The following is a 115,343-nucleotide window of genomic DNA, read 5'->3' on the forward strand; positions in this document are numbered from 1 at the left end:
CCACTATCTTAGAACCGAAGTAATAAAACACAGCCAGCCAAATAAGGCCTTTAATTAAAAAGAATAAAAAGCCCGCTATTCCCAGGCGTTTAAGCCATGTTTTGAATTTGGAATCCATGGGTTTAAAGATACTATTATAAAATAGCTTTTTGTACCTCTCCGTTCTTTGTTGCCAGTTTTTCCAAACTACCTAATTCGGTCAGCTCGTTTAGCAATTGTTCGCTTTGTTTTTCTGATGGACAGGTAAGTTCGGCAATTCTCTGAAGGAAGCGAATAAAAGAACCCTAAGATAAGCGATTGTTTCCTAAGTGTTACTTGTTTGAATTTTTGTAACAGTTATAATTCTTATCCAAACCTTACCGATGTCATGGTAAGTGAACCACCAACGGCTTTATCGTTAAAGAACGAAACCTCGTCTTTATTGGTCTGTAAACCTATGTTGTACATTAAAGGTAGGTAATGCTCGGGCGTTGGGATAGCCAACATAGCTTCTTTTCCTAAGCCGGGATAATTAATTAACGCTTTATGGTTGCCCTCTGCAATTAGCTCTTTAAATTTGCTATTCATTTGCATAGCCCAATCATAGGCATAATCCGTATCATTTAATTTGTCCCAAGCAACCATCCTTAAATTATGGACCATATTTCCGCTTCCGATAATTAGTACGCCTTTTTTTCTTAAAGCAAGTAATTCTTTAGCAAGGTCGTAGTGAAATTGCGGGCCTTTGGTATAATCAATGCTCAGCTGTAAAACCGGGATGTTTGCTTCGGGGTACATATGCCTTACAACTGTCCAAGTGCCGTGGTCCAAACCCCAATCATGGTCAAGCTCCACATGTGCCGAATGCAGTAAATCTGCTGTTTCTTTTGCAAGAACAGGATTGCCCGGTGCGTTGTACTGCACATCAAAAAGCGCTTGTGGAAAGCCACCAAAGTCATGGATGGTTTTTGGGAAATCCATAGCGGTAATGTGGGTGCCTTTTGTAAACCAGTGTGCCGATACTACCAATACTGCTTTAGGTGTTGGAATCTCTTTGGCCATTTGGGTCCATCTGCGGCTAAATTCCGTATCCTCAATTCCGTTCATGGGCGAACCATGGCCGATAAACAGTACAGGCATAATTGTTTCCTGTTCACTTAATCCGCTGGTGAAATTTTTGAATGCTGCTAACGTTGTCATACTTATTGCTCCTATTCCAATTGTTTTTATGAAATGTGATCTTTTCATCTAAAACCTTGTTATTTCATAAGCTACCATCTCCGCAATCAGTAAGTTACGAAGATGGTATGCTATGTTTTGTAAAGAGGTATTGCTTGCTAGCTTTTTCGGTTGAGAAAATAATCAACTGAATATTTGCCGCTCCCTGCAACTAACAATACCACATATACCAGCAGATAATGTAAGCCGGCTTCCATTTTAGTAAATGGATCAGCCGCATGGACAAAAAATACGGCTACCAACATCGTAATTATCAGTGGGATAGTTGCTAATCTGCTGGCAAAACCAACCAAAATTAATATCGAACATATCACTTCGGCAAAAATGGCAAGCACTAATGAAAATTCGGCGCTCATGCCCATTATCGGTATAAACTGTACCGGTGCATCTGCAAGCAACATATTTAATTTGGGGATGCCGTGCGTAAGCATTAATGTTGCTATCCCAACCCTTGCTATCAATAGCGCTACTCCAATGGTATTGGATGTGTTGTCCACACTAAATAACTTCTTCATTTATCGTTGGTGTATTTCTAAATTATTTTTGGATAAATTCCCCGTCTGCTTTTATCTGCACTTCATCGCTAATCATTGGAGCCGGGAATCCTGCACCTAAATTAAAGTCGGAACGTTTAATTACGCCTTCAAGCTGAAAGCCCGCAGTGCTAGCTTTTGTCATCTGGTTTACCACGGTTCCTCTGTATTTTAAATCCATAGTAACAGATTTGGTGATGCCATGCAGGGTAAGGTCTCCTGTAAGTTTGTATTTGTTTGTGCCGTCTTTTTTTAACGATGTGCTTTTGAACGTTAACTCGGGATATTTCTCTACATCAAAAAAGTCTGCGCTTTTAAGGTGGTTGTTTCTTGCTTCAACACGGGTGTCAATGGAAGCTGCTTTAGCGGTTAGTTCGAACTTGGCATCACTAAAATCGGGTTTCGATGATGTTATTTTCACATCAAAATCATTGAAAGTTCCAGAAACATCAGAAATACCTAAATGTGTAACCGTAAACCCAAGTTGAGAGTGTGGATCGTCGTTTTCCCAAGTTGAAACAAATTTTGTAAAACCGGTTAATGCAATAAATGCGATGATAATTAAAGCTGTCTTTTTCATTTTGTTGTTATTTATATAGTTAAAAATTAGTGGTGTAATATTTTCCAGCCGGCCAACCAATTGTAGTTGTATTTTATGCCGAGTTGGATAAGTAAAAGTTGCATGTTTTCCAGTGTTCTGCTAACAGATAAATCGCCCGCTACAATCGGGTTGAAACCTGCTGTGCTTACAATCTCCGAAACAGTTTCCAAGGCTTCCTCATCATTACCGGCAATAAAAGCATCCGCTTGTTTACCGTCAATAACTGGTGTTGAAAAATCTGCCGCAAAAGTGGTGTTAAATGCTTTTATCACTTTTGAATTTGGCAACAGTTTTTGCAGCTCTTCGGCCGCGCTTGTGTTTGCTGCGGTTACTAACCCATCGTAAGTTTTGTTTAGCGGATTGGCGATGCTAATTACAATTTTTTGATTCGCAACTTCTTTGATTTTGGATGCTATTTCTTTTTCTGCTTCAAACGGAACAGCTAAAATAATAATATCAGCTTCCCAACATGCTTCTGTAGAACAAGCCATTGCCTCCGCATCAGCAGTATTATCGTTGGCTTTTATTTCATCAATCAATGCATCAAGCGAAGCTTGGTTGTTCCCTTTTAAAAGCAATCGATAATTTCCTTTTGAAATTGATTTTGCTATAGCGGATCCCATGTTGCCAGAAGCCCCTATAATTGCTATGGTTTGTTTCATTTTATATCGCTTATGAATTAATAAAACAAAGGTACGGCGAGTGTACACACTGTTCCATTGCTTTTAGACAAGAAATAACGTTGATTAAAATCAATAGAAAACCTTAGCGGACCTATTTTTGTGCGATTTTTTGACGCACCCGGCTCAGCGTTTCGGGTTTAAGCCCCAGATAGGATGCAATCATGTGTTGGGGCACTCTCTGTACAATATCCGGATAAAGGGCGATAAAGTCGGTATATTGTTCTTTTAGCGGAGTGCTAATTATAGATGTGAGTCTTTTTTGCATGGCCAGATAAGCGCCGGTAATATTTAGTCGGGTAAAAGTTTGGTAAGCGGGCATCTCTAGCAATAATTCTTCGTGCGCCGATTTGCTGATTAAAAGTACCTCCGAATCTTCAATAGCGTCGATATTGTAAGTGGCCGATTCGCCCGTAAGAAAACTATATAAATCGGAGATTATCCAACCCTCCAAACCAAACTGGATGATGTGTTCGTTTCCTTTCTCATCAACAGAATATGCTTTTAATGCCCCTTTTTCGATAAACGCGATAGCTTTGCAAACGTCGCCCTCTTGCAACAGATATTGTTTTTTACGCAATTTCTTTGGCGTTAAGTAGCGTTTTAATTGCGTTTCTTCCTCTGCACTAAGCGGAACTTTTTGGCGGAAACTTTTGAAAAATAGTTCGTACATCAATCAGTGTTATTAGTAAATATGCGAAACAATTTCGTAAAGTTATGTTTAAACATCTAATTAAGTTGTTTATTTACGAAGGTTGAGCAAGGAACAAGGAGTAAAAGTAAAGATGTGAGACGTGAGACAGAAGGGCAAGGAGTAAAGAATAAGGAGTAAGGAAGAAAGATATGAGATGTGAGACAGAAGAATAAAGAGCAAAGAGTAGGAGGAAAGACAGTTTCATCAGTAATGAACTCCCATTACTAATGAACTAAATGAACTCCTAATCTACCAATGAACTCTTTTAGTTGGAAAAAAATTAAAAAGCATTTGCAAAACAAAAGTGAAAGTCTATCTTTGCAGTCCAAAATAATCACAGATGGTTTTGGGAACATAAATTCCTAATGCGGAAGTGGCGTAATTGGTAGCCGCACCAGACTTAGGATCTGGCGCTTCACGGCGTGGGGGTTCGAGTCCCTTCTTCCGCACAAAAATTCTCCCTCCCACAAAATGGGAGGGATTTTTGTATAAAGACATAGCTATTAAAAAAATAAATTCAGCATGAATATCACACAGGAAAAGATCAATGATCTTAATGCAAGTTTAACCGTGAAAATTTCTCCTGATGACTACCGCGAAAAAGTGGAAAAGGCCATCAAAGAGCAAGCTAAAAAAATGAAACTTCCTGGATTCCGTCCGGGAATGGTGCCTCCGGCGCACGTGAAAAAGATGTACGGCAAAAGCATTTTGGTAGATGAGATCAACAACCTGTTGTCAGAATCTGTAAACAACTACATCCAGCAAAACGAAATCGAAATTTTAGGTCAGCCTTTACCAAAAGAGTCCGACGATCAGTTTAACTGGGATTTTAACGATGAGTTTGTTTTCAATTACGAGTTGGGCTTGGCGCCAGAAGTAAACGTTACTTTTTCTGATAAAGACAAGCTTACGCAATATGTAATTAAGGTTGATCCAGAAACTTTAGCGGCACGTACCAAAAACATTAGAAGAAGCTACGGCAAAATGACCAACCCAGAAGTTGTTGCAGATGGCGATGTGATTTTTGGCCGCTTTGAGCAATTAAACGCAGACGGTTCTATTTTTGAAGGTGGCATAGACGTTACTACTTCTTTAAGAACAGATGCAGTTAAAGATGCTTCTGCCTTGAAAGCTTTAATAGGTTTGAAAAAAGATGACGTGGTTGAAAACTTTGACTTGGTTAAAGCCGTTGACGATGATAAACAAATTGTACGCATTTTAAAGTTGGATGAAGAAAATCCGATCATCCCAGAATCTAAATTTAAATTAACGGTAAAAAACATCAACCGTTTAGAGGAGGCAGATTTAAACCAAGAGTTTTTTGACAAAGTATTTGGCGAAGGCGTTGTAAAAACCGAAGAAGAATTTACAGCAAAAATTACCGAAGAGCTGGAAGCTATGATGGTACAGGATGCGGAGAAAAAACTAGCCTCTGATTTGTACAAACATGGTTCTGAGAAAGCAACTATGGACTTGCCAGATGAGTTTTTGAAACGCTGGTTGAAGGTTGCGAACAAAGATTTAAGCGACGAAGAACTAGACAAAGGCTATGAAGATTTTGCTAAAAACTTAAGATGGACTTTGGTTGAAAACAAAATTGTGAAGGACCAAAAGCTAGAAATTAAATACGAAGACGTATTTGAAGCTGCAAAAGCAAGGTTAGATGCACAGTTTAGAATGTACAGTCCGCAAGCTTTGTCTGAAGAGCAATTGGGTCAGTACACCGCCCAGTTCTTAAAAGAACAAGAAAATGCAAACCGTATTTTTGATGAAGTAAAATCGCAAAAAGTATTTGAATACTTAAAATCTGTGGTGACTTTAGATAAAAAAGAAATTCCTTTTAACGAGTTTGAGAAACTGGATAAATAAGTAAAGCTTATATTACCGTTATAAAAAAAGCAACTGTTTTGGCAGTTGCTTTTTTGTTTGTTAAGCAGTCCATATTTGGCGGTTGAACATAGAAGATTTTCCCTATAGATTTTCCCTATCGTCATGCCGTTCGCACGGCTTCGGTTTGCGCTCAAAGATTTCCCGCAGGCGCAACAAAAAAATGAGGACAGCCTTAAATTATTCAAAGTTTTATGTGCTTTTTAAAGGCTTTCATGGCTCGTTTCACTCGGTTTGGTCCTTTGGGCTAAGCCAAAGGATTAGCCCTAGTGGCGATGAACGAAAATTCTTTAAATGACTTGAAAGATCGCTCTAGCAAAAAGGAAAACAAAGAAATTTCGAGATTGCTTCAACCCCATTACGATCTTAACCCTCCCGCTTCGCAAAGACTGCAAAAAAGGAGGTTGCGCTATAAAACCGATACCCTAACAACCAAATCATTACCTAAAAAAAACATTCCCCTAACAATTCCGTTAAATAAGAACGTTAAAATTTTAATACATTAGCGACTAAATTTGCAAACAACGCTGAATATGAATATCGACAAAAACGAGTTTAGAAAGTATGCCGTAAAGCACCACAGAATAGGTGGTTTACATGTAGATAAATATATCAACCAAACCGAAGGCATTTTGAAGCCTACCGGGATGACGCCTTACATCATCGAAGAACGCCAGCTAAACGTGGCGCAAATGGATGTTTTCTCGCGCCTGATGATGGACCGTATCATCTTCTTAGGCGATGCCATTTATGATCAAAACGCAAATATCATCCAAGCGCAGCTATTGTTTTTACAGTCTGCCGATGCGCACCGTGATATCCAAATTTATATCAACTCGCCGGGTGGCTCGGTATATGCCGGTTTGGGTATTTACGATACCATGCAGTACATTTCGCCAGATGTGGCTACCATTTGCACAGGCATGGCGGCGTCTATGGGCGCGGTAATTATGTGCGCCGGCACCAAAGGCAAAAGAGCGGCCTTGCCACACGCACGTATCATGATTCACCAGCCTTCCGGCGGTGCGCAAGGGGTAGCTTCTGATATGGAAATTAACCTCCGCGAGATGTTGAAACTTAAAAAAGAGTTGTACGATATCATCTCCAAACACTCGGGACAAAGCTACGAGTGGGTAGAAAAAGCATCAGACCGCGATTACTGGATGCGTGCAGAAGAAGCCAAAGAATATGGCATGGTTGATGAGATTTTGGAACCGAACAAAGACAAAAAGTAAAAATGAGCAAAAGTCAGAAAGATATTAGATGTTCTTTTTGCGGGGCAGGGAAGCAGGATAGCTTGATGCTGATAGCAGGTTTGGATGCGCATATTTGCGATAAATGCGTGCAACAAGCCAATGAGATTTTAGGGGAGGAGTTAAACCTGAAAAAAGGGAAGAACGTAAATTCTGTTTTGACCCTCTTGAAGCCTCTGGAAATTAAAAACCACCTCGATCAATATGTTATCGGGCAGGATGAGGCCAAGAAAGTGCTAGCGGTTGCGGTTTACAACCATTACAAGCGCTTAAACCAAAAAATCGCGAAAGACGAGATCGAGATTGAAAAATCAAACATCATGATGGTGGGCGAAACAGGTACGGGAAAAACATTGTTGGCCAAAACAATCGCCAAAATTTTAAATGTCCCTTTCTGTATTTGTGATGCCACGGTTTTAACCGAGGCAGGATACGTTGGCGAGGACGTAGAAAGTATTTTAACACGCTTATTACAGGCTGCGGATTATGATGTAAATGCTGCCGAGCGTGGCATTGTGTATATTGATGAGGTGGATAAAGTGGCACGCAAAAGTGATAACCCGTCTATTACACGTGATGTTTCGGGCGAAGGTGTGCAACAGGCCTTATTGAAAATTTTGGAAGGTACTATTGTAAACGTACCACCACAGGGCGGCCGCAAACATCCCGATCAGAAAATGATTCCTGTAAATACCAATAACATTCTATTTATTTGCGGAGGTGCGTTTGACGGTATCGAGAAGAAAATCGCTAACCGCCTACGGACACAAACGGTGGGTTATAAGGTAAAAACAGATGAGGTAGAGGTAGATTTAAAAAACCTGTACAAATATATTACGCCTCTGGACCTGAAGTCTTTTGGGATGATCCCCGAGCTGATTGGCCGCGTGCCGGTAATTACGCATTTGAACCCGCTTGATCGCGATACATTATTAAACATTTTGACCGAGCCTAAGAATTCGTTGATCAAACAGTACCAGAAATTGTTCGAGTACGAAGAAATCAACTTAGAATTTAGTAAAGAAGTGCTTGAATTTATTGTGGATAAGGCCATGGAATTCAAATTGGGCGCCCGTGGTTTACGTTCTATTTGCGAAGCAATTATGATTGATGCGATGTTCGAAATCCCATCGCAGAAGCAAAAGAGTAAAAAGATGGTCATTGACCTTGAATATGCCCGGGAGCAATTTGAGAAATCGGATCTTAAAAAACTAAAAGTAGCTTAAAAAAAGCCTCCCGATAAAATGGGGGGCTTTTTTGTTTTATACGATAATTATGAACGAAGAAAAAGACATTAAAAAAAATCCGGTGGCTACACCGGCAAAAGAAGTAGATAAGCCCATAAAAAAAGGCTTAAAATCTAAAGCAGACATTGTTGAAAACTGGTTGCCACGATACACTGGCAGAAAGCTGGAAGAATTTGGCGAATATATTTTGCTCACTAATTTCTCTCGCTACGTACAGCTTTTTTCTGAATGGAATGATAATGCACCGATTTATGGCATTGATAAGCCTATGCAAAGCGTTACGGCTAAAGGCATTACCATCATCAATTTTGGGATGGGCAGTCCGCTAGCGGCAACTGTGATGGATTTGTTAACGGCCATTGAAACAAAAGCAGTACTGTTTTTGGGGAAATGTGGCGGACTAAAAAAGAAAAACGGCATCGGCGATTTTATTCTGCCAATTGCGGCCATTAGGGGAGAAGGTACTTCTAACGATTATTTACATCCTGAGGTCCCTGCCTTACCGGCCTTTGCGCTGCAAAAGGCAATTTCTACCACCATCCGCGAGCATTCTCGCGATTATTGGACAGGCACCGTGTACACTACTAACCGCAGGGTATGGGAACACGACAAGAGTTTTAAGAAATACCTGAAAGAATTGCGCGCTATGGCTATTGATATGGAAACCGCAACTATTTTTACCACCGGCTTTGCCAATAAAATTCCGACCGGTGCTTTGTTACTAGTGTCCGATCAGCCTATGATCCCCGAGGGCGTAAAAACAGCAGAAGGTGACGCTTCCAAATCATCTGCTGACTTTGTAGAAAGCCACCTGCGTATAGGTATCGATTCTTTGATGCAGTTGATCAACAATGGCCAAACGGTAAAGCACCTTAAATTTTAGCTAAGGTGCTGTAAATCAAAACTCAACCTGCTTATTTAAAAGCAAACGCATTTTGTTTACGCTGGGTGAGGTGTTCGCGTAAGTACTCTTTAATTTGCCAGCGTTTTTTTTCGTTGCTGATGTAGTTGAGTGGCAACACAAACTTTTCTGCCTCTTTGGTGCTGAAAACTATTTCCGAAAAACGTGTTTCAAAGTAGGCTAAGCCGTCAAACTTTAGGCACACTTCTTCGCTGTCTTTGTCTCTTTTAAACAATATTTCTTCATGGTTGAGGTAAATATAGTGCTTTGGAGACGCTATAGAAATCAAATAAATAGCTACCAAGGTCATTAACAATGCGGCACCAGCTGTGATTAGGGTAGCGTTTGCATTTAGCCAATTAAACATGCTTAACACTAAAGAAAGCATCAGTGTTGCTAAGCTTAAAATTAAAATAAGCATGGAAGTTTCGCGCGATGGTGGCCAGCTTTCGTGCTTTAAGTCAATAGTTTGTGGTGTTTTCATTACAGTAAAATTATTAGGTTCCTTGCTTTTTACGAAAACATTTCGTTAAAGTTTCATTAAAATAACTTCACTATTTTTTGTTAAGGTTGAGCGCCGGCCAACGCTTCAGTTTATGATGGAAAGTTCGGGGTTAAACGAGTGCTTAAACTACAGCCTATTTACAAATAAAAGCCCCTGCGCTTTCGATAGCACAGGAGCTTATTATAAATTATTTTTACTAACGCTAAAACCTAACACCAAAAGTTAGCATTAGCCGGTTTATACGTTTGTCAACACTTGCTTGGGGTTCTGGATTGCCCGAAACCAATAAATAATTTGAATAATTAAAATAGCCGTTGCTGTTAATCAGTGCCGCATCCAAATGGTAATCGCCAAAGCGGTAACCTATACCGCCCGAGATAGAGTTTACGGTATAATCTTTATCACGCAAGTTTTTGTATGGATTACCATCAGAGCGGAATCCGGCTCTTACCAACCAGCTTTTGTCAATCTTATACTCGCCACCTACACTATAATTTACCGCATTAGCGTACATGTTTTTGATGCGCATATTTGTTGTCTGGTCTATTGATGCATTATTGGAAGTAATCTTGTTTTTAGAATAATCTGTAAAACCTACATCAGCAGAAATAAAACCTTTAGAGCCAATAAAATAAGCTATACCGCCGTTGATTTTTAAAGGCGTACGTAATTCGTATTCGTAGGGGTATTGCATGTTTGCAGTACCTCCTATAATATTGTCTGCTAAACTTTCGGAATAATTGTCCGTAATGCTATACCAAGTTGGGGTTTGCAAAGCCAAGCCGATTTGTAGCTCCGGCGTGGGTTTTAGTATTGCTCCAAGTTTTAAGTTTACCCCGGAACCTTCTGTGTCAAAGTTTCGGTTATAAGTGACGTTGTAGTTTGTGGTTTGGGTATTGCCGGGCTCTTGTGATAAGCCAGTTTCGTTTACGCGCTCGGTAGAGGCGTAATTTAAATTAGCTAGCCCTAATCCTACACCGAAAAATAATTTATTGCTAAAATTCATTCCTAGCGAGAAATCTACTTCAGAGCTTCCTCCCGTACGGTTTATATTATATTTTTGTTCAGAATCATTTGACGTAATAGGGAAATAGTCCGTCCCGTCCCAATCAGTAAGATAAGCTTGATATGCTTGGTAATGTACATCGGACAACAGCTTACTTGGATCAACGGTTGCACCACCTTCTAAATCAAAGTTAGATTCTTGCGCAAAATAATCGCCTAAGCCGTTAAAATCAGTTTCTCCACTAAAGCCAAATTTATCCCGGTAAGCTCCTGTTCTTTGGTAGCCGATACCGAAGTTTAAGCTAATTAAGCCTTTTTTTGTGTCTCCAGCGGTATAGGTTCTGGTATGAAACACCACGCCAACATTTCCTAAATCTAAGTTGTTGTTGCTTTGTTTTTCTGATGTTCCAAAAGCGCCAATTTTATTGCTGCCGAAATTCAGACGTGGCGAAATGCTAAATTCCGATTTAGAGAACATCCCTAGACCAGCAGGATTTCCATATATAGTGCTAATGTTCCCGCCAATTGCGGCTTTTTGGCCACCAATTGCATCTATACGCGCATCACCAGCGTTGTTTCCGATAGAAAACCGGCCTGCATCACCCTCGTATTGGGCGTAAGAGGTAGAAGTGGCTCCAATTAATAGAGCCATAATTATATTGTTTTTCAGTTTCATGTTTAATCAAATTAACGTGATGGCCTGCCCGATGAACCGCGTCCGCTGCTACCAGATGAAGAACCAGATGAAGATGAACCGCTGCTGCTATTGGTTGACCGTGACGGTGGCGAATAGCTTGGCGAACTATCTCTAGTTGGTCTGCTAGGTGCTGGCCTACTGGTAGGTTCAGAGCTTCTGCCGGTTTCGGTACGGGTAGGACGAGAAGAAGGTCTTTCAGATTGTCCTTGTGTCCTCCTGTCCATGGTAGAACCATTGTTTCCCGGCGATGTGCGGGTTGGCCTAGTGTATGGCCTATCCGCATTTCTATCGCTTTGCGTGCGCACATTTCCGCTACGGTCCGCAGAAGTTGGGCGTGTAGCGCGCGAATCAGGAATCGGCATTCTTGCAGTTCCGTCAGAACCGCGCCTATTATCATAAGCACCGTCTGGCCTTGGTGTTAAGTTTCGTCTTGTGCCAACATAACCGCTTCCATAATAAGGGTAGCCATAGTAAGGATAACCGTAGTAGCCACCATAGTAATTGCCGTAAAAGCCTGGGCGGTAGTACGAGTAGATGCCCCAATACGGCGAGTTACCGTAAAAAGAACCGTAGTAATTCCAGTAAGAGGTGCTATACCATGGAACGCCATAACCATAATAAGGCGTGTTGAATCCTAAAGAAAAGCCCCATCCCGGGCCATAAAAATCATTAAAGCCTAAATAAGCAGAAGGACCAAAATAAAACGGATCGTAACCAAAACGGTCCATATAGTAGTAATCTCTCCAAGTATAGTTGTTCCGCCAGTTCCAGTCGTCAAAGCGCGAACGGTCACTGTACTCGTCATAATAGTAATCATCATTACGGTCGTAGCCGTTGCGGTCGTAATAATTTCCGCTTCTGTAATCTTGCTCGCTGGTGCTGGCATAGGTTACCGGCAAAGCTTCTACATTGCCGAAATAAACATCGTCGGCGTTTTGTGTGGCCAGTTTCTCTGTAGTGCAAGAGCCTAAGGCCAAAGCACCTAAGGCCACTAAAAAAAATCTGAATTTATGTTGAATTGTCATGGCGAATGCGTTTGTGGGTGCGTTTTAATTTATAACTTTGAGCGCGTTAAAAGCATTTATAAAAATACAAAATTTATTCCAATTTACATATGAGCAAGGGCTTAACCAGCAGATCCGAAGACTATTCACAGTGGTATAACGAATTAGTTACAAAAGCAGACTTAGCCGAGCATTCATCGGTACGTGGATGCATGGTAATTAAACCTTACGGCTATTCCATTTGGGAGAAGATGCAGGCCGTATTAGACCAGAAATTTAAGGATACCGGCCATAGCAATGCTTACTTCCCGCTGTTTATCCCCAAATCCTTCTTCTCTAAAGAAGCATCGCATGTTGATGGTTTTGCTACAGAGTGTGCTGTGGTTACCCATTACAGACTTAAAAACGACGGAACAGGGAATATTATTGTGGATGAGGAGGCTAAATTAGAAGAAGAACTAATTGTGCGCCCTACTTCCGAAACCATCATCTGGAATACGTATAAAGGCTGGATACAATCTTACCGCGATTTGCCGATTTTAGTAAATCAGTGGGCCAATGTGGTGCGTTGGGAGATGCGTACAAGGTTGTTTTTGCGCACTACAGAATTTCTTTGGCAGGAGGGGCACACCGCCCACGCTACCGCTGAAGAAGCGATTGCAGAAACAGAACAGATGTTGCATGTATATGCCGATTTTGCCGAGAACTGGATGGCTATGCCTGTAGTTAGAGGTAAAAAAACTGCCAATGAGCGTTTTGCAGGTGCCTTAGATACGCTTTGTATAGAGGCTTTGATGCAAGATGGCAAAGCCTTACAAGCGGGTACTTCACATTTTTTAGGGCAAAATTTTGCCAAAGCTTTTGACGTTAAATTTGCCAGCAAAGAAGGCAAGCTAGAGCATGTTTGGGCAACCTCATGGGGTGTATCAACCCGCTTAATGGGTGCCTTAATTATGGCCCATTCAGATGATCAGGGTTTGGTGCTGCCACCAAAGTTGGCGCCTATACAGGTGGTGATTGTACCCATTTATAAAGGTGAAGAGGAACTGCAGCAAATATCTGCCGAGGTAGAGAAAATTACCACTGCATTAAAATTAAGAGGTATTTCTTTTAAATATGACGATCGGGATACGCAACGCCCGGGTTTTAAATTTGCCGAGTACGAGCTGAAAGGCGTGCCGGTGCGTTTGGCTTTTGGCGGCCGCGACCTAGAAAACAACACCATTGAAATTGCCCGTCGCGATACACGCACTAAAGAAACCATTTCACGTGATGATATTGCCGAAAAAATTGCAGCCTTACTTGACGAAATCCAAGCAAATATCTATCAAAAAGCATTGGATTTTAGAGAAGAGATGACCACCGAGGTTAACTCTTATGATGAGTTTAAGCAGGTACTGGCAGAAAAAGGCGGTTTTATCTCGGCACATTGGGATGGCACCTCAGAAACAGAAAGCAAAATCAAAGAAGAAACAAAAGCCACCATCCGCTGTATTCCTTTAAACAACAAACAGGAAGAAGGCCTATGTATGGTTACCGGAAAGCCTTCATCACAAAGGGTGCTGTTTGCCATGGCTTATTAGTATTGAGTACTAAGTATCAAGTAGCGCGCTTGGCCTCTTTTAGTCTTTGCTCCTTACTCTTTAATCCTCATTCTTTACCAGTATTGAGTAGTGAGTATTGAGTAGCAAGCAGCGCGCTTGGCCTTTTTAGTCTTTGCTCCTTACTCTTTAATCCTCATTCTTTACCAGTATTGAGTATTGAGTATTGAGTATCAAGCAGCGCGCTTGGCCTTTTTAGTCTTTGCTCCTTACTCTTTAATCCTTATTCTCTACCAGTATTGAGTATTAAGTATCGCGCTTGGCCTCTTTAGTCTTTGTTCTTTAATCTTTAGTCTTTGCTCCTTACTCTTTAATCCTTGCCCCACTGCTCAATTGTCCCGGTAAAACTAATTGGGTCACGGTGGTTGCTGCTCACGTTTAGCGTTGCCGAACCGCTAGGCGAAATACTGAAGAATAAGCTATTGGCACGGTCGTAGTTTTTGGGCTTAATGCTGATCTCGTATCCGTTTTTAGTTTGGTTCTTTACGTAACTAAAATCGGTACTGGTAAACTGGATGCCGTTTTCGCTGCTGCTGTAAGGGGCTTGCTGCGCAACTCCAAAATAAGGGAGATAAGCCTTTACCGTATCTTTACTTACCAACATATAATACGATCCGTTTAGCTGTTGTAAGCGTGGCGAAACAATGTTGGCGCGTAAAGGGTTAGCCTGCTGGGCAACAAACTTAAAATGGTCCGCCTTAAGCAAGCTATCCACTAAAACTAAATGTTGCTGTTTTTCTTTTTGCGTAAGGCACGAACTTAAAAAGCTTAGCGTTAGTCCTAACAAGAAAGTTAATCGGAATAAGTTATTTGTTCTCATCTTTGTGTTTTTTAAGAGATTTAACCCAACAAGTTGTTTACTTCTTTGAAATCGTTAATATAAAAAACGTTGATACCTATATTTAAATTTTCGGAACTTAAACAGTTTTTAGATTCGAAGGTAGATTGTTACAATAATCCCAACTTCATTGAAAACGACCCAATTTCTATACCACACTTGTTTAATAAACAGCAAGATATAGAAATTATGGGCTTTTGGAGCGCGATGTTGGCCTGGGGGCAACGGAAAACCATCATAAATAAATGTAGAGAGCTTATTAGCTTAATGGACGGTGCACCTTATGATTTTATTATGAATCACCGCGACGAAGACTTAAAGCGGATGCTCAATTTCAAACATCGCACCTTTAACGCCACAGATACGCTTTATTTCATCGCTTTTTTTCGGCATCATTACCAAAATTATAGCTCTTTAGAAGATGCTTTTTTGCCTTTCGGCGATAAGGAAGCGGAGTTTAGAGAGGATTTTGCTGTAAACGATTTTACCGAAAGTGGGCAAAAACAAAGCTCGCCGTCATGCTTATTATCACAGATGGCTAAGCACACCGTTGAAGGAAATCTCAACTATTTCCGCTCCTACTTTTTTTCTTTGGAAGATTTCCCCCGGCGCACCATGAAGCATATTTCATCGCCCTCGCAAAAATCAACCTGCAAAAGACTAAATATGTTTTTGCGCTGGATGGTGCGTGATGATAACCGTGGGGTTGATTTTGGACTGTGGAAACGAATAAAGCCCGCACAGCTGGTGTGCCCTTGCGATGTGCATGTGGATAGGGTAGCACGGCACTTAGGTTTAATAGACCGTAAGCAAACCGACTGGCAAACCGCTTTGGAGCTTACAGCTAAACTCCGCCAGTTTGACGCACAAGACCCGGCCAAATATGATTTTGCCTTATTTGGCTTAGGCGTAGAAGGGGAAATTTAGGTGTCTGGTATTGAGTAATGAGTAGTGAGTATTGGGTAGTGAGTATTGAGTATCAAGACCGTGCTTGTCGTTGTCCTTATTCCTTGCTCTTTAATCTTTGCTCCTCCCAAAATTTCCCGTTTTCCGGAAGAAGTCTGGGAGCAATGCCGGAGAAGCCTCATACAAAAATTGTTTAGACAATCTAAAATTGTAGCCGGAGCATAAAATCAAGCTTATTGTTAACTTTGGGCGTGCAACAACACGAGATATTTATGCAACGTGCGCTAGATTTAGCGCAGCTTGGTGCAGGTACTGTAAGCCCCAACCCTATGGTGGGCGCAGTGGTGGTACATCAAAACCAAATTATTGGCGAGGGCTACCATCAGAAATATGGCGACGCACATGCCGAGGTAAATGCGATCAACCAAGTGATCGAGCGTTTTAATGGTGCCCACGAACTTTTGGCCAATTCTAGCATCTACGTTACCTTAGAGCCTTGTGCCCATTTCGGTAAAACGCCGCCATGCGCCGATTTAATCATCAAACATAAAATTCCGAATGTAATTATTGGCTGTGTAGATCCTTTTGGAAGCGTTAACGGCAAGGGTGTTTCACGCTTGCGCGATGCCGGCATTCGGGTGGACGTGGGCGTCCTGCAGCAACAATGTATTGCCATAAATCGACGTTTTTTTACCAAAGTACAACAACAAAGGCCTTATGTTATTTTAAAGTGGGCACAAACGGCCGACGCTTACTTTTCGCCGGAAGACGGCACACAGCGCTGGATTAGTAATGCCCCCGTCAAACAGCTGGTGCACCAATGGCGTACGCAAGAAGACTGTATTTTGGTAGGCAAACGCACCGCTCGGGCAGATAATCCGCAGTTAAACGCCCGCCTGAGTAATGGGCGCAACCCTTTACGTGCCGTTATCGATAAAAACCTCGACTTGCCAGCCCAACTACATCTGTTTGATAACAGCATAAAAACCTTTGTATTTAACCGGCACAAAACAGACGTGGTAGGCAACACCTATTATGTGCAAATTGAAGAATTTGAGACGCTTTTGCCACAATATATCCTCTACCAGCTGTTTCTGCAAGATGTTCAATCGTTAATTATCGAAGGCGGCGCACGTACTTTGCAATCTTTTATCGATGCCAAACTGTGGGACGAAGCACGGATTTTTACCTCAAATGATTTCTGGGGAAACGGCATCAGGGCGCCACGTATAGAGGGGCAAATGCAAGAACAACATCAAATTGGCGATAACCACTTACATATTCTAACCCCTTTCCAATGATTTATATCTGCATTGCGATAATCTGCAGCGTAATCGTCAGCATCAACCTAAAGTTATTTAAGCGCTACCATACCAATGCCTACCAAGCCATTGTTTTTAATTATCCAACTGCGGCCTTATTGTGTTTAATTGGCTTTAAGCCCGATTTTGACGTTCTGCCCAGCACCAACGAATGGGCTTTATTTGCGCTAATTGCAGCACTATTGCTCTCTATATTTTATTTTATCGGGCAAAGCGTGGCGCATAGTGGCATCATTTTAACGGCGATAGCACAACGCTTATCCTTAATTATACCGGTTTTGGCTGCATTTTTTTTGTTTAACGAGCATGGCACTACGCTTAAATTAGCCGGATTGGCTTTGGGATTTGCAGCGCTTTATGCCTCTAAGCCATCCGGAAAAACGGGTTTAAAACGGAGCGATAATTGGTATCCCTTCATCGTATTTTTAGGTACAGGCCTAATAGATATTCTTTTTAACCTTTTAACTAAGTTACCTGTGCTAAGCTTCACAACTTCATTATTTTATATTTTTATAATAGCTGCCCTTTTCGGCTTTGCTTCGCTTTATGTACAGTACCAAAAAGGCGTTTTAAAGTTCGAGGTTAAAGCTGCTTTTGCTGGGGTAGTTTTAGGCCTATTCAATTTCGGTTCTATCTATTTTTATATTAAAGCGCTCCATTTAGAAAGCCATAGGCCTTCGGTGGTATTTTCGTCGTTAGATATCGGGGTCATATTTTTAGGCTCTTTGGTAGGAATAGCCCTTTTTAAAGAAAAACTGAATACGCTAAATAGGGCAGGCTTGCTTTTAGCACTAATAGCCATTGTCATTTTAAATTTACCGGATGCTGTTTAACGATGTTTACGAAACGATAGAAGCTCCTGTAGAAGGTGTTTTTAAAGATAAGGGCAGTAAGTTTATAGCTTGTGCATTTCCTTTTAAGCAAGAACAGCAGTTAAAAGAGCTATTGGAGCAGGTAAAGATAAAGTACCCTAAAGCCCGCCACTACTGTTTTGCTTATCGGCTAACGCCGGATAGGCGCGTTTTCCGTGTAAACGACGACGGTGAACCTTCCGGAACCGCCGGCCGGCCTATTTTAAATGTGCTGTTATCTAAAAACCTAAGCGATGTACTGGTGGTGGTTGTCCGATATTTTGGAGGCACGCTCTTAGGCGTGCCCGGCTTAATTAATGCCTACAAATCGGCTACGGAACTGGCTTTAGCCGATGCAAAAATTATCACCGCCCGCGTGCAGGACGTTTACCAAGTCGGTTATGCTTATGCGCAGATGAACGAGGTGATGAAGATTGTAAAAGACGCAGATGTTGATATTTTAACGCAAGATTTTGATCTGGACTGCAAACTGAAAATCGCTATTAACCAAGCAGAAGTGAACCAAGTAATTGCCCGATTGGAAGCTATTGAAAACCTGGAGTACAACTATCTTTTTACCCGATAAATTTTGTAAAAGAGCAAGGATTAAGGAGCAAGGAACAAGGATTAAAGAGCAAGGATGGATGCCGCCTGCCCACCAACTGTCTAACAAGTTAATTCCTAGCCAACTAACCACTGACAAACTAACCACCTAAAAGAGAACGAAGAACAAGGATTAAAGAATAAGGACGAGTATCGCCTGTCCAACACTGCCTAACCAACCAACCAGCCACCTGAATCGGAAATTTTGTCGTTAATAATCTTGGATAAATGCCATATAGTCAGTAAAAGCTAACAAAAATGGTATTGGTATCTCAATTGATTAGTGGAAAGTATCAAAGTAAAATTAACAATTAGGAGGACATAAAAATGGCACTAGTAAAATTCAACGACCCAAAAAAGACAAACGGTTATGCAACTTTTAACGAGCTGTTCGATTCGTTTTTTAATGATGGCTATTTAGCTCACAAGCCAGTACATCAGGTTCCGGCGGTAAACGTTTCCGAAACAGAGCATGCCTACCATTTAGATTTGGCAGCGCCAGGCTTAAAGAAAGAAGATTTTAAAATCTCTTTAGAAAAAGACTTGCTGACCATCTCTGCAGATGTAAAACAAGAAAGCACTGAGGAAACTGCTAAATACAACAAAAGAGAGTTTAGCTACCATGCATTTTCAAGATCGTTTAACTTGCCAGATTTGGTGGACCATGCAAAAATTGAGGCCAGCTACCAAGATGGCGTTCTAAAAGTAAGCATCCCTAAAAAGGAAGAAGCTAAGATTTTAACCAGAGAGATTGAGATAAAGTAAGTTTAGGATTGATGGTTAATTGAAAAGCCCGGCGAAAATCGCCGGGCTTTGTTTTTACTTCTTGTTTTTTTGTTGTTGTTGCAACTGCTGTTGCCTCATCATTTCTTCCATTTTACGCTGAAAGCTGTTCTTCTTTTTAGACTCTGGCTTCTTTTTGTTCTCCTGAATTTGCGCATGGATTTTATCATCATCAACAAACTTTCTGATAAAGTACTGTTGCGAGAAGGTAAGGATGTTAGCGCAGAAGTAGTAATAATTTAAGCCTGCCGGGTAACTGTTTAACACACCAAAGAAAATAATAGGGGTAATGTATCCGATGTATTTCATTTGACCCTGCACGCCGGACACTTGGTTATTAAAATAAGTGTAAATCAGCGTAGAGAGTGTCATCAGTAAACACATTAAGCTGATATGGCTCCAGCCTAAAATCGGGATTCTAGAGAAAGTGATCAGCTCATCATAGGTGGATAAATCGTGCATCCACAAAAAGCTTTCGTGCCTTAGCTCAAATAAATTTGGGAAAAAGTAGAAGAAAGCTAAAATAAACGGCATCTGGAAAACCATTGGCAAACAGCCGCCAAGTGGGTTAACACCGGCCTGTTTGTACAGCTTTAAATATTCTTGTTGTACCAAAGCTTGGTTGCCTTCGCCTACGCGTGCTTTAATTTCGTCCATTTCTGGCTTTAAAACCCGCATCTTAGCCATTGATAGGTAAGATTTGTAGGTGAACGGGAAAAGCACCGTTTTAAGGATAATAGTTAATAAAAGGATGATTAAGCCATATCCTAAATTCATGCTTTCAAAAAAGTTGAAAATCGGCAAAACCAAAAAGCGGTTAATCCATTTAAGCGGGCCCCAGCCCATTTTTACTTGTTTTTCTAAATCGTAACCCTGAGCCTTTAGCTGGCTAAATTTGTTAGAACCGAAGTAAAATTCTAAATCGTAATTATTGGCGACACTTTGCTTATAAGGCAGGTAAAGTTGCGCGCCGTAAGCTTTCACGGCCGAGCTATCTGCCAAGGTATTTATTTTCACATGGGCTTTATCAAAACCTTGCTTTGCGATTAAAGCAGCGGAGAAAAAATGCTCTTTAAAGGAAACCCACTGCGTTTTGCCTTCTTCCAGCACTTTATCATCATCCTTGCTTTCGCTTAGGTAATCCACTTCATTGTCAGCATGTTTAAAATAAGTGGTAGAGCCCATGCGCTCGTTCTGCAAATCTTTCTCTTGTTGCAGCAAGTGCGTACTCCAATCTAATTGAAGCTTGCCGTTGCTTAGCTTGTCTTCAAAACCTTTTGCATCAATATTAAATTCCACTTTACTAGCATCCGGAGCCAAAGCATAGCTATAAGTTAAAGCGCCTCCGTTTGCGTTTGCCAATTGCATCACTACATTTGATGGCGACTGGCTTACGATTTTAAACGCTTGCTCTGAAGTGTTTTGCAGTTGGTTATTGCTTTTGTAAACCAAGCCAAAATGAGTGTCTTCTGGCTTAAAAAGCACTACCGGTTTTCCGGCATAAGTAGTTTCGTTTTTTACTTGTACGCTAACAATTTTACCGCCCAAGGTAGATAGGCTTACCTTTAAGTTTTTGTTCTCTAAATAAACTGTTTCTTCTTGGAAACTAGGCGCCGCTTGTGCGGTGTCAACGCCTTCTTTGGCAACGCTATCCGTAATTACCGCTGCTTTCTTTGTTGCTGTTTGCGGATGGTTTTTCGCTGCGGCGATAGAGTCCTGTACAAACTTCTCTCGTTTTATTTCTTCCTCAGAAGGTTTTAGTAAAAAGGTGGAACCAACTAAGATTACTAAAATCAGGAATAAGCCTGTAAATGTATTTCTGTCCATTCTATAATGTTATGCTCTTGTTATATTTTTTTCTTAGAGTGCTCTATGGAAGCGGCGACAAATTTAACAAAAAGCGGATGCGGATTTGCAACAGTTGATTTTAGTTCGGGGTGGAACTGTGCTGCCACAAAATAAGGATGATTTTTAAGTTCTATAATTTCTACCAGATTATTATCGGGGTTTACGCCAGAAGCAATCATGCCTGCCTTTTCATAGGCAGCTAAATACTCGTTATTAAACTCGTAGCGATGCCTGTGGCGTTCGCTAATTTTGGTTTTTCCGTAAATATGATGTGCTTTGGTGCCTTTCTTTAACTCGCAAGTGTAAGCGCCCAAACGCATGGTGCCGCCTTTCGAGGTTATTTTTTTCTGCTCTTCCATCATAGAAATTACGGCATCGGCTGTATTCTCATCCATCTCGGTGCTGTGCGCATTTTTTAAGCCCAGCACGTTACGGCCAAACTCAATTACGGCACATTGCATCCCTAAACAGATTCCAAAAAACGGAATGTTATTTTCGCGGATAAATTTAATGGCTGCAATTTTACCTTCAATGCCACGTGCGCCAAAACCCGGGGCAACCAAAACGCCGTCTAAGTTTCCAAGTTTAGCTTTCACATTGTCTTCCGTAAGCCCTTCAGAGTGGATGCATTCTACGCGCACTTTGCACTCGTTATAAGCGCCTGCATGTATAAAAGCTTCGGTAATAGATTTATAAGCATCTGGCAGTTCAACATATTTGCCTACCAAACCAATTTTTATTTCTGATGTGGGGTTTTTCAGATGGCCTAAAAACTCTTTCCAGCTTTCTAAATCAGGCTCGTTCTTTAATGGGAGCTTCAGTTTTGATAAAACGGTGCGGTCCAGCTGTTCTTTCAACATCAGTAAAGGAACATCGTAAATGGTTTTTGCATCCGCAGATTCGATAACCGCGTTGATGTTTACGTTGCAAAAAAGCGCAATTTTTTTACGTAAATCTTGAGATAGGTGATGCTCTGTACGGCAAACCAAAATATCTGGCTGTATACCATATTCCAAAAGCATTTTTACCGAGTGTTGTGTCGGTTTTGTTTTCAACTCTCCTGCAGCTGCTAAAAACGGAACTAGGGTTAAGTGGATAACAATGGCATTGTTAGAGCCTGCTTCCCATTTAAATTGGCGAACTGCCTCTATATATGGTAAAGATTCTATATCGCCCACAGTACCGCCTAACTCGGTAATCACAATGTCGTATTCGCCGCTTTCGCCAAGCAAACGCATATTGCGTTTAATTTCATCGGTAATATGTGGCACCACTTGCACGGTTTTGCCTAAATATGCGCCCTCGCGCTCGCGGTTAATTACATTTTGGTAAATGCGGCCGGTAGTAATGTTATTGGCCTGCGTAGTGGGTACGTTTAAAAAACGCTCGTAATGCCCTAAGTCTAAATCTGTTTCGGCACCATCTTCTGTAACATAGCATTCGCCGTGCTCATAAGGGTTTAGCGTTCCGGGATCGATATTGATATACGGATCAAATTTTTGGATGGTAACGCGGTAACCTCGTGCTTGCAAAAGTTTGGCTAATGATGCGGAAATGATACCTTTTCCTAAAGACGATGTAACGCCTCCCGTAACAAAAATGTACTTAGTCATGTTGGATTTGTCGTTTTTTTTAATCTAAAAAGACGGTGAAGGTGGCTTTTTAAATCTGTTTGTACGGGATGCAAAATTAGATTTTTTTTTCGATTTACTGCCATCCATCAAAAATGAAATTTTAAATACTTAAGCTCTTGATTAGTTGCGATTAACGCCACCGGCGACGTTTTTTTGCGGTAATTTTAAAGATACAGAAGGGCAAAAAGCTGTTAAAACGCGCAATTATCTTAGATTTGTTGCTATGGATTCAGTTTACAAAAGTTTGTTGCTTCGCTATCAAAATTACTTTATAGAGTTTTATCAGCTTTTGGAAGATAAAGCGATAATCAAGCAAGAAGATACCGCGTTGGCCGAAAAAGTAAAGCACTTTTTAACGTACTTGCCCGATTTAGCCGGTGAATTTGAGCTGGAATTAGATTTTAAATCGCAAACCGGTGAGCTGGAAAATCATTGGCAATTGCAATTGTCTCACGATGGTTTGTCTGTACGGTCTTTTACGGTCGACGGTTTAGACGAAACCGACGAATGGTATTTCCATTACCGCGATGATACCAAAGAATATGAAGGTAATTTATTTACAGACGGTGATTGGGATTTGTTTTTAGAAGAGGTAGCCGAAGTTGACGACTTTGACGGGCAAGTTTTAAGCGTGTTTGTAAAGTATGAAGTAGCCGGCTAAATAGCCGACGCACGTGCGCTATCTCCCCATCAGCCGGGCCACATATTTCCCGATAATATCAAACTCTACATTTACCGTGTCGCGGGGTTTTACGTTTTGAAGGTTGGTATGCTCAAAAGTGTAAGGGATGATAGCCACCGAAAAACGGTTATTTTCCGAGTTTACCACGGTTAAACTAATTCCGTTTACACATACCGAGCCTTTCTCTACTGTAACATTCCCTTTGGTTTGGTCATATTCAAACGTGAACAGCCAACTGCCGTTCATATCTTGCAAATCAATACAACGCGCGGTTTGGTCCACATGCCCTTGCACAATATGCCCGTCTAACCGGGCATTCATTTGCATACAACGCTCTAAATTCACCAAATCGCCAATCCTCAGGGTACCTAAATTTGTCTTTTGCAAAGTTTCATCAATAGCGGTAACAGTGTGTACGTTAGCATTTACAGCTACCACCGTTAAGCAAACGCCATTATGTGCCACAGACTGATCTATTTTTAAACCGTCAGAAATAGTTGAGGCAATACTAATATGTAAATTTCCTTTCTCGCTTTCTAAAGCGCTCACTGTGCCCAGCGTTTCTATAATCCCTGTAAACAAAACCGATATGTTCTATTGAAAAACGGTGTAAATGTAACAGGTAAAGCGCTAAAAAGCAATTGAAGAGCTTTGCTTTTTTTAACCCTAAATAAATAGTTGAAACGGTCAACTATAAATAATTATTGATATATTGCATTACATAACATCACACACCTAATTTGATGAATCTGAATATCACAGGCGAAGTTCCAAACATTGATGATGTTTATCAATTAACTTCCGTTCTTTTACAGGATAACGAAAACAGTTTAGATAATTTATTAAAAGCCAGTTGCAAGCTTTTTAACGCAGAGCTAGGCGTTATTTGTTTGCTTAAAGATAATAAGTACTTGGTACAGGGCGTGCATTCTAGCTTGCCGTACGAGGTTGATTTTGGACAGGTTGCCAATTTGGCCGACACATTTTGCTACCATGCAACACAACGTGGCGAAGTTTTGGCCTTGCCAGATGTTGCCAATTCAGAATATAGCCACTTACCGTGTTGCCAGGTGTTAAAAGCAAAAAGTTACATTGGCATCCCGCTGGTTTTAGATAATAAAGAAGTAGGAACCATCAATTTTTCGTCGCGCGAAGTGCGGCCAGATGGGTATAGCCAAGCCGAACTGAATTTATTGGCTTACTTAAACCAGTGGGTTAGCCAGCATTTAAACCGTGCTTATTACAAAGAAACCCTGCATAAAAACAACCTCGAGCTTAACGCTAAAAATAAAGCACTGCAGACGCTAATTGAAGAAAACAACCAATTGATGCAAATTTTGGTGCACGACTTAAAATCGCCTTTAAGCAACATTAAAATGCTCTCTTATCTTTTTCAGGATTTTGCGAGGGATAAGGATAGCGAGGAGCTCATCAGCATTTTTAATAAAAGCCTAGACTACGTTTTTCACCTGATAGAGCAGATGGAAACGCTAAATAATATGGAAACTTTTTCTACAAATAACTATGTAGAAGAGTTTAATATAGTTGATTTTATAAGGGCAAATCTAAAAGACTTTACCAATGCGGCCGAGTCTAAAGCCATTAAATTAAATTTTGAGGCCGATGTTCAGAAACCGGTGATAAACACGGATATGAACTTTTTGAAACGCATTATGTACAACTTGATTTCTAACGCCATCAAATTTTCGCCTTTTGAGAAGCAAATAGCTGTTAAAGTACACCAAACAATTGATGGCTTTGATATTTCTATCGCCGATGAAGGTCCTGGTATTAGCGATGGCGAGTTTTCAAAGCTTTTCCAAAAATTTGCTAAGCTAAACAACCGTCCCACCAATTCCGAAAGTTCATCTGGCCTAGGTTTATTTATTGTTAAAGAGTTGTTAAAGAAAATAAACGGTGATATTAAGGTGGAAAGTCAAGTGAATAACGGCAGTACATTTACCATCAGTCTGCCCTTTTCTGTAGAAGCTTAGGGGCTTTCCACAATTATCCTAATTATCCACAATTAAGGTGGGGCAACATTAATTTATAACTTTGCGTTTTAAAACTTAAAACCTTGGCAAAAAGCAAAGAAACCCCATTAATGACGCAGTATAACCAGATAAAAGGAAAATATCCTGGTGCGCTGCTTTTGTTTAGGGTGGGCGATTTTTACGAGACTTTTGGCGAGGACGCGGTGAAGGCATCCCAAATTTTGGGCATTGTGCTTACTAAACGCGCAAACGGTTCGGCATCTCATATAGAGCTGGCCGGTTTTCCGCATCATTCTATAGAAACCTACTTACCAAAACTCGTTAGGGCAGGGCAAAGGGTGGCAATTTGCGATCAGTTGGAAGATCCTAAAGCGGTAAAAGGGATAGTTAAGCGCGGTGTAACAGAATTGGTTACCCCGGGTGTGGCCTATAGCGAAAATATTGTTCAACAAAAATCTAATAATTACTTAGCCTGTTTGCATTTCGAGAAACAATCTGTGGGCATTGCTTTCTTAGATATTTCTACCGGAGAGTTTTTAGTGGCCCAAGGCAGTAGTAATTATATAGATAAGTTACTCCAAAGCTTTAAACCAAGTGAGCTAATATTTTCAAAATCAAAGCTTAAAGAATTTAATGAGCTTTTCGGGAACGGATTTTACACTTATACGCTTGACGACTGGGCATTTACCAGTGATTACGCCCAAGAAACTTTACTCAAACATTTTGAAGTAAAATCATTAAAAGGTTTTGGGATAGAGCGCTTGCCTTTGGGGATTGTTGCGGCCGGCGTGGCCTTGCATTATTTAGGAGAGACAGAGCATCGGCAATTGCAGCACATCAGCAATATTTCGCGCATTGAGGAAGACCGTTACATGTGGCTGGATAAGTTTACCATCCGCAATTTAGAGCTTATCGGATCAAGCAACGAGAACGCAAAAACGCTGATAGATGTGCTGGATAAAACATCGTGCGCTATGGGCGCGCGCATGTTACGCAAATGGATGGTGATGCCTTTAAAAGAGGAAAGACCCATTCAGGAGCGCTTAGCGGTGGTTGACTTTTTTTATGCTCAGGCAGATATCAGACACCAGTTACAGCACTGCGTAAGGCAGGTTGGCGATTTGGAACGTTTGGTCTCTAAAATCGGTTTACAGAAAACCAATCCGCGCGAGTTAATTCAACTTAAAAAGGCGTTGAGCGCCATTGCAGAGATTAAGGAAATTGCCGAACAAAGCGGGCAGGACTCTTTAAAGCGCATTGCCGAACAAATTAACCTCTGCGTTTCTATCCGCGAAAAGATAGAGAAAGAATTACAAGCCGATCCGCCGGTGGCTATCAACAAGGGCAATGTATTGGCCAGCGGTATTGACCCTGAACTAGATCGCTTGCGTAAAATCGCCTTCGGCGGAAAAGATTATTTGTTGGAACTGCAAAAGCGCGAAGCAGAAATTACCGGCATTAGCTCGCTTAAAATAGCTTTTAACAACGTTTTCGGCTATTATTTAGAGGTTTCAAATACACATAAAGATAAAGTTCCGGCAGACTGGATTAGGAAACAAACGTTAGTAAATGCCGAACGCTACATTACTCCCGAACTTAAAGAATACGAGGACCAGATTTTAGGTGCCGAAGAAAAAATTTTAGCGATAGAAACCCGCTTGTTCGCCGATTTGGTGGCGAGTATCTCGGATTTTATTAAACCCATCCAACTAAACGCTTTTTTAATTGCACAGTTGGATGTTTTATTGTGCTTTGCCGAGGTCGCGGTAAAAAATCACTATGTAAAGCCCAAAATCAGCAATGATAAAGCGCTGGACATTAAAGGAGGAAGACATCCGGTAATTGAACAAAATTTGCCTTTGGGCGAGGAATATATCACTAACAGCGTTTATCTGGATAACGAGTCGCAGCAGATCATCATCATCACGGGGCCCAACATGGCCGGTAAATCCGCGCTGTTGCGGCAAACGGGTTTAATTGTTTTGATGGCGCAAATGGGCTGTTTTGTGCCGGCAAAAGAGGCCAGTGTGGGTATTGTCGACAAAATTTTCACTAGGGTAGGCGCATCGGATAATTTATCATCGGGCGAGTCGACGTTTATGGTGGAGATGAATGAGACGGCCAGTATTTTAAATAACTTATCGGACCGGAGTTTGATTTTGCTTGATGAAATAGGGCGTGGAACCTCAACCTATGATGGAATTTCCATTGCTTGGTCTATTGCCGAATATTTGCATAATCATCCATCGGCGAAAGCCAAAACCCTTTTTGCAACGCATTACCACGAGCTTAACGAGCTAAGCAATTCCTTTAACCGGATTAAAAATTACAACGTATCCGTAAAAGAGGTAAGCAATAAAGTGATTTTTCTTAGAAAACTGGTGCCCGGCGGTAGCGAGCACAGTTTCGGGATTCACGTGGCCAAAATGGCCGGTATGCCATCACCGGTGCTTAAAAGGGCCAACGAAATTTTGTTGCGCTTAGAAAATGAGCGTACCGGAGGCGAGCATGTGAAGGCCAGTTTAATGAAAATGCAAAAGCAGCCTGTGCAGTTGCAGATGTTTTCTTTGGAAGACCCTGTTTTAATAAAAATACGAGATGTGCTCAATAATTTAGATGTAAACACGTTAACCCCTGTAGAGGCTTTAATGAAACTTGATGAAATTCAGAAAGTTTTAAAAAAATCTTAATCAATGGTGCTTTTATGGTTTAAACCATCATTTCTCACAAATTTACGGCCATTGCTATTCATTTTGGCAATTGCTTCTTGCACGCTTTTCTCTTGCAAGTCAAAGAAAAATTTAAGTCCAAAAACCCGCTTTGAAAAACCAAGTAACCGCATTGCCAATAAATATGCAGAGGTGATGGAGGTTTCAAAGCGAAAGATAGAAAACGGCAATCTTTACAGTTTTATCAACGATTGGGAAGGCACACGCTATCAATTTGGAGGTTTAAGCAAGAAAGGCGTGGATTGTTCGGGTCTTGTTTATCTGATATACCGGGATGTTTACGGCCGCGAAATTCCACGGATGACCAGCCAGCAAGTGCAGGTAATTAAACGGAAATATGAAAGTCAGTTGCGCGAAGGCGATTTGGTGTTTTTTGATTACGACGGTAAAAAGTTTAGCCATGTGGGCCTATATCTGCAAAACGGCTATTACGTACATGCCAGCACACGGAAAGGCGTGATAATAGAAAAACTTAGAAATCCTTATACCTATAAATATTTTTATCGAGGAGGAACGGTTAAGTAGGGGGGCAGGTGCCAGTTTGTTAGTTTTCAGGTGGGTAGGTGTGGCTAAGAGCTAGCTTTTAGTTACTTGGTATTTGGTGTGTTGGCCGTAGCAGTTTTTTTGATGCTAATAAAAAAAACGGGCTAATGCCCGCTCTCTTATTTTCTTAGAAACGTGGTTTATGTTAGAAAATGGCCCCGATCAACGAACGCCTAGCCGACAAAGTCCTAATAAACTAACCACCTAACAAACTAATCAACCACCCTCGTTCCGTCTTCAATTTGGGTGATGTACACGTTCATCCCGATGTTCATTTTGTTGAAGTAAGCCTCTTTAATTCGCTGAACGATACCTTCTAGCTCATCTTCTTTAACTAAAGAAATCACACAGCCGCCAAAACCGCCGCCCATCATCCGCGCACCCAATATGCCGCTTTCTTTTTTGGTACATTCCACAATAAAATCAAGTTCTGGGCAACTTACTTCGTACAGTTCACTTAAACCGGCATGGGTTTCGTACATCTTCTGACCAAAATCGACAATTTTGTTTTCCTGTAAATCTTCGCAAGCAGCCAGTAAACGGTTGTTCTCTTCCACAACATATTTGCAGCGGTGATAAATGTCCGTGCTTTCGTTGCTTAAGCACTCTTCCACCATTTCAATGGTGGCATCGCGCAAAGTTTTTACTTGCGGATACTTCTTTTGTATAATGGAGACGCCTTCGCTGCATTGACTGGTGCGCACATTATATTCTGAAGAAGCTAAAGAATGTTTTACCATTGAATCAAATAAAACAATTTTAATTCCCTCTAGCTCAAAAGGCACATATTCGTATTCTAAAGAACGGCAATCCAGCTTCACCACATGGCCTTTTTTACCAAATACGCTGGCAAATTGATCCATAATGCCGCATTTCACGCCTACAAATTCGTTCTCTGCTTTTTGCGCCAGTTTCGCAATTTGCATGCGCTCTAATCCTAGCGCAAAAACTTGGTCCAAACCATATAAAGTGGCACATTCTAAAGCGGCAGAAGATGACATTCCGGCACCCAAAGGCACATCTCCTGATATTACCGCGTTAAAGCCGCCCACGTTTTTGCCTATTTTTTGTAACTGTTCTACCACGCAAAGAACGTAGTTTGGCCAGCCCTTGTCAGAGTAGCTTAATTTAGAAACTTCTGTGGTGTAAGATTCATCTAAATCACCAGCCACAATAAAAATGGTATTGTCCTCGCGTTTGGAGATGGCGATGTAAGCCGCTTTATTGATTGCCGCGGGCAATACAAAACCCATATTATAATCGGTATGCTCGCCAATTAAATTTACACGGCCGGGCGAACACACCACTAAAGGCTGCTCATTAAATGTCTGTTGAAATAACTCCTTCACTAAACCCTTTGGATCTCTCATGCTTTTTATTTGAATTATAGGTTTTTTGTTGATTTTTCTGCTGACCAAGGTAGAACCGCAAATTTTATTTAAGTTGGATTTTGATATGATATTGTTGGATTATTTTATTGTAATTTAGTGTTTGTTGTAATAAATAAAACGATGAAAAAGAAGCAAGGTTTTGCTGGGCAAAGAATAATCGAAATTAATGATGAGGCTGCAAAAATGCATCAGCGCAAGCACAGTACGGGCAAGCTAGGTTTTTTTAGCAAAGTTGGTTTTTTTCCCGAGGCAAAATACCAGTTTTTAGAAGACCGCGCGGGTAGCGCAGATTATGCCTTGGTTTATTGTGTAAAAGGCTATGGAACTGCAATTATAAATCATAAAATTTTGCATGTTTCGCCGGGTGATTTTTTTGTGATACCTGCAAATACGCCCTTTTCTTATGCGGCAGATCAAATAAAACCTTGGACTATATTTTGGTTTTTTTTTGACGGAGAGGCTATCCGGGAAATGGCAGATTTATTTATTCATAATGCTGGTTCGTACAAGGGCTATCTGCCTTATACAGACGAACGGATTAAGCTGTTTAACCGCATTTACAAATGTTTGGAACAAGGGCATGGCGAACAAAACTTGTTAATGCTGAATATGTGCTTGCTCAACTTAATTTCGTCCTTGGTGCTTTTGGGCGGAGACCGGGTTAAAATAAGTGATAAACAGCAACTTTTGGTTAACAGCAGTATACAATTTATGAAAGACAGTGTGCATAAAAGCATTAGTTTGCCACAAATTGCAGCTTACGTCAATCTTTCTGTACCGCATTATACCGCATTGTTTAAAAAAACAAGCGGAATGTCGCCAATCAGTTATTTTATCAGCTTAAAAATCCAAAAAGCATCAGAATATTTAAAATATAGTGATTTTTTGGTGAAAGAAATCTCATTTAAAGTCGGAATTTTTGATGTTCAGTATTTTTCTAGGTTATTTACTAAAACAACCGGGCTTTCTCCGCTAAAATTTCGGGCGCAATTTAAAACATTGCAAAGTAATTGATTTACACTAAGCCAAATTTTAAGTGTGGCTTCATTTTTTGTTGGATGATTGCCCACGGATTGTTTAAATTTTGTTAAAAAAGTAGTGTGAGAGCAAAATAAGGCTGATTTATTTAGGCTCGGATGATTGGTTATTCATATAAATATTTAAATTTGTCGCAAAGCGAAAAAACCATTTTATGTCAGAAATTGCAGAACTTAAATTAGACGGAAAAACCTACGATTTACCCATAGTAGAGGGCACAGAAAACGAAAAAGCCATTGATATAGCAAAACTTAGAGATCAATCAGGTTATGTAACTTTAGACTCGGGCTTCAAAAACACCGGAGCTACTAAAAGTGCAATTACTTTTTTAGATGGCGAGAAAGGGATATTAAAATACAGAGGTTACTCGATTGAAGAATTAGCCGAAAAATCAACTTTTTTAGAGGTTGCCTACCTTTTAATTTACGGTTCTTTGCCTAACCAGGCACAGATAGACAATTTTCAGCATCAAATTAGCAGACATACCCTTGTACACGAGGATATGAAGAAGTTTTTTGATGGTTTTCCTTCAAAATCTCACCCAATGGGTCAGTTGGCTTCATTGGTTTGTTCGCTTTCCGCTTTTTACCCCGAGTCTTTAGATCCGCACGCAACGGCAGAAGAAATGGACTTAACCATGATTAAGTTATTAGGTAAAATGACCACCATCGTATCATGGATTTACAAAAAATCATTAGGTCATCCGGTTATTTATCCGCAAAACAAATTGGATTATGTGACCAATTTCTTGCATATGACGTTTGGCCAACGCACAGAGGATGTGGAGATTGATGACGTTGTGGTAAACGCCATGAATAAGCTATTAATCTTACACGCGGACCACGAGCAGAACTGCTCTACGTCAACAGTTAGAATTGTAGGTTCATCAGATTGTAACTTGTATGCGTCAATTTCTGCCGGTATCTCTGCGCTTTGGGGACCATTGCATGGTGGCGCAAACCAAGCCGTTATTGAGATGTTGGAGAAAATTAAAAACGATGGCGGCGACGTTGACAAATGGGTAAATAAGGCGAAAGACAAAAACGATCCGTTCCGTTTAATGGGATTTGGTCACCGCGTTTATAAAAACTTCGATCCTCGCGCAAAGATCATCAAGAAAGCTTGCGACGAGATTTTAGCAAAGTTGGGTATTAGTGATCCGGTTTTGGATATTGCCAAGAAGTTAGAGGAAGTAGCTTTAAATGATCCTTACTTTGTGGACCGCAAGCTTTACCCTAATGTCGATTTCTACTCTGGAATTATTTACCGTGCTTTAGGTTTCCCAACAGAAATGTTTACCGTGTTATTTGCTTTGGGCCGTTTACCGGGATGGATAGCACAATGGAAAGAAATGCGCGAAAACAACGACCCAATCGGTCGCCCACGTCAGATCTACATCGGAGAAAACGATAGGTCTTACGTTGAAATGAGCAAAAGATAAAAAACAATAATTGTATAAAAGAGAAATCCCCTAGCGGCCATCATCGCTAGGGGATTTTTTTTACTATTCATCGTCATTAACTATTCACCACTCACCATTTACTACTCACTATTTAACCCACTCCCTATTCACCGCTCACCATCCCATCACACCACACTAAAAATAGCTAAGCCATAAATGTAAAAGCGTAAAAAGCGGAACAGCGCCCAAAGTAAGTAATGGTTAAAATTGTATTTAATTAAGCCACAGGCAAAGCTAACGATAGAATGGGGCAGGGGCAACAAAGCACCCACAACAACAAATACACTTCCCCATTTTCTTAGGTTTTTAATATGTACGGCTATTTTGTTTTCTAAATAAGCCTTTACCGATTTTATTTTAAAAGTTAAGGTGCCAAGGTAATAAGCGGTGATGCCACCTAAATAAGATAAAGTAGCTAAAACACTCAAATAAATCCAGGGGTGGCTCATTTTTGCACTCCAGGCAATAAATATTTCTGGCGGAAGCAAACCCAGAATGGTTTCGGAAATATAAAATACTACTAAAATGCTCTCGCGCGAGTAGTTGTTTACCAAGGCATCAAGCATGGCTCGCGTATCTAAAAAATAGTACTCTAAAAATACAAACAGCGCCAAAACCACCGCTATGGTAATTCCTCCTTTAATGGCGGTACTTTTTAAAAAATCGTAAAATTTGGTGATTTTGTAGTAGCGGTTGAGCGCTACCATTCTATTTCTTTTGTTCACGGGTTTCAGATGATGTTTTTAGTCTACCTAAACTTAAAATATCTTTAAATATTGTGCACGAAGATAAAGGCAAAAATTAAATTTAGCGTATTTGCTATGTCTTTATTTTGTTGCAGAGTTTAACCTAAACTGGGTCTTCGGTTTTAGTATGAGCAGAGAAAATAATCCCGAGCAAAAAATTAGGTTGCCGGCGCTTCGCGCCGGCAACAACTGCCTTTGGTTTTAGAGAAATTAATCGTTTTCTAAAACCATAATTTCCTCGGCAAGTTCTTCCCAGTGCAGTTGTGCGGCGCCTAAGCTTTCTTTGGCTTTTGCGTAGCGTTCGTTTGCGTCTTTAAGTTTGGTGGCGTCGCTAAATACGGCTTCTTGCGCAATTTCACCTTCAATATCTTTAAGGTTTTGCTCTTTTTGGCTAATTTCTTCCTCTAAAGTTTGCAATTGCTGGTTCAGTTTTTTCAACTGCTTTTTGCGTTCCTCTAATTCTGAAGGTTTTGGAGCTTCTTTTTTTGGTTTTTGAGCTTTAGCCGGTTTTATGCCACCTTGGTCGCCGGTTTTTGCACGGCGCGCCTGCCATTCTTCATATTCTTGATAAGTGCCCGGATATTCTTGAATATTTTGGCCTTCAATAAACCAGATTTTATTGGCTACGTTATCCAAGAAATACCTATCGTGAGATACCGCAATGAAAGTACCTTCGTACTGTTGCAAAGCTTGGATCAAAATATTTACCGATTGGATGTCCAAGTGGTTGGTGGGCTCATCCAAAATCAAAAAGTTAGAGTCGGTAGTTAAGGACTTAGCTAAGGCAACCCTTGATTTTTCACCTCCGGATAGCACCCTTATTTTTTTGAAAACATCGTCACCGGAAAACAGGAAACATCCTAAGATAGACCTTAGCTCGGTATCCGTATGTTTGGGAGCGAAAGCCTGTAGTTCTTCTAAAATAGAGTTTTCCAGATGAAGACTCTCTAGCTGGTGTTGCGCAAAAAAAGTGGTGCTTACGTTGTGTCCGGTTTCGCACATGCCTTCAAAACTTTCGGTACCCGCGATAATGCGCAGCAAAGTGGATTTTCCTTTTCCGTTAGCGCCAATTAAAGCTATTTTATCACCTTTTTCTATCACGCCGTCCGCATCCGCTAAAATATCTATGGCCGGATAGCTTTTATAAACATGTTCTAAACGCACCACATGCCTGCCAGAAGGTTTAGAAAACTTAAAGCGGAAGTTTACCGTAGGGTTGTCATTGTCTACATCTTCAACGCGTTCCAGCTTGTCTAAAGCTTTCATCCGCGATTGTGCCATTTTAGCCTTAGAGGCTTTGGCCTTGAAACGCTCAATTAAGCGTTCTTCTTGTTTAATTTTGGCTTGCTGGTTTTTAAATTCACCTTTCTGGATTTCCTCGCGCAAAGCTTTTTCTTCTAAATAAAAGCTGTAATTACCGGCGTAGGTGGTTAATTTGCCTTTGCGCGACTCCACAATGCGGTTGACAATACGGTCTAAGAAATACCTATCGTGCGATACGATTACAATTGCGCCTTCAAAGCTGTTCAAATACGTTTCTAACCATTTGATAGATGGTAAGTCCATGTGGTTGGTGGGCTCATCCAACAACAAAATATCTGGCGACTGTAAAAGGATTTTCGCCAGCATTACGCGCATACGCCAACCTCCCGAAAAGGTGTTCAAAGGCCTGTGCTGGTCTTCGGCGCTAAAACCTAAACCGGCCAAAATCTCGTTTGCACGGTATTCGATATTGTAACCGTCTAAAGCCTCAAACTCCATTTGCTTATCGCTAAGCTTGTTTAAGGTTTCTTCAGAATAATCGGTTTCGATTTTTTTTAAGAGAATCTCTATTTCATCATGTAATTGATTTTGGCGCTCAAAGGCTTCCATAGCCACATGTAAAATAGAATGATGCGAATCGTACGACAGCAAATCTTGGTTAAGGTAACCGATTTTAATGTCTTTAGACATGGATACCGTGCCGGATGAAGGCTGGTACTCGCCAACAATAATTTTTAAGAGGGTTGATTTTCCGGTACCGTTGGCGCCAATTAAGCCGATGCGTTCGCCGGGTTTAATGTGCCAGTTGGCTTCGTCATATAAGGCTCTGGAGCCAATTAAAAAGGTTAAATCGTTTATCGCAATCATTTGCGCGCAAAGGTAATAATTTTAGCAAGCAATGCTTTTGCACAACAAATTTAATTAAGTAGCTTTTCTGTTTTTGTGGGCAACCAATGTGTCCGTTAGCGCTTAAATGTTTAACAGATGGACGGCCCAACCTATTTTTTAAGCTCTTTACTATCGGTTACGCGAAAAATTCCCTTAGGGTTGTTGGCTTGTACGGCATTGGTAATGTGCATCATTTTTCTTTTGTTTTTTACCTTTTCCCAATCCATTCCCATAGTTTTTCTGTCTTGAAATGTCATAGCTTTTTTTGTTTATTCAATCGTCCATAAATTCTTTAATCTGTTCGCTAATATCGCGCAAAGTATTACTATCTAAGGGCGTTCCGGCAGTTTGGTAAATGTCGCCCTTGTTGTTAAATTTTACTCTAGGGTTTTCTTTCTGAAGGTTTAAACCTGGTTCGTAATTTAGCCCCAACTCGTATTCTTGATCTTTTTTAGAAAAGAATACTTGGACTACCTTCGGGCTAACGTCGCCCATCACATGGACGGTAATTTCAAATATCTTATTCATAATGTGTGCTTTCCTGAACGCTGCAAATATGATACCTAAATGGATTAGCTCAAACTGGTATTCCCAATATTTTGAAATATCGGATAAAAAGCCGATAAATAGAATTATCGGCAAAAAAGCCGATTTATTGTTATGTGATAGTTTTGCTTTCGGGATTGGCAGCGCACAGCTTTACAAACTACTGATTCACGTTTAACCCGCCGAAACGTATTTTAAACCTACTATAGAACTTACCAGCGTGAACAGGAAAAACATGCGCCAAAAAGTGGCTGGCTCATTAAAAAAAAAAATGCCCATAATTACCGAACCTACAGCGCCAATGCCCGTCCAAACGGCATAAGCAGTGCCTATGGGCAAGCTTTGCGTGGCTTTTATCAACAACAACATACTTGCAACCAAGCAAATTAAAAAACCGCCGTACCATAATACGGTTTCGTTGCCATTGCTTTCTTTCGCTTTACCTAAGCAAAAAGCGAAAGCGGTTTCAAACAAACCGCCTACAATTAAAAAAATCCAAGCCATCAATCTAAAAATAAAGTATCATCTTCTTCATTGCCAAGGTTCAGTTTTACTACATCTTTACCTGCAATACCTTCTACCGATCCGCTAATATGTACGGCGTTTAAAAGCACTTTTTCCAACTGCTTTTCGCGTGTTTTCCAAAGTTTTTCCATGGCATTCCGCTCCGTTTGTATGCTGGCTTTCATGCTCATAAAACCTTCGCTAATGGCGTTCCATTGCGCCGAAAATTCTGCCGAAGTAAGATAATCGTACAGCATGTGCATTTTATCGCCCCGGTTTTCTTGTGATTTGTTGGCCGCGTAAAGCTTCACAATACCATCCCGCAGTACATAAGTTACGGCTTTAAGCTCTTCAAAAGAACAAATCCACACGCCGTCTTTTTCGCCGAAGCAATCCATGCCTTTTGGGTAGCATTGCGTTACAATTACCGCCACATCTGCACCTACGGCTATTTTATCTTTTTTTAGTTTCTCTATCCAATCGCCGCCAAAATCTTTGGTGCGTTTACTTTCATAAATAATGCGTCCACAGGTCTGGCCGCTGGCATTTCTAACCGTTTGAATGCAATCTGCCCCGCGGATGCCTTTACCTACTTCCTCTACCACATCAAAAGGGAAATTGCTTTGCAACAGCTCTTCCACAATCAGCTCTTGCGATTCACCCTGCAATTGCATCGAGCCCTGCTCGGCCTTGCGCTTCATCTCATCCACCAGCTTGTTCTGCGCCTCCAGTTTTTGCTCGTATTCTTTCAACTTCAGCTGGAACTCTGTTTCTTTCAACTGACTTTTCTCCAGTTCTTGCTTACGGATTTGCTCGGCAAGGTTTACGCGCTCTTCTTGCAGTTTGCGCTGTACAGAAAGTTCCATTTCGGCCTCTTTCGTCTTTAAATCGGCCTCTTTGCGCAAAAATTCCAACTCTTTTAAGCGTGCTGTTTTTAGTTTTTCTTCACTTTCTTTATTGGCATTTTGTAAAAGTTGCAGCTGATTCTCGTAATCTGTGGCAATCGTTTTCCGCAGAGATTCTTCCAGTTGTTTCTGCAATTTTGCCTTTTCGGCATCCAGCTGTTGCTGGTATAGCTGGTTTTGTTGTTGCTCGCGCTTTAAAAATTCCTGTTCTCTTTTTTGGTATTCCTCTTCTTTTTTGCGCGCTTCTTCCTCTTTTTTCTTTTGGAAATCCAGCATTTGCTTGCGCAGGTTGTTTTTATATTCTTCTGCCATTACCTCTTCAATAGGAAAAGAATGGCTGCAGTTTGGGCATTTTACTTCTGGCATATCCGTGTTAAAATCGCTGTTTTTATGAGGTTCCACAAAAATAAGATTTTAAGCCGAAGCATAGCCAAATAGCTGCGCTTTTGATTTGGTTTATAGATTTAGGCTAGGGCGTGCCCCCGCTTAAATGCGGGGTCGGGCTATTCACTGCAAGTCCTCGCTCGTTCCTCGCTGAGGGCTTTCCGTTGCTATCCCTCACGCAAAATTCGCGATGCTTTTATACCCCTTTATGTCTTTAGCCCCTATGGCTGCAAACATTAGGTTTAAAATATCGAAGCATATATTTGTTTTTTTTGCCTTAGTATTAAATTGTATGCTTTTGTTTACGAACGAGTTAGGCGTTTAAAAAACCGCCTTGAGCCCAGTTGTGCTACTAAATGACATTTGGATGGCATATCAACTCCATTTCTTGAATATGTTTGCCGAAAATTAACAATTTAATATTAACTAAAATGAAAAAAGTATTTGCATTATTAGCAGTTGGTTTAGGTTTAGCAGTATCTGCTAGCGCTCAGGATTTTGGCTTTAAAAAAGGCGATGTTTTATTGGAAGGAAGCGTTGGCTTTAGCGTAGAGGACAATAAAAATACCGAAGAAAAAGTGACTTCTTTTAATTTTGTACCTAAAGCTGGATATTTCATCTCGGATAAAGTTGCTATCGGTTTAGGTTTAGGCTTTGTTTCTACAAAAGATGAAGATTACAGCACAGGCGGTTCAACAGACAAAACTAATTCTTTTGGAATTGGTGTATTTGGACGCTATTACTTCTTAGAAATTGGCAAACGTTTTAAAACCTACGGTGAAGCTGGCTTGGGTTATTCTTACATTAAATCAGAAACTGAAGTTGCTGGAAATACTGTAGAAGGTCCTAAAACTAACACTATTGATTTCAACGTTGGTGTAGGTGCAAACTACTTTATTACAGAAAGACTTGCTTTGAACGTTGGTTTAACCAACTTAATTAACATCGGAAGCTCAAAAGTTGACGCTAGCGGTGCAAAAGCTACTACCAATTACGGTGTACAATTGGGTTCTATCAACAATATTTTTGATATGGCTACTTTTGGTTTAGCTTACAAATTCTAAATAAAACATTCTTGTTTTTGAAAAGCGCCATCTGAGAAACCGGATGGCGTTTTTTTTGTTTAAGAGTTTGTGCTTTTTCATAGGCAGGGAGCAGGGCCTTCTGCGAAAAACCTGCGCTCAACGCAACAAACAAAGTAACTCTACGGACTGAGAAGGCATTTTGTAGATCATAATTTCTCTGCTTTCTGCTCCTCCTTTTTCGTTCCCTCCGGCTTTTCTTCAGCTTCGTTCTCAAACAAAATACGTACAGAAGGGGTGTACAAATCTTTATTTTGGCCACTGTGGTGCGACCAAAAAAAGGCGGCTAAAAAACATAGCGCCAATACCACGCTGCAGGCTATTAAAAAGAAGATAATGGTCATGATTTTAATCCGTATTTTTTAGCTTGTAAATGGGTGCTGATGCTCGTGAATGAGATAATGGTAACGGTGCTTAAAGGCATTAGAATGGCCGCAATAAGCGGAGACAACTTTCCTTGTATAGCAAAGCTGATGCCTACCACGTTGTAGCAAATGGCAATACAAAAAGACAAATGGATTACGTTTACCGCTGCTTTAGAAAATTTTAAAAATTTAGGCAGCATCGCAAAAGATTGGCCGTCTAAAATGGCATCGCTACCTGGCGTAAAGTTGTTGATATTATCTGTAACAGCTATGCCTACATTGGCTTGTTGTAAAGCTCCGGCATCATTTAAACCATCCCCAATCATTAACAGGGTAGCGCCACTGCGTTGTTTTTGCGCAATAAAATCCAGTTTGTTCTGCGGTGATTGCTGAAACAACAAATCGCTTTGCTTTTTAAAGTAAGGGCTCAGCAGGTTGTTGTCTTGAGGGGTATCGCCAGATATAAGAAAGGTTTGATAGTTGTTGTTTAAATTTTGCAATAGCGGCGCTAGGCTGGGGCGTAGGTTTTGGTTTATTTTAAAATAACCTAAGTACTTTCCTGATATGCTCACATGCACCTGTGGAAATTCCAGCAGTTGTGTTTTAGCGCCTTGCACAAAGTCGGCTTTGCCAATTAATACTTCTTCATTTTTATAAACGGCACGCATACCGGCGCCTACCACTTCTTCAAAATCGGTAATTTGAACTTGTGCAGAGCTGTTCACAAAAGCACAAATTTTACGGCTAAGCGGGTGCGATGAATTTTTGCAAACCCCATAAACTACGGCTTCCCACTCCGGCTCCAGCTCCCCAATAAACTCTACCGAGTTATGATCAGCAATAGTGACGGTTCCGGTTTTGTCAAAAACCACCGTGTCTATGGCGGCCAGTTGCTCCACCACGTCGGTGTTTTTTAGGTAAAACTTATTTTTGTCGAATATGCTGAGCGCCGCGCCCATGGTAAAAGGTGTGCTTAAAGCCAAGGCGCAGGGACAGGCTATAATAAGGATTGCCGTAAAAGCGTTTAAGCCGGTTTGCCAGCTGGTAGGTAGCCAAAAAAGTAAAGCCAAAGTAGCTAAGCTAACCAATATGATGCTGAAATAATGACTTACGCGCGTTACAAAAGTTTTGGTTTTAGTGCTGTTCGCTTTTTGGAAACTTTCGTTGTTCCACAAGCCGGTAAGGTAGCTTTGTGATACGGGCTTAATTACTTCTAGCTCTAAAGAACCCGCTGTTTGCCTCCCGCCCGCGTAAACTATTTCGCCAAGTACTTTTTGCACCGGTTTTGATTCGCCCGTTACAAAACTAAAATCTATAAGCGCGTCGCCTTTCAGCAATATTGCATCGGCCGGAATAATTTCTTGGCTTTTAACCGCTATGCGATCACCTTCTTTTATTTTTTCTAGCGGAACGGGTGCAGTTTTGCCGTCCTCGCCAATGACATCCACTGCTACCGGAAAAAAGGAACGGTAATCCCGCTCGAATGAAAGGTGGTGATAGGTTTTTTGCTGTACAAATTTGCCAATCAGTAAAAAGAATACTAAGCCGGTTAGGGTGTCGGCAAAGCCTTCGCCGGCTTGGAAAATATAATCGCTAAGCGTGCGCAGCAATAATACCGCAATACCTAAAGCCAAGGGGAAATCGATATTTAAAATGCCTTGTTTTAAGGAAACATAGGCGCGCTTAAAATAATCGATACCCGAATAAAACACGGCCGGGAAGCAAAAAGCCAGGCTAATTAAACTGAAATACTGGCCAAAATGTTTTTCGGACTCGGCAATACCAAAATATGCCGGAAAGGCCAATAACATCACATTGCCAAAGCAAAATCCGGCAACGGCAATTTTGGGCACTAAAGCATCTTTTTTGGCTACGCCACTGTTTATAACGTCTTGCAAGCTAATTAAAGGCTCGTAACCGATAGTTGTTAACAGCTGCGCAATTTCTTGCAATGAGCTGTGTTGGTGATTAAACTGCAGGTGGACTTGTTTTTTCAAGAAATCAACCCGACTTTCTAAAATTGCCGGATTTAACGTGTTTAAATGCTCTAACAGCCAAATGCAAGAGCTACAATGGATAGCGGGCAGGTAAAAAGTAACCAAAGTTTTTTCGGCATCTTGGTAGTTTACCAGTTTGGCGGCAATCTCGGCCACGTTTAAATAATCAAATTGTTGTTGTTCTTTTTTCTGCGAAGCGCCCGGGTGTTGGTTTAACTTATAATAATTATGGAGATTTCCGGCAGATAAAATACTGTAAACATTTAAACATCCGCTACAGCAAAAGCTTTTTTCGTCTTTGAGCAAAACTTTTGAGGTGCATGTATCACCGCAGTGGTAGCACACTTCTTTAGTAACAACAGCCATATTACAAAGGTGGGCAAAATATCCATGATAACTATGACGCGTTGTGGACGCCAGAATGATTAAAATCACTTTTACATAAAAAAGTATGGCTACCGTTAATATGTAGTGGTTTGGAAGGTCGGAAATATGCAAGCAATTTCACATGAAATTTGGAAGGGATAAAAAAAGCGCTATCTTAGTCCAAAATGCAACCCAAACAGTCAACATATCGCACCATAGCATTGGCTATCCCTCAACAGCGGGGCATGGCAAGGTTATATACGTCGGTATTGCTGGGTGTTAGGCGTATTGCCGCTTTCATACTTTTCCGAAGCAATAAGGATTTTATTTCTTAAGCCCCAATTTCCACAATTTACTGGGGGCTACCTTACCTCTAAAATTCTTTTATTATGAAAACAGCGCGCAACATTCTACATTTCTTATTTTCTTTTTCTGCAAAGGCTAAAGGCTTAAAAGCCAATAGAGCGTGTTTTTTGTTCACCGCTAATAACAGGGCCTTTATCAGCTATGCCCCATATTGTTGTTATGGGGCGGTATTTATTGTAGCAATCCATTAGCGGAAGCTTTCAGTTTTTTCCGCCCTGCCTTGATTGCTTAATCGTGCGTATCAAATTTTTAAAATAATTAAAACCAAAAGTTATGGTTAAAGATCAAATTGTAATTGGTTCAAAAGAGTACCAATTGTTAGAGAAACACTTAAAGGCCTCTAACATGTCGAAGTTTAATAATGAAAAGTTGGAAAAAGAGCTTAAAAACGCCAAAGTGGTAGAGGCTAGCGAACTGCCTGCCAAAGCGATTGTTTTAAACTCTAAAGTAGAAATTGAGGAAACCGTGAGTGGCAGAAAGTTCAATTTTCAGGTGGTATTGCCTAATGAAGCAAATATCAAAGAAAGCAAGATTTCTTTATACACCCCAATGGGTGCTGCGGTTTTGGGTTATATGGAAGGTTCATTTGTTGAGTGGGAAATGCCTAACGGGGTACAAAAGTTTAAGATTAACAAGGTAGAGCAGCCAGAGGCCTAGGCCGGTTGAACATCTTCATAAAAGCTGTTTTGCTTGCAAAACAGCTTTTTTTATGTCCTTAGTTTTTCGCGTTCGCTTTTGGCGGGGTGCAGTGTGCTGTCGCCATATCTTTTGCTAGGTAGGCTAAAAGCTATTCATAAACTTCATCCTAATGCCGTCTTGGAAGTTTTCGATAGTTTTAAAAATCTCGCGTAAAGTGGCCTGCTCAATTTTTGTTAAAGAGCTTAGCTCTATATAATTGCTGGGTTCGCTGCGGTCGTCGGTAATTTGCTGCGCCTGCCTGCGTAAGCGTAAGCTCATTAAATAGTAATAAGATTGCATCAGCTCGTCAAATTGCGACTCGGTGAAAACTCCTTTTTCTTTTAAGGCTTTTAAACGTTCGCCGGTGTTTTCTTTCTGAAAAATTTTGTTCTGCAGGGCGTATACGCGTGCCAAATCCACAATGGGCGTCATGGCGCGTTTAATATCAAAAACTTCGCGCTCTTGAACTTTTAGGGTTCTGATGTTTTTAAAAAAGGTAAGGGGTGGTTCGTATTGTAAGGCATTTTTTGCCATGTACACAAAAAACTTTTCCATGGGCTTGTTCAGTTCTTCATCCACAAAATCGCGTAGTTCGTCCATAATAGAACGTTCGCCATAGATGGCCCGGCAATCAAAAAAAGTGGCGAATTTACTTGCTGTTTCTGGCAAGGCTTCTTCTATCCATTCTTTGTAATTACGTTTCCAGTGCGATAAAGAATGCGTCCATTTAGGGTTTTTAGCCATAAAATCGCCACTGCAATATTCAAAACCAATTTCATTTAACTTGTCCGACACGCGCGTAGCAAATTCCAAAAAATAGGCGCGCACCAATTCGCGCTGTTCATTGGCTTTGTCTTCATAAATAATGGCATTGTCTTGGTCGGTTTTAAGCGTTTGCTCTTTGCGCCCTTCACTGCCTAAAACAATAAATACAAACTTCGCCGGGGCTGGACCAATCTCGCCAATCACCTCCTCAATCACTTTGTTAGATATAGTATCGGCAATGGTGGTAATTACTTGGTTCACAATTTCTGCATGAACGCCTCTGCTTAAAAGCTGCGATACAATGTTGGGCACCCGGTTCCATTTAGCCCGCAGTTCTTTAATGCTAAGTGCAGATTTTACCGACTGGATAAATACCAATGGCGATTGTGCCTGTTCGCTTAGCAAGCGGTTCCTGCTTAAAAATCCCTCATATCTGCCGTCGTTCTCAATTAACACATAGCGACTCTTGGTTTGGAACATCAATAAAATAGCCTCGTACATATAAGAACTGCCCGAGATAGAAATCGTATGCGTATCCATTACGCTTGATACGGGGCCGTTGGCATCAATCCTTTGCGCAATTACCCGGTCGCGCAGGGTTAAATCGGTTACGTAACCAATAATGTCATTGGCTGCATTAGTAATAAATAAACAGCTCACTTTATTTTGGGCCATTTTTGTCGCACATTCATATATGGGGGTGTTTTGCGGACAACTTACCAATTTTTGGTAGCCCATTTCTTCAATTTTACGCGAGTAGAGTTGCTCAGACGCGATGTAGCTTTCCTCAAATAAAGTAGGCTTCTTAAAAAAATGTGCAAAGTCTTCATTAGACATCCGTTTACCAAAATCGTCCGTAAAATATTGGAAAAAAGCCTCGTAAGCATTGCACAGCGCCCTAAAGTGCTTGCGGGGGAGAATATAAACCACGGTCCCTTTTTTTGCGACCACAGTTTTTAAGGCTTTTTTACGGTTTAGTAGCACCGAAATTCCTCCGAAGACCGAGCCGGGAAGCAATTCTTCTACATCGCGTTTATGGTTGTTGCTGTCGTAAAAAAAAGATTCGTAACTGCCTTCCACTATAATATCTACGCCTTTCATTTTGGTGGCGCCCTGATGGTAAATCTCTTTTTCTTTGCTGTAACGTTGTTCTTCTAACAAATCGGCAACATTTGCCAAAACATCTTCTGGCAAATAGCTAAAAGGAACAGTGGTTTTTAAAAGCGCTAGTTTATTTTCCATAAGATAAAGATAATGAGCAATGTAATAAGGATAAACGAAAGCAAGTAAGCGCGCCAAACAGGTTTTTTGCTAAACTCTTTATTCGGGTCTTTTATTTCGAGCGTATGGCGCTTAACGATAGCTTCTGTTACTTCGTTTTTATGCAGCAGGTGGAAGAAAATTTCTGCTGTAAGTTCTGAGTCTTTCAAAGCGTTGTGCAACTGCTCGGGTCGTTTTTTAAATAAGGTTTTGTAAAAAACGCCCAGCCGCAGATGGCTAAACGACGGGTTTTTAACATATTTAGCACTGGCCTTCATGGTGCAAAAGAAATCGCTTTGCTGCAAGGGGTTTTCTTCGTTTAAACGGTAAGCCTCGGCGCCTACCATGCAAAAATCCAACTCGGCAAAGTGTGCTACCACCAAGGGATGATATTTTATAATGTCGTTTTCAAACTTCTCAAATACGCGTCTGCGGTCTTTGCCGTGCTTCAATAAGAAATCGCGATCCAGCTTATGGATGCGCGTAGACGCTTTACTGATGTTGATTTTACCCGGTTTTAGATAATAATTTTCGCGTTTTACCTCATTGCCATCGCTGTCGAAAATTAGCCAAGCTATCTGCAAAACGTGCGGCCAGTTGTTTTTTGCGCCGTAAGAAACATCCCATTTTTTGGGTAAACCCGATGTTTCGGTATCTAATATTAAGTAGTAATTATGCAAAGCTTATGGTTAAACGTGTGTTCAAAATAAGCATTTTTTTGAGTTATGCTTGCGCTGATGCTTTGTTGCTTTTTGTTTTTTGAAAAGAGAAGTTTCTTTGTGAGAAATAGCTGAACAGCGTTACCAGCACAAATGTGAGCATGTACGATGGGGTAGGATACCAGTGCCATAAATCTACAAACAGCTTCATAAAAACGTAGTTTAATAAGATGCAAACCAATACCACCATTAAATATCTGACTAGCTGCACACGTTTTAAAAGGTATGAGCCTCCGAAAACCACATAGGTATTTAAGTAAAAACCGATAGGGAAAGTAATACCGAAAGCAACCAGGAAAGCGAAAATGTGCGAGCTGATGGCCAGCCAAGAACCCACGTGCACCACCTGCTTTTTAACGATGAAGTTTTCTGTAACGGCAAAAATCAAAAAGTTTAAGCAGGCATTGCCGCCGCCGCACACTGCGTACCTGTATGTTTGTAAAGGCAAAAAGCGCTTAAACAGCGGATAAAAGCTGTCAATAAGCGATAATAGTAGGTGTTGAATTTGGACGTTAAGTCTGCGGATCATTAAACCAAAGATAGGATGCTTTATTGGCGCATAAAATTTTACTTTTTAACATGGTGTAAGGTTAAGCTTCGGTTAGCCAACAGCACACTCACTAAAACAAGTACCGAACATAGCAGAAAAGGTGCCCCCGGGAAAATCAGTGGTGCATTTTTATCAGTAAAATAAGAGAAAATGCTGGTCATTAAAGGCGGTGCAAAAATGGTTGTGGCACTCATTAAACTGGTTAAAGCGCCTTGTAGTTCGCCCTGCTCGCTACTGGTTGCATAACTGCTGATGATGCTTTGCAAGGCAGGGTTGGCGATACCTCCTAAAGAATAAGGCACAATAAAAATGAACATAAATATGCCGTTTGGCGCGAAAGCAAATAGCAATAAGCCTAAGCTGTACAAGCATAGGCCAATGTACAGGCTTTTCTCTTGCCCAAATTTAGGAATTGCCCAACGCGTAATACCAGCTTGCACAATACCTACCATTAAACCAATAAAGCCTAAAGAATAACCTACCCAAGCCTCGTTCCAGCTAAATTTTTCCATGCCGTAGTAGGACCAAATACTCTGTAAGCCGTTGTTAGCTGTATAAATAAGAATAAGCGTAACAATTAAACCGCTTACAGCGGGGTATTTTTTTAGCGCAAATAAAGATCCTAGCGGATTGGCGCGTTTAATATCAAACTCGCGCCGAGCATTTATCGGAAGTGACTCTGGCAGCACAAAATATCCGTAAAGGGTATTGAGCAAGCTGATGCCGGCCGCTGCAAAAAACGGAATGCGCGAGCCAAATTGCCCCAGCAAGCCACCAATTACCGGTCCCAAAATAAAGCCCAATCCAAAAGCGGCGCCTATTAAACCGAAGTTTTGTGCGCGGTTTTCGGCCGTACTTACATCTGCAATATAAGCAGAAGCGGTAGTGAAGCTGGCACCCGTAATGCCCGCTATGATGCGCCCAACAAACAGCCACCCAATGCTGGGGGCAAAAGCAAGAAAAAGATAATCGATACCGAAACCCAATAAAGAAAGTAACAGCACCGGCCGGCGGCCGTATTTGTCGCTCAAATTTCCAATTAGTGGCGCGCAAATAAACTGCATAAAAGCATAAGAGAAGGTAAGCCAACCGCCGTAGCTGGCCGCTTGGCTAAGGTTGCCCTGTATAAGCTCGCTTATCAATGTTGGCAAAACCGGGATGATGATGCCCAGGCCGGTAACATCAAGCAATAGCGTAATAAAAATAAAACCCAGTGCAGCTTTTTTGTTCTTATGCATAAAATTGTGGATCGCAAAAAAAAATGCCCTATCGCTAGGGCATCAAAATTAAATGTATTTATTGCCGAATTTTTGCTTTACATCGGCAACCACCTGCTTCACGTGCTGCTCTTTATCGCGCGGGCAAATCATTAGGGTATTGTTTGATTCTACTACAATATAGTCGTGCAAATCTTGCAGAATCACCAGTTTGTCTTTAGGCACATTAACCATGCAGTTTGATGAGTTGTACATCATTACGCCCTCTTGGTTAATTACGGCGTTGCCTACATAGTCTTTTTCGGCAAGCTCATAAACAGATGCCCAAGTACCCAAATCGGACCAGCCAAATTCTGATGGCATCACAAAAACGTTATCTGCTTTTTCCATAATGCCGTAATCAATGGAAATATTGGTGCATCGCTGAAAAGCCGATTGTATAAATTCACGTTCGCTAGGGGCGTTATAATGGTTTTTCCCGCCTCTAAAAATATCACTAATATCCGCCAAATGTTTATCAAAAGCTTCAATAATGGCGTTTACGCTCCACACAAAAATCCCCGAGTTCCATAAAAAATCGCCACTGGCTAAAAAAGTCTGCGCAATTTCTAAAGAGGGCTTTTCGGTAAAGGTTTTCACCTTGTGCAAATTGTCTTCAATGGTGTTCTCTGCATATTGGATGTATCCATAGCCTGTATCCGGCCTAGACGGTTTAATACCTAAGGTGATTAAGCAATGGTGCTTTGCACTTGCTTCCAAGGCTTTATTAATGGTGTTTACAAAGTTTTCGGTTTCTAAAATCAGGTGGTCCGATGGTGCCACCACAATTTGCGCATTTGGGTCCAGCTGTTTGATCTTATAGCAACCATAAGCAATGCAAGGCGCGGTATTGCGCATAATAGGTTCGCCAATAATTTGGTTGTCGCCAAGTTCTGGCAGCTGGCTTTTTACTAAATCAAAATAATTTTCGTTGGTTAAAATATAAATGTTCTCAACCGGTAAAATTTTTTTAAACCTTTCAAAGGTGTTCTGGATTAAGCTTTTTCCGGTGCCTAAAACGTCTAAAAACTGTTTAGGAAAGGTAGTTCTGCTCACTGGCCAAAATCTGCTGCCAATACCTCCCGCCATAATAAGCGCGTAACTGTTGTTGTTCATATCTGTAAATGTTATAGTATCCCCTCTCTAAGTAAGTCGTGCAAATGCACCACCCCTTTATACTCGTTGTTTTTGGTAACGATGAGCTGTGTAATGTTATGCTGTTTCATTTTTTGAAGTGCGGCCACGGCCATCTCGTCTTCTTCTATGGTTTTTGGCCGGGTATTCATAATGTCCACAGCTTTTAGGTTTTCAAAAGATTCGTGTTTCTCCATCATCCTCCGTAAATCGCCGTCGGTAATTACGCCCCTAATCTCCAACTTTTCTACAATAGCAACAACCCCCAATCGTTTTTTAGTAATTTCTAAGATAGCCTCTTTTATGCTTGCGCCGATGCCAATCTGTGGCTTTTCATTAAATTGACTTAAATCTGAAACTTTTAGATATAGTTTTTTACCTAAAGAACCGCCCGGGTGGTATTTAGCAAAGTCTTCTTTAGAAAAATGGCGGCATTCTAATAAACAAACCGCAAGTGCATCGCCTAGCACAAGCTGTGCAGTGGTGCTGGTGGTAGGCGCTAAATTATTTGGGCAGGCTTCTTTACTGATACTGGCGTCTAAAACAAAGTCGGACTGTTGTGCCAGGTACGATTCCTTTTCGCCCACGATACACGCCAAGGGGTTATGGCCTTGCTTTAATAAAGGTATCAGCCCCTTAATTTCGGCAGTATTGCCGCTTTTTGAAAGGCAAAGTACCAAATCGTCTTTTTGGATAATGCCTAAATCGCCGTGCACCGCATCTGCCGCGTGCATAAAAATAGACGGCGTGCCGGTAGAGTTGAAGGTGGCCACCAGCTTTTGCGCAATGATGGCGCTTTTGCCTACGCCCGTAACAATTACCCGGCCCTTTAAATTCAAAATCGTTTGTACCAACTTTTCAAAATCGGCGCTAAGTTGCGTACTGAGTTGATTTAAAGCTTCTCTTTCGAGCGAAATGGTGCGGCGGGCGATATCTAAAATTTCTTGAGACGATTTCAAGATTGTAAATTTTATAATTAAATGTATTTATTTCCCAAAAATATGTTATTTTGATGTTTAAAATCAGCAAGGGCTGTTTTTTTTGACTACAAAAATGCAGATTAAAAAATCTTTAATAGACAATTTACAGACGTTTTTTGGTTTTGATAATTTTAAAGGCGACCAAGAAGCTATCATTGACAGTATTTTAGAAAAGAACGATACGTTCGTTATTATGCCCACCGGTGGCGGTAAGTCTATCTGTTACCAACTTCCGGCATTAATGAGCGAAGGCACTGCCTTGGTTATTTCTCCTCTTATTGCGCTGATGAAAAACCAGGTGGACCAGTTGCGCGCTTTTGGCGGGCGCGATAGTATTGCTCATTTTCTTAATTCATCATTAAACAAAAGCGAGATAGCCAAGGTAAAACAAGATGTACTTGCCGGCGAAACCAAACTTTTATATGTAGCGCCAGAATCGCTCACCAAGCAAGAAAACATCGACTTTTTGCGTTTGCTCAAAATTTCTTTTGTGGCTATTGATGAAGCACACTGTATCTCTGAGTGGGGGCATGATTTTAGACCAGAGTATCGCAAAATTCGTCAGGTTATCAATAACATAGGCGATAATATCTCATTAATTGCTTTAACTGCTACCGCAACTCCAAAGGTGCAGTACGATATCCAGAAAAACTTGCAGATGACGAATGCGAACCTATTTAAATCGTCATTTAACCGTGCTAACCTTTATTATGAAGTAAGGCCGAAGCAAAACGTAATTAAGGAAATTGTAAAATACATTAAAAACAATCCGGGCAAGTCGGGTATCGTGTACTGCTTAAGCCGTAAAAAGGTAGAGGAGGTGAGTAATGCCTTGGAAATTAATGGTATAAAGTCATTGCCGTACCATGCGGGTTTAGATGCCAAAGTGCGCGCAGAAACGCAGGATAAGTTTTTGATGGAAGATGTGGATGTAATTGTGGCAACCATTGCTTTTGGCATGGGTATCGATAAGCCCGACGTGCGTTACGTGATCCACCACGATATTCCGAAGAGCATGGAAGGTTACTATCAAGAAACCGGACGTGCGGGGCGCGATGGTGGCGAAGGGGTTTGTGTAGCCTTTTACTCGGAAAAAGACATTGATAAACTGGCTAAGTTTATGAAAGACAAACCGGTTTCTGAACGTGAAATTGGCACCCAAATATTAAAAGAAGTTATAGATTATTCGGAATCTGCTGTTTGCCGCAGAAAGCAGATTTTACACTACTTTGGCGAGAATTTTAATGAAGTAGGTTGCAATAATATGTGCGACAATTGCCGTGCAGAGAAGCAATATTTTGCTGCGCAAGAACCGTTAAGTACAGTACTCCAGCTGATAAAAGATTTCGGAGAAAAATTTGACGACCACCATATTATTAACGTACTGATGGGGGTAGAAACTGCACAAATACAGGCTTACAAACACCACCAAAGTAAATATTTTGGGAAAGGTAAAGAGCAGGGCATTTTGCTTTGGAAATCTGTGTTGCGCCAAGCTCTGTTAGATAATTATGTTTTAAAAGAGGTGGATAACTTTGGCTTGTTGAAGTTGAACAAAGCCGGCGAAAACTTCTTAGAAAATCCGCATAACCTACGCTTTATCTTAAACCGCGAGATGGAAGCGGCGAAAGATGATGACGATGACCAAGCGCACGGTGGTACAGCAACGGTTGATGCGCAGCTGTTGCAGATGTTGAAAGACCTGCGCAAAAAAATAGCGAAACAAAAAAACTTGCCGCCGTTTGTGGTTTTCCAGGACCCGTCTTTAGAAGAGATGTGTACCCATTATCCCGTTACAATGGATGAACTGAAGCATATTTCTGGTGTGGGTAACGGCAAAGCGATGAAATTTGGCTCCGCTTTTATTGAGCTGATAAAGAAATATGTTGAAGAAAACGATATCGACCGGCCAATTGATTTTGTGGTAAAAACGGCCGCAAATAAATCTGCGCTTAAAGTTTCCATTATCCAAAACATTGATAGGCAAATATCTTTAGAAGATATTGCTGCTTCAAAAGGCATTTCTTACGAGGATGTATTGAAAGAAGTAGAGTCTATTGTAAGTTCTGGCACTAAACTTAATTTGAATTACTTTATTGATGAAGTAATTGACGATGACCGCCAAGATGAAGTTTTCGATTACTTTAGAAGTGCCGATGTAGATTCTATTGATAAAGCGTTGGAAGAATTAGGCACCGACGATTACAATTGGGAAGAAATTCAGCTCATGCGGATTAAGTTTATGTCGGAACTGGGAAATTAGGTCTGGAACAAGAAGTAAAGAACAAAGATTAAGGAGCAAGGAGTAAAGGCAAAGGATCGGAAAATCAACGTTACTATTTCAGTTATTCAATCATTCAGTCATCCATTCATTCATTCATTCAAAATTCAATCATTCACTCATTCAATATATAAATGCAGATACCAAAACTTAAACCTAATACCGATAACAATTTTTTCTTAATGGCTGGGCCTTGCGCTATTGAAGGCGAAGAAATTGTGTTGAGAATAGCGGAGCGGATTGTTAAGATTACGGATCAGTTAAATATCCCATATATTTTTAAGGGCTCGTACCGTAAAGCTAACCGTTCCCGTTTAGATTCTTTTACCGGAATTGGCGATGAGAAAGCATTAAAAATTTTAGAAAAGGTAGGTAAAGAATTTGGCGTGCCAACGGTTACAGATATTCACGAGAGCGGGGAAGCAGCTATGGCGGCCAGCTATGTTGACGTTTTGCAAATCCCCGCTTTTTTATGTCGCCAAACAGATTTGCTAATTGCGGCAGCTAAAACGGGTAAAACGGTTAACGTGAAGAAAGGGCAGTTTTTGTCGGCCGGTTCTATGAAGTACGCCGTGGATAAAATTGTAGAAAACGGCAATACAAATGTGATTTTAACAGACAGAGGCAATAGTTTTGGGTATCAGGATCTGATTGTTGATTTTAGAGGTATCCCAGAAATGCGGGCTTTTAACGTGCCCGTGGTCATGGATTGTACCCATTCTTTACAACAGCCTAACCAAGCTTCGGGCGTAACAGGGGGCAAACCGGCGCTAATAGAAACCATCGCTAAAGCAGCAATTGCGGTGGGTGCCGATGGACTTTTTATAGAAACACACCCCGATTTGGCCAATGCAAAATCGGACGCGGCAAATATGTTACAGTTAGATTTGTTGGAGGGTTTGTTGCAAAAGCTAGTGCGCGTAAGGCAAGCAGTTATTTAACCATTTCTTAAACTATAAAGCACATCCTAAACTTTTTCTTTAAATGGAATCAAGTTTAAGTAGAGAAAAGCCCGTTGTTAGATTAAGAGCTTTTAGGGCAATTGATGACCCCAAAACCTGCGAACTTTTTATAGAAGGTCACACGCAGGTGTTAACCAACATTGGCGTAACCAAAGTAACCTCCTCTAAAAACGATTGGATGTACAACCCCGCAGCTTTTGTTTTGGTGGTAGAGTCTATTGAAGGCGATAGGGTATACGGCGGGGCCAGGGTGCATGTAGCCGGAGGCAACCAGCCTTTACCTCTTGAACAAGCTACAGCTGCAATGGACAGTTCTGTTTTCTCTTTGGTGTGGAATTATGCGCAATATGGCACTGGTGAGCTTTGTGGCCTGTGGAATTCGCGCGAGATTGCGGGTTACGGTGTGGGAAGCATTTTTTTAATCCGTGCAGCGGTGGCTATTTCACAACAGCTAGGCATCACGTCGTTATTTGCGTTTTGCGCACCTTATACCATTAAGCCCGTGGCTTGTTGCGGTATGGAGTTAGAAACGGGCATTGGTAATGAAGGCACTTTTTTTTATCCGAAGCTGGATTTAATTGCCACCACCATGATTTTAAAAGATGTGGATACCTTAAGCAAAGCCGAAGAAGAAGATAAAAAGGCTATTTTTAAACTACGCGAAAACTTAAATGTGGTGCGTACCGAGGAGTTGCGTAAGAAAGAAATCACCATTCATTATCAAACATTGATTCCGCTACTGGATAAATGGGATTTAAAACAGGCCATCGCAGAAGCTTATGATAGCTTTCAAAAAGCTACTGTAAGCATAGAAGGCGCTAAAAAACCGAATCTACTTTAATCTCCATGATAAATTTTTTAAACATATTGGCAGCTGCTTCAGAGGACGAAGGTCAGCTGTACAAACCTCTATTCTTCAATTTAAAAAACGCCGAAGAGAAACAAGCGCTTCAACAATTGATAGAAAAGGAGCGGCGCCTTTTTGTGCGAGATGGGATTTACAGCCAGTTAGAAGAGTGGGTGAAATGCCAGCATCCCTCAAAAAAACTAACCAAAGATGAGCTGGCTAGTTTAATTGAAAATCACCTAAAGGGTACAGCATTACAAGATTATGGAGTTTGGGTTTACTATCCTTGGAACAAAAACTTGGTTCATTTGCTGGGCGAAGACGAGTTTGTTGAGGTGCGTACCAACCGTAACCGCAACAAAATAACTAAGGAAGAACAAGCCACTTTGCAATCCAAAATTATTGGTGTTGCGGGCTTGTCTGTGGGGCAGTCTATCGCTTTAACTTTGGCCATGGAACGCGTTTGTGGCGAAATAAGAATAGCAGATTTTGACACCGCAGAACTGAGTAACCTTAACCGCATCAGAACAGGAGTGCATAACCTGGGTTTAAGAAAAACCATTATAGCAGCGCGTGAAATTGCAGAGATTGACCCATTTATAAACGTGAAAATCTATTCTGATGGCTTAACCCAACAAAATATGGACAGCTTTTTTACCGACGGTGGCAAGCTTGATTTATTTGTAGAAGTGTGCGATTCTATCGACGTAAAAATTGATGCCCGTTTTAAAGCCCGAGATTTGCATATACCCGTAGTGATGGATACCAACGATAGGGGAATGTTGGATGTGGAGCGATTTGATTTGGATCCGCAAAGAAGTGTTTTCCACGGGTATTTAGATGGTTTTTTAGTGGACGGAAAAATTACCGTAAATGCCGACAACAGAAGCGGAATATTGATGTCTATTCTCTCTTTCGAGAGTTTGTCTAAAAGAATGCAACTTTCCATGGCGCAAATCGGTAAAAGCATCAATACTTGGCCGCAATTGGCTTCGTCTGTAGTATTGGGCGGGGCTATTACCACGGATATATGTAGGCGAATCCTGCTTGGCGAACACAGTACTTCTGGCAGGTATTATGTAGATTTAGATGAAATTTTCAATGTCGAATGAAATCCTAAACTTAATTTTTGATAAACCGGGTTGTAAACAGATAAACATAAATAAGGTTTTAAAAAATGTTTGCATTCTGTTTTTCTTAGGATTTGCATGTTTAAAAGTTTCTGCACAAGCTCCTCTCGAAATAAAACGGGCTTTAGCAGAAAAATACATCGGCGGATCCGCCCTGATTTTCCAAGATTCAACCGCGAAACTCGGCTTTGAAGAAATACGCCAGCTTGATGCACAGTTTAAACCAAGCCAATTTGCCGTGCCCAACCTGGGCATCAGTGCTAATAATAACTGGCTTAAGTTAAAGCTACAAAACAATACCAATCAAGAAGATTTTATTCTGAACATCTCTAATCCCATTATTAATGAGGTAGAGATTTTTATTTTAAAAGACGGTAAAGTTAAAAGCCACAGAAGCACCAATTACCTGCCTATACGGGACCGTAAATACAAACACCAGTTTTATTTGTTTGATTTAAACGTAAAGCCTCAAGATAGCCTTACCGTTTATCTAAAACTGAACGCTAACGAACAAATACTAGCGCCAATCAGTATCCACACCACAGAACAAACGTTGCCTGTATTAAGCAGCGCCGATGCCAAAACCGGCATATACCTGGGTATTATGGCGGTGATGTTATTGTATAACCTTTTTATTTATTTTACCGTTCGTGATAAAGATTATCTGGTGTATTGCCATTACATATTTTGGGTTGCCTTAACACAAGCTACCTTGTTGGGATTTGCCCACCGCTTTATCTGGACAGATAATTTTTGGCTTTCCACCAACATGGTAATTATTTGCGGGGTAATGTCGGGCATTGCAACTATTCTGTTCGCAAAATCTTTCCTCCGGATACAAGAGTATTCTAAAAGGTTAAACAGGCTGCTAAGCTTCACTGTTTTAATGTATGTAACTGCCTTGGTTTTATTGCTTGCAAACTATAAGCAACACGCATTTCAACTGGTTAATCTAACTGCGGCCACGGTTTCGTTACTTATCATGTTTATAGCATGGTATATCTACCGTAAAAAATATGCGCCTGCCAAATTCTTTTTAATCAGCTGGTCCGTGTTTTTTGCCAGCATTTTGGTATTTGTAGCTAAAGATTACGGTTTGGTGCCTTATAATGATTTTACCGTACATGCCGTAGAAATAGGCTCTGCTTTAGAAGCGGTGCTGCTTTCATTTGCTTTGGCCAATAAAATCAACATCTTTAAAAAGGAAAAAGAGCTTTCGCAAGCCCAAGCCTTAGCCGTGGCACATGAAAACGAGCGCATTATCAGAGAGCAAAATGTTATTCTGGAACAAAAAGTACAGGAGCGCACGCATGAATTAAGCGAAACCAACCAAGAGTTGAGCAATACCTTAGATCATCTGAAAGAAACGCAATCGCAATTGGTGGCTTCAGAGAAAATGGCTTCCCTGGGTCAGTTAACGGCAGGCATAGCGCATGAAATAAATAACCCTATCAACTTCGTAACCTCAAATGTTTCGCCGCTAAAACGCGATGTTAACCAACTGCTAGAAGCCTTAAAGTACATTGAAAACGTGGGCTTATCCGAAAAACCGGTTACAGAAAAACAACAGGCGATAGAAGATTACAAAGAGGAACTGGATTTTGATTACCTAAAGATAGAAATTGGCCATTTGCTAAGTGGCATTTACGACGGTGCATCGCGTACGGCAGAAATTGTGAAAGGTTTGCGCCTGTTTTCCCGTTTAGATGAAGATGACCTTAAGAAAGCCGACATCAATGAAGGTTTAGATTCTACCTTGGTAATTATGAACAGCGCTTTAAACAGCAACAAGATTGAAGTTGTGAAGTCGTATGGCGAGCTTCCTTTGGCAGAATGCTATCCCGGAAAACTCAATCAGGTGTTTTTGAATATTATTTCCAATGCGATACATGCCGTTCAGAAAGTGCACGGAGAAAGTGGCGAAGGCAAATTGGGTATCAGCACTTATAGCGAAGGCGAAAATATCTTCATCAGTATCAAAGACAACGGTACAGGTATGAACGAAACCACCCAAAGCAAAATTTTTGACCCATTTTATACGACCAAAGATGTAGGCGAAGGTACGGGTTTGGGTATGTCTATCGCATTTAACACCATCAAAAAGCATAGTGGCGAAATTATTGTGCATAGTAAAGTTGGGGAAGGTACAGAAATGCTGATCCGCATACCAATTGTTCACCAAATTAGCACCAGCTAGTGAATCATCTTTATATGTAAATAAACGCTACCAACATGTCAGAAAAAATTAAAATACTATACTTAGATGATGAGCACAACAACCTAGTTGGTTTTAAGGCATCGCTAAGGTTTGATTATTCTATTTACATCGCGCAAAACGCAACAGAAGCCTTGGCTTATCTGGATAAACATCCAGATATCCGGGTGATTTTTTGCGACCAAAGGATGCCAGATAAAACCGGTGTCGAGTTTTTTGAAGAAATAAGGCAAAGCCATCCGCATCCCATCCGCATTTTGTTGACTGCTTACGCAGATATTGAATCTGTGGTAGATGCCATTAACCGCGGTCATGTTTTTAGATATGTGAAAAAACCTTGGATAGAGGCTGATATCATCTCGGCAATTGACGAAGCAAACAAGTTTTATATAGCCAATTCCATGCTGAGCATCCAAAATGAAGAGCTGCGGAAAGCCTATGTTGAGCTGGATAAATTTGCCTATAGTGTAAGCCATGATATCCGCGGACCCTTGGTTGGTATCTCTGGCGGTATAAATTTAGCTTTACAAACCGCAGATATTAAAGAAATCAAAGAGATTTTAAGCTTGATGGAGCGGTCTGTAGCAAAGCTGGACGCTTTTATTATGGATATGCACGATTATTATAGCTTAGAACGGGGCGAACTTAAAATATCTGCAATAGATTTTAATGAGGTAGCCAAAGAAAAGCACGATATATATGCCATTTACGCACGCGCATCTAATATCGATTTTCAGATGGAGGTTGAGCAGAAGGAGCTTTTTTGGAACGATTTGGCTTCTGTGAACTTGATCATCAATAACTTAGTTACCAATGCCTTCAAATACCAGAGAAAAGAAGCTAAAGACAAAAAGGTGAAGCTCAAAATTTCCGTAAGCCGCGGATACACCACTATTGTAGTTAGCGATAACGGTATGGGAATTGATGAAAAGCACATTAATGAAATTTACAACCTGTTTTTTAGGGCACACGTAGAAGAATCGGGTTCGGGAATGGGTTTGTATAATGTAAGAAGTACGGTACGCAAGCTTGACGGTACAATTGAAGTGGAATCTGTAGTAGGCCAAGGCACCACCTTTACAGTTGTTTTACCGCATAAATAGAAATCATGAAATTATCATTCATTGTTATAGACGACAGGGAGCTGGATTGCTTTATCGCGGAGAAACTGATTCAGAAAACAGGTTTTAGCACCGGAAACAACATATTTAATGACGCCGTTTCTGCATTGGATTTCATCCGGGACCATGCCAACGCGCATCATACGGTTATATTGGTAGATATTATGATGCCGATAATGGACGGGTTTGAATTTATTGAAGCATTTGAGAGGCTTCCGGATGCTACCAAAGCCAACTATAAACTTATCGCAATTACCACATCTTTAAACAAAAACGATGAAAGTGTGATTTCAAATTATCCGTCTGTAGTAGGCATCCTAAAAAAACCTTATTCTTACGAAGGTCTTTTGGATATGATTAAACGGGCTTTTGCTTAGTTTGTTGGTTGTTAGGTGTTAGTTGGTTAGGTGTTAGTTGGTTAGGTGTTAGTGGGTTAGGGTTACGGTTAGGTTGTTTTACGATAATAGTTTTTGGCGTAAAAGAAACTCAAGCTGGTCGTTAGAGGTCGCTAATTTTTCGTTCATATCTTCCACTTCGCGTTTCTTTAAAAGTACATCGTACGCGCGTTTAATGGTCATGTCTAGTTCTTCTTCGTTCCAAGGTTTGGTTAAATAGTGGAAAATTTTTCCTTTGTTTACCGCATCAACCACCGCATTCATATCGGCATAACCGGTTAAAAGTATACGCATCGGATCCGGATACTTTTCCAGCACTTTCTCCAAAAACTCTACACCGGTCATTTTTGGCATCCGTTGATCGGTAATGATGATGTCTATGGCCTGTTTCTCCATAATTTCTAATGCCTCATCTCCGCTTATAGCCGTATAAACTTTGTATTTCATCCGGAAGTTGGCTTTAAACGAAAAAAGGTTATTTTCCTCATCGTCAACATACAATATGGTGATTTTTTGCTCGGACATGGATAAAAAGATATTAGTGTGTGTGCTATAAACATTTGCTACGATGAGCAAATAATTATCTGAAAATACAAAAATAATTTTTAAAAGTGGCTTTTTAAATTAAAGTGACCGAACACATCAGATGTAACAAAAATTTTAATGCTTATTGCTTAAATTCAATAATCCCGTCACAAAGCATTTGTTTTTTGGTATTGATAATAATTACTGTTAACATCGCTGTTCATCAATTTTCGCAAATTATGTTTAAAAAGTTGGTTGCTATTGAACCACTAAATTTAATTCCCTCGGCAGAGAAAGCATTAAGTAATTTTGCCAAAGAAGTAATCATGTTTGACGATGTGCCCGCAAACGCTGACGTAATTGCCCAAAGAATTGGCGATGCGGATGCTGTATTGCTAAGCTATACTTCACAACTAGGTGCCGATGCGTTGGCGCTTTGTCCAAATGTGAAATACATTGGCATGTGCTGCTCTTTATATTCGCCAGAAAGTGCCAACGTGGATATTTTATATGCGCAGGAGCGGGGCATTATGGTTACGGGGATACGCGATTATGGCGACGAAGGCGTGGTAGAATATGTAATTAGCGAATTGGTGCGTTGCCTGCACGGCTTCGGCACAAAAAACGATGGTACGCCAAGAAAGGCGTGGGACGGTGTTCCGCGCGAAATTACAGGCTTAAAAGCAGGTATTATAGGTTTGGGTAAATCAGGTGGCATGGTAGCCGATGCCTTGCAATTTTTTGGCGCAGATGTTTCCTATTTCTCGCGCAGCAGAAAACCAGGGCAGGAAGCAAAGGGTTTTACATTTATGCCTTTAAAAGAATTGCTGTCGCGTTGCGAAGTGGTAATAACCTGCCTAAACAAAAACACGGTATTGCTTTATAAAGAAGAATTTGAAGCGCTAGGCCAGCGAAAAATTTTGTTTAACACAGGTTTATCCCCAGTTTGGGAAATGGATGCTTTTAAAAATTGGATTAACGGCGATAATGTATGCTATTGCGATACTTTGATAGCTTTGGGCGATGCGGATTTGCTTACACATCCAAATGTAAATTGTATGCAAGTATCTGTAGGCCGTACGCGTCAGGCGTTTGACCGCCTGAGCGAAAAAGTTTTGGCCAATATCAAAAGTTATTTAGAAAACAATGGGCGAGGTGATGTTGCGTAACACATTTACCACGCTCCAGCCTGCAATTTGTGCAGTTGAGCTATAAACATCAATCACCGCATGGACCTGGTCATTTTTAATTTCTATGCGGTGATCATCTCCAACAAAACCCGGGGTAGATGTCATAGAAACTTTCATTTTCTCGGGTCCCACAGAAGCTAAAGAAGCAGCTACTGCTACGTTTACGCGCGTTGGAAATAAGTTGATAGCCTCTATTGCATCGCCTTTGAACACCTGTTTTTTCTCGGTTTGAAGTGTATCTTCATAAACAGAAGTGCCTTTTAAAGAGTTTGGTCCTTTTTCGGTATCAAAAGTTGCTGTGCAATTACCCATTAACGCAGCAGTGCGCAAAACATCAAAACCACCGATGGCGCCAGATGCTAAATATATTTTGCTATTGTGTTCGCGGGCTACAACTTGCACTTTTTCGTAAAAGTCTTTATCTGTAAAAGCACCGATTGACAGCGTAACAATGTTTGATCCCCTTTTTAAGGCATCGAAAGCAAATTCTTTTAGCGATGCGGGCGAAGCAGTTTCTACAATATAATCTGCTTTAAGCGCTAACAGCTCATCCATAGATCCACATACGGCGCAGGTTTCAGGGTTTACTTTTTCTGCTATCGCGATGGCTTTTTCGCGAGTTCTGGAATATGCGCCAATAAGTTTATAATCTTCCAATAGCCCATTATTTATGGCATCTGCCACAATATGAGCCAATTTACCACAGCCTACAATGGCTAAACTGTACTTTTTCATAACGCGCAACTTAGCCACTTTTGGTAGTTATGGCAAGCAGATAAATGCGCGTTAGTGCTTTGTTACGTAATTCTGACGCAACTGCGCAGCTATAATTTTCCTTTATAGTTCGGGTCAAAATCAATCATCCACTCTATGCCGTATTTATCCCGCAACATAGCAAAGTAAGAGCCCCACGGGCTTGCCTCAAGCGGAACTTCTACTTGACCGCCGGCTGATAAGCCCTGAAATATCTTTTCTGCTTCCTCTTTGCTTTCGGCGCTAACTGCAATTTTGCTGCGGTTTTCGTTCTCATTGGTTCGCCCCATACTTTCCGGCACATCATTTCCCATTAATATACCGGTGCCAATAGGTAAGGCGATGTGCATCACTTTTTCCGCTTCGCTTTCAGTTAATGGTATTCCCGGGTCTGATAAATCTTTGAAGCGGACAATCTTTGCGAAATCGCCACCAAAAACAGATCTGTAAAATAAAAATGCTTCTTCGGCATTGCCGTTGAAGTTGATGTGTGGATTAATTTGTGCCATGTTTTTTATTCATTTAAAAATTAATCACGCAGATGTTTGGCGTTATGCTTAGTGATTCCTTAATAAGCGCGATTACAGCTGTAAATGTAGTGTGTAGCACATTAAATAAACTTGACTTATGCTAAGAATTTAGTTTTTGGATTTTAAGCGAAAAACAATCTACTATCAATAAATTAATGGACTATGGTGATTTTTTGCGAGTAGACTTTATTGGCAACTTTTATGCTGAGTACATAGTTGCCGGAAGCAAATCTGCGTACATCAATCGCATCCGATATTTTCCCGATTGCTTTCCCGTATGACTGTTTAAATACAATTTGTCCGTTGATGTTGAGCAAACTAATTTCGAGGTTTTCGCGTTTCGAAAGTTCAAATTTGAAGTTTAAGTTTTCTGATGCCGGAATAGGGTAGATTAACAGACCAATTTCTGCCGGATCATGAGTTTCTACAGCATTAAAAATATGATTGAAAGCATCAGACATAGACGTACATCCCGACTCGCTGATAGCTTCTACTTTATACAAGCCCGATACTTTTGCTTCATAACTTTGCTGGGTAGCGCCACTAATAGCCACATTGTTTAAATACCACTGGTATTTAAAAGCGGTAGTTGTAGTTAAGATATTTCCGTTTTGGCTGATGTTGGGCTTGCTTAAAACAACTGGGCTGCGTGTAAAGTTAGAGCAACCCAAAGATTTAAACAACATGTTGTAAAAGTAGTAATAGGATGAAGTAATTGTAGTTCCGTTGTCTGGATTGTAAGCACCTAGCAAACGTATGATGTCGTTTTCTAAAGCCATGGGCAAATTGTTCACGGCAGAGTTGCTACGGAAAATGGTAGCGCCATTAAACTCGATACCGATATGATAAGTGCCTGCTGCCGGAAACTCTAGACCGATTTTGAACATTTTACCCGGGTCATTAGGGTCATCCGCAATAAGGTTAGCGGCCACCTCTACATCTGCTGTGGTTTTGGTGCGCGTAACGTCAATTGTTTTAGCGCTTAATATTTGCCCGTCTGTAGTTTCTACAGTAAAAGTGATTTGCCCGCTTTGGCTGATGTATAAACGCGCACTATCTAAAACCATTGGCGCTTTAACGCTGATGATGGGTTTAGGTCCAAAATTGCCCGAATATTGGCCGCCTCCGTAGGTTTTTTTATCCGCTGCGCCAAATTTTGCCTTAAAATCATTTAAGCCAACGTAAAATGTGTTGTTTACCGGTTTTTTATCTGTGAAAGTATGGTTGCCCACTTGGAAAGGCAAGCTGGCATTTGCGCTACTATACCAAAACAGCGTGCCGTCGCCAGTTCCGTTCAATTGGTAATAGCCCGATGCATTATCACAAGCAGTTGCGCTTAAATCATCGGGGTTTTGGGGGTTAACAGTATTAAAACTTCTGCTGATTGAATTGTTTGCCACAACCTGATCGCCCAAAAGTTCTGTTTTTGCATCAAGGACGTAAGCCGTGTTGGTTTGCAAATCAAAACCGGCGGAGAAAGTAAATTCTGTTTCTGCTCCGGGACTAATTACGCCCGTAAAGGTTTCGGTGACGCTTTTAATAATAGTGCTATTGCTGGATAAAACCAAGTTGATAGGCACATTGCTTATTGCCGTGCTGCCAAAGTTCTTGATTTTTACGGTGAAACGTTTTTCACTTTCGGCGCAGAGGTTTTCAAAAGAGGTGCTAAACGCAGATATTCCTGCATCCAAGCTCGGTTTGGCAAAATGCACTTTATAATCTTGCGTTTCTCCTTTGGTGTAAGTGCCGCATGGCGTTACCGCATTGGCATTGCTGGTTTCGTTTAACACGATACGCATCAGACTGTAATTTCCTAAATTCACATCTTGAGGTACGTTAATATTGCCACTGAAGGTTGCATTTGCGCTGTAAACAGCAGATTGCGCTACTAATTCGTTAGTATCGTCAAAATCGCCATCATTGTTCCAGTCTATATAAATGTTCGCAATTTTAGTTGCATTGCCGCCGCATGACGCTAAATCTAAACTAAAAGGATAGCTTTTTCCTTTCTCTAAATCAAGCATCAAATTGGTAAAATCACTGTAGGTTCGGCAACTTAAAGGGATGTTATTTACAAAACTTCCAATTTGCACTTTGCTTATAATTGCGCCGTCGGATAGGTTAGGGGCAGAGCTGCAATAGGTGTTTCCGCCAATGCCCGATACCACAAGGCTATATTTCTGCGGACCTTTGCTTAAAGTGCCTTTGTGCGAAACTTTTAAGGTATAAACTTGGCCCGGCGTAGCATCTGCCACATAAATCTGTTCTACGTTATCAACAATATTATCGGCCGTGCTTGCTGGGTTTGCTGGTTTAGTTGGATCCAGTTTGTACGGAAAATAGGTGGTGGTGCCTTTGGTTAATCGTAAATCTAAATCGTTAACCAACTTTGGCGTCCGGTTATTTATTGTTCCATCGGTATTGGCGGTGCCTTGGGGATCCGTCCAGCAAATTGTTGCTCTTAAAGGACCAAAGCCGGAGGTGGTAATTTGCAAAGTATAAGTTTCGTCTTGTGCTAAACTGCGCTCGCTTATTAAGCTTTTTGTGCCGTTGTTTTTAATCAGTGTTGCGGCACTTTCTGTATTTAGCAAACCCCATCCATAAATATAATCGGGACCAATGGCAGGCCCGGCTTCGTCTGTAGTATTAATGGCTAAGGCTTTTAAGCTTGCCGACCGCATAAAGTTGCCACCGTTGAGTTGCGCGTAATATTCTTGCAATAATACTAAAGAGCCACTCACATTAGGCGATGCCATAGAGGTGCCGCTTAAAGTTGTGTAAGATTTAAAGTTATCGCTACCGGTGGAGGTGATGGAAACGCCGTCGCCCACTAAATCGGGTTTTACACGCCCGTCATCTGTTGGTCCCCAGCTGCTAAAGCTAGAAATTTGAATGTCTGATGCCGAGTTAGCGCCGTAAGGCAAGCCATAAACTGCGCCCACCGTTAAAATGTTTTTAGCTGTGGCCGTGGTAGCTATAATATCGTAACCATCATTAGAACTGATGCCTGCCGGTCTTTTTCCTTTGCTTACAAACTTAGAGCTGCTGGCACTCTCATAACCGTAATATTCTTCGCCTACGGCTGGTCCGTTCATGTTCCTGCTATTCCCGGCAGAAACCACCGGCAAATAATAAGGAGCGTTGTAGCATATCTGGTCCCAATCGCGGGCGCTACCATCGTAAAAGCCAAACTTATAATCTTCGTTACTGCCCGGCACGCCGTAATATTCCCAACGGGGCGGATTGGCATCAAAATTATAATCCCAGCCGGCAATGTATCCGTAAGAGTGGTTTGATATCAGCATTCCACCGGTTGCGGCCTGTGTCATCTCACTGGCATCGTTGGTGAAATCCCAAGCGTAAAGTTTTTGTAAACCCCAGGCCATCCCTCTGGCTTCGGGATAAATTCCTTTCGCGATTAACGTTCCGGCTACGTGCGTTGCGTGCGAGCTTAATGCTGTAGGATTGTCTTTTTGCTCAATTCGGTTGGGCGCAAATTCCTGATGGCTGGTTAAAATTAAACCTCCGTCCCACATGCCAACTTTTCCAATCAAACTGTTGGACGAGCCGTTGAGGTTAAGCCCTAAACTTCCGCCATTGTATAAGCTGTTTGTTTTTGTAGTGGCTGCAGCCGTGCTGTTGTTGTAGGTTTTTAAATAGATGGGGAAACCTAAATCATCTACACCCTGTAAAGAAACAATAGTGCCGTTTGGCTGTATCCTAAAAACAGACCAGCCTTTTTCTTTTGCCATTGCGAAGGCCTTTTCCCTATTTACTTTGTGGCTGTAATCAAAATCGGTTTTTAGCGCTTGCAGCTTGGTGCTTTGTTGTTGGTTTACCAGTATTTGTTGTGCTTGCGCGATACCGGCGAACAAAAAACTGGCAGTTAACAATCCTACAATAAAGCTTTTTTGCATAAAGGGCGTTTGTTTATAGATATGTGAATGTACAAAAAAATGCTCGTCTTATTAATGAACGCTGGCAAGGTTTAAAAGCCTTCTTTCTCTTTAATCCATGCAAAAAGTTCATCGATAGGTTTTTCTAACACGCCTCCAAAATTAATCTCGTAGCTGTCCGTTACACTCTTCAAAATTTCCTGGAAGTGGAAGGCAATACTCCCTACAAAATGGCAATTGTAGTTTTTATAATCTGGATATAGGAGGATGTGGGTTTTTACAAACTCGTCGAAACCGCGGTACAATAAGTTTTGGATGTAAGGATGATCATAGCAGATGCTTAAAAATTCGGCAAAAGAAGCCAGAAAATAGTTGGGCATCGGCTTTTGATACAAATTACGGATTACCGTCTCTTTGTTGAGCCTGTACTCGCGATCAAAAGCTTTTAAAATTTCTTTTGGCGCCCGCTCGTATATAAAATCGGTAACTAAAATTTTGCCGAAATAAGTGCCGGAAGCTTCTTCGCCCAAGATGTAACCTAAGCCCAATTTGCTGGGGAAGTTTTCTTCACCGTTGTAAAAAGACACGTTAGACTCGGTGCCTAAAGTACAAACAATGCCGGGTTTATCTTTACAACAGGCAATTGCCGAACCTAGGGAATCTGTTTCTACTGCTACAAACGCATTTTTAAAACGGTGGCTCAAAGCGTTTGAAACCAGTTCGCGCCGATCGGGACTGCTGCAGCCCGCTCCAAAAAAATGGATTTCGCTAACTTGGTCTGCAACGGCGTTAAATGGCTTAAAAGCATTTAAACTTCTGATCATTTCTTTCTCTGTCCAGAAAAAGGGGTTTAAGCCACCGGTAGCAAATTTTTGAGGGTTTTGGTTATTCTGAGGTTGTAAAATCCAATCGGTTTTAGATGAACCGCCGTCGGCAACAAGAAGCATTTTAAATTTGTTTTAACAGCTCTGAAGTTAAGGGCTTGCCATAAAAATCTGTAACGTTATTAAACTCGATCACTTTTTTATGATCTTTAGGATCTAAAGAAGACGATAAGATAACGATTTTTACGTCGGCTTTATTTGGTGATTGTAAATCCTGGAATTCCACTAAAAAATCGAATCCGGTTTTTATTGGCATTCTGATGTCTAAAAAAACTACCTCCGGCAGGTTCTGGTTGTTTTTTTCCAGATCGTGTAGATAGTTGAGTGCCGATTCGCACGATTGTTTGATGATGACTTCTTCTGCGAAATCAGACGAAACCATGATTTTCTCGTTGATCATGTTGTCAACAAAATTATCATCTATCAGTAATGCTTTATGGTACCTAAAATTTGGCATAAGAAACTTTATGCAACAAATATATAAAAACTAAATATGAAAGCTTTATAAAGCAATGCTTCCTGTAATCTCCTTTAGGCTAATCTCGCTAATTTTAGCTTGATAAAGTGCGTTTGAATAGCGCGCAGTGGCGTCCATATAATTGCGCTGCGCCTCCCTAAGCTCAAGCGGCACAATGCTTCCTAAGCGATATTTTTCTAATGTGATTTTCAGATTTTCTTCCGCAACGGCTACGTTTTTTTCTTCCAAAGTAATCAGTTGTAAACTGGTTTGGTAGGTTTGGTAGCTGGTTAGCAATTGCGCGTTTACATCTTGCTTTACGCGCTCGTAATCTAAATTGGCGTTATCTAAAGATAGCTTGGCATTTTTTTCTGCCCGGTTTTGTTGCCATCCGTTAAAGATGTTTAGGGATGCCGTAACGCCGTAGTTTAAGCCGTGCGAGTTAGAGCGCAAGGCGAAGCCGGTAGGAGGCGAGGTGCTTTTTGCAAAGTTGTATCCCGAGTTTAGCGATATTACCGGTAAACGTGCCCCTTTTACCTGCCTTATATAAATTTCGGAAATGCTACGGTTTATTTCTGCCGTTCTTAAATCCGGATTTTGGGTGTCTATCAGGTTTTTCAGATTCTGATAAACTAAACTCTGATCTATCAAAATATCATCATCTATATCAAAGTCAATCTGTAAATCGCGGGATAGCAACTGGTTTAATCTTACTTTGGCAGATTTGATGGCGTCTTGCTGCATCAGCAATTGAGTGGTATCGGTATTCATATCCACTTTTGCGGCCAATAGCTCTAGCTTTGCGCCCTTGCCTAAAGTGTAGCGCGATTGTGCATTTTTTAAACGCACTTGCGAAACCTCCAGCGCCGTTTCCGTTGCTTCTAGCTGTTTTTTTTGCGCTGCTAAACTATAATAAGCTGCAATAACATCTGCAATGGTGTTTTGTACGGTAAGCTGGGCGTTAAGCTCGCCTAGTTTTTGTAATTCTTGCAAGCGATCATAGTTTGCGAACATTTGCAAACCATCAAAAATTTTCCAGTTTAGCGTTACGCCGTAATTCAAATTAGTTGTTTTGGCATTGTTTGCTTCGCGCGAGTCGCCGTTGGCCAAATCTACCTGCGTGTTTTGGATGTTGCCGCTGTTGCTGAAATTGCCTGTAAGGCTTGGCAACAGAGCGGTTTTGCCATAGCGCAAATCATTTTCAGCAATTTCGTTTTCGTTATTGCTCAGCTTAATATCGTAATTATTTGCTAGTGCGATGGACACCGCCTCTTTTAAGCTTAATATTTGTTGCGCACTGGCATCGCCAAAAGGCAAAAAAAGCAGGCACAAGCTATATTTCAATAGATTTTTCATGGTTGTATTATGCGTTTCGTTCGGCTAGTTCAATTTCGCGCGCTGCTTTTTCTGCACGTGATTCTTTATGTTCTTTGGACCAGTACGAGTAAATAGCCGGGATTACGAACAAGGTTAATATCAATGAAAATAAAGTACCGCCAATAATTACGGTTCCCATGCTCATACGGCTTTTGGCCGCCGCGCCTAGCGCCATGGCAATTGGTAAGGCGCCCAAGGCAATGGCTAAACTGGTCATCAAAATTGGCCGTAGCCTTGAAACAGATGCTTCGCGGATGGCTTGGGCCACCGGCATTCCCTTTTCTTTAAGCTGGTTAGCGAACTCGACAATGAGGATACCGTTTTTGGTTACCAAACCAATTAACATGATGGTGCCAATTTGGCTAAAGATGTTCCATGACTGGCCTAATAGCCATAGCGAGAAAAATGCGCCTGCAACAGCCATTGGTACGGTTAAAATAATGATTACGGGGTCGATAAAACTCTCGAACTGCGCCGCTAAAATCAGATAAACTAAAAGCAAGGCCAAGCCGAACGCGAAAATGGTATTAGAGTTACTTTCTGCAAAATCTCGGGATTCTCCGGCCAGGTCAATAGAAAAACTATCATCCAGTACTTTAGCTTGCGCATCCCGCATGGCATCTATACCATCACCAATGGATTTTCCGGGTACTACCGCCGCAGATACCGTTGCAGATACAAAACGGTTGTTGCGGTACAATTGTGGCGGACTGCTTTTTTCTTCTACCTGCACCAGGTTATCCAGTTGGATGAGCTTACCCTCGTTGTTGCGTACATAAATAGAGCTTAAATCGTATGGATCGTTTCGCTTGTTACGGTCAAACTGCCCGATAACTTGGTATTGTTTGCCGCCCATAATAAAATAAGCAAAACGTTGCCCGCTTAAAGAAAGTTGTAAAGTTTGCGCAACATCCAACACGGAAACCCCTAAATCTTGTGCTTTGTTTCGGTCGATAGAAACGTACAGCTCGGGTTTGTTAAATTTAAGGTTAACGTCTGTATTGGTGAAAATCGGGTTTTTGTTCACTTCATCCATAAACAGCGGGAGTTTTTCGCGAAGTTTTTCAAAGTTTGGCGCCTGTATCACAAATTGGATAGGCAAACCGCGCGAACGGCCCACTGAAATGGTGGCCTGTTGAATAACGAAGGTTTTTGCGCCGTTTAGCTTCCGCGAATCTTGCGTTAATGCGTTGGCAATTTCTTGTTGCGAACGTTCGCGCTCATTAGGGTCTTTTAGCCTGATTCTGAAAAATCCGGTATTAGCAGCCCCAGAACCCGAGAAGCCCGGCGACGTTACGGATAAGCTATTTGCCATCTCGGGAATCGAGTCTTGAATCAGCTGGTTTACCTGCATCATGTAATCGTCTGTGTATTCAAAAGACGAACCTTCTGGCGCAGTAATGGAAAGTGAAAGTGCGCTACGATCGTCCAACGGCGAGGTTTCTTTGGGCAAAACTTTCCAAAACAAGAAAATCAAACCTAAACAAACTACCACAATAGGGAAGGCCAGCCAACGCTTGTTCAAAAATTTCTCTAATGACTTGTGATAGCTATTGTTCATCCGTTCAAAAAACGGCTCGGTTTTAATGTAGAACTTAGATTTTGCAGTGCCTTTAATTAAGTAGGCGTTCAACATCGGCGTAAGCGTTAAAGACACAAATGCCGAAATTAATACCGCCGCACCAATTACAATTCCAAATTCCCTAAACAGGCGGCCCACAAAACCTTCCAAGAAAATTACGGGCAAAAACACTGCTGCCAGCGTGATAGAGATGGAAATTACCGCAAAAAATATTTCGTTAGCACCCTTTATGGCCGCTTCAAAAGGCGACATGCCTTCCTCCACTTTTTTGTAGATATTTTCGGTAACCACAATCCCGTCATCCACCACCAAACCGGTAGCCAAAACAATGGCCAGCAAGGTGAGCACGTTAATGGAAAAGCCAAAAATGTACATGATAAAAAAGGTAGCCACCAAAGACACAGGTATATCAATTAAAGGTCTAAAAGCGATGCTCCAATCTCTAAAAAATAAATATATGATAATGATTACCAATACTATAGCTATGCCTAGCGTTTCTGCTACTTCAGTTACAGATCGTTTGATGAATATGGTGTTATCCATCGCAATGTTGAGCTTAAAATCATCCGGAAGTTCGTGTTTCAGCTCTTCGTAACGTTTATAAAACTCATCTGCAATGTTGATATAGTTTGCGCCCGGTTGCGGTACAATTGCTGTGGCCACCATGGGTGTATTGCCCGAGCGGAGGATGGTTTCTTCGTTCTCGGGACCTAGTTCGGCATGGCCCACATCTTTAAAACGGATAATGTTTACGCCGTCGTTTTTAACAATCAGGTTGTTAAATTGTTCTTCATCGCCCAGGTTACCAACGGTTTTTACGGTTAGCTCGGTGTTGGCGCCGGTAATTTTACCCGAGGGGAGCTCTACGTTCTGTTTGTCTAACGCGTTGCGCACATCCAAAGGCGTTAAAGCGTAAGACGCCAATTTATCAGGATCTAGCCATAAACGCATAGAATATTTTTTTTGCCCCCATATTTGCACAGACGAAACACCTGGGATGGTTTGTAAACGTTGTGCAATCACGTTTTCGGCATAATCGCTTAACTCCATAATATCCCGTTTGTTGCTTTGGATCGTCATGGAAATGATGGCGTCTGAGTTGGCATCTGCCTTAGAAACTACCGGCAAGCCGTCTATATCTTTAGGCAAACTGCGCGATGCCTGCGAAACCTTATCGCGCACATCGTTGGCCGCTTCTTCTAAGTTTTTATCCAAATTAAATTCAACCGTGATGGAGCTTGAGCCTTGGTTGCTGGATGAGGAGATGTTCTTAATTCCATCAATCTGGTTGATGTATTTTTCTAAAGGTTCGGTAATCTGAGATTCAATAATATCCGAGTTTGCTCCCGGATAATTGGTGCGCACAGATACAACCGGCGGATCAATAGAAGGATACTCGCGCACACCTAAAAACGCAAAGCCAATAATCCCGAAAATAAGGAGTAAAAGGTTGATCACAATGGCCAAAACCGGCCGTTTTATACTGGTGGTAGATATACTCATCTCTTAGTCTTTTGCAGGCGTTTTTACATTTACTTTTACAGGTGCACCTTCTTTTAAAGCCATAATGCCGCTGGTAATGATGGTGTCGCCCACAGAAATACCCTCACTTACCAAAACACGGTCGGCGGTACGCACGTCTGATTGTATTTTAACCGTTTTAGCAAGGCCATTTTCACTTACATAAACCTGTTTGCCGTTTAAAACCGGAATTACGGCTACAGACGGGATTAAAATAGCGTCTTTAATAGCTTTCAGGGTAATTTGGATGTTGGCAAAAGTTCCGGGAATCAGCTCATTATTAGCATTAGGCGCTAAGGCTTTAATTACTAAGGTTCGTGTGTTAATATCTACCGCGGGTTCTTTGGCGTAAACTTTAGCGGTGTAAACCTTGCTAGAGCCAGAAACAGTGAAGTTTACATTTGCGCCATCGCCTACCATTTGGCTGTATTTTTCGGGTACAGAAAAACTGATTTTAACCGGATTGCTACTTACCAAATTGGCAATGGTTTGCGTTGGGGTAACGTAGGCGCCGTTGGAAACACTGCGTAAACCTATACGGCCCGAAAATGGCGCACGTACAGATGTTTTAGCAAGTTGCGCGCGAATTAGCTGTGTTTGCGCTTGTAGCGATTTTAGCTCGGCGGCCGCATTATCGTATTCTTCTTGGCTGATGGCTTCTGATTTTAGGAGTTTACCGGCGCGGTCGGCGGTTTCTTGCGCCAGCTTTTCTTTGGTTAAGGCCTGTGCGTATTGCGCTTGTAGCTCGCTATCATCAATTTTTAGCAACAGCTGACCTTTGCTTACGTTAGAACCTTCTTTAAAATTGATGCTTTTAATTAATCCCGAGATTTCGCTTCTGATTTCCACTTGCTCATTGGCTTCAATAGTGCCAGATACGTTCACCTCATCGGCGAAATCTTCTGCTTTGGCTACTACGCCGTTTACCGATATTTTATTTGCTCCGCTGTTTCCACCGGCTTTGTAAGCGTTGCTTTTTTTATCGGCGCTTAAACGGTTATAAATTAAATAAGCCAGCAAAATGGCTATTAAAGCATAAATCACGTATTTTATCTTCATATCTGGTTTCTGTTGTATTTTTAATTATCAAACTTTAGATTTTTTATAATCTAGCGTAACAATATGTTCACTGTTGTTTAGGTTGCTTGCTAATTGCTGTATTACGGCAAAAAATGTTTTTTTATCGCTTTCGCTGATGTTGGTAAAACCCAAATCGTTGCTTTCTTTATAGGCGGCATTAATTTTCGGGATGTATTCCAAGGCTTTATCGGTGAGCTTTATAAAATGTTTCCGGCGGTCCTCGGCGCTAGTTTCTCTGTATACAAAGCCGCTTTTTTGCAAATAGTCAATCATATTTACCACAAAAGACTTGTCAACCCTAAAATATTCAGCTAAATCTTGTTGCGTTAAGCGTTCTTTTTGCTCATAAATATAAAGCAAGGCATAGTGGTAGCGCTCTAATGGAATCTCGGCAGTTAAATCTGCAAAATTGCTGAGGTACTTTTTAGTAATCATCACCAAATGATGAATAAAAGGATGCTCCACAGGCTTGGTTAGTGTCATTTTTCAAAAATATATATTTGTTACAGGTTTAGTTGTAGGTATCAACTATATTACATTTTCCTGATTTAAGGAATAAAATATCTAGTTTCGCTAAGAAATTCATTTCATCCGCTATGCGAAAATCACTGATTGTTATCACCTGCATTTTATTTTTTATGAGTTTAAAATCTGAGGCTAAAACAGAGCCTAATATCGTGTTTGAAGTTTCTTTTACCGAGCCGCAAGCGCATTATGCGGATGTGAAAATGGAAATAAATAACCTTAGCGGGAACGAGTTAATTTTAAAAATGCCGGTTTGGGCGCCGGGTTCATATTTGGTGCGTGAATTCCCGAAAAACGTAGAAGCGTTTTACGCTAAAGCGGGCGCGGAGGCTTTGGCATCAGAAAAAATCACTAAAAATGCTTGGAAAGTTAATGTCCGTGGCAAAAAATCAATCACCGTTAATTACAGGGTTTACTGTTTTGAGATTTCCGTACGCACTAGTTTCGTTGATGAAAGCCATGCGTTTTTGTCGCCCACAGGTATATTTATGTATCCAGATGGCGGCATCAATCAAGCCTCAATTGTCCGGATTATACCTGCCAAAAACTGGAAAAAAGTTTCTACGGGTTTAGATAGCTATGGCGACCAAGCTTTCACTTATTACGCGCCAAACTTTGATTGGCTGTTTGATTCACCCATTGAGGTAGGCAACCAAGATATTTTTGAATTTACTGCTGCAGGGGTAATGCACGAAGTGGCTATGGTTGGTGGCGGTAATTATGATAAAGCCCAGCTTAAAATAGATATGGCAAGAGTAGTAGAACGCGAGACAGCCGTTTTTGGCGAAAACCCGAACAAACGTTACGTTTTTATTGTTCATAACTACAAAACTGGCGGAGGCGGTTTAGAGCATTTGAATTCCACCGTTTTAGGAGCAAGTAGAGACGGTTATAAGGACAGGGAAACTTACCAGTCATTTTTAGCCCTGGTTGCGCATGAATATTTCCACTTGTGGAATGTGAAACGTTTACGGCCCATGGCTTTAGGTCCTTTTAATTACGATGCCGAAAATTACACCACTAATTTGTGGATTGCCGAAGGCTTTACCGCCTATTACGATAATTTAATTACACAAAGAGCTGGAATTTACACGCCTAACGAATGGTTAAACATCATTGAAAGTGATATTAATGCGGTAGAAAACCGCTTAGGCAACAAAACCCAATCTTTAAGCGAAGCCAGTTTTGATGCTTGGATTAAAGCTTATCGCCCTAATGAAAACAGTGCCAATACCACAGTTTCTTATTACAATAAAGGCTCTTTAATTGCCTGCTTGCTGGATCTGGCTATCATTAACGCATCAGACGCTAAATTAAGCTTAGATGATGCGATGCGTTTTGCCTATAACGAGTATTACAAAAAGAAAAACCGCGGTTATAGCGATGCGGAATTTAAAGCCATATTAGAAAAATATACCAAACAAAACCTCGACGATTTTTACAAGCGATACATCAATGGCACCGAGGATTTGCCTTTTGCAAAATATTTGAATTATGCGGGTTTTCAACTGATGGTGCAAGATGCAGATCAGCAAAAACCTTATTTGGGTATCAGTTTATCAAAAGACAATGACAGCCAAATAGCAACCGTTAGCCGCAATACCGCAGCCTGGATTGCCGGTTTAAACGTAAATGATGAAATTATTGCTATAAATGGCGAACGCGTAAGCAATGCACTGGATTATGTAAATGGTTTAAAGGAGCTAAAGGAACTAGATTTTTTAATTAACAGAGATGGCATTCTAAAAAGCATCAAGGTACAACTTAAACCAAGTGCTTCTAAAAAATACAGCATTAGGCAAATAGAAAATCCTACGGAGAAGCAAAAAGCCGTGTTAGAGAAATGGTTAAGTCTGTAAAAATTAGCTGATTATATTTCGGTTTATTGTATATTTAAACATGGAACAAAAGAAGTACATTGTTGAAGAAGAACCCGTTTATACGTTAAACGAGCTGGACGAATCTTTGACGTACAGCTACGCAAATTATCTGAACTGGCTTTTTGATGAAAGGTTAGAGCTGATAAAAGGTAAAATATTTAAAATGTCGCCGGCGCCTTCGCGCTATCATCAGAAGATATTGTCTAATCTGTTTAGAGAAGTTGGGAATTTTTTGTACAAGCAACCATGCGAAGTTTACGTTGCACCTTTTGACGTGCGTTTTCCTACGGGCAGTAAAACTGACTCAGAGATTTTCACCGTTTTACAACCTGATTTGTGCGTAATTTGCGACAAAACAAAGCTAGACGATAGGGGCTGTTTGGGCGCACCGGATTTGGTGGTCGAGATTTTATCACCGGGAAATAACAAAAAAGAGCTGCTTTTAAAATATCAGCTATACGAAGAGTTTGGTGTTAAGGAATATTGGGTGGTAAGCCCTAGCGAACAAACGCTGCTAATTTATAGTTTAGATGAAGATGGAAAATACCGTGCTTCAAAACTTCTGACATTATCGGAAAAAGCAGAATCTAAAGTTTTACGCGGTTTTAAACTGGACGTGGATTTACTTTTTGAAGATTAAACCCACATCCAGTAATTTATTAAAACGTATAGCGTACGCTCAAAGCAAGTTCTAAATTCAGAAAAGGCCCGCGCGCCAGCTCTAAACGCGGGTGAAGGTCCAAAGCTGTAGATATAGGTAAATCTGTCACTTGCCATTCTAAACCCAAAATACCATCTGCGCCAAGCAAAATGCCGTCATTAGCGTAATAGCGATCTTTGCCATAGCTTTTGTAGTAACGGTCGCCACTAATTGCACCTATGTGCGCACCGGCGCCGTAATACCAATTTAAAGAAGGTTCTGCAAAAGCAACAGCGTGTTTTTCATAAAATCCGGTTACGTTAAATACACCGGGTCTAAATCCTAAAACCCCTTCTAAGGCAGTTTCAGAATCCAAAAAATATTTGATGTTTAAGCCGTTCTCGTAGCCACCAATCCTAATCCCAAGCCCGGTGGCGTAATTGGCTTGGGCAAAAGATGTTTGTTGCCAACCGCAGGTGAATAAAAAAGCAAGTGCTAATATAGAAAAAAAACGTTTCATCTTGATAAATATGAAGGCTTCTGCTCATTGCTGTGAAAGCCTAAGCCTTTGTAATAAATTTGACAATTTCGCCCGCAAATATAGGATTGCATTAGCTATTGTCCTTTATTTTTTTATTTTTGATAAGGAAGATGATGCTCATCATTGTCTGCCAATTTTAACCAGCGTACTTTTAAAATTATTGCTTTATGGAAACACTAACCCGCATTTTTGATTTATTACCGTACAATAAATCAAAATATAACAGCCAAGAAGTTTTAGCCCAAAAAATTAATGGGGAGTGGAAAACCTTTAGCATAGATGATTTTGTCCAAACTGCGGATGAAGTTAGCCGCGGATTATTGCAGCTTGGTATCGCAAAAGACGATAAAGTTGCGATTATGTCGCCCAACCGCCCCGAGTGGAATTTTTGTGATTTTGGTATTTTGCAGATTGGGGCTGCGCAAGTGCCTATGTACCCTACATTGGCAGAAGCCGACATCAAATTTATTTTAAAAGACGCGGAGGTTAAGCTCATTTTTGTTGCTGATGCAACGCTGGTTGACAAAATTGAAAAAGTAAAGCAAGAGCAATCTTTAGAAATCGCAGTTTATAGTTTTGATAAAATTGATGGCGTAAAACACTGGACAGAGATACAGGCGTTGGGACAGCAACACCATCAAGTAGATTTGCAACCCTACAAAGATGCCATCGGCCCGGATGATTTACTGACTTTGATTTACACTTCTGGCACTACGGGCACACCTAAAGGCGTAATGCTTAGCCACAACAATTTGCTTAGCAATGTAAAGGATTCGGCACCATTATATCCAAAAGAAATTCGCCGCGCTTTAAGCTTTTTGCCGCTTTCGCACATATTTGAGCGGATGGTGGTGTACATGTATTTTTACTTGGGTATTTCCGTTTATTATGCGGAAAGCATGGACACCATTGTAGATAATTTACAAGAGGTAAAACCGCACTGTTTTACCACGGTGCCCCGTTTGCTCGAGAAAGTTTACGATAAAATAGTCGCCAAAGGACAAGCTTTAAGCGGAGTAAAAAAATCATTGTTTTTTTGGGCTTTAGGTTTAGCACACCGTTATGAGTTGGATGGCAAAAACGGCCTTTTATACGACTTGCAGTTGGGCATAGCGCGTAAACTGATTTTCAGTAAATGGCAGGATGCTTTGGGAGGCGAAGTGATAGCCATTGTATCTGGCGGTGCGGCTTTGCAAGAACGTTTAGCCCGGGTTTTTTGGGCAGCAGATATTAAGGTGTTGGAAGGTTATGGCTTAACGGAAACATCACCAGTTATTGCTGTTAACGGCCCATTTAAAGGACAAACCAAATTTGGCACTGTAGGCAAGGTGCTGCCAAGTGTTGATGTTAAAATTGCGGAAGACGGCGAGATTTTAACAAAAGGCTCCAACTTAATGAAAGGTTATTACAAACGTCCCGATGCTACGGAAGAGGCTATTACCGATGGCTGGTTCCACACGGGCGACATTGGCGAGTTGCGTGATGGCTTTTTAGTAATAACCGACCGTAAAAAAGAAGTGTTTAAAACCGCGGGCGGAAAATATATTTCGCCACAGGTACTAGAAAATAAGCTAAAAGAATCGGTTTATATAGAGCAGGTGATGGTGGTAGGAGAGAACCGCAAATTCCCTTCGGCATTGATTGTTCCAAATTTTGAAAAACTTAGCGAGTGGGCCAAACGAAACGGCGTGAATGAAAAAGATAAAGAGGCTTTAATCAAAAACGCTAAAGTTTTAGATAAAATTTGGGTAGAAGTTGAGAAGTTAAACGCGGGTTTTGGTCATTGGGAAACCATTAAAAAGTTTGCGCTTTTACCAAACGAGTTTAGCATTGACGCAGGCGAGATGACGCCAAAATTAAGTTTGAAACGTAAGGTAATTTTAACTAAGAACGCTGATTTGATAGAAAAAATTTATGCCGAAACAAATGCGCAAGAACATCACGTTTAGCTGATTGAAAATTAACCATGGCATTTTGTCCGAGCAGGGTCTGTCGCAGACGGCCTTTCATTCGATGCAACGAACCTTCCATTACACCGTCATTCCGAACGAGGTACGAGGAGGAATCTGTTAGTTAGGTGCCGATGGAACACTTTTGTTGGGCTAATTGCCGAGAAATAGATGAAGTGCAGAAGAAACAAAGAGGCCTCTCACATTCGTTCGAGGTGACGTGGGCAAACAGGGGAAGTGCAACAAAACACAGAAACCTCCGATTTTCTTTCGATGCAACCAACCTTCCATTACACCGTCATTCCGAACAAGGTACGAGGAGGAATCTGTTAGTTAGGTGCCGATGGAACCCTTTTGTTGGGTTAATTGCCGAGAAATGGAGCAAGTGCAGAAGAACAAAGAGACCTCTCACATTCGTTCGAGGTGACGTGGGCAAACAGGGGAAGTGCAACAAAACACAGAAACCTCCGATTTTCTTTCGATGCAACCAACCTTCCATTACACCGTCATTCCGAACGAGGTACGAGGAGGAATCTGTTAGTTAGGTGCGATGGAACCCTTTTGTTCGTCTAATTGCCGAGAAATGGAGGAAGTGCAAAAGAACAAAGAGACCTCTCGCATTGGTTCGAAGTGACGTGGGCAAACAGGGGAAGTGCAACAAAACAAAGAAACCTCTCGCATTCTTTCGAGGTGACCAACCTTCCCTCTACGCCGTCATTCCGAACAAGGTACGAGGAGGAATCTGTTAGTTAGGTGCCGATGGAACCCTTTTGTTGGGCTAATTGCCGAGAAATGGAGGAAGTGCAGAAGAACAAAGAGACCTCTCACATTCGTTCGAGGTGACGTGGGCAAACAGAGGAAGCGCAACAAAACAAAGAAACCTCTCACTTCTTTCGAGGTGACGAACCTCCCGTTACGCCGTCATTCCGAACGAGGTACGAGGATGTTAAGAGAAAGAACAAAGGCACAAGTAGCCACGGCACAGGCAAAAGCTTCACACTTGCGCTAAACGTGCTTTAAAAGGAGTTTCATCCTTCGTAGCTAACAGATTCCTCCTCGTACCTCGTTCGGAATGACGCGGTGGATACTATAAAATAAAAAAAGGTTGCCCCGAATAATACTCGAGGCAACCTTTTTTTATCGAACTAAATAAACCTTAGTTAAACAAGGTAAATTCAACCCTTCTGTTATTCTGGCGACCTTGCTCCGTGGCATTGGTGTCAATAGGTTGGGTTTCGCCGTAACCTGTGGCTTCAATCCTTGAAGGGTTTGCGCCTTTGCTTACCAAATAAGCTTTAACAGATTCTGCTCTTTCTTTTGAAAGTTTCATGTTGTAAGCATCGCTACCTTTGCTGTCTGTATGTCCGGCTAATTTTAAGCTCAGGTTTTTAGAAACTATCAAGTTGGCTACTTTATCTAATGTTGCATAAGAGCTTGATCTGATGGTGGCTTTGTTGAAATCAAATTCTAAGTTTTTAATGGCATCTGCAACTACTTTTTTATCCTCATCGGTGATGATGTATGTTACAGGTTTTTCAACTACTGCTTTCGGAAGCGGACATCCAGATCCGTCTACCGCAACACCTTTTGGTGTATCTGCACACTTATCGTAGTAATCAGAAACTCCATCTCCATCAGAATCTGTCGCTAGTTTATTCACTTTATCCATCATCGCCGGGTCGTTTTTTGCAGCATCAAGCTCAGCTTTTAAAGCATCGTATTTAGCTACGTAATTTTTCTCTAAAATGGCTGCTGGGTTTGCAAAAGCCAACTGTGGCTTGGTTTTGTTACCTAAAGCGAACTCTAAACCGCCGTACCCGTAAGAAAACTTATCGCTCGACGGCTCTCTTCTGTAGCCGTCTAAATTATCGGCATCCATAAAGTTCATTTTATAACCAAAATCAAGGTTTACGCCCTTGGCCACCATAAATTTAACACCCACAGCAACCGGCACAACCAGTTCGTGGTAGTTTTCGCCATTGTTTAAATCTGTAGTTACGCCGTTATTATCCGTTATGGTAGGTTGGAAACCCATTAAACCCGCACCGGCAGAAACGTAAGGCGTAATGTAACTTTGGCGACTTAAAATATTAAAGTTGCCGATGTTGTAAACCGCGCTTAAAGTACCGCCCCATTTAATCTCTGTTTCAAAATTTGAATAAGGAGAGTTGATTACCGGACCATTGGTATTGCTGGTTTCGTTATCCGCTTTTAGCGTACCGCGGAAAAAATCGCCCTGAATACCAAAATTGTGCGTAAACTGTTTTTTGATGTAACCACCGTAACCGGCATTTACTTCCCAGTTAGAAAAATCGTTACGGCCACCGGTAACAACTGTTGGTGCCATTACCCCGCCAGTAACACCAAAAGACCAGGTGCGAAAGGCAGATTTAGAAAATGGTTCGGGAGTGCTGGTGTTACCCATGTCTTGCGCGCTGGCGTAGCTGGCCATAGCAACCGCGCTTAGTAGCATTATGCTTTGTTTTAGTTTTGTTTTCATAACCTAAAAATTATTTGAAGGCATAAAAGACAAAATGTTGCCAAACGCTATCTAAACACCACAAAAAACATATAAAGCGCTATTAATCAAAGTTTAGCTAAACAAAAAAAGACCTGCCATAAGTGGCAGGTCTTTTATAAATAATGTATGCTATAAGCTACATTTTACCAAAGTTTGCTTGGGTAAACGCCACTTTCAATCAATTTGTTGATGTTGTCTTGTACAATTTCTTTATCTTCTTTGTAGGTAACACCAAACCATTTTGCATCCGTTGGGATAACTTTAAAGCTTGCGATGTTATTTTTGATCAAATAGTCTGCAATAAGTGGGATGAAAAATTCTGCTTTGGGGTTATCTTGGTTTTTGTGAACAAAGTCGACAAAAAGCTTCTCTGTAACTGGGAAAACATCCGGTGTAAAGCCCCAAAAGTTCATCGAAACTGGCGTCGAGGCTTCCAAGGAAGTTTCCACACCATCTTCCTCAAACACAATTCCGCCGTTTTTAGGGTAAACTTTTGTACGCTCTGCAATCTCGGTCATGTTGCCGTCTGCATCTGTTTGGCATACGCCACGAGATACCGAGCCGTTTTCTGAAAGGGTATTGCCAATTTTATAACCTACAATAGCGTATCTTTTTGCAGAAGCTTCGGTAGTTAAAAAATCAACCATGCTTTTAAAGGCTTCGTAGCCGTAATAATCGTCGGCATTAATTACGCAAAACGGCTCGTGAACTTGGTTTTGAGCCTCTAAAATAGCATGACCGGTTCCCCAAGGTTTAGCACGCTCAATTTCTTTATCAATACCGTACTTTTTTAAATCAAAGGTTTGGAAAACGTAATCGGTTTCTACCTTACCAGCTAGTTTAGCATCAAAAATTGATTTAAAATTATCTAAAAATTCTTCTCTGATGATAAAGGTGATTTTCCCAAATCCGGCTTTAATCGCATCATGAATAGAATAGTCGATGATGGTTTCTCCATTAGGGCCAAAACCGTCAATCTGTTTCATGCTGCCATATCTGCTGGCCATCCCAGCTGCCAAAATAAGTAAAGTAGGTTTTTTCATTTTGTTTTTTTGTTTTTGGATGTGATGAAGCGGTTAAGATTTTTAACACGTCTTCAACTCGTATTTTGTTTGGTTATCGATATGCGGTAATTTAAAGCTGCCGCTGATTAGTCGGCTAAACTAGCAAAAATTTACTTTTTATTTTTAACATAGGTGTCCAACCATTTGTTCATCTCCCACAATAGGTGCAATATAGATTCTTTTGCCCGATAGCTGTGCGCCTCGTAAGGTAGGTTTACCAATCGGGTTGTTGCTCCAAAACTTTTTAAAGCACTGTAAAAGCGTTCACTTTGTACCGGAAAAGTGCCGGAATTTTCGTCCGAAAGCCCATGTATCAAAAGTAAAGGCGTTTTTATTTTATCAGCATAAGAAAAAGGCGACATCTTATAGTACAACTGTGGGCTTTGCCAGTAGCTACGCTCTTCTGCTTGGAAACCAAAAGGGGTTAAGGTACGGTTATAGGCACCGCTACGTGCTATACCCGCCGCAAATAAATTGGTGTGCGCTAATAAATTGGCTGTCATAAAAGCACCGTAAGAATGCCCGCCTATGGCAATCCGTTTAGCATCGCCAATGCCCATAAAAACAATTTTGTTGACGGCTGCTTCCGCATTTTGCTGTAACTGCTCAATAAAGGTATCGTTTGGCTGATCGTTACTTTCGCCTACAATAGGCATGTCCACATTGTCCATCACCGCATAGCCTTGTGTTACCCAGTATAAAGGCGACGCCCAAGATATTTTGTTAAATCGGTACGGCGAACCTTTTACCTGCCCAGCGGCGTTTGCAGTTTTGAACTCGCGCGGGTAAGCCCACATCAAAACAGGCAGTCTGCCATTTGAGGCGTTATAATCTTGAGGCAGATAAAGCATGGCGCTTAAAGCTAATTTATCTGCGCGCCTGTAGGTCAACTTTTGTTGATGAATTCCGAAAAGTTGAGGATAAGGATTTTTAAAATAGGTAAGCTGTTTGGTTTTGCTTTGCCTAAAGTTTAAATTGAAATAGTTGGGTGGTTCTGTGGCCGACTCGCGGCTAACAATCAGTTTGTCTTTGTTGTCAAAAAAAACCGGGAGTTCATAAAAAGGTGCTCTGGAACGAAAAAGCGTGTCGGTATGTTTTGTTTTTACGTTAAACTGTAACAAAAACGGACGGTCGCCTTGTGGCGATGCACCCGGCGAAATAGAAAACACATTCACATTATTTGGATCGGCCATCCGGCGGAGTGGATTGTACTCCAACAGCAACACCTCTCTGTTAAAATGGTTATACGTTTTTACAAATGTGCCGGGGTCCGAGTATGCGTCTTCGTAATATCTATCCCATAGGTTAACGCGATAGCGCGAGTTTCCCGGTTTAATAAACACGCGGCGTTCGGCGCGGGTTTTCCACCAGCGCTCGTTCACTATCGCAATTTGGTCATCGCCCCAATCAATATAATTGAAACGCAGATAGCAGTCTGCCAGTTTTCTTTTGGATGAGCTTTCGGCATCTTGCGTGTACAAAATATCGCGTACGGCAATTCTTTTATTAGGGTCGCCCTCATCCTGCGCTTCTACCCAAAAAATCGTGTGCGCTTTATCTGCGCGCCAAGCATGTTCTCTCGGACCTTTTACTACGGCATCAAAACCTTGCGGTAAATTATCGGCTAAAGGCACATGAGCTATTTCTTTCAGTAGCTTGCCATATTTATCGCGCAATTCTACCTTATGTGCAAAATGCGATAGCGGCACCAAATAAGAGTAAGGCTTTGGCACCGTGAACAGCATGACATAATTGCCATCCGGAGAATAATCAAAGCTTTTGTAAATAGCCGGTCTACTAAAATTTACAGTTTGGCCATTTAGATAAATCTGTTTAAGCTGTGAAGTAAGGTAGCGTTCAAAATCAGCTTCGTCGGCTACATTTTTTAATAAATCTTGATAGGTTCTGTTAGCACTTGCCACTCCGGGCAAACTTTCTTTCACCACGGGCGCAATTTGTACAAGCGCTTGGTTTGGCAATTTTTCTTCGGCAACGCAATTAGCCAAAATACTTAGCCCGTCTTCACTCCATCTGTATAAAGTGCCGTAAATATCGTTTAGCGCTACGTTAGACAAGCGTTGCGCTTGCCCGCTGGATAAATTTGCCAACCAAAGCTGTACCTCATCGTCGAAAGTTAAGCTAAAAGCGAGCAAAGATTCGTTGGGCGAGAAAGTGACATCTTTTATTTTTCCTTCTTTGGGAATGCCCATAAAATGGATTTCGTCTCCATTTCTGACGTTTTTTATGCTGATGCTACTAAAATAGGTGCTTCTGTTGTTGCTATAATTCTTCGGGTTTACACGCAAGCCTGCCAAACTCAAATAAGGATGTGCTAGATCAAGGATTGACGGGTAACCTTCGGCCTCTAAAATCAGCATATAATCGCCACTGTTGCTAAAACTAACGGATCTGGAAACGTTGGCTTCAACAATATCTACCATAGCCTGCGGAGGTTTCTGATAACCAGAAACCTCTTGAGCTACAATAAATGTGGGGTTTGCAATTAAACTGAAGAATGCGCAAACACCAATTTTTTTGAGGTTTAAACCCATTAAATTATTTGATGTATCTAAAATCTTGGTCTTTTTTTATCGCCAGCAATGCGTGGTAAATTAAACTAATGACATTATCAACGTCTTCTTTGTGTATCATCTCCACGGTAGTGTGCATATAACGCAAAGGCAAAGAAATTAGTGCCGACACCACACCTTCGTTAGAGTAGGCGAAAGCATCGGTATCTGTACCGGTAGAACGTGAAGAAGCCTGGCGCTGGAACGGGATGTTGTTTTTCTGCGCAGTTTCTACCAGTAACTTATTTAGGTTTACCTGTACAGCAGGAGCGTAAGAAACCACAGGGCCTTTACCGCAAGCCAAATCGCCTTGGGTAATTTTATTGATCATTGGCGTGGTGGTATCGTGGGTAACGTCTGTAATTATGGCAACATTTGGTTTAATGCGGTGGGCAATCATTTCGGCGCCGCGCAACCCAATTTCTTCTTGTACTGCGTTAACGATGTAGAGGCCAAAATCAAGTTTCTTTTTGTTTTCGTGCAGTAAGCGCGCAACTTCGGCAATCATAAAGCCACCGGCACGGTTGTCTAAGGCCCTACCAACATAATAACGGTCGTTTAATACGGTAAATTGGTCTTCATAAGTAATTACACAACCTACGTGTACGCCTAAAGCTTCTACTTCTTCCTTTGTAGTGCAACCGCAATCTAAAAAGATGTTTTTTAGCTGTGGCGTTTCTTCCTTTTCGCCTCCGTGGCGTGTGTGTATGGCCGGCCAACCAAATACTGCCGGCACGGTGCCGTTTTCGGTGTGGATGAGAACCCGTTTAGATGGGGCAATTTGATGATCAGATCCGCCGTTACGGATAACGTAAATTAAACCGTCGCTGGTGATATAGTTCACAAACCATGAAATTTCGTCTGCATGCGCCTCAATAACTACTTTATAGCTTGCTGTTGGATTAATAACCGCTACAGCTGTGCCGTAATTATCTACAAAAGTTTCATCAACGTAAGGTTTAATATAATCTAACCAAAGTTTTTGGCCTTCCCACTCAAAACCTGTGGGCGATGGGTTGTTGATGTATTTTTCTAAAAATGAAAGTGATTTTTTATTCACAACAGCCACGTGTTGTTTTTCTTCTGAAGCTTCTTTTTTCTTAGCCATGCTATTTAAATATGAATTTCAACAAATATAAAAAACTAAAGTGAGGGTAGGGCTTTCGCCCGATTTGGATTGTGTTAGTGACCAGATTTGCTGAATTTGCTAAAAAAATCCCACAACACTATTCCTGTGCTAATTACGATGTTAAACGAATGTTTAGTGCCAAATTGTGGGATTTCCAAGCAAAAATCTGCCATTTGCATTACTTCATCGCTAACGCCGTTAACCTCGTTGCCAAATACAAAAGCGTATTTTACTTGCTTAGCAGGTTCAAAGTCTAATAAGCTCAGGCTGTTTTCTGCCTGCTCTATAGCTACAAGCGTATAGCCGTCTTTTTTCAGCTGTTCAACCGCTTGTTTACTTTCCTCAAAGTATTTCCAGGTGATAGATTGCGTAGCGCCTAAAGCGGTTTTTTCTATTTCCCGATGCGGCGGTTGCGCCGTAATGCCACATAAATAAATCGCCTCAACAGCAAAGCCGTCAGCAGTTCTGAAAGCAGAACCCACGTTGTGCAGGCTACGCACACTGTCCAAAACAATAACTACGGGTAGTTTTTGTTGTTCCTGAAATTCGGCAATGCTAGGTCGGTTCAGCTCGTCGAGTTTTAATTTTCTCATGCGGGCAAAGATAAAAGCATTCGGTAAAATTGAACTAAAAACCCGCCGTTACCTCAACAGGTTCTGTCTTAAATTTATGGGCGTGGCTTCCTGTTTCTATCGGTTCTTCAAAGTTTTCGCTCAAAGCATCTACCAAAGAAACCCCGAAATAAAAAATGAAGGAACTGTAAAAGATAAAAAGCATCACCAATAAAATAGCGCCAGAAGTACCGTAAATCTGGTCAATATTGGACCCAAGCAACAAGCTCCGCATAATCAATTTACCAATGGTAAGCAACACACCCGTGGATACGGCCGCTAAAATTACCGAACGCCATTTTGGCCTACCGTTGCCGGTAAATTTAAAAGCAATGCAAAACCAAAGGGTAGTGGTTACAAAAAACACCAGCTCGTTTACAAATCCGTTTAACAAAGGAATATTGTATTGCAGTTTATTCTCTAAAAAAAGTCGTAAACCCTCAAAAACAAAAGCTATAAACAATAAAACGCCGCCCGAGCTGATGATGCCCAACGCTTTTACGCGCTGTTTTAGGTTAAAATAAAAACCAGAGCCCGAATTTAGTTTTATACACCACAGCTGGTTGATGGAGTTGCGGATAATGATAAATAAGGTGGTTGATACGAAAAGCAGAAAAATAAACATCAAGATGGCGAAAAGCCAGCTGTTGGCCAAGTTAAGCAAGTTGATTAAAATCCTTCTGATTTCTTCCGCGCTGTTATGCCCAACCATATCCGATAGTTTGGAGATGATGTTGGAACCAAACTTTTTGCGGTTTAAGAAAACGCCGAATATTTGCAATATCACCACTAAAATTGCCGGGACAGCAAAAGTGCCGAAAAACGCCGTGGCAGCAGCAATACGCAATGGATCATTTCGCATTAAATTTAAAGCAGCAGTTTTTAACACCTGCCACACTTTTATTTTTTTTATCATCTGCATCATGCTAAACATACAAACAATATGCAATTTTTATCGTGCAGAAGCATTAAACTGGCTGTTGAGCCTATGGTGTCGCCAATTTATTATATATTTGCACCATCAGACAGGGGTGCCCAAAAATACCGGGCTGAGAACAGACCCTTTGGAATGTAACGAGCAAATGGTTAAAGGTTAAAACTTGTACCTCCAGCTTTTGAAGCTTTCCAAGCACCTGATCCGGATAATGCCGGCGTAGGGATTAGCATCAGCGGTTGATGCGTTTAATTTTAATTTTTGTGATGGATTTGCAAGCGTGGTTTAATTTATTGGTTAAACAGATTGTGGCAACAAGCTGGCTCGAGTGGTTTTCTGTTTCTTTTGGCGTAGCTGAGGTTTTATTGGCCAGGAAGAACAAGGTAGCGCTTTATCCTGTCGGGATTGTTTCTATTTTAACCGCTTCTTTTTTGCTGGTAGAAGCTAAACTTTATGCCGAAACGGTTTTAAACCTATATTATTTGGTAATGAGTGTTTACGGCTGGGCCATGTGGAAATCAAAAGCGCAATCTGGGGCAAGCGAAGTTAGCCGTAGCACCAGCAAAGAAAAATATATCACTTTTTCAATAGCCCTGTTCGGCTGGCTGTTTTTATTTTTGGTGCTAAAGCATTTTACAGATTCGGACGTGCCAATAATGGACGCCTTTGTCTCATCAACCGCATGGGCAGGCATGTGGCTTTTGGCTAAACGGAAATTAGAAAACTGGATATGGTTAAACGTCTCCAATTTGGTAGCCATCCCTTTACTATTCCATAAAAACCTTGCACTATTTGCCTTGCTAACGCTGTTTTTGTTTATAGTGGCCATTTTTGGTTATCTGGATTGGCGTAAAGCTTTATTGGCTAAAGAAGAAGAAAAAATAGCACCCCAAAACATTTTGCTATGATAGATGTAACAAATTCTGCAGTTGATGTTTCTACTACGCTATTTAACAATCAGCTGGCTGCCAAAGCAGAAAGTTTGGGCTATTTGCCCGATGAATGGCTACAATATATTTATGATGAAAAGCTGTTTAAATTATTTGTACCGAAGCGCTTTAACGGGCTAGGATTAGGTTTTACCGATGTTTTACGCAAAGAGGAGAAGCTGGCCGGCCTTGATGGGAGCTTGGCTTGGACAGTAACTTTATGTGCTGGCGCGATGTGGTTCATCGGCTTTTTAGCGCCGTCGCTATCAGAAGAAGTTTTTGCAGATGAAAAAGTTTGTTTTGCCGGTAGCGGGTTTGTGGGCGGTACAGCAAATTTAGTTGGAGATAAATATCTGATAAACGGAAGCTGGACTTACGCCAGCGGGGCTTTACACGCCACACATTTTACCGCCAACTGTGAAATTTTAGAACATGGTAAACCAGTATTGGATGCTAAGGGGAAAGCCGTAGTGAAAGCATTTTTGCTAAAAAAACAAGAAGTAACCATTTTAGACGGTTGGAGCTACATGGGGATGATTGCTACCGGAAGCCACTCTTTTAAAACAAAAAATACGGCTGTTCCTTTAAACCGGGCTTTTGAAATTTTGCCCGATAAAACTAAAATTGATGACCCAATTTATAAATATCCTTTCCGCCAGTTGGCAGAAAGTACCTTAGTAGCTAATATTTTAGGTTTGAGTCTTAGATTCTTAGAATTAGTGGATGAATGTTTTTACATCAGAAACCAAAAGCGAAAGTACGACCAAGACCATTTGGCATACTATGAAGCTTTAAAAACCGACTGGGGAAACCGTTTACAGTCTTTGAAAACCCAATTTTACGATAGCGTTGAGCAATCATGGCAACAGCTGAAAAACGAAAACCAGATAAGCGACGACACTTTGGCCCTGGTGAGCAAAAATAGCAGGACCTTAGCAGTTAACTGTCGCGACGCCTGCTCTAAGCTTCATCCGTTTTCGGGTTTAGAAGCTGCAAAAAACCACACGGCAATTAACCGCGTTTGGCGCGATTTAAATACGGTAAGCCAACATGCGCTTCTAATTTTTCCGTTTTAGTAGGAGAGGACACCGTCAAGCCAAATGCCTGTACCTAAAGTAGATGTCAGATACAAACAGATTAAATCAAAAGCACGCGCAAAGGTATTAAGCTCAAAAAAGGTGTTGACGCCTAATTTTTTCTTAATGTTTTTGCGATGTGTTTCTACCGTTTGTGGTGAAATAAAAAGTTTATCGCCGCACTCAGAGGCCGTTTCACCTAAAGCAAGGCGTTTTAAAACTTCTTTCTCGCGCAAGCTCAAAGATGAAAAAGCCAGCATGTTTTCTTTTAAGAAGTTATTCTCGTGCAGTAGTTTTTCGGCTTTTTGCGCTAAAAACATCCGGTCTAAAGGGATAGATAAGGTAAGCATAAGAAATGGCGCGCCTTGGTCATCTCTAAACAATATTTTAGTACTGCTCATGTGCCAAGTCCATTCTAATTTACCTGCAATTTTTACTTGCTGAAAGAAGGTAACCACCTCTTCATCATTATTCCGCTCAAACAGCGCTAAAATTTTGGGGTTAATATCTTCTGAATCTGCAAAGTTGAAGAATCTCTCGAAATACTCTTTGTCTTGAAATTTCTGCAAGTCGCTTAGCTCAATTCCCAGTTGAGAAAGTCCTCGCTTGTTCATCCAAATAGCCGCGCCGTCTGTAGCGCGGTTAATGATGGCTACCGCAGGTAAAAAATCAGCAAAAGCGGCTACTTGCGCAATTTGCGCACTTACTTTTTCTTCAAAATTCATACTGTTAGGTGTGGTTGCTCTAAAGTGTGAATTTTATTCTATTAGAAAAAATTATAAGCTAATTTTTTGCCATTAAAATCACTTTTCTCGAAATAAATCTTGTTTAAAGCAAAAAAAAGAGGCTTTCGCCTCTTTTTCTTTTATGTTTGGAAAATGCTTTTGCCTAAAATCTAAAGCCCAGCATTAAGCCGGCTTTTATGCCTCCCCACGGCCCGTCCAACTTCATTTTAACACCGTTTTGATCAACCGTTACTTCCTTGTCAACAAACGGAATGTCTAAATCGTTCAGCTCGTCGCGCAACGCATTTTGTTCATCAGGCGTTAAAGATTTTTTTCCGTCAAATGTTCCTTTTGAGCTGCCAAACTGCGGTCCCGCATTTAAATTTAAATAAATTCGTTTGCTTAGCCTGAAGTTCACCCCAAGTTCCAAACCGCCGGTCAATGTTTTCAATTCTCCAGATAAAGGCATTTCTTCATCGCTACCATTAACATCAAAGTTAAAAAGGCCATTGGCGTTGTACTTAGCAATTCTGGCAAACGGCGCCAGGTAAAATCCTTTGAAAACCTCTTTGCCAAAATAAAACTTAATCTGTGGGGTAATGGCGTTGTTTCCTAACTCAAATGAGTTAAGCTGTTTATAAACTTCCGGGTCGTCAATTAAATCGTTCACAGTACCTTTAAGCGGTATGCCGCCCTTAGGCATTAAGCGGTAACCGATGCTGGCAACAGTTTACGTTTGTTTAACTTGCCCCAACGCAGGCGGCGGTTTGTATGTACTATACGCCATTAAGCCAAATTCTATAAAATGTGCGGAAGTGGCTTATGCCGAAATGCCAGCGTTTAAATTATTTACCTATGGTAAAACGCAGTATGACAGCGAAGCAGTATCAGCTTACATCAGAGGAAAATAAAAGAACAAAAAAATCATTTAAACAGGCCTCGCTTTAAAAACGAGGCCTGTTCTTTTTAATCAATATTGCAACAAACAGCTTCCTCTGCCAAAGTTTCTGTATGCGCAACGTATTTTCCGGTGTCGGCAATAAACGCACCATCTGCCAATATAGCGTCCTTTGCGTTAAAAATATCAGCTAACCGCACACTGCCTACTACGTAATGATACTGCTTGCAAGAGAAGGTCTCATCGATGGAAATAAAAGGTAGTTCTTGCAACAAGCGCTGCTGATTAAAACGCAGATATACCTGTATCACTTCTTCGTTGTTAAAATCAACTTTTTCTTCTACTAAAGTTTTTTTGTACTCATAACGATAGTCGTAACGGAGGGCAGAAATATCAGAAAATACCGCTGCGCCTGTCGGGTGGCCGCCGGCACCTTTGCCAAAAAAGAATTGCTGGTCCGCGAAGGCTGCCTGTACACTTACGCCATTATACTCATTCTCTACATTGTACAAAAAATCATCGCGCTCTACCAGTTTCGGCAACACGTAAATACTTACTTCGTTATCGTTGCGTTTTTTGGCTACCGGCACCAATTTTAGTTTCTGGCCTTTTTCGCTCACGTATTTCATATCGCTTAGGTGCAGGTTTTGGATACCGATATTTAGCACGTCATCCGGATTGATAAATAAACCGTAAGCATGTGCTGCGGCAATGCAAACCTTAAACTTCGCATCGTAACCGCCAACATCCAAAGTAGGGTCGGTTTCCGCAAAACCTAATTCTTGAGCCTTGCGCAAAGCATCTCCATAAGTTTGGTTTTCGTTAAAAACTTTGGAAAGGATGTAGTTAGAAGAGCCATTAAAAATCCCGCTTACAGCGTAAAGCAGTTCATTGTCATAATATTCTTCTAAATTTCTGATGATGGGGATGCTGCCACAAACCGCTCCTTCATAAAGTAATGCCGTATCGTGCTTGCGTTGCAACTGCACCAATTCTTCCAAATGCAGGGCAATCATTTTTTTATTTGCCGATACCACATTTTTACCGTTTTTAAGCGCATAAGAAACTATTTCGTAAGCTGCCTCGGCATCGTTTATCAATTCGATAACCGTATTAATTTCCGGATCGTTTAAAATTTCCCAGCGGTCTGTGGTAAATAATTCGCTTGGTAAACTGCGTTTTTTGGAAGCGTCTTTAATGGCAATTTTTTTAATTTCTAAATTCAGATGCCTGCTTACCGTAATATCGTACAAACCTTGTCCAACGACGCCAAAGCCGAACAAGCCAATTTTTAATTTTTTACTCATTGGATAATTTCTGATGTTTTGCTTGTCGCCCTCAGCTATCAACAAGGATGGTTGAAGCACGGCAATATGGGGTTTAAAAAAAGCTATCTCTCTAATTCATTCCAGTTAATGGAACAGAGATAGCTTTTTGAAATAAATGTTTGCTATTATTTTATAGCGTCAAACGCCTGTTGGAAATCCGCTTTAATGTCGTCAATATGCTCTAAACCGACAGATACGCGTAAACCTCCTGGAGTTACCCCTGCAGCCGCTTGTTCTGCATCAGACAGTTGCTGGTGGGTGGTTGCTGATGGTTGAATAATCAGAGTTTTAGTGTCGCCAACATTTGCCAAGTGGCTCACTAATTTTAATGAATCTATCACTTTAGTCGCGTTTTCTTTGCCACCTTTAACTTCAAAAGAAAGTACCGCCCCAAAACCATTTTTAAGATATTTTTTAGCTCTTTGGTGCGATGGACTGCTTTCTAAGCCAGGGTAGTTTACGCTTTCTACCTTTGGATGTTGCTCAAGCCATTTTGCCAGTGCAAGCGCGTTATCTACGTGGCGTTGCACACGTAGCGATAACGTTTCTACACCTTGTATCAGCAAAAACGAATTGAACGGCGAAATGGCCGGACCAAAATCTCTTAAACCTTCTACACGGGCACGTATGGCAAATTGGATATTCCCAAATGGACCGTTGGGGCCAAAAACATCATTAAATACCAAACCGTGGTAACCTTCTGACGGCTCGCTAAATTGCTTAAACTTACCGTTGCCCCAGTTGTAATTACCTCCGTCAACGATGATACCGCCTATGCTGTTACCTTGTCCGCCAATCCATTTAGTGGCTGCTTGTACTACAATGTGCGCCCCGTGCTCTAAAGGCCTAAACAAATATCCGGCGGCAGCAAAGGTATTGTCAACAATAAACGGCAAGTCGTATTTTTTGCTGATCGCGGCGAATTTCTCAAAATCTGGAATGCTAAATTTAGGGTTGCCAATGGTTTCTAAATAGATAGCTTTGGTGTTCTCGTCAATTAATTTCTCAAAACTTTCAGGGTTTTCTACATCGGCAAAACGAGCCTCGATGCCTAAGCGTTTGAAAGATACCTTAAACTGGTTGTACGATCCGCCGTAAAGGTTGGACGAGGTAACAAAATTTTCCCCGGCATTCATGATGTTGGTGATGGCCAAAAATTGCGCCGCCTGCCCAGACGAGGTTGCTAAAGCCGCAACGCCGCCCTCTAATGCGGCTATTCTTTTCTCGAATACATCAGTAGTAGGATTCATGATGCGGGTATAAATATTGCCAAATTCTTTTAAAGCAAATAAGTTGGCACCGTGCTCAGAGTTGTTAAAAACAAAAGAGGTGGTTTGATAAATTGGAACTGCTCTTGAACCGGTGGTCGGGTCTGGCACTTGGCCTGCATGTACCTGTAAGGTTTCGAATTTTAAATTTTCTGATGACATTTTATAACAATTTTAAGATTAGATATGGGGACAAATTAGTCAAAATTTTACCGATGCAAGCTCGGTTACTAAAATTGGCGCACAAATATGGTGCGCATGCGCATGGGCATTAAAATAATACATGCACAAAGCACTGCCTTTAGCAAAAATATAAAACCTGAGGGTATGTGTAGTTTTTCCATGTCTTTTAAATTATAGCTCCCTTTACGGGCTAGGTATTGGCACCTTCTCTTTTTTTAAGGGTTGCCAGCGGGTCTCTGAGCCTAATCTCTCGCCGCTTCTTTATAAATCAAGACCTGTTGTGGGAATTGATTTTGACTTTCGCCAAATGATGATGCGAAGATACGTTGTTAAATTCCAGATTTCCAAATTTGATTTCACGAAAGCCTTTTCTAAAACCGGTTTTAGAGCACTAAAATGCCGGTCCGATACCCAACGCGTGGTTTGTTGAAAAAAATGTGGCATTTCTATAACAAAAATCTTTTGCTCAGCTAATTTTTTTATGCCGAAGCCGTACTTTCGCGTATGCAATCTTTCGACATCGACAAAAGCGACATCCAAAAAATAAAACAAGCCTTAGAAGGGCCAGAGGATGAGCTGCAGTTGCTTTTGGAAGATTACCACGCTTCTGAACTTGCAATTTTATTCGAGTCGATACCGCTGGAAGCACAAAAGCGCATTGTACATCTTTTATCGGTAGAAATTGCCTCGCAAGTCATTTCCGAGATGAAAGCAGAAGCCCATCCGGAAGACCTGCTGATTGATTTGCCGTCGGAAAAACGGCAAGAGATTGTTGAAGAACTGGATTATGATGATGCCACGGACATTATCTCGCAACTGGATAAGGAAGACCAGCACGAAATTCTGCAAGATTTAGATAGCGAAGATGCGGTGCATATCCGCAACTTAATGACCTATGCCGAAGATACCGCCGGTGGTTTAATGAACACCGAGGTAATTAAGGTGGACGCGGCAATGACTAAAAAGCAGGCAATTGACCAAATTGTGTTGCAAAGCGAGGAAATTGAGGAGTTTTATACCATTTATGTGGTAGACCATCAAGATGTTTTGCAGGGGATTGTTTCGTTAAAAGACATCATCAAAGCCAAATCCGGCGTAAGCATTGCGCAATTGGTAAACACCAATTTTGTTTATGTAAAAACAGATACCGACCAAGAGCAGGTGGCAGATTTGATTTCGCAGTACAATTTAACCAGCATTCCGGTGGTAGATGTGAACATGAAGTTGATGGGGCGCGTCACCTTTGACGATGTAATTGATGTTTTGGAAGAAGAAAACACCGAAGACATCCTTAAGTTTTCGGGCGTTTCTGAAGATGAGCAATTGAGCGGTAATTGGTGGGATGCGGTAAAATCGCGCTTGCCCTGGCTTATTTTAAACTTGGGCACCGCATTTTTGGCTTCGTCGGTAATCCGCTATTTTGAACCAACCGTTTCAAAGCTGGTAGTTTTGGCGGGCTACATGACTATTATTGCGGGTATGGGCGGTAATGCTGCCACTCAGGCTTTAGCGGTTACCATCAGAAGAATCACTTTAAGTGATTTAACAGATAACCAAGCTTATCGCACTGTTTTAAAAGAACTTACCGTAGGTTTAATTAACGGAGCAGTTAACGGTTTGATCGTTTGTGTATTTGCCTATTTTTATGATGATAATTTGCTTTTGGGTTTGGTAATCTTTATCGCCATGACGGGTAATTTGTTGATTGCCGGGATCACCGGCGCAGGTATTCCCTTGTTTTTAAAACGTGTAGGAGTGGATCCGGCAATTGCCTCTTCCATCATCATCACCACCTTTACAGACGTTTTTGGATTTTTATTTTTATTGGGGCTAGCCTCCAAATTATTACTATAATTGCTTAAATTTTCTAGCGTATAAAACATCCTTACCCGGGATGCACGAATTTAAAATCTCATTATAATGCAAATCAGACACGATTGGACTAAAGAAGAAATTTTGGCAATTTACAATAAGCCGTTTTTGGATTTGGTATATGAAGCGGCAAGCATACACCGCGCAAACAACGATTATTCGGAAGTTCAAATTAGCTCATTGGTATCTATAAAAACCGGTGGTTGCCCAGAAGATTGTTCTTATTGCCCCCAAGCTGCCCGTTACCATACAGATATTGAGGTACAAGCCATGATGAAGGTGGAAGATGTGGTAAGTTTGGCGCAAAAAGCGAAAGACGGCGGTGCTTCCCGTCTGTGCATGGGCGCTGCTTGGCGCGAGGTAAGGGATAACCGCGACTTTGACAAAGTGGTTGACATGGTAAAGGCAGTGAACGAGATGGATATGGAGGTTTGTTGCACTTTGGGGATGTTAAATGCACACCAAGCCCAGCGTTTGGCCGACGCCGGTTTGTACGCCTACAATCATAACTTAGACACGTCTGAAGAAGATTACAACCGCATCATTTCTACCCGTACTTATAATGATCGTTTAGAAACGATAGAGAACGTTCGTAAAGCAAACCTAACGGTGTGCAGCGGCGGTATTATCGGTTTGGGCGAAACCGTGGACGACCGTGTGGCAATGTTGCAGGTACTGGCAAACATGCCTAAACACCCCGAATCGGTGCCGGTAAATGCTTTGGTGCCGGTAAAAGGAACACCTTTGCAGGACCAGCCACGCGTAGAAATTTGGGATATGGTACGTATGATTGCCACCGCCCGGATTATTATGCCTAAAAGCGCGGTGCGTTTATCTGCCGGCCGTAACGAGATGAGTGTTTTAGAACAAGCTTTCTGCTTTATGGCGGGCGCTAATTCTATTTTTGCCGGAGATAAATTGCTGACCACACCTAACCCTGCTTTTTCTGATGACTTAGCGATGTTTGAGTTGTTAGGTTTAAGAACACGCGAAGCGTTTAAAAACGGCAGACCGCAACAAACGCAACCTTTAGCTGCAGCAGAGTAGGAGACAATGCAACTAATTCCTTTTCAAGAACAGCATTTTCAGACGCTTATAAATTGGATTATCGATGAGGAGACGATGCTACGTTTTGCAGGTATCGCCTTTGATTATCCGCTTACGCGCGAACAGTTGACAGATTATATCTCGAAACATCCGGAACGCTTAATCTATCTTTTTGTGGATGGTGATTTAACGCCTGTCGGCTATGGAGAAATTATTCCGCAGGATGATTTTTCGGCACGTTTAGGCCACCTCATCATCGGCGAAAGCCAAAAACGTGGAAAAGGATTGGGGCAGCAACTGATTAGCCTGCTTAACCAAAAAGCCTTAGATCATCTGCAGATTGAGAGGATGGATTTGTACCTTTTGGGCGGAAACAAGCCAGCAGAAAAATGCTACCTAAAATACGGATTCCGCTTTGTGGAAAATGATTTTCAGATATCGCACAACAATAAAAGTTACGATATTTTGAAGATGAGCTTAAATTTAAAATAAATTAACGCCTCAGCTAACAGCCTTGGCCTTAAATGTAAAATATGAACCCTAAACAGTTGGTTGGCGAAGAAGCTGCCAAATATGTAAAAAACGGAATGGTGATAGGCTTAGGAACCGGATCTACCGCGTTTTTTGCCATACAAAAAATTGGTGAACTGGTTAAAAACGGATTGCAGATTAAGGGCGTACCTACCTCTAAAGCTACTGAAGAGCTGGCAAAATCTTTAAACATTCCATTGCTCGCTATTGAAGATGTGAAACGCATTGACGTTACCATTGACGGTGCAGATGAGTTTGACCCGCAGAAAAACCTAATTAAAGGTGGCGGCGCTGCTTTGTTGCGAGAAAAGATTATCGCCTCGGTAACAGATTTTTATGTAATTATTGCGGATGCTGCTAAAGGTTCTGAAGTTTTAGGAAGTTTTGCCGTGCCTGTAGAAATTACGCCTTTTGCCAAAGAAATTACCATGGCGCAGTTAAAAGCTTTAGGTTGCCAGCCTGTTTTACGCGTAAAAGACGGGCAGGCGGTAGTCACCGACAACCAAAATTACATTGCCGATTGCAAATTTGAGCGGATTGATGAACCCGCAAAGTTAGCCGCAAAAATGAATGCCATCCCAGGCGTGGTGGAAAACGGTATTTTTGCAGGTATGGCCAATGTGGTCATCAGCGAAGACGGAAACGGTGGCTTGCTAAGTTTGTAAACCATTTTAGAAATAAGAAACGGGCTTTTTAGCCCGTTTTTTTATTATACCCATTTCTTAAAAGCTCAATTTTCCTGCTCAATTAACCGAAAATCGGAAGACATACGTTCGCCTACCATGCGGTTTAACAAGGGTTTTTCTAGGCGAAATTCGCGGTATTCATCTGGACTCATGATAGGGATGCCAGAAACAATTGGATAAACCCGCTTGCAACTTTGGCAGTTTAAAATGCCTTCTAAGATGTTGCCATCCAAATCTTGCCCGATAATTTCTAGGTTTAAATCTCCCTTATCAAAGGGGCAGCATAATTTATTAAAGGTGGTTGTTTTCATTTTCGTAAATGTTAAGTTTATTTTGATAGTTCTTTAAAGCTTGATTTGGGTGTTTCGCTTCCATGATGCCAGACACTACCGCAATGCCATCGTAGTTTAAGTTGTTTAAACTTTCTAAGTTTTCGGGCTTAATTCCGCCGGCTAAAAACAAAGGCATTTTAAACATATTTTGTGCTTTTATAACAGTTTCTGGATTTACCAGTTCGCAACTTGTAGCTGTTGATGACGGAAACATCGAACAAAAAGAGATGTAATCCAGCAAGTTTTCATCCGCCCATTTTGCAGTTTCTAAATCGTTATTACAGGTAATGCCAACAATAATATCTTTGCCAATGGCGGTTTTTAGCTGTTTATAGTTTTTGGGGATTTCATCTAAATGGATGCCATCTAAATTGCATTGCGCCAATAAATCCCAACGGTTATTTATTAAAACGGGGGTTGTGCTGCCCGCAAAAAGATCGGCAATGGCATTTACAATTGTTACGGCATCGTCGTTTGGGTTAAAGCAATCCCAAATTTGCAAAGCAGCTAAATTTTCTATGCGTATGCTTTCCAACTTTGTAAGCATTACATTTAAATCCATAGAAGGCGAAACCACCAGATAAACGCCGTTGTTTATTTTTTTCTTAAGTTCCATCATTTCCATCCGCTATTTAATGCGTTAAAAAAAGCCGCCCAGTAGGGGTCGGTGCTTAAATAAGGCATGTCGACTTTTTGCTCTTGTTTGCACAGTTTAACGCCAAATGCTTTAGGCTTAAACTCGCCAACTTTGGTACAGGCAATGTTTTCTTTCGCCAAGCGCTCGACCACCGTGGCGGATGTTCCTTTTTTACAAGCTATAATCATCGCCCCAGCGCCTATACAAAAGCGAGGGTTCAAATCAAAAACCGCACAAACTTTCTCTTGCACTTGGTTTATGGGTAACTTTTGATCAAAAACTAAAGCACCCAAATTTGAAGCAGTTGCCATTTCATATATCGCACCTAAAACGCCGCCCTCGGTCACGTCGTGCATGGCGCTAACATCTGTGTATTCGCGTGCGTCACCTACGGCCGCTAAAGCATCTTTAAGCGATGAAGTGTGGTAGAAAGATTCGCCAGCCAGATTCTGAATTTCTGTGCCTGCTTTATTTTTGACCGTTTGCGGAAAGCTTAAAGCTAAAATAGCCGCAGATGATATTGCGCAAGATTTGGTCACTAAAATTTCATCGTCTGTTTGTGCCATGTTTGCCGTTAATAACTGATTCTTAGGGGCTACGGTTATAAAAGTTCCGCCACCGGCAATAGTAGAGTTTTGACCTTCAATAAAACCGGTGTGTCCGCCTGTAATACTCGTTTTCATTGAAACACAGTATTGATGGATGTAACTCCAATAGCTGTCAAAATCTTGCTGGCTAAGGCTAGGGGGCAGGTTGAGAACAAACTGCGCATACATTGGCGCAAAACCTGTTGTAGCCATATCATTGGCCATTAAATGCACAGATAACCAGGCCGATTCTTGCATGCCTAAAGACGGAATTAGCGAAAGCGGATCGCTGGTTAAAGCCATAGAAAGGTTATTATGCAAATCTACCACGGCAACATCAAGTCCGAATTGCGGACCTTGCGCCAGCTCATCTCTGCGGTAACCACAACGGCCGGCAATCAAACCATCAAAAAAGTGGTGCCCAATTTTCCCAGATAATTTATACATGGGGCTAGTCTTTTAATTCGATATATAAACCAAAGAAATCGCCGAAAGGCAAGCTCCATTGCTGCACCGGGAACCATTTTGGCAAACCCGTACAGGTCCAGCGTACGCTGTATTGACGCCCCTCCAAAGCCGTATCAATAATTTCTATAAGTTTTTTAGGCGAGTAAAATGTTGCGGTGAGGTAAAAAGGGTTTTTACCAAATAGCTCCTGCATCCGGCGACGCGCCACTTTGGGCGAGTAGCGGTTCATCATGCCCATAGCAATCCCATGCTTAGCTACCCGCGCTGCTTCGCGGATTACCTTTACCGGATCTTTATAATACTCAAAGGTGGTGATGAAGGCCAAGGCATCAAAAGTGTTGTCTTTAAACGGCATGTGGTGCGAGTCGGCCATTACCAAATCTCCTTTAAAGAGGTGGCGCGCCTGTGATAACATTAATGGAGAAATGTCGCCACCGCTGGCTTCAATGCCTATTTGTTCCCACCATCGCGTAAAGCGTCCGGTGCCACAGCCAAATTCCAATAGCGTCTTTACACGGCTATCTGCTGAAACCAGCTGTTCCATTACTTTTTTTTGCCAAACTTCGGCGCGTTTGTAACGGCCTTCGTACCATTGCTCGTAGGTGTCGGTATGTTCCCGGTTAAAAAACCACTCGGGCCGGCCTTGCCAATTTTGTTGTTCTAGGGGAATTAAATCGGTAGAAAATTTTTGTAGTTCCATCTCTTTTGTTTTAAAACAAAAGCTCCGGATAGGCATATACCAATAACGGAGCTTGAAATGGCTACTTTCAATTGCATCCCTACGTTGGCATTATCCAAATCAGGTATCGGGTGTAAATCTCAGCCTTGCGGGCACCCCGTGCTTTTGTTCAACAAATATGGTCAATTGTTTTGACTATCGGTGCATGTTTTAATTTTTAGAAGTTTATGCTTGCAATGCCCCGAGTGTGCTAACGTCTATCTCCATCATTTTATCACCAATAAAGGCATCACTCTATCGCGCAATAGCATATCATTGGTGGTGCTGCCTACAAACAGCTTGGTTAAATTGTTGGCGCCTTTTGCAGAGATGATCATCATATCAAATGATCCTTTTCCTGCTTCTTCTTCAATTACTTCAACGGTAGAGGATTCTTCTTTATCTACAAATTTGAATTTGATGTAGCGCGGTAGCTCGTATTTTTTAATAAACTGTTGCATTCGGGTGTCCAGGTGCAGTTTAGTACGGTCTAATGCTTGCTCAAAATCAATATAAGGAAAGAAAAAAGAGGGGATGCCGTAAACATGCAGTGCCTCAATTCCACCGTCGAAATTTTCGACTAAACTGCGCGCGGCGTCAAAAGAACGGGCAGATGCGGTACTAAAATCTGTGGGCACCAAAACTTTGTGCAAACGGTTTTGGGTGGTTTCTGGCACCAACAATAAACTACAATCCAACATCCGCACTAATTTTTGCGTTAAAATACCTGTTCCTTGTATTTCACTTTTATTGCCTGCCATTACCGCATCAACCTCATATTGCTCGGCCAGCTCAGTCAGCACGCTTTCTGTATAATTGTCAGACGTGGTCAAGAGCTCATAGTTGCAGGATCCGGTAAAATGTGCTTTGATATTCCTGTTTAGTTCGCGCTCTACAATACCTTCAATGGTAATGCCTTCTTTCAATAAATCTTCGTATAAGTTATGCAGTGCAGAGCGCTTTACGTTGTGTACGAAGTAGAGTTTTTTTATGGGCCATTTGCTGCACAAAAAGCTGATGTACCGCAAAAGCACGGCATCCATCTCGGTTAAATCCAGCGCCAGTAAAACGCTCAGCTCTTTATTCATTTTAATCTTAGTGTTCATTCTTTATAGGTTTGATGTATCGTCTGCTTTTTGTTCTTCGCTGTTTGTCTGATTTTTTCGCTCTTCGCGCTCTTTTTCTACCAGTTGCAAAATGTGTTTACGGTAAGTTTCTTTTTCGAGCAACATTTTCTTCCGCTCACTACGCTGGTGATCTTCTTTAAGTCCGGACAGTAAAGAAAAACACATCATCACCAATAAAATGGCAAAAGGCAAACCAGAAATAGTTACGGCCGTTTGCAAAGCGTTTAAGCCTCCGCCATACATCAGCACGGCTGCAATAATACCGGTAGCGGCAGCCCATATTACCCGCTGAAACGGAGGGGTTTTTAACTTTCCGCCAGATGTGATACTGTCCATTACCAATGCGCCAGAGTCTGCCGAAGTAATGATGAAGCTACAAAGCACCAAGCCTAAAATTTTAAGGACTATGGCCAGTGGGAACTTATCAAAAAAGACATATAGCGCGGTAGAGATATTGTCTTGAACGGCAGCAATCATCGCGGTATCGCCTAGCAAAATATCTTTCATGGTAGTGCCGCCAAAGGCAGAAAACCACAAGAAAGTAACTAACGCTGGTAAAATTAATACGCAAAGCATAAATTCTTTGATCGTTCTTCCGCGCGAGATGCGGGCGATAAAGGTTCCTACAAAGGGCGACCAAGAAATCCACCAGCCCCAGTACATAATGGTGCGGATTTTTTGCCATTCGCTATTGCGCAGCGACTCTGTCCAGGTAGACATTTCGATAAAATGGGTAAGGTAACTGCCAATGTTTTGGATGTAAGATTTTAAGATAAAAGTAGTTGGACCTAATACCAAAACCAACACAAAAATACTGATAGCCACCCTTACGTTTAATATGCTGAGGATTTTTACCCCTTTGTTTAGTCCGCTAAAAGCGGATAGGGTAGCAGCTAAAGTAATTACGGCGATAATGACGATTTGATAAAACAGTGTGCTAGACGTGCCGAAAATATGTGTAAAACCCGAGTTGATTTGCCCTACACCAAAACCGATGGTAGTGGCCAAACCAAAAAGCGTGGTAATTACGGCCATAATGTCTATCACATTGCCAAACCAGCCATAAATTTTGTTACCCATGATAGGATAAAAGGCCGAACGTAGTGTTAAAGGCATTTTGCGGTTATAAGTAAAATAGGCTAACGATAAACCAACCAATGAGTAAATTGCCCAGCCGTGAATACCATGATGTAAAAAAGAGAAGTTAATGGCTTCTTGTGCAATTTCGGCAGGATTTTGCCCCGCTAAACGTGGCGGATCTAAAAAATCCCGAACAGGATCTGCGATGCTGAAAAGCACGAGTCCATTGCCTATGCCAGCACTAAAAAGCATCGCAAACCAAGCCCAAAGGCTAAATTCGGGCTCTGCCTTTTCGCCCCCGATACGTATCTCGCCGAACTTCCCAAACGCCAAATACAAACAAAAGATGATGAAGATATTTACCGCTAAGGTGTAAATCCAGCCTCCGTGCCCCGAGACGTAGCTTTGTGCTATCGCAAAATAGTAATCTGCCTGATTGTGGAATGCTAAGGTAAGTGTCACGCTTAACAGTATAACTGCCACGGCTGACAAGAATACCGTTTTGTTGACCACCATCCCGAGAAATTTTTTGCCTGTTTTGTTGTTGAGTGTGTTTATTTGCATATGCTATATTTTGTTTAACAAATAATCCTCAAAATGCTGAAACGCAGTTATTAGTGAGAGGATTAACCTAAAATCTGAAAAACACTCAAATGCGGTAATTATAAAAACCTGAGCTGGAATTTTAGGGTTAAAGATGTTTTGGAAAACAGCTAAGCAACAAACAACATACCGTTTACACTAACACAACTAAACAATTTGAAATAACGCGGTATAAATGGTTTATCCTTTATAGCGCAAATACATTAATGGACATCATAATCTTTTTTATCGTAGCAGTTTTTTATATTTATGGTGTAAGTCGTTGTTTTTAACTGGGGCTACCCCTCCTTCAAAAATCGTTCCCGTAAAATAGTAAGTCCGCTGTAAGTCCGCCCTAAGTCCGCAGAAAGCCCGCCGTAAGACTGATTAGAGTAGGGCTAAAGGATACTTGAGGTTAGGTTGTTAGTTAGTTAGTTAGTTAGTTAGTTAGTTAGTTAGTTAGACAACGATGATTCCTTATTCCACATAACCTTTTTGCGCTTTAAAGTAGGCAAAATTGAAAATGAAAACCGCAATTACGATTAAAGAAAAGCCAATAATTTGGGCGGTATTTATAGCTTCGTTATAGTAAAGTACAGCAAGTAAAAAGCTGATTACTGGGTTTAGGTATAAGAGCGTACCAACTACAGAAGATGATAGTTTTTTTAATGCGTAAATATTGAGGAACAGGGGTATAATGGTATAAAAAACAGCAATTACTAAAATGAGAACATGAAAAACGGGTGTTTTTTCTGTGGGCTGCTCCATCAAAAGAAAAGCGGGAATTAGGAAGATTGCGCCTGCGGTAATGTGGATGGTTAAGGTGAAGAAACGATCAACATCAAACTTGTTTTTTTGAAGCACCAGATAAATTGCATAAGAAAGTGCGATTACCATGCTGTAAAACAAATCAATAAAATGCCCATACGCTAATATCAGGCAACTTACTAAGCTTAAGAAAACGGCAAACCATTGCCCTTTATTTAGCTTTTCTTTCAAAAAAACCGCGGCTAAAAACGTAGTGAGAATGGGGCAAATTAAATAAGCTAAAGAGGTGGCGTTAACGCTTATCGCATTCATTACGTAAATGAATAAGAACCAATTAAGACTGAGGGTTAGCGCACTCATTAATAAGTTCAATATCCAACTGAGTAGCTCGGGCCTTGGCATTTGTTTAATTTTGGCAATGCTTTCAAAAGTTTGCTTTCTTCTAAAAAGTAGGCTGGCTAAAATAATGCAAACGGTTGCGTAGCTAACGCGATAAATTAAAATATCTATGGAGGGGAACGCGCTTAAAGGCTTTAGCACCAAAGCAAATGTACCCCAAATGGCAAAACCTGTGATTGCGGATAGATAATATTTCATAAAGTTTCATCATCCCGAAAATTCCTTTTTTAAACCCGAGAATTTAGCGCAGGAAAATATAAAGCCAAACGGCTGGCGAAATTACAGAAAAGAACTTAACATGCCTTTAGCACTGGGCATTTAAACATTCCTATCGCGTCAAATTCAATCTTTTTTGTTTTACTTCTTGTTCCTCAGTTCACGCTTGTTGTTGTTCCTGGAGCGGTTTTTTCTCAATCGTTCTTGTATATAGTGCTCTCGGCTTAACGCAATCTCTTTGCGCACAGGTTCGTAGCTGTTCAAATACGTCGTTAATTTTGGAGTTGGACTAAAAGTTAGGCGAGCTATTTTAGGGATGTTAGGGATTATCTCAAGTTTAGGATTGCAACCAAGATCCGTCAGCAAAGATTGTAATGCTTGCATTTTAGATGCGGAATTACCCATCCTGATAACATATTGCTTATTTTCTATCGATCCAAACCGAATAAAAGCGCCAGCGATAAAAGCTAGTTTGGCTTGTTCATTTTTAAAAATAGCTGCCTTTAGTGTTCCTTCTAATATAGGTTCGCCTTGCGGGGTGAAATCTGTACTTTTTTGAAAATTATAATAACTGTTAAGCTTTTGCGCTATGGCTCGGATTTCAAGGTGTTGCCTTCCCATTTTATTCGCTGATAAACACTTTGTGGATAGGTGACTTTAACTATTGAATCAATAGCTGCAATTAAAATAGCGTCTGATCCATGGTACTGTTCTATCTGGTTTTTGTACCTCGGATCTAAACGTCTGCCCATGTAATCGTCTAGCGTTCCTAAAATGAAAAATTCGTTCGTATAATTTTTAGGTTGTGTACAGGCGCTGCATATCAAAGTAAGCCACAAAAAGAAATGAAAGCAGGTTTTCATAAAATTGGCTTAGAAGGTAAATATATCAGTTTTCCGTTTTTCTGCATCTACTCCACAAAAAGTTGCAGTCCTCATTTCCGCCTCCTATTTTTTAATCCGCTAATGGTATGATGATTGTAATGCATTGATAAAAACATACCGATGATTACAGACAAAATTGAAGAAGTGACGCAGTCTTTAGAAGACACGCTGCTGCAAGAAGATATTTTTACCAATATCAGTAAAACCGAACGTATTTTATCAATGGCTAGCGGAAGCTACATCTTTTTAAAAGGCGTAAGTAATATATTTTCGAGTCCGCTTTTAGCCACCACCGAGCTGATTTTAGGTTTCGGCTTATTGCAACGAGGGGTAACCGGTCATTGCCCAGTTACAGAACGATTGGAAAACAGCAAGTTGGGTTCCACGTCTGTTGTTGTGGTAGAGAGGTAACGGGGAGAGGAGTTCATTAGTCATTAGTCAATTAGTTCTGGCATAATTAATTAGTTCATTAGTTATTAGTCATTAATTCATTGGTGAGGAGTTCATTAATTTTAATGAACTCCTTATCTTGATACTCACACTCACTACTCACACTCACCGCCCATCACCGCTCGGAGCATTTCGCGTTTGCGGGCTGCGCCGGGCGCTTTTTCAACTTGTAAACCCAAAGCTTTCATGGTGCGTTTTAAGTTGCCGGTGATAGCGTAGGTTACAAAAACACCGCCGGGCTTCAAAAATGACACTACCTTCTTAATAAAATCTTCTTCCCACAGCTCTGGCTGATGGTTGGAGGCAAAGGCATCGAAATAAATGACATCAAACTTTTGTACAGTTTGATAAACTTTGGCATCGCCTTTTACAATGCTGAGCTTTACAAAATCTGTGATAGATTGAAGTTGGGTTAAGCTATCCTCATAATTAGCAACAAAGCTTTTCCACAAATTAGCAGAAACCAAGTTTTTGTATCCCGTTTCTTCTAATAAAGCTTTAGAAAGCGGATAGGCTTCTAAACCTACATAACTCAATTTAAGTTCCTTCGCCTGGCAATAATCTGCACTCAGCAAAAAATTAAGTCCTGTGCCAAAGCCTACTTCCAGCACGCTAGCACTATCCACATTTTTATCTGCCAAATAGTAGCGTAGGCCCGAGTTTAAAAAAACGTGCTCACTTTCTTGCAATGCACCGTGTTTGCTATGGTAATTTTCGCCGACAAAAGGATTGTAAATGGTTTTAGAGCCGTCGGCGGTGCTTACTATTTGTAATGCGCTATTATCTTGATCCATTAATCACAAAACTTTGGTGCCGTGGCTAACCCACTGCGCCCACTTTTTATCATAAATGTGTATTTCACTGGTTTGTACGCCATTGCTTTTATAAACAGGATTATGTTGGTTAACCCATTCAAAAATACCACCGTATAGGTTGTACACATTAGCGTAACCGTTTTTTAACAACTTTTCACCAATTTTTTCGCTTCTGTAGCCAATGCTACAATAAACTACAATGGTGGCGTTTTTGGGGATGTCCATTACTTTGCGCATATCAAACCAGATATAACCCACATTTCTGGCGCTTTTTAAATGGCTCACCTCAAACTCATTATCTTCCCTTGTATCTAAAACATACACGTTTTTTAGTTGTTTAAGCGAATCAACCGAGATTAAAGGCACATTGTGCTGGTATAAATTGTCAAGCATCTCCTGGTAATCCGCGTTCTTTATCTGCGCGGTGGCGATAGTTGAGCTTAAGACCAAGAATGCTACGATAATATTTTTTAGCATGTTTTTTTAACGGACAGATACGGTGCTTTGTTATTGCAAGCAAAATATTTTGCGGGCAACCAAAGGCTAATATATAAAAAGCCCCAAAACTGGGGCACAAAAGAACATAAAAAAAGGCGGTTTTTAATCCGCCTTTTTTGTTTACCAAATTCTAATCCGGTTTTCCGGAGCTACGTATAATTTATCGCCCGGTTTAACATCAAAAGCTTTGTACCAAGCATCCATATTTACCAGTGGACCAACAGAGCGGTATTCGCTGGGCGAGTGCGGATCGACAATAATCAGCTGCGCTGCAGTTTCTGGGCGGATGTTCATCCTCCAAACTTGTGCCCATGATAAAAAGAAACGCTGATCTGGCGTAAAGCCGTCAATTTTCTCATTAGATTGACCTTGCTTCGTCATCTTAAAGGCTTCATAAGCTACATTTAAGCCACCTAAATCGCCAATGTTTTCGCCCAAAGTAAGTTTTCCGTTCACGTGCACGGTATCTAAAACCGTATATCCATCAAACTGTTCGGCCAACTTTTCTGTGCGTGTTTTAAAATTCTTCAGGTCCTCAGCAGTCCACCAGTTGCGCAAAGTGCCATCTTTGTCATATTGGCTTCCTTCATCATCAAAACCGTGCGACATCTCGTGTCCGATTACTGCGCCTATGCCTCCGTAATTAATGGCATCGTCTGCTTTGGGGTCAAAAAACGGAAAATGTAAAATGCCGGCCGGAAAAACAATCTCGTTCAAAACCGGGTTGTAGTAAGCATTTACCGTAGGCGGTGTCATTCCCCATTCGGTTTTGTCTACCGGCTTGCCCAATTTGCTAATCATCTTGTTATAAGCCCAGGCGCCCGCATTTCTTAGGTTTTGAAAGTAGGTGTTGCGGTTAATTTGCAAACCTTCATAGTTTTCCCATTTATCCGGATAGCCGATTTTTGGCGTAAAAGCGTGTAATTTATCCAATGCTTTTTGTTTGGTAGAGTCGCTCATCCAATCTTGCTTGTTAATGCGGATTTCGAAAGCTTTAGAAAGGTTGCTCACCAGTTCTTGCATTCTGGCTTTAGCTTCTGGCTTAAAATATTCTTTCACATACAACTGCCCCAAAAGTTCGCCTATTACAGCATCTGTAGTGCCCGACATGCGTTCCCAACGGGGTTTTTGCACTTTTTGCCCACTTAGCACTTTGCCAAATTCAAAGCTTGCGTTTACAAAAGGCGAGCTTAAACTGTTGGCAGCCCGTTTTAGGATGTTCCATTTAAGATAAACCTTCCAGTTTTCTACCGGTACATCTTGCAAAAGTTTAGCAGCGGTTGTAAAAAATGCCGGATTATCCACAATCAGAGAATCTTCTTCGGTAACTTTCATTTCTGCCATTAACTTTTTCCAATCTAAACCGGGCGTTTGCTTGCTAAAATCAGTTAAGCTAAACTTATTATAAGTTTTGTAAGGATCGCGCATCTCTACACGGCTATATTGTGCCTGCGCTAATTGTCTTTCGATATCAAAAACTGTTTTCGCATTTTTCTCTGCCGTTAACTGTGGCGTGGCGATTAAAGTAAAAAGCTTAACGATATATTGCTGATAAGCCTCGCGGGCTTTTAAAGAGCGCGCGTCATCTTTCAGATAATAATCTCTATCCGGCAAGGTGATACCACCCTGGCTCAAGATAGCGGCCATTACTTCGGGATGTTTACTGTCTTGATCTACATAAAAATCAAACAAAGGCGAGGCGCTTCCGTTGGTTCTTAAGCTGGCAATTGCTGTTTTTACGCCCTCTAAATTTTTTATGATGTCAATTTTTGCTAAATCAGGTTTTATCGGGCTGTAACCTAGTTTTTCGATGGTTAAGCTATCCATACCTGCGCCGTAAAAATCGCCCACACGTTTTTCTAATGATCCGGACTTAGCGTTTTTATTGGCAGCAGCTTGGGTTAACAAGCTGCGTACCGCATTCACGTTAAAATCGTGCAAAACGTTAAAGCTTCCCCAACGTACCTCTTTCGCCGGGATCGGATTGTTTTTTAGCCATAAGCCATTGGCGTATTCGTAAAAATTATCGCCTGGCTTTACGCTTAAATCCATATTAGCCACGTTGATAAATTTATCCGGACTTGGCGATTTGCTGCTTTGGGCAGATAAATTGCCGACGCTGGCCACAGCAATTAAGCCCAAAAACAGGCTATTAGATGTAAATTTGTTCATGTGTGTTGTGTAATTGATGCATGAAGATACGTACTGAACGGCGCCACCTTCAAAAAATCGACAGTATTGTTACTTTTCTTAACGGATGACCGTATATGTTAACATTGGAATTAAAGCCCAATAATTTGCTGATAAACCCTATTTTTGCGTTCCGAAAAAATATTTAGCTTAAGATGAGTACGTCGAAGACATATAGCCCCCAAGAATTTGAGAGTAAATGGTACCAGTATTGGATGGAGAACGATTTTTTTAAATCGGTGCCAGACGAAAGGGAACCTTATACCATCGTTATCCCGCCGCCAAATGTAACCGGCGTTTTACACATGGGGCATATGCTTAACAATACCATTCAGGATGTTTTAATCCGTAAAGCACGCATGAGCGGTAAAAACGCCTGTTGGGTGCCGGGAACGGACCACGCATCCATTGCTACAGAGGCTAAAGTGGTAGCCATGCTAAAAGAGCAAGGCATCAGCAAAAAAGATATTAGCCGTGCCGAATTTTTAAAGCACGCTTACGAATGGAAAGATAAATACGGCGGAATTATTTTAGAGCAACTGAAAAAACTGGGCGCTTCATGCGATTGGGACCGTACAGCTTTCACGATGGATCCGGCCATGTCCGAGGCGGTTATTGATACTTTTATCCACTTACACAAAAAAGGCTTGATTTACCGCGGTGTGCGGATGGTAAACTGGGATCCGAAAGGTTTAACAGCCGTTTCTGATGAAGAGGTAATCCGTAAAGAAGTAAACCAGAAGTTGTATTATATCAAGTATCAAGTAGCAAGTATCAAGTCTCAAGACGGCGGTCCGCAGTCTAAGTCTCAAATCTCAAATCTCACCTCTGAATACTTAACCATAGCTACCACACGGCCAGAAACCATTATGGCAGATGCGGCGATTTGCATTAACCCAAATGACGAGCGCTATTTGCACCTTCATGGCAAAAGCGTATTTATCCCTTTAATTAACCGCGAAATTCCGGTGATTTTAGACGAATACGTAACCATGGATTTTGGTACAGGCTGTTTAAAGGTAACTCCAGCACATGACTTAAACGATTATGAGCTGGGCCAGAAGCATCAGCTAGAGGTGATAGATATTTTAAATGACGACGGCACTTTAAACGAGAAAGCACAGATTTTGGTAGGAGAGGAGCGTTTTGTTGCACGTAAAAAAATTGCCAAGTTATTAGATGAAGCCGGACATTTAGAAAAAGTTGAAGATTACAAATCGCAAATAGGTTTTTCTGAACGTACCGATGCCGCTATTGAACCCAAACTTTCTATGCAGTGGTTTTGCAAAATGGAAGAAATGGCTGGTCCGGCTTTAGATTATGTGAATAATGGCGATATCAAGCTGATTCCTGATAAATTTATCAACACCTATCGTCACTGGATGGAGAATGTGAAAGACTGGTGTATATCGCGCCAGTTGTGGTGGGGACAGCAAATTCCGGCTTGGTATGCGCCAAACGGAGCGGTAGTGGTAGCTAAAACTGCCGAGGAAGCACTTGCCGAATTTAAAGCTCAAAATTCGAAATTCGAGGATTTAAGTGTTTCTGATTTGCGCCAAGATGAAGACGTGGTTGACACCTGGTTTTCATCATGGCTGTGGCCAATATCTGTTTTTGACCCTACGGTTTGCGGAAACCCGGAAGCAAAAGGCAATGCAGATATCAACTATTATTATCCTACCAATGACTTGGTAACCGCGCCCGAAATTCTGTTTTTCTGGGTAGCAAGAATGATTATGGCCGGGCACGAGTTCCGTAATGATGTCCCTTTTAAAAATGTTTATCTCACAGGAATTGTACGTGATAAGCTAGGCCGTAAAATGTCAAAATCTTTGGGAAACTCGCCAGATCCTTTAGATTTAATTGCGAAATACGGCGCGGATGGCGTACGTGTGGGCATGTTGCTTTGCTCGCCCGCCGGTAACGACATTATGTTTGACGAAACATCGTGCGAGCAAGGACGAAACTTTGGAAACAAAATTTGGAACGCATTTAAGCTGATAAAAGGCTGGGGCGATCTTACACCAACTATTTCTGAAGAAAATAATACAAATGCAGTTGCCATTGCATGGTTCGAATCTCGTTTTAACGAAGCTTTAGCAGAGATTGAAGCTAACTTTAACTCGTACCGCTTATCAGAAGCGTTAATGGCAACTTATAAACTGGTATGGGACGATTTCTGCGCTTGGTACTTAGAGATGGTAAAGCCCGCTTACCAAAGTCCGATTGATAAAAAAACGTACGAAGCCAGCTTAGGCTTTTTTCAAAACATTTTGAAGATTTTGCATCCGTTTATGCCTTTCCTCACCGAAGAGCTGTGGCACGACGAAGTTTTTGGGCATCGCAACACTAAAGATTGCTGCATTGTAGCGCAAAGACCGCAAGTAGGCAACATCGATCAAAAAATATTGAAAGAAATTGACGCGGTAAAACAAGTGGTTTCAGAGTTGAGAAACATCCGCAACAGCAAGCAGATTTCGCCAAAAGAAGCACTTTCCTTATCAGTAAAAAGCAACTCGGATATTGATTATTTAGCCTTTAAAGGGATTATTGCTAAACTAGCCAATATAAACGAGCTGAGTAAAACCGAAGAAAAATTAAGCGGTGCAGCCAGTTTTATGGCAGGCCGAGACGAGTTTTTTGTGCCTTTGGAAGGCAGTATTGATTTAGAAGCAGAAAAAGAAAGCATCCAGAAAGACATCCAATATCTGGAAGGCTTCCTGAAATCTGTTAATGCAAAGCTATCTAACGAAAAGTTTGTGCAAAATGCCAAGCCCGAGGTGGTGGCTAATGAGCAAAATAAAAAGGCTGATGCCGAAGCCAAAATTAAAATTTTGCAAGCGTCTTTGGTCGCTTTAGGCTAAACAAAAAACAGGCCTCTGCAAAAGCAGGGTGCCTGTTTTTAAGGTTAATCAAAGGTTTGTTCTTATAAATCTAAAGCAGTTATTTCTGCTTGTACGGTTGCTTCTGTACTTTCTGTTAAGCTTAAGCTTTCATTCATATCTGCGGTAATGGTTATATCTTTTTTGGCAAAGTAGTATTTGCCGTCTTTGATAGAAAAAGCAATCAGCTTACCCACAGAACCGATAGGCATAGAGTTATCGTAGCTTTTTACTTTGTTGGCACCGTCTGGCGTGTAAATTTGCGCTACCACGTTGTCTCCTGTCGCACAGAAAAACACAAAAGTTTCTCCGCTAAACCCTCTAAACGTAGCCATTGTGCCAGGGTTGTTTAACACGGTAACACGCACGGTAGTTTTTGGCGCACTGCTATTGTAAAAAATATCGCAGTTTACCCAGCCCAGTTTACCAAAATCAAAAACAAAATCGTCTTCTACCGCTTTAACATCGCGCTGTTGGTTTTGGCCGGCAGCATCGCCCGGCGCTGCCCACGCAAACTGATTGTTATCCGCCACGTTTTCTACACCTTCCCAAATTTGGGTAAACGGCTGCCCTTTGGCCGGAATTTTAATTGTTAGGGGCTTTTGTAGCATGCGGTCAACACTCTTACCGTCTACTTTTGCATCAACAAAAATAAAACCCTGCGAAATAAGCGGACTGCCAGAAATATGGTTGGTGTTGGTGCCGCTTAAAATAATGGCACTGCGCGTTAGCATTTCATAGGCCTCAATGGTTACATCGCCGGTAACTGCATGGCCGTCCATCGTAAATGAGTTTGGCTGTATGGTAATTCGCGTTCCGTTAGCTAAACTCAGGGTTTTTGGCAGTTCACTGGTTTTAACGCTAAAGGTTTGTTTCGGCGAACCTAGTTTTTCGGTAAAGTCTTTGGCGTTTTTCACGCTTGATACCGGCCTTGTTCTTTCTTTTTTACAAGCAGTAAATCCTATTACCGCTACTAAAAGGGCTGTTGCAAAATTTAACTTTTTCATGTTTTTCTGTTTTTAGGAAGCCGGAGCCTCGGGTTTGTAAATTGTGTTAGTATAAAATTTGGATCAATAAAAAAAGGCTTAATGCCATGATCAGGTTAATCAGTAGGTGAATAATTCTTTTTTCTGCGGTGTTCATAATGCTTTTCTTTATTGTTTCTGTAGCTATATCAAGCGGGCTAAAAAATTGTTACCCCTTGCTTCTATATTTTTTTCAGAAATTTTTAAAAACAGCAGGCACACTTAAATTTTTATATTAGCGCTACCAATGGCAGCCAATAAAATACATAGCGATCAGTTTTATATAGATGGGCTGCTGGCCAACGACAGCCGGATTATCAAGCAGATTTACGATAAGTTTTCTGCCAAAGTAAAACGTTACATCTGCAACAACAGCGGAGACGAGGACGATGCCGGAGATATTTTTCAAGAATGTTTGATTGATTTGTATAACCAAGCCAAGTATAAATCGCTAAAATTAACCTGCCCTTTTGAACCGTTCTTTTTATTGCTGTGCAAGCGCAAGTGGCTAAACCAGCTCAAGAAAAAATCGGTAATACCGGTAACAAAAAACGATGACGGTTTATTAAATATCGGTGAGGATGTTTTCAGTCAGGCTGATGAATTAGAAGAAGAAGAGCGCCAGTCGGCACTGTACCTCAAGATGTTTGATAAATTATCCGAACGCTGCCGCGAGATTATAAAGCTGGCACTTTCAGACGAACATCAAGAGAAAATTGCAGCGCAATTGGGTGTAAGCTACGGCTACCTTCGTAAAAAGAAATCAGAATGTTTAGCGTCTTTAATCCAAATGATAAAAATGGAGGAGAACAAAAGCAATGGATAAGTTTTCGGAAAAAGACATCGTAAATTACGTGGACGGCGAAATGGACAGCGCCGAGCGCAATACTTTTGAAGCCCAATTGCTTCATAATCAAGAATTGCAAAAAGAAGTGGCCTTATACCGAAATATCAAAGCTACTTTACAAAGCCACGTTGCAGATAACAGGGCAGATGCGCAGTTTAAAAACCATCTGGCATCCCTAAACAAGCAGTACTTCAACAAACAGGAGCGCGCATCTGCGAAAATGCGCAGTTTGCCGTGGAACAAGTTGTGGTATGTTGCCGCAATTTTAGTAGTTGGCTTATTAGTTTGGGCGCCGTGGAACAAAAATTTGTACCAGCAATATTCCAATACGCAGATGGTTTCTTTTGCAGAACGTGGCGCAAATGACCGTAGCGAACTACAAAAAGCTACCGATGCTTTTAATTCTGGCGATTTTAAAAAAGCCAAAGAAATCTTGATGCCTTTATTAAACAATGATCAACAGAACGATGTTTTAAGGTATTATTTAGGCATAAGCCAGGTAGAAACTAACGAAGTTAAAATTGGGCGCATCAACCTTAGTAAAGTGGCTTTGGGCTATTCTCTGTTAAAATACGATGCTACATTTTACGTGGCATTAAGCTACCTGAAAGAGAAAAACGAAAGCGCTTGTAAAGAATGGCTGCACAAAATCCCATCAAGCGCCAGCAATTATAATAAAGCACAGGAACTTTTAAAAAAGCTGAATTGAACGCTTAACTAGCCGATTACGCATCTTTTTTGAAAACTGGAACCGATTTTAAATATAAGTTTCGGTCAGTTTTTTTGCTAAAAGAACTGGCAACAATCCGGCTCCCGAAAATTTATTGCCTCAACCTGCGTTTATATCCAAAATAAGCTTATTTTAGGTAAGCCATTTTACACACCTAATTGCTAGTAAACATGAAAAAATTAATTTTTTTGGCCATTGTGCTTTTTACAAGCATGGCTTCTTTTGCCCAGTCTGCCGATGCCATTGTTGGCAAATGGTTAAATAAAGACGGAGACGCTCACATCCAGATATACAAAAGCGGGAATCGCTACAACGGTAAACTGGTGTGGCTTAAGAATCCTAATAACGAAAACGGAAAGGCAAAAACCGACATTAATAATCCGGATGCGAACTTACGAGGGCGCGCGTTGCTTGGGCTGGAGCTGTTGAGGGGTTTTACCTACAACGATGGCACATGGGAAGACGGAACCATTTACGACCCAAAGTCGGGCAAAACTTACAGCTGTAAAATGAGCTTAAAAAGCAAAGATGCGCTGAACGTTAGAGGCTACATTGGTATTTCTTTAATTGGCCGTACCGATGTTTGGACGCGTGTAAAATAGCCAGCTCATTAAACTTTTTACCGTTTGTAAAGTCTTACAGGCGCTTTGCCTTTTATGCCAAGATTTTTTGTTGTTTTTGTTCTGTGCATTTTCCTGTTCGCATCTAAACATGCAAACGGTCAAGGTGCGTCTAATAAAGGCACAGATTTTTGGTTAGGCTACGGTAAACATATCGAAACCGGACAAATGGTTGTTTACATCACTTCTGATGTAAATACCAGCGCAACCGTTAGCATTAGCAATTTGGGCTTTAGCCAAACGGTACAAGTACCGGCCAATGGTTTGGTGGCCGTAGATATCCCTACAGCAGCGCATCTCGATAACGAAGGACTGTCTTTAAACGGTATCCACATTACTTCGCAAAAACCAGTCATTGTTTATGCCCACATTTACGCCAGCTCTGTATCGGGGGCTACTTTGGTGTTGCCCGTTAATGCTTTAGGAAAAGAGTATTATTCTATCAATTACAAGCAATACTCTAATGCTAATGACGCGGTTTCTTGGTTTTTTGTAGTAGCCGTTGAGGATGATACAAAAGTGGAAATCACTCCTTCTGGCGACACGCGGGACGGATGGAAAGCCGGCACAACTTACACGGTAAGCCTACAAAAAGGACAAGTTTATAATGTTTTAGGAACCACAACAAATA

General features: G+C 41.2%; 104 protein-coding genes, 1 tRNA gene and 2 riboswitches (1 of these 107 cut by a window edge). Of the genes, 43 read left to right on the forward strand and 62 right to left on the reverse strand.

Annotation, left to right across the window (positions count from 1 at the left end):
* Positions 1-345: 345 nt before the first annotated feature.
* From ygiD to BCY91_RS12470, 5 genes are all read right to left on the reverse strand, one after another.
* Positions 346-1,179, reverse strand: coding sequence for a 4,5-DOPA-extradiol-dioxygenase (gene ygiD / locus BCY91_RS12450; protein WP_120182378.1), 834 nt, complete (start codon positions 1,177-1,179; stop codon positions 346-348).
* Between the two features lie 137 nt (positions 1,180-1,316).
* Positions 1,317-1,733, reverse strand: coding sequence for a DoxX family protein (locus BCY91_RS12455; RefSeq protein WP_120182379.1), 417 nt, complete (start codon positions 1,731-1,733; stop codon positions 1,317-1,319).
* A 22-nt stretch (positions 1,734-1,755) separates the two neighbouring features.
* Entirely contained in the window at positions 1,756-2,331 is a 576-nt protein-coding gene (locus BCY91_RS12460) for a YceI family protein (RefSeq protein ID WP_120182380.1), read from the reverse strand.
* 26 nt (positions 2,332-2,357) lie between these two features.
* Complete coding sequence (locus BCY91_RS12465) at positions 2,358-3,014, reverse strand: NADPH-dependent F420 reductase (RefSeq protein WP_120182381.1); 657 nt, start codon at positions 3,012-3,014, stop codon at positions 2,358-2,360.
* A gap of 112 nt (positions 3,015-3,126) precedes the next feature.
* Positions 3,127-3,705: a Crp/Fnr family transcriptional regulator gene (locus BCY91_RS12470; protein WP_120182382.1), complete on the reverse strand. Its 579-nt coding sequence runs from the start codon at positions 3,703-3,705 to the stop codon at positions 3,127-3,129.
* Between the two features lie 388 nt (positions 3,706-4,093).
* Here BCY91_RS12470 and BCY91_RS12475 point away from each other — a divergent pair.
* The 5 genes from BCY91_RS12475 (at position 4,094) to BCY91_RS12500 (ending at position 8,996) form a co-directional block, all read left to right on the forward strand.
* A tRNA-Leu gene (locus tag BCY91_RS12475) sits at positions 4,094-4,175 on the forward strand.
* Between the two features lie 73 nt (positions 4,176-4,248).
* On the forward strand, positions 4,249-5,595 hold the full coding sequence (gene tig / locus BCY91_RS12480; RefSeq protein ID WP_120182383.1) for a trigger factor: 1,347 nt from the start codon (positions 4,249-4,251) through the stop codon (positions 5,593-5,595).
* 551 nt (positions 5,596-6,146) lie between these two features.
* Complete coding sequence (gene clpP, locus BCY91_RS12490) at positions 6,147-6,848, forward strand: ATP-dependent Clp endopeptidase proteolytic subunit ClpP (RefSeq protein ID WP_120182385.1); 702 nt, start codon at positions 6,147-6,149, stop codon at positions 6,846-6,848.
* Between the two features lie 2 nt (positions 6,849-6,850).
* Positions 6,851-8,092 carry an ATP-dependent Clp protease ATP-binding subunit ClpX gene (clpX, locus tag BCY91_RS12495; protein WP_120182386.1) on the forward strand — a complete coding sequence of 414 codons (1,242 nt, stop codon included), beginning with the start codon at positions 6,851-6,853 and terminating at the stop codon, positions 8,090-8,092.
* A 49-nt stretch (positions 8,093-8,141) separates the two neighbouring features.
* The gene (locus BCY91_RS12500; protein WP_120182387.1) at positions 8,142-8,996 is read left to right on the forward strand and encodes an AMP nucleosidase; all 855 of its coding nucleotides are present in this window, start codon (positions 8,142-8,144) and stop codon (positions 8,994-8,996) included.
* 31 nt (positions 8,997-9,027) lie between these two features.
* Here the strand turns inward: BCY91_RS12500 and BCY91_RS12505 are convergent, their stop codons facing one another.
* From BCY91_RS12505 to BCY91_RS12515, 3 genes are all read right to left on the reverse strand, one after another.
* Complete coding sequence (locus tag BCY91_RS12505) at positions 9,028-9,498, reverse strand: hypothetical protein (RefSeq protein ID WP_120182388.1); 471 nt, start codon at positions 9,496-9,498, stop codon at positions 9,028-9,030.
* A 223-nt stretch (positions 9,499-9,721) separates the two neighbouring features.
* Positions 9,722-11,176, reverse strand: coding sequence for an OmpP1/FadL family transporter (locus tag BCY91_RS12510; RefSeq protein WP_182995379.1), 1,455 nt, complete (start codon positions 11,174-11,176; stop codon positions 9,722-9,724).
* A 35-nt stretch (positions 11,177-11,211) separates the two neighbouring features.
* The gene (locus BCY91_RS12515) at positions 11,212-12,246 is read right to left on the reverse strand and encodes a hypothetical protein (protein ID WP_120182390.1); all 1,035 of its coding nucleotides are present in this window, start codon (positions 12,244-12,246) and stop codon (positions 11,212-11,214) included.
* 89 nt (positions 12,247-12,335) lie between these two features.
* On the opposite strand from BCY91_RS12515, the gene proS reads away from it, so the two are divergent.
* Positions 12,336-13,808 (forward strand): proline--tRNA ligase, encoded by a 1,473-nt coding sequence (gene proS / locus BCY91_RS12520; RefSeq protein ID WP_120182391.1) that lies wholly within the window; start codon positions 12,336-12,338, stop codon positions 13,806-13,808.
* A gap of 328 nt (positions 13,809-14,136) precedes the next feature.
* Here proS and BCY91_RS12525 read toward each other — a convergent pair whose 3' ends face one another.
* Complete coding sequence (locus BCY91_RS12525) at positions 14,137-14,646, reverse strand: DUF4251 domain-containing protein (RefSeq protein ID WP_120182392.1); 510 nt, start codon at positions 14,644-14,646, stop codon at positions 14,137-14,139.
* Between the two features lie 69 nt (positions 14,647-14,715).
* On the opposite strand from BCY91_RS12525, the gene BCY91_RS12530 reads away from it, so the two are divergent.
* From BCY91_RS12530 to BCY91_RS12550, 5 genes are all read left to right on the forward strand, one after another.
* Positions 14,716-15,591: a TIGR02757 family protein gene (locus BCY91_RS12530; RefSeq protein ID WP_394341556.1), complete on the forward strand. Its 876-nt coding sequence runs from the start codon at positions 14,716-14,718 to the stop codon at positions 15,589-15,591.
* Between the two features lie 230 nt (positions 15,592-15,821).
* Complete coding sequence (gene ribD, locus BCY91_RS12535) at positions 15,822-16,871, forward strand: bifunctional diaminohydroxyphosphoribosylaminopyrimidine deaminase/5-amino-6-(5-phosphoribosylamino)uracil reductase RibD (protein WP_120182539.1); 1,050 nt, start codon at positions 15,822-15,824, stop codon at positions 16,869-16,871.
* Positions 16,868-17,725 carry an EamA/RhaT family transporter gene (locus tag BCY91_RS12540; protein ID WP_120182393.1) on the forward strand — a complete coding sequence of 286 codons (858 nt, stop codon included), beginning with the start codon at positions 16,868-16,870 and terminating at the stop codon, positions 17,723-17,725. The genes ribD and BCY91_RS12540 overlap by 4 nt, the downstream gene beginning before the upstream one ends.
* Positions 17,715-18,329: an IMPACT family protein gene (locus tag BCY91_RS12545; RefSeq protein WP_120182394.1), complete on the forward strand. Its 615-nt coding sequence runs from the start codon at positions 17,715-17,717 to the stop codon at positions 18,327-18,329. Before BCY91_RS12540 ends, BCY91_RS12545 begins: the two co-directional genes overlap by 11 nt.
* 344 nt (positions 18,330-18,673) lie before the next feature.
* Entirely contained in the window at positions 18,674-19,111 is a 438-nt protein-coding gene (locus tag BCY91_RS12550; protein WP_120182395.1) for an Hsp20/alpha crystallin family protein, read from the forward strand.
* A 54-nt stretch (positions 19,112-19,165) separates the two neighbouring features.
* Here the strand turns inward: BCY91_RS12550 and yidC are convergent, their stop codons facing one another.
* Both yidC and BCY91_RS12560 read right to left on the reverse strand, forming a co-directional pair.
* Positions 19,166-20,956, reverse strand: coding sequence for a membrane protein insertase YidC (yidC, locus tag BCY91_RS12555; protein WP_120182396.1), 1,791 nt, complete (start codon positions 20,954-20,956; stop codon positions 19,166-19,168).
* 20 nt (positions 20,957-20,976) lie between these two features.
* A complete protein-coding gene (locus tag BCY91_RS12560; RefSeq protein ID WP_120182397.1) occupies positions 20,977-22,590 on the reverse strand; it encodes a CTP synthase in 1,614 nt (537 codons plus the stop codon).
* A gap of 244 nt (positions 22,591-22,834) precedes the next feature.
* Between BCY91_RS12560 and BCY91_RS12565 the strand changes: the two genes are divergently transcribed.
* Entirely contained in the window at positions 22,835-23,272 is a 438-nt protein-coding gene (locus tag BCY91_RS12565) for a hypothetical protein (RefSeq protein WP_120182540.1), read from the forward strand.
* Positions 23,273-23,290: 18 nt separating this feature from the next.
* On the opposite strand, the gene BCY91_RS12570 is transcribed toward BCY91_RS12565, so the two are convergent.
* Positions 23,291-23,875 carry a riboflavin synthase gene (locus tag BCY91_RS12570; protein WP_120182398.1) on the reverse strand — a complete coding sequence of 195 codons (585 nt, stop codon included), beginning with the start codon at positions 23,873-23,875 and terminating at the stop codon, positions 23,291-23,293.
* A 161-nt stretch (positions 23,876-24,036) separates the two neighbouring features.
* Here BCY91_RS12570 and BCY91_RS12575 point away from each other — a divergent pair, with 161 nt between their 5' ends.
* From BCY91_RS12575 to BCY91_RS12585, 3 genes are all read left to right on the forward strand, one after another.
* Positions 24,037-25,287: a GAF domain-containing sensor histidine kinase gene (locus tag BCY91_RS12575; protein ID WP_120182399.1), complete on the forward strand. Its 1,251-nt coding sequence runs from the start codon at positions 24,037-24,039 to the stop codon at positions 25,285-25,287.
* A 110-nt stretch (positions 25,288-25,397) separates the two neighbouring features.
* Positions 25,398-27,977, forward strand: a complete 2,580-nt coding sequence (mutS, locus tag BCY91_RS12580) for a DNA mismatch repair protein MutS (protein ID WP_120182541.1) — start codon at positions 25,398-25,400, stop codon at positions 27,975-27,977.
* 174 nt (positions 27,978-28,151) lie between these two features.
* Positions 28,152-28,541 carry a C40 family peptidase gene (locus tag BCY91_RS12585; protein WP_245989127.1) on the forward strand — a complete coding sequence of 130 codons (390 nt, stop codon included), beginning with the start codon at positions 28,152-28,154 and terminating at the stop codon, positions 28,539-28,541.
* Between the two features lie 230 nt (positions 28,542-28,771).
* Here the strand turns inward: BCY91_RS12585 and galK are convergent, their stop codons facing one another.
* The gene (galK, locus tag BCY91_RS12590; RefSeq protein ID WP_120182542.1) at positions 28,772-29,929 is read right to left on the reverse strand and encodes a galactokinase; all 1,158 of its coding nucleotides are present in this window, start codon (positions 29,927-29,929) and stop codon (positions 28,772-28,774) included.
* A 141-nt stretch (positions 29,930-30,070) separates the two neighbouring features.
* On the opposite strand from galK, the gene BCY91_RS12595 reads away from it, so the two are divergent.
* Positions 30,071-30,964 (forward strand): AraC family transcriptional regulator, encoded by an 894-nt coding sequence (locus tag BCY91_RS12595; protein WP_120182401.1) that lies wholly within the window; start codon positions 30,071-30,073, stop codon positions 30,962-30,964.
* Between the two features lie 178 nt (positions 30,965-31,142).
* On the forward strand, positions 31,143-32,429 hold the full coding sequence (locus BCY91_RS12600) for a citrate synthase (RefSeq protein WP_120182402.1): 1,287 nt from the start codon (positions 31,143-31,145) through the stop codon (positions 32,427-32,429).
* A 146-nt stretch (positions 32,430-32,575) separates the two neighbouring features.
* Here BCY91_RS12600 and BCY91_RS12605 read toward each other — a convergent pair whose 3' ends face one another.
* The 6 genes from BCY91_RS12605 to BCY91_RS12630 form a co-directional block, all read right to left on the reverse strand.
* Complete coding sequence (locus BCY91_RS12605; RefSeq protein ID WP_120182403.1) at positions 32,576-33,157, reverse strand: YqaA family protein; 582 nt, start codon at positions 33,155-33,157, stop codon at positions 32,576-32,578.
* A 249-nt stretch (positions 33,158-33,406) separates the two neighbouring features.
* Entirely contained in the window at positions 33,407-35,326 is a 1,920-nt protein-coding gene (locus BCY91_RS12610) for an ABC-F family ATP-binding cassette domain-containing protein (RefSeq protein WP_120182404.1), read from the reverse strand.
* Positions 35,327-35,457: 131 nt separating this feature from the next.
* Positions 35,458-35,604 carry a hypothetical protein gene (locus BCY91_RS17645; protein ID WP_182995380.1) on the reverse strand — a complete coding sequence of 49 codons (147 nt, stop codon included), beginning with the start codon at positions 35,602-35,604 and terminating at the stop codon, positions 35,458-35,460.
* A 16-nt stretch (positions 35,605-35,620) separates the two neighbouring features.
* Positions 35,621-35,875: a hypothetical protein gene (locus BCY91_RS12615; protein ID WP_120182405.1), complete on the reverse strand. Its 255-nt coding sequence runs from the start codon at positions 35,873-35,875 to the stop codon at positions 35,621-35,623.
* A gap of 192 nt (positions 35,876-36,067) precedes the next feature.
* Positions 36,068-36,397: a DMT family transporter gene (locus BCY91_RS12625; protein WP_120182407.1), complete on the reverse strand. Its 330-nt coding sequence runs from the start codon at positions 36,395-36,397 to the stop codon at positions 36,068-36,070.
* Entirely contained in the window at positions 36,397-37,704 is a 1,308-nt protein-coding gene (locus BCY91_RS12630; protein WP_245989129.1) for a DUF2130 domain-containing protein, read from the reverse strand. Before BCY91_RS12630 ends, BCY91_RS12625 begins: the two co-directional genes overlap by 1 nt.
* A gap of 413 nt (positions 37,705-38,117) precedes the next feature.
* Here BCY91_RS12630 and BCY91_RS12635 point away from each other — a divergent pair, with 413 nt between their 5' ends.
* Positions 38,118-38,750 (forward strand): outer membrane beta-barrel protein, encoded by a 633-nt coding sequence (locus BCY91_RS12635; protein WP_120182408.1) that lies wholly within the window; start codon positions 38,118-38,120, stop codon positions 38,748-38,750.
* Positions 38,751-38,917: 167 nt separating this feature from the next.
* Here the strand turns inward: BCY91_RS12635 and ccoS are convergent, their stop codons facing one another.
* Positions 38,918-39,112 carry a cbb3-type cytochrome oxidase assembly protein CcoS gene (gene ccoS, locus BCY91_RS12640; RefSeq protein ID WP_120182409.1) on the reverse strand — a complete coding sequence of 65 codons (195 nt, stop codon included), beginning with the start codon at positions 39,110-39,112 and terminating at the stop codon, positions 38,918-38,920.
* A complete protein-coding gene (locus BCY91_RS12645; protein ID WP_120182410.1) occupies positions 39,109-41,496 on the reverse strand; it encodes a heavy metal translocating P-type ATPase in 2,388 nt (795 codons plus the stop codon). The genes ccoS and BCY91_RS12645 overlap by 4 nt, the downstream gene beginning before the upstream one ends.
* 639 nt (positions 41,497-42,135) lie before the next feature.
* Between BCY91_RS12645 and BCY91_RS12650 the strand changes: the two genes are divergently transcribed.
* Positions 42,136-42,519 carry a GreA/GreB family elongation factor gene (locus BCY91_RS12650; protein ID WP_120182411.1) on the forward strand — a complete coding sequence of 128 codons (384 nt, stop codon included), beginning with the start codon at positions 42,136-42,138 and terminating at the stop codon, positions 42,517-42,519.
* Positions 42,520-42,642: 123 nt separating this feature from the next.
* Here BCY91_RS12650 and BCY91_RS12655 read toward each other — a convergent pair whose 3' ends face one another.
* From BCY91_RS12655 to BCY91_RS12680, 6 genes are read right to left on the reverse strand one after another with little or no spacing between them, the layout of a single operon-like run.
* Positions 42,643-44,547, reverse strand: coding sequence for a DUF294 nucleotidyltransferase-like domain-containing protein (locus BCY91_RS12655; protein WP_120182412.1), 1,905 nt, complete (start codon positions 44,545-44,547; stop codon positions 42,643-42,645).
* The gene (locus tag BCY91_RS12660; RefSeq protein ID WP_120182413.1) at positions 44,532-45,245 is read right to left on the reverse strand and encodes a 3'-5' exonuclease; all 714 of its coding nucleotides are present in this window, start codon (positions 45,243-45,245) and stop codon (positions 44,532-44,534) included. Before BCY91_RS12660 ends, BCY91_RS12655 begins: the two co-directional genes overlap by 16 nt.
* 43 nt (positions 45,246-45,288) lie before the next feature.
* The gene (locus BCY91_RS12665; protein WP_120182414.1) at positions 45,289-45,813 is read right to left on the reverse strand and encodes a GtrA family protein; all 525 of its coding nucleotides are present in this window, start codon (positions 45,811-45,813) and stop codon (positions 45,289-45,291) included.
* Between the two features lie 38 nt (positions 45,814-45,851).
* Complete coding sequence (locus BCY91_RS12670) at positions 45,852-47,072, reverse strand: TCR/Tet family MFS transporter (protein ID WP_120182415.1); 1,221 nt, start codon at positions 47,070-47,072, stop codon at positions 45,852-45,854.
* A gap of 48 nt (positions 47,073-47,120) precedes the next feature.
* A complete protein-coding gene (locus BCY91_RS12675) occupies positions 47,121-48,206 on the reverse strand; it encodes a mannose-1-phosphate guanylyltransferase (protein ID WP_120182416.1) in 1,086 nt (361 codons plus the stop codon).
* Positions 48,207-48,217: 11 nt separating this feature from the next.
* On the reverse strand, positions 48,218-49,183 hold the full coding sequence (locus BCY91_RS12680) for a KpsF/GutQ family sugar-phosphate isomerase (protein WP_120182417.1): 966 nt from the start codon (positions 49,181-49,183) through the stop codon (positions 48,218-48,220).
* A 94-nt stretch (positions 49,184-49,277) separates the two neighbouring features.
* On the opposite strand from BCY91_RS12680, the gene recQ reads away from it, so the two are divergent.
* The 7 genes from recQ (at position 49,278) to BCY91_RS12715 (ending at position 58,137) form a co-directional block, all read left to right on the forward strand.
* The gene (gene recQ / locus BCY91_RS12685; protein WP_120182418.1) at positions 49,278-51,467 is read left to right on the forward strand and encodes a DNA helicase RecQ; all 2,190 of its coding nucleotides are present in this window, start codon (positions 49,278-49,280) and stop codon (positions 51,465-51,467) included.
* Positions 51,468-51,619: 152 nt separating this feature from the next.
* The gene (gene kdsA, locus BCY91_RS12690; RefSeq protein WP_120182419.1) at positions 51,620-52,426 is read left to right on the forward strand and encodes a 3-deoxy-8-phosphooctulonate synthase; all 807 of its coding nucleotides are present in this window, start codon (positions 51,620-51,622) and stop codon (positions 52,424-52,426) included.
* Between the two features lie 43 nt (positions 52,427-52,469).
* A complete protein-coding gene (locus tag BCY91_RS12695) occupies positions 52,470-53,288 on the forward strand; it encodes a hypothetical protein (RefSeq protein ID WP_120182420.1) in 819 nt (272 codons plus the stop codon).
* 5 nt (positions 53,289-53,293) lie between these two features.
* Positions 53,294-54,406 (forward strand): ThiF family adenylyltransferase, encoded by a 1,113-nt coding sequence (locus tag BCY91_RS12700; RefSeq protein ID WP_120182421.1) that lies wholly within the window; start codon positions 53,294-53,296, stop codon positions 54,404-54,406.
* The gene (locus BCY91_RS12705; protein WP_182995381.1) at positions 54,396-56,621 is read left to right on the forward strand and encodes a sensor histidine kinase; all 2,226 of its coding nucleotides are present in this window, start codon (positions 54,396-54,398) and stop codon (positions 56,619-56,621) included. Before BCY91_RS12700 ends, BCY91_RS12705 begins: the two co-directional genes overlap by 11 nt.
* 35 nt (positions 56,622-56,656) lie before the next feature.
* Positions 56,657-57,742 carry a hybrid sensor histidine kinase/response regulator gene (locus BCY91_RS12710; RefSeq protein WP_120182423.1) on the forward strand — a complete coding sequence of 362 codons (1,086 nt, stop codon included), beginning with the start codon at positions 56,657-56,659 and terminating at the stop codon, positions 57,740-57,742.
* Between the two features lie 5 nt (positions 57,743-57,747).
* Entirely contained in the window at positions 57,748-58,137 is a 390-nt protein-coding gene (locus BCY91_RS12715; protein ID WP_120182424.1) for a response regulator, read from the forward strand.
* Between the two features lie 78 nt (positions 58,138-58,215).
* Here the strand turns inward: BCY91_RS12715 and BCY91_RS12720 are convergent, their stop codons facing one another.
* Entirely contained in the window at positions 58,216-58,680 is a 465-nt protein-coding gene (locus tag BCY91_RS12720) for a response regulator (protein ID WP_120182425.1), read from the reverse strand.
* A 239-nt stretch (positions 58,681-58,919) separates the two neighbouring features.
* On the opposite strand from BCY91_RS12720, the gene BCY91_RS12725 reads away from it, so the two are divergent.
* Positions 58,920-59,849, forward strand: a complete 930-nt coding sequence (locus BCY91_RS12725; RefSeq protein ID WP_120182426.1) for an NAD(P)-dependent oxidoreductase — start codon at positions 58,920-58,922, stop codon at positions 59,847-59,849.
* Here the strand turns inward: BCY91_RS12725 and BCY91_RS12730 are convergent.
* The 9 genes from BCY91_RS12730 to BCY91_RS12770 all read right to left on the reverse strand — a co-directional run bounded on the left by BCY91_RS12730 (position 59,817) and on the right by BCY91_RS12770 (position 72,433).
* Positions 59,817-60,605: an aspartate dehydrogenase domain-containing protein gene (locus tag BCY91_RS12730; RefSeq protein WP_120182544.1), complete on the reverse strand. Its 789-nt coding sequence runs from the start codon at positions 60,603-60,605 to the stop codon at positions 59,817-59,819. The two genes, BCY91_RS12725 and BCY91_RS12730, sit on opposite strands and share 33 nt — an antisense overlap.
* Before the next feature lie 89 nt (positions 60,606-60,694).
* The gene (locus BCY91_RS12735; protein WP_120182427.1) at positions 60,695-61,132 is read right to left on the reverse strand and encodes a VOC family protein; all 438 of its coding nucleotides are present in this window, start codon (positions 61,130-61,132) and stop codon (positions 60,695-60,697) included.
* A 173-nt stretch (positions 61,133-61,305) separates the two neighbouring features.
* Positions 61,306-65,070, reverse strand: coding sequence for a S8 family serine peptidase (locus BCY91_RS12740; RefSeq protein ID WP_120182428.1), 3,765 nt, complete (start codon positions 65,068-65,070; stop codon positions 61,306-61,308).
* Between the two features lie 71 nt (positions 65,071-65,141).
* Complete coding sequence (locus BCY91_RS12745) at positions 65,142-65,996, reverse strand: N-acetylglucosamine kinase (protein ID WP_120182429.1); 855 nt, start codon at positions 65,994-65,996, stop codon at positions 65,142-65,144.
* Between the two features lies 1 nt (position 65,997).
* Positions 65,998-66,390, reverse strand: coding sequence for a response regulator (locus BCY91_RS12750; protein WP_120182430.1), 393 nt, complete (start codon positions 66,388-66,390; stop codon positions 65,998-66,000).
* Positions 66,391-66,435: 45 nt separating this feature from the next.
* The gene (locus BCY91_RS12755) at positions 66,436-67,746 is read right to left on the reverse strand and encodes a TolC family protein (protein ID WP_120182431.1); all 1,311 of its coding nucleotides are present in this window, start codon (positions 67,744-67,746) and stop codon (positions 66,436-66,438) included.
* A 7-nt stretch (positions 67,747-67,753) separates the two neighbouring features.
* Positions 67,754-70,852 carry an efflux RND transporter permease subunit gene (locus BCY91_RS12760; protein WP_120182432.1) on the reverse strand — a complete coding sequence of 1,033 codons (3,099 nt, stop codon included), beginning with the start codon at positions 70,850-70,852 and terminating at the stop codon, positions 67,754-67,756.
* 3 nt (positions 70,853-70,855) lie between these two features.
* Complete coding sequence (locus BCY91_RS12765; RefSeq protein ID WP_120182433.1) at positions 70,856-71,929, reverse strand: efflux RND transporter periplasmic adaptor subunit; 1,074 nt, start codon at positions 71,927-71,929, stop codon at positions 70,856-70,858.
* 27 nt (positions 71,930-71,956) lie between these two features.
* Entirely contained in the window at positions 71,957-72,433 is a 477-nt protein-coding gene (locus BCY91_RS12770) for a MarR family winged helix-turn-helix transcriptional regulator (RefSeq protein WP_120182434.1), read from the reverse strand.
* Between the two features lie 155 nt (positions 72,434-72,588).
* Between BCY91_RS12770 and BCY91_RS12775 the strand changes: the two genes are divergently transcribed.
* Together BCY91_RS12775 and BCY91_RS12780 are read left to right on the forward strand one after the other, a co-directional pair.
* A complete protein-coding gene (locus BCY91_RS12775) occupies positions 72,589-74,334 on the forward strand; it encodes a M61 family metallopeptidase (protein ID WP_120182435.1) in 1,746 nt (581 codons plus the stop codon).
* Positions 74,335-74,374: 40 nt separating this feature from the next.
* Positions 74,375-74,995 (forward strand): Uma2 family endonuclease, encoded by a 621-nt coding sequence (locus BCY91_RS12780; RefSeq protein ID WP_120182436.1) that lies wholly within the window; start codon positions 74,375-74,377, stop codon positions 74,993-74,995.
* Between the two features lie 19 nt (positions 74,996-75,014).
* On the opposite strand, the gene BCY91_RS12785 is transcribed toward BCY91_RS12780, so the two are convergent.
* Positions 75,015-75,515: a hypothetical protein gene (locus BCY91_RS12785; RefSeq protein ID WP_120182437.1), complete on the reverse strand. Its 501-nt coding sequence runs from the start codon at positions 75,513-75,515 to the stop codon at positions 75,015-75,017.
* A gap of 188 nt (positions 75,516-75,703) precedes the next feature.
* Here BCY91_RS12785 and BCY91_RS12790 point away from each other — a divergent pair, with 188 nt between their 5' ends.
* Positions 75,704-77,485, forward strand: coding sequence for an AMP-dependent synthetase/ligase (locus tag BCY91_RS12790; RefSeq protein ID WP_120182438.1), 1,782 nt, complete (start codon positions 75,704-75,706; stop codon positions 77,483-77,485).
* A gap of 1,156 nt (positions 77,486-78,641) precedes the next feature.
* Here the strand turns inward: BCY91_RS12790 and BCY91_RS12795 are convergent.
* From BCY91_RS12795 to BCY91_RS12820, 6 genes are all read right to left on the reverse strand, one after another.
* The gene (locus tag BCY91_RS12795; protein WP_120182439.1) at positions 78,642-79,985 is read right to left on the reverse strand and encodes an OmpA family protein; all 1,344 of its coding nucleotides are present in this window, start codon (positions 79,983-79,985) and stop codon (positions 78,642-78,644) included.
* 164 nt (positions 79,986-80,149) lie between these two features.
* Positions 80,150-81,049: a nucleotidyltransferase family protein gene (locus tag BCY91_RS12800; RefSeq protein WP_120182440.1), complete on the reverse strand. Its 900-nt coding sequence runs from the start codon at positions 81,047-81,049 to the stop codon at positions 80,150-80,152.
* Positions 81,050-81,180: 131 nt separating this feature from the next.
* Positions 81,181-83,622 (reverse strand): S9 family peptidase, encoded by a 2,442-nt coding sequence (locus BCY91_RS12805; RefSeq protein WP_120182441.1) that lies wholly within the window; start codon positions 83,620-83,622, stop codon positions 81,181-81,183.
* Between the two features lie 4 nt (positions 83,623-83,626).
* Complete coding sequence (locus tag BCY91_RS12810) at positions 83,627-84,748, reverse strand: M42 family metallopeptidase (RefSeq protein WP_120182442.1); 1,122 nt, start codon at positions 84,746-84,748, stop codon at positions 83,627-83,629.
* Between the two features lie 74 nt (positions 84,749-84,822).
* Complete coding sequence (locus BCY91_RS12815; protein ID WP_120182443.1) at positions 84,823-85,362, reverse strand: RNA methyltransferase; 540 nt, start codon at positions 85,360-85,362, stop codon at positions 84,823-84,825.
* 34 nt (positions 85,363-85,396) lie between these two features.
* On the reverse strand, positions 85,397-86,296 hold the full coding sequence (locus BCY91_RS12820) for a YihY/virulence factor BrkB family protein (protein ID WP_182995382.1): 900 nt from the start codon (positions 86,294-86,296) through the stop codon (positions 85,397-85,399).
* Between the two features lie 260 nt (positions 86,297-86,556).
* On the opposite strand from BCY91_RS12820, the gene pnuC reads away from it, so the two are divergent.
* Together pnuC and BCY91_RS12830 are read left to right on the forward strand one after the other, a co-directional pair.
* On the forward strand, positions 86,557-87,222 hold the full coding sequence (gene pnuC / locus BCY91_RS12825; RefSeq protein ID WP_245989132.1) for a nicotinamide riboside transporter PnuC: 666 nt from the start codon (positions 86,557-86,559) through the stop codon (positions 87,220-87,222).
* Positions 87,219-88,319 (forward strand): acyl-CoA dehydrogenase family protein, encoded by a 1,101-nt coding sequence (locus tag BCY91_RS12830; protein WP_120182445.1) that lies wholly within the window; start codon positions 87,219-87,221, stop codon positions 88,317-88,319. The genes pnuC and BCY91_RS12830 overlap by 4 nt, the downstream gene beginning before the upstream one ends.
* On the opposite strand, the gene BCY91_RS12835 is transcribed toward BCY91_RS12830, so the two are convergent.
* Positions 88,316-89,044 carry a helix-turn-helix transcriptional regulator gene (locus BCY91_RS12835; protein WP_120182446.1) on the reverse strand — a complete coding sequence of 243 codons (729 nt, stop codon included), beginning with the start codon at positions 89,042-89,044 and terminating at the stop codon, positions 88,316-88,318. The genes BCY91_RS12830 and BCY91_RS12835 overlap by 4 nt on opposite strands.
* Before the next feature lie 163 nt (positions 89,045-89,207).
* A complete protein-coding gene (locus tag BCY91_RS12840) occupies positions 89,208-89,747 on the reverse strand; it encodes a DUF3575 domain-containing protein (RefSeq protein ID WP_120182447.1) in 540 nt (179 codons plus the stop codon).
* A gap of 13 nt (positions 89,748-89,760) precedes the next feature.
* Between BCY91_RS12840 and BCY91_RS12845 the strand changes: the two genes are divergently transcribed.
* The gene (locus BCY91_RS12845) at positions 89,761-89,955 is read left to right on the forward strand and encodes a hypothetical protein (RefSeq protein WP_120182448.1); all 195 of its coding nucleotides are present in this window, start codon (positions 89,761-89,763) and stop codon (positions 89,953-89,955) included.
* 55 nt (positions 89,956-90,010) lie between these two features.
* On the opposite strand, the gene BCY91_RS12850 is transcribed toward BCY91_RS12845, so the two are convergent.
* Positions 90,011-91,249, reverse strand: a complete 1,239-nt coding sequence (locus BCY91_RS12850; RefSeq protein WP_120182546.1) for a homoserine dehydrogenase — start codon at positions 91,247-91,249, stop codon at positions 90,011-90,013.
* A gap of 146 nt (positions 91,250-91,395) precedes the next feature.
* Complete coding sequence (locus BCY91_RS12855; RefSeq protein WP_120182449.1) at positions 91,396-92,700, reverse strand: O-acetylhomoserine aminocarboxypropyltransferase/cysteine synthase family protein; 1,305 nt, start codon at positions 92,698-92,700, stop codon at positions 91,396-91,398.
* 189 nt (positions 92,701-92,889) lie between these two features.
* Positions 92,890-92,991, reverse strand: a riboswitch (SAM riboswitch).
* 234 nt (positions 92,992-93,225) lie between these two features.
* Here BCY91_RS12855 and mgtE point away from each other — a divergent pair.
* The 4 genes from mgtE to rpiA all read left to right on the forward strand — a co-directional run bounded on the left by mgtE (position 93,226) and on the right by rpiA (position 96,836).
* Positions 93,226-94,575, forward strand: coding sequence for a magnesium transporter (mgtE, locus tag BCY91_RS12865; protein ID WP_120182451.1), 1,350 nt, complete (start codon positions 93,226-93,228; stop codon positions 94,573-94,575).
* 66 nt (positions 94,576-94,641) lie between these two features.
* A complete protein-coding gene (bioB, locus tag BCY91_RS12870) occupies positions 94,642-95,640 on the forward strand; it encodes a biotin synthase BioB (RefSeq protein WP_394341557.1) in 999 nt (332 codons plus the stop codon).
* A gap of 6 nt (positions 95,641-95,646) precedes the next feature.
* A complete protein-coding gene (locus BCY91_RS12875; protein WP_120182453.1) occupies positions 95,647-96,132 on the forward strand; it encodes a GNAT family N-acetyltransferase in 486 nt (161 codons plus the stop codon).
* Between the two features lie 41 nt (positions 96,133-96,173).
* Positions 96,174-96,836 (forward strand): ribose-5-phosphate isomerase RpiA, encoded by a 663-nt coding sequence (gene rpiA / locus BCY91_RS12880; RefSeq protein WP_120182454.1) that lies wholly within the window; start codon positions 96,174-96,176, stop codon positions 96,834-96,836.
* A gap of 65 nt (positions 96,837-96,901) precedes the next feature.
* Here rpiA and BCY91_RS12885 read toward each other — a convergent pair whose 3' ends face one another.
* The 9 genes from BCY91_RS12885 to BCY91_RS12925 form a co-directional block, all read right to left on the reverse strand.
* Complete coding sequence (locus tag BCY91_RS12885) at positions 96,902-97,168, reverse strand: Trm112 family protein (RefSeq protein WP_120182455.1); 267 nt, start codon at positions 97,166-97,168, stop codon at positions 96,902-96,904.
* On the reverse strand, positions 97,149-97,808 hold the full coding sequence (locus BCY91_RS12890) for a thiamine phosphate synthase (protein ID WP_220699480.1): 660 nt from the start codon (positions 97,806-97,808) through the stop codon (positions 97,149-97,151). The genes BCY91_RS12885 and BCY91_RS12890 overlap by 20 nt, the downstream gene beginning before the upstream one ends.
* Positions 97,805-98,860 (reverse strand): AIR synthase-related protein, encoded by a 1,056-nt coding sequence (locus BCY91_RS12895; RefSeq protein ID WP_120182456.1) that lies wholly within the window; start codon positions 98,858-98,860, stop codon positions 97,805-97,807. The genes BCY91_RS12890 and BCY91_RS12895 overlap by 4 nt, the downstream gene beginning before the upstream one ends.
* A 4-nt stretch (positions 98,861-98,864) precedes the next feature.
* Positions 98,865-99,581, reverse strand: a complete 717-nt coding sequence (locus BCY91_RS12900) for a class I SAM-dependent methyltransferase (RefSeq protein ID WP_120182548.1) — start codon at positions 99,579-99,581, stop codon at positions 98,865-98,867.
* 59 nt (positions 99,582-99,640) lie between these two features.
* A riboswitch (TPP riboswitch) is annotated at positions 99,641-99,730 on the reverse strand.
* Positions 99,731-99,826: 96 nt separating this feature from the next.
* On the reverse strand, positions 99,827-100,705 hold the full coding sequence (locus BCY91_RS12905) for a universal stress protein (RefSeq protein ID WP_120182457.1): 879 nt from the start codon (positions 100,703-100,705) through the stop codon (positions 99,827-99,829).
* A gap of 3 nt (positions 100,706-100,708) precedes the next feature.
* The gene (locus BCY91_RS12910; protein ID WP_120182458.1) at positions 100,709-102,370 is read right to left on the reverse strand and encodes a BCCT family transporter; all 1,662 of its coding nucleotides are present in this window, start codon (positions 102,368-102,370) and stop codon (positions 100,709-100,711) included.
* A 495-nt stretch (positions 102,371-102,865) separates the two neighbouring features.
* Positions 102,866-103,753 carry an EamA family transporter gene (locus BCY91_RS12915; protein ID WP_120182459.1) on the reverse strand — a complete coding sequence of 296 codons (888 nt, stop codon included), beginning with the start codon at positions 103,751-103,753 and terminating at the stop codon, positions 102,866-102,868.
* 159 nt (positions 103,754-103,912) lie between these two features.
* Positions 103,913-104,392 (reverse strand): hypothetical protein, encoded by a 480-nt coding sequence (locus BCY91_RS12920; protein ID WP_120182460.1) that lies wholly within the window; start codon positions 104,390-104,392, stop codon positions 103,913-103,915.
* Positions 104,359-104,634, reverse strand: a complete 276-nt coding sequence (locus tag BCY91_RS12925; protein WP_120182461.1) for a hypothetical protein — start codon at positions 104,632-104,634, stop codon at positions 104,359-104,361. Before BCY91_RS12925 ends, BCY91_RS12920 begins: the two co-directional genes overlap by 34 nt.
* Before the next feature lie 141 nt (positions 104,635-104,775).
* On the opposite strand from BCY91_RS12925, the gene BCY91_RS12930 reads away from it, so the two are divergent.
* The gene (locus BCY91_RS12930; RefSeq protein WP_120182462.1) at positions 104,776-105,066 is read left to right on the forward strand and encodes a YgaP family membrane protein; all 291 of its coding nucleotides are present in this window, start codon (positions 104,776-104,778) and stop codon (positions 105,064-105,066) included.
* Positions 105,067-105,200: 134 nt separating this feature from the next.
* On the opposite strand, the gene mnmD is transcribed toward BCY91_RS12930, so the two are convergent.
* From mnmD to BCY91_RS12945, 4 genes are read right to left on the reverse strand one after another with little or no spacing between them, the layout of a single operon-like run.
* Positions 105,201-105,899 (reverse strand): tRNA (5-methylaminomethyl-2-thiouridine)(34)-methyltransferase MnmD, encoded by a 699-nt coding sequence (gene mnmD, locus BCY91_RS12935; RefSeq protein ID WP_120182463.1) that lies wholly within the window; start codon positions 105,897-105,899, stop codon positions 105,201-105,203.
* A gap of 3 nt (positions 105,900-105,902) precedes the next feature.
* On the reverse strand, positions 105,903-106,313 hold the full coding sequence (locus BCY91_RS12940) for a rhodanese-like domain-containing protein (protein ID WP_245989133.1): 411 nt from the start codon (positions 106,311-106,313) through the stop codon (positions 105,903-105,905).
* Positions 106,306-106,545, reverse strand: a complete 240-nt coding sequence (locus BCY91_RS17650) for a hypothetical protein (RefSeq protein ID WP_182995389.1) — start codon at positions 106,543-106,545, stop codon at positions 106,306-106,308. Before BCY91_RS17650 ends, BCY91_RS12940 begins: the two co-directional genes overlap by 8 nt.
* Positions 106,539-108,590: a M13 family metallopeptidase gene (locus BCY91_RS12945; protein WP_120182465.1), complete on the reverse strand. Its 2,052-nt coding sequence runs from the start codon at positions 108,588-108,590 to the stop codon at positions 106,539-106,541. Before BCY91_RS12945 ends, BCY91_RS17650 begins: the two co-directional genes overlap by 7 nt.
* A gap of 173 nt (positions 108,591-108,763) precedes the next feature.
* Between BCY91_RS12945 and BCY91_RS12950 the strand changes: the two genes are divergently transcribed.
* Positions 108,764-111,472 (forward strand): valine--tRNA ligase, encoded by a 2,709-nt coding sequence (locus tag BCY91_RS12950; RefSeq protein WP_120182466.1) that lies wholly within the window; start codon positions 108,764-108,766, stop codon positions 111,470-111,472.
* Positions 111,473-111,534: 62 nt separating this feature from the next.
* Here the strand turns inward: BCY91_RS12950 and BCY91_RS12955 are convergent, their stop codons facing one another.
* Entirely contained in the window at positions 111,535-112,497 is a 963-nt protein-coding gene (locus BCY91_RS12955) for a hypothetical protein (RefSeq protein ID WP_120182467.1), read from the reverse strand.
* A gap of 265 nt (positions 112,498-112,762) precedes the next feature.
* Here BCY91_RS12955 and BCY91_RS12960 point away from each other — a divergent pair, with 265 nt between their 5' ends.
* From BCY91_RS12960 to BCY91_RS12975, 4 genes are all read left to right on the forward strand, one after another.
* A complete protein-coding gene (locus tag BCY91_RS12960; RefSeq protein WP_120182468.1) occupies positions 112,763-113,341 on the forward strand; it encodes an RNA polymerase sigma factor in 579 nt (192 codons plus the stop codon).
* Entirely contained in the window at positions 113,334-114,071 is a 738-nt protein-coding gene (locus BCY91_RS12965) for an anti-sigma factor (protein ID WP_120182469.1), read from the forward strand. Before BCY91_RS12960 ends, BCY91_RS12965 begins: the two co-directional genes overlap by 8 nt.
* A gap of 191 nt (positions 114,072-114,262) precedes the next feature.
* Positions 114,263-114,694 carry a DUF2147 domain-containing protein gene (locus BCY91_RS12970; RefSeq protein ID WP_120182470.1) on the forward strand — a complete coding sequence of 144 codons (432 nt, stop codon included), beginning with the start codon at positions 114,263-114,265 and terminating at the stop codon, positions 114,692-114,694.
* A 54-nt stretch (positions 114,695-114,748) separates the two neighbouring features.
* Positions 114,749-115,343 carry the start of a PKD domain-containing protein gene (locus BCY91_RS12975; RefSeq protein ID WP_120182471.1) on the forward strand. It continues 2,933 nt past the right edge of the window, so the window shows 595 of its 3,528 coding nt (coding positions 1-595); the start codon lies at positions 114,749-114,751; its stop codon lies off the right edge, out of view.

Origin of the sequence: Pelobium manganitolerans (assembly GCF_003609575.1) — a bacterium.
Taxonomy (GTDB): Bacteria; Bacteroidota; Bacteroidia; order Sphingobacteriales; family Sphingobacteriaceae; genus Pseudopedobacter; species Pseudopedobacter manganitolerans.

Coding starts and splice junctions, on each gene's coding strand:
- ygiD (WP_120182378.1), bottom strand. CDS start 1,179: ATGACAACGTTAGCAGCATTCAAAAATTTCACCAGCGGATTAAGTGAA.
- BCY91_RS12455 (WP_120182379.1), bottom strand. CDS start 1,733: ATGAAGAAGTTATTTAGTGTGGACAACACATCCAATACCATTGGAGTA.
- BCY91_RS12460 (WP_120182380.1), bottom strand. CDS start 2,331: ATGAAAAAGACAGCTTTAATTATCATCGCATTTATTGCATTAACCGGT.
- BCY91_RS12465 (WP_120182381.1), bottom strand. CDS start 3,014: ATGAAACAAACCATAGCAATTATAGGGGCTTCTGGCAACATGGGATCC.
- BCY91_RS12470 (WP_120182382.1), bottom strand. CDS start 3,705: ATGTACGAACTATTTTTCAAAAGTTTCCGCCAAAAAGTTCCGCTTAGT.
- tig (WP_120182383.1), top strand. CDS start 4,249: ATGAATATCACACAGGAAAAGATCAATGATCTTAATGCAAGTTTAACC.
- clpP (WP_120182385.1), top strand. CDS start 6,147: ATGAATATCGACAAAAACGAGTTTAGAAAGTATGCCGTAAAGCACCAC.
- clpX (WP_120182386.1), top strand. CDS start 6,851: ATGAGCAAAAGTCAGAAAGATATTAGATGTTCTTTTTGCGGGGCAGGG.
- BCY91_RS12500 (WP_120182387.1), top strand. CDS start 8,142: ATGAACGAAGAAAAAGACATTAAAAAAAATCCGGTGGCTACACCGGCA.
- BCY91_RS12505 (WP_120182388.1), bottom strand. CDS start 9,498: ATGAAAACACCACAAACTATTGACTTAAAGCACGAAAGCTGGCCACCA.
- BCY91_RS12510 (WP_182995379.1), bottom strand. CDS start 11,176: ATGGCTCTATTAATTGGAGCCACTTCTACCTCTTACGCCCAATACGAG.
- BCY91_RS12515 (WP_120182390.1), bottom strand. CDS start 12,246: ATGACAATTCAACATAAATTCAGATTTTTTTTAGTGGCCTTAGGTGCT.
- proS (WP_120182391.1), top strand. CDS start 12,336: ATGAGCAAGGGCTTAACCAGCAGATCCGAAGACTATTCACAGTGGTAT.
- BCY91_RS12525 (WP_120182392.1), bottom strand. CDS start 14,646: ATGAGAACAAATAACTTATTCCGATTAACTTTCTTGTTAGGACTAACG.
- BCY91_RS12540 (WP_120182393.1), top strand. CDS start 16,868: ATGATTTATATCTGCATTGCGATAATCTGCAGCGTAATCGTCAGCATC.
- BCY91_RS12545 (WP_120182394.1), top strand. CDS start 17,715: ATGCTGTTTAACGATGTTTACGAAACGATAGAAGCTCCTGTAGAAGGT.
- BCY91_RS12550 (WP_120182395.1), top strand. CDS start 18,674: ATGGCACTAGTAAAATTCAACGACCCAAAAAAGACAAACGGTTATGCA.
- yidC (WP_120182396.1), bottom strand. CDS start 20,956: ATGGACAGAAATACATTTACAGGCTTATTCCTGATTTTAGTAATCTTA.
- BCY91_RS12560 (WP_120182397.1), bottom strand. CDS start 22,590: ATGACTAAGTACATTTTTGTTACGGGAGGCGTTACATCGTCTTTAGGA.
- BCY91_RS12565 (WP_120182540.1), top strand. CDS start 22,835: ATGGATTCAGTTTACAAAAGTTTGTTGCTTCGCTATCAAAATTACTTT.
- BCY91_RS12575 (WP_120182399.1), top strand. CDS start 24,037: ATGAATCTGAATATCACAGGCGAAGTTCCAAACATTGATGATGTTTAT.
- mutS (WP_120182541.1), top strand. CDS start 25,398: ATGACGCAGTATAACCAGATAAAAGGAAAATATCCTGGTGCGCTGCTT.
- BCY91_RS12585 (WP_245989127.1), top strand. CDS start 28,152: ATGGAGGTTTCAAAGCGAAAGATAGAAAACGGCAATCTTTACAGTTTT.
- galK (WP_120182542.1), bottom strand. CDS start 29,929: ATGAGAGATCCAAAGGGTTTAGTGAAGGAGTTATTTCAACAGACATTT.
- BCY91_RS12595 (WP_120182401.1), top strand. CDS start 30,071: ATGAAAAAGAAGCAAGGTTTTGCTGGGCAAAGAATAATCGAAATTAAT.
- BCY91_RS12600 (WP_120182402.1), top strand. CDS start 31,143: ATGTCAGAAATTGCAGAACTTAAATTAGACGGAAAAACCTACGATTTA.
- BCY91_RS12605 (WP_120182403.1), bottom strand. CDS start 33,157: ATGGTAGCGCTCAACCGCTACTACAAAATCACCAAATTTTACGATTTT.
- BCY91_RS12610 (WP_120182404.1), bottom strand. CDS start 35,326: ATGATTGCGATAAACGATTTAACCTTTTTAATTGGCTCCAGAGCCTTA.
- BCY91_RS17645 (WP_182995380.1), bottom strand. CDS start 35,604: ATGACATTTCAAGACAGAAAAACTATGGGAATGGATTGGGAAAAGGTA.
- BCY91_RS12615 (WP_120182405.1), bottom strand. CDS start 35,875: ATGAATAAGATATTTGAAATTACCGTCCATGTGATGGGCGACGTTAGC.
- BCY91_RS12625 (WP_120182407.1), bottom strand. CDS start 36,397: ATGGCTTGGATTTTTTTAATTGTAGGCGGTTTGTTTGAAACCGCTTTC.
- BCY91_RS12635 (WP_120182408.1), top strand. CDS start 38,118: ATGAAAAAAGTATTTGCATTATTAGCAGTTGGTTTAGGTTTAGCAGTA.
- ccoS (WP_120182409.1), bottom strand. CDS start 39,112: ATGACCATTATCTTCTTTTTAATAGCCTGCAGCGTGGTATTGGCGCTA.
- BCY91_RS12645 (WP_120182410.1), bottom strand. CDS start 41,496: ATGGCTGTTGTTACTAAAGAAGTGTGCTACCACTGCGGTGATACATGC.
- BCY91_RS12650 (WP_120182411.1), top strand. CDS start 42,136: ATGGTTAAAGATCAAATTGTAATTGGTTCAAAAGAGTACCAATTGTTA.
- BCY91_RS12655 (WP_120182412.1), bottom strand. CDS start 44,547: ATGGAAAATAAACTAGCGCTTTTAAAAACCACTGTTCCTTTTAGCTAT.
- BCY91_RS12665 (WP_120182414.1), bottom strand. CDS start 45,813: ATGATCCGCAGACTTAACGTCCAAATTCAACACCTACTATTATCGCTT.
- BCY91_RS12670 (WP_120182415.1), bottom strand. CDS start 47,072: ATGCATAAGAACAAAAAAGCTGCACTGGGTTTTATTTTTATTACGCTA.
- BCY91_RS12675 (WP_120182416.1), bottom strand. CDS start 48,206: ATGAACAACAACAGTTACGCGCTTATTATGGCGGGAGGTATTGGCAGC.
- recQ (WP_120182418.1), top strand. CDS start 49,278: ATGCAGATTAAAAAATCTTTAATAGACAATTTACAGACGTTTTTTGGT.
- kdsA (WP_120182419.1), top strand. CDS start 51,620: ATGCAGATACCAAAACTTAAACCTAATACCGATAACAATTTTTTCTTA.
- BCY91_RS12695 (WP_120182420.1), top strand. CDS start 52,470: ATGGAATCAAGTTTAAGTAGAGAAAAGCCCGTTGTTAGATTAAGAGCT.
- BCY91_RS12700 (WP_120182421.1), top strand. CDS start 53,294: ATGATAAATTTTTTAAACATATTGGCAGCTGCTTCAGAGGACGAAGGT.
- BCY91_RS12705 (WP_182995381.1), top strand. CDS start 54,396: ATGTCGAATGAAATCCTAAACTTAATTTTTGATAAACCGGGTTGTAAA.
- BCY91_RS12710 (WP_120182423.1), top strand. CDS start 56,657: ATGTCAGAAAAAATTAAAATACTATACTTAGATGATGAGCACAACAAC.
- BCY91_RS12715 (WP_120182424.1), top strand. CDS start 57,748: ATGAAATTATCATTCATTGTTATAGACGACAGGGAGCTGGATTGCTTT.
- BCY91_RS12720 (WP_120182425.1), bottom strand. CDS start 58,680: ATGTCCGAGCAAAAAATCACCATATTGTATGTTGACGATGAGGAAAAT.
- BCY91_RS12725 (WP_120182426.1), top strand. CDS start 58,920: ATGTTTAAAAAGTTGGTTGCTATTGAACCACTAAATTTAATTCCCTCG.
- BCY91_RS12730 (WP_120182544.1), bottom strand. CDS start 60,605: ATGAAAAAGTACAGTTTAGCCATTGTAGGCTGTGGTAAATTGGCTCAT.
- BCY91_RS12735 (WP_120182427.1), bottom strand. CDS start 61,132: ATGGCACAAATTAATCCACACATCAACTTCAACGGCAATGCCGAAGAA.
- BCY91_RS12740 (WP_120182428.1), bottom strand. CDS start 65,070: ATGCAAAAAAGCTTTATTGTAGGATTGTTAACTGCCAGTTTTTTGTTC.
- BCY91_RS12745 (WP_120182429.1), bottom strand. CDS start 65,996: ATGCTTCTTGTTGCCGACGGCGGTTCATCTAAAACCGATTGGATTTTA.
- BCY91_RS12750 (WP_120182430.1), bottom strand. CDS start 66,390: ATGCCAAATTTTAGGTACCATAAAGCATTACTGATAGATGATAATTTT.
- BCY91_RS12755 (WP_120182431.1), bottom strand. CDS start 67,746: ATGAAAAATCTATTGAAATATAGCTTGTGCCTGCTTTTTTTGCCTTTT.
- BCY91_RS12760 (WP_120182432.1), bottom strand. CDS start 70,852: ATGAGTATATCTACCACCAGTATAAAACGGCCGGTTTTGGCCATTGTG.
- BCY91_RS12765 (WP_120182433.1), bottom strand. CDS start 71,929: ATGAAGATAAAATACGTGATTTATGCTTTAATAGCCATTTTGCTGGCT.
- BCY91_RS12770 (WP_120182434.1), bottom strand. CDS start 72,433: ATGACACTAACCAAGCCTGTGGAGCATCCTTTTATTCATCATTTGGTG.
- BCY91_RS12775 (WP_120182435.1), top strand. CDS start 72,589: ATGAGTTTAAAATCTGAGGCTAAAACAGAGCCTAATATCGTGTTTGAA.
- BCY91_RS12780 (WP_120182436.1), top strand. CDS start 74,375: ATGGAACAAAAGAAGTACATTGTTGAAGAAGAACCCGTTTATACGTTA.
- BCY91_RS12785 (WP_120182437.1), bottom strand. CDS start 75,515: ATGAAACGTTTTTTTTCTATATTAGCACTTGCTTTTTTATTCACCTGC.
- BCY91_RS12790 (WP_120182438.1), top strand. CDS start 75,704: ATGGAAACACTAACCCGCATTTTTGATTTATTACCGTACAATAAATCA.
- BCY91_RS12795 (WP_120182439.1), bottom strand. CDS start 79,985: ATGAAAACAAAACTAAAACAAAGCATAATGCTACTAAGCGCGGTTGCT.
- BCY91_RS12800 (WP_120182440.1), bottom strand. CDS start 81,049: ATGAAAAAACCTACTTTACTTATTTTGGCAGCTGGGATGGCCAGCAGA.
- BCY91_RS12805 (WP_120182441.1), bottom strand. CDS start 83,622: ATGGGTTTAAACCTCAAAAAAATTGGTGTTTGCGCATTCTTCAGTTTA.
- BCY91_RS12810 (WP_120182442.1), bottom strand. CDS start 84,748: ATGGCTAAGAAAAAAGAAGCTTCAGAAGAAAAACAACACGTGGCTGTT.
- BCY91_RS12815 (WP_120182443.1), bottom strand. CDS start 85,362: ATGAGAAAATTAAAACTCGACGAGCTGAACCGACCTAGCATTGCCGAA.
- BCY91_RS12820 (WP_182995382.1), bottom strand. CDS start 86,296: ATGATAAAAAAAATAAAAGTGTGGCAGGTGTTAAAAACTGCTGCTTTA.
- pnuC (WP_245989132.1), top strand. CDS start 86,557: ATGCGTTTAATTTTAATTTTTGTGATGGATTTGCAAGCGTGGTTTAAT.
- BCY91_RS12830 (WP_120182445.1), top strand. CDS start 87,219: ATGATAGATGTAACAAATTCTGCAGTTGATGTTTCTACTACGCTATTT.
- BCY91_RS12835 (WP_120182446.1), bottom strand. CDS start 89,044: ATGAATTTTGAAGAAAAAGTAAGTGCGCAAATTGCGCAAGTAGCCGCT.
- BCY91_RS12840 (WP_120182447.1), bottom strand. CDS start 89,747: ATGCCTAAGGGCGGCATACCGCTTAAAGGTACTGTGAACGATTTAATT.
- BCY91_RS12845 (WP_120182448.1), top strand. CDS start 89,761: ATGCTGGCAACAGTTTACGTTTGTTTAACTTGCCCCAACGCAGGCGGC.
- BCY91_RS12850 (WP_120182546.1), bottom strand. CDS start 91,249: ATGAGTAAAAAATTAAAAATTGGCTTGTTCGGCTTTGGCGTCGTTGGA.
- BCY91_RS12855 (WP_120182449.1), bottom strand. CDS start 92,700: ATGTCATCAGAAAATTTAAAATTCGAAACCTTACAGGTACATGCAGGC.
- mgtE (WP_120182451.1), top strand. CDS start 93,226: ATGCAATCTTTCGACATCGACAAAAGCGACATCCAAAAAATAAAACAA.
- bioB (WP_394341557.1), top strand. CDS start 94,642: ATGCAAATCAGACACGATTGGACTAAAGAAGAAATTTTGGCAATTTAC.
- BCY91_RS12875 (WP_120182453.1), top strand. CDS start 95,647: ATGCAACTAATTCCTTTTCAAGAACAGCATTTTCAGACGCTTATAAAT.
- rpiA (WP_120182454.1), top strand. CDS start 96,174: ATGAACCCTAAACAGTTGGTTGGCGAAGAAGCTGCCAAATATGTAAAA.
- BCY91_RS12885 (WP_120182455.1), bottom strand. CDS start 97,168: ATGAAAACAACCACCTTTAATAAATTATGCTGCCCCTTTGATAAGGGA.
- BCY91_RS12890 (WP_220699480.1), bottom strand. CDS start 97,808: ATGATGGAACTTAAGAAAAAAATAAACAACGGCGTTTATCTGGTGGTT.
- BCY91_RS12895 (WP_120182456.1), bottom strand. CDS start 98,860: ATGTATAAATTATCTGGGAAAATTGGGCACCACTTTTTTGATGGTTTG.
- BCY91_RS12900 (WP_120182548.1), bottom strand. CDS start 99,581: ATGGAACTACAAAAATTTTCTACCGATTTAATTCCCCTAGAACAACAA.
- BCY91_RS12905 (WP_120182457.1), bottom strand. CDS start 100,705: ATGAACACTAAGATTAAAATGAATAAAGAGCTGAGCGTTTTACTGGCG.
- BCY91_RS12910 (WP_120182458.1), bottom strand. CDS start 102,370: ATGCAAATAAACACACTCAACAACAAAACAGGCAAAAAATTTCTCGGG.
- BCY91_RS12915 (WP_120182459.1), bottom strand. CDS start 103,753: ATGAAATATTATCTATCCGCAATCACAGGTTTTGCCATTTGGGGTACA.
- BCY91_RS12920 (WP_120182460.1), bottom strand. CDS start 104,392: ATGGGAAGGCAACACCTTGAAATCCGAGCCATAGCGCAAAAGCTTAAC.
- BCY91_RS12925 (WP_120182461.1), bottom strand. CDS start 104,634: ATGAAAACCTGCTTTCATTTCTTTTTGTGGCTTACTTTGATATGCAGC.
- BCY91_RS12930 (WP_120182462.1), top strand. CDS start 104,776: ATGATTACAGACAAAATTGAAGAAGTGACGCAGTCTTTAGAAGACACG.
- mnmD (WP_120182463.1), bottom strand. CDS start 105,899: ATGGATCAAGATAATAGCGCATTACAAATAGTAAGCACCGCCGACGGC.
- BCY91_RS12940 (WP_245989133.1), bottom strand. CDS start 106,313: ATGCTTGACAATTTATACCAGCACAATGTGCCTTTAATCTCGGTTGAT.
- BCY91_RS12945 (WP_120182465.1), bottom strand. CDS start 108,590: ATGAACAAATTTACATCTAATAGCCTGTTTTTGGGCTTAATTGCTGTG.
- BCY91_RS12950 (WP_120182466.1), top strand. CDS start 108,764: ATGAGTACGTCGAAGACATATAGCCCCCAAGAATTTGAGAGTAAATGG.
- BCY91_RS12955 (WP_120182467.1), bottom strand. CDS start 112,497: ATGAAAAAGTTAAATTTTGCAACAGCCCTTTTAGTAGCGGTAATAGGA.
- BCY91_RS12960 (WP_120182468.1), top strand. CDS start 112,763: ATGGCAGCCAATAAAATACATAGCGATCAGTTTTATATAGATGGGCTG.
- BCY91_RS12965 (WP_120182469.1), top strand. CDS start 113,334: ATGGATAAGTTTTCGGAAAAAGACATCGTAAATTACGTGGACGGCGAA.
- BCY91_RS12970 (WP_120182470.1), top strand. CDS start 114,263: ATGAAAAAATTAATTTTTTTGGCCATTGTGCTTTTTACAAGCATGGCT.